This is a genomic window from Pseudoflavitalea rhizosphaerae (genome assembly GCF_003991355.1).
GTDB classification, from domain to species: Bacteria; Bacteroidota; Bacteroidia; order Chitinophagales; family Chitinophagaceae; genus Pseudobacter; species Pseudobacter rhizosphaerae.
On the sequence record NZ_RCSU01000009.1, the window covers coordinates 115,344 to 230,686 of the forward strand.

Here is a 115,343-nt window from a genome sequence, read left to right on the forward strand (position 1 = left end):
TCGGCTCAGAAGATGAAGCCAACAATCCTTACAGTGTAGACAAAGAGAATGAAGAAGAAGACCCCAACGCCAATTCTAATATCTAACCTGCATGCTGTCTTTAGAAGAGATCCTGGAAAGATTGCTGGTAGCCATGGCCATCGGAATGCTATTAGGCATCGAAAGGGAGCACCGCGATAAATCCGCCGGTCTCCGCACGCTCACCCTCATCTGCATGGGCTCCTGCATGTTCATGTTGGTATCTCTGTTCATCGATGCCGGCAATACTTACAGGACCGCCTCCAATATTGTAACTGGCATCGGTTTCATCGGTGCGGGAGTGATCTTCAAAAGCGAAAAAGGCGTCAACGGCATTACAACAGCGGCCACCATCTGGGCTACTGCCGCCGTTGGAATGGCTGTTGGCAGCGGACTTTACCTGGCCGCACTGGGCTCATGCGCACTCATCCTTATCGTACTGGCGCTTTTCATCAGGATCGAGCAATGGATAGAACGCATCAATAAGGAAAGAGTTTATACTATCACCCTGCCTTATGAGCCCGGCATAGTACAGAAATATGAAACGCTCATGAAAAGCTTTCACCTGAAATTCGAACTGGAAAAAAGGATAAAAGTGGACGATAATATGCAGTGCAGTTGGAGAGTCCAGGGTTCCAAATCAAACCAGGAAAAACTGGTGGAGGCCCTGCTGGAAGATTCCGCCATCAGGAAGTTTGAAGTGTGACCAATAAAAAAAACCGCCATCCCGGAGGATGGCGGCACAATGATATCATTGATACGGTACTATTGGAACTACAAAAACTTAGAAGTTTCTCAGAATACCAACGGCTTTTTCCTTTACGCCCGTACCTGTTGCTGAACCTTTGAGGAATATCGTATAGGAAGCGCCTTTCACAAGGTTGACATCTTCCTGCTTTGCCACTACATTTTCAGTTCCCGCTTCTTTCACAGTGATGGTGTAAGTTCCTGCATCGATCTGGTTGTTGAAACGGTTGTAAGTAATACCGCCTACGTTATCAGCAAGCGTACGGCCGGCATCAACCAGGTTGGTGCCAATAGAGATATCCACCGGGCCGATATCATGCGCCAGGTGCCAGAAACGGTAGTTCACTCTTTCAGTGCTCAATCCTTCAGTATTATCAAAGATCCTGGTAGCATGCCCCTCTCCAGTTTCATCGGAAAACAGCAGCAGTGTATAAGGCAGCAGTGTGTCGTATACTGCGGTAGGAATACTGGCTACCAGACTGTCGCCACCACCTTTTTTATAGGTAACATCAAAAGTGGCTGGTCTGATACCGGTATAGGAACCGGAAATTGTATTGAAGCTGATGGAATTGCTGCTCGCCTTCTGAGTACCGAAGTAAAGGTCTACAGACGGGGCAGTGGTTGCCATATGCATAAGATAAAGGTAGGTCAGCTTTTCAGGCTGTGAGGTACTTGATTTCAAACAACTGCTTAAAAAGGTGGTACTCAGTATCAATACCAATCCCCATGTCATTAATCTTTGCATACTTTGCACATTTAAACATTAAGTTGAGTAAAAGAGGGTAACAATTTAGAATATTCTTTAAAACCGGAAAAATATTCCATTAAAGCATTTAGACAACTTTAGAAAGATTACCGTTGCATCCCTTATTTACTTCCAAAACTGGTCTTCATCCGGGCAGCCAGTGCGGGACCGCTCCAGGTTCCGGGAACGATGATCCTCCGGATGGTGAACAGGGGGTCCTGCTGATCACGGGGAGCATATAACTGGAAAGCCGCCAACATGCCCCGCTTTTTCAGTTCCGGAATAGCCTGCGGGTTCCAGAGTCCGAACGGATAAGCAAAATACCGAATGCGTTTGCCGGTAATTTCCTCCAGTTGTTTTGACGGCTTTTCTATCTGGACCTTCCAGTCATCTCCCTGATATTTTTTCACATTGTGATGGTCCCAGGTATGGGAACCAATGGTATGACCGGCATCGGACAGTGATTTCACCTGTTCTATGCTCATGTAGCGTGGCCTTCCCAGGGAAACCGTCATTACGAAAAACACGCCTTTGAACCCGTACCTGTCCATTACCGGTTTGGCAAAAGTGTACTGGTTCAGGTCTGTATCATCAAAGGTGAGCATTACCGGTTTGGAAGGCAGCGCCTTTCCGGTGTTCAGGTATTCATAGAGCTGGTCTGGCAGGATAGTATGGTAACCACTGTCGGCCAGCATCTTCATCTGCGCGGCAAATGCAGCTTCAGGAACGATATAATCCCGGGCGGACTTGGAGTCAGTGGGCTTCCAGTTGCGCACCTGGTGATAACAAAGAACAGGTACCTCCGGTCTGGCAAGGATAGTAGCTGCATCGGCCACTTTGATTGTTGAAGGATCGATATTGTTTCCGGGTGAATTTGCTGCGCCTGGGTTTTCAGCAACAATTGAATCTATTGCAGGAACAGGAATGCTGGCGGGTTCGCCGGCCCTGGCTTCGGTACTCAGGTTGCAGGCTTGCAATGCACTACCTGTTAACAATACAAAGGCTATGGTGCGAATCTTCGCAATGGGTTGTTGGAGCAGGGTTTTCATAGTTATTGATGGTAATAAGAATCAAACTTTTTTAGAAACGGTGCATGGTATAGTTTTGTTGCGATTCCGTTCATGATTGTAAAAGATTATTATAAAGTCCTGGAGGTAACGCCTGTAGCCAGTTTGCAGGAGATCAGGAAATCATTTCGCAGGCTGGCCATCAAATACCATCCCGATAAAAACGATGGCGACCATCTGGCCGCCGCACGCTTCATTGAGATACAGGAGGCCTGGGAAGTATTGAGTGATCCGCAAAAAAGGGAAGAGTATAATTACAACAGGTGGTACACCAGAAGAACAGGCGCCGGCTATACAGAACAATCGCTTACGCCGGAAGAGATACTTGCATCATCCGATAAAGTGAAGAACACTATCGCTTCCATGAATTTCTTCCAGGTGGATTTCCACTCACTCTCAAATCATATCCGCCAGTTGCTGAATGAAACCAATCTCAATATTCTCCGCCAGTTCAACCGTATCAATACCAATCACCAGATAATAAAGAACCTGCTGCAGGCCGCAGCTCCATTGCCTCTGAAAGAACATCAGCCGGTACACATATCATTGATGCAACTGGCCGGTGATGACGAGGAAATGAAACAGCTTTTGCAGCAGGCCCTTCGTGCCAAAAAACAGCGCGATCAGTGGGACCGCTATAAATGGCTGGTGGTGATACTGATCATCGCCTTCATTTGCTGGCTGATGGTGGCAGTATCAGACACCTGATCACTTCATTGCCGGTAAAGGAATATCACGTTTCAGCATTTCATTCCTGTTGGCCATTTCCCAGGCGGTGTAGAATACCAGTTGTGCTCTTTTTGCCAGCATTTCATATCCGATCTTATCAGGGGTATCCGTTGGCCTGTGGTAGTCCGCATGCACTCCATTGAAATAGAAGATCACCGGAACGCCTTTACGTGCGAAATTGTAATGGTCGCTGCGATAATAGATGCGCTCCTTATCATTGGGATCATTGAATTTGTAATCCAGGTCCAGCTTCGTGTATTTCCTGTTCATGGATTCGCTGATAGGGCGCAGGTCTGAACTGAGCTTGTCGTCACCTACCACATACACGTAATTGGCGCTGTCTTTTCTTTTCCGGGTAGGATCGATCCTGCCGATCATATCGATATTGAGATCTGCAGTTGTTTTTTCCAGCGGAAAGATGGGATGTTCGCTGTAATATTCGGAACCCCAGAGCCCTTTCTCTTCACCTGATACGCACATGAACACGATGGTCCTGCGCGGGCCCTTGCCTTCATTCTTTGCCTTCACAAAAGCTTCAGCCATTTCCAGGATGGCCACTGTACCGGAACCATCATCATCTGCGCCATAGTTGATCTCCTCTCCATGTTTGCCGATATGATCATAATGGGCAGTGATGAAGAGGTATTCATCTTTCTTATCAGTTCCTTCCAGCACACCCAGCACGTTGGTGCTTTCCAGGCGCTCGATCGTTTTTTTGTTTTGCAGGACCACTTCAGTTTTGAAGGTTTTCGATTGTGCATTACCGTTCTTCACGGCTGCACTGTCGGATTTGTATTGCTCGGCTCCCATGATAGCCTTGCCTACTGTATCGGAAACGAAGAAAACGTTCGGTCCAGCGGTTGGCTTGAAAGCGTTGGTGTACATATTGCCACCAAAACTTCTGCCTCCTCTTGTAGAAGCAGACACAAAGAGCACAACAGCCGCACCATGCAGGCGGGCATTTTCCACGAAGTTGGAGCCGGGATCGGTAATACGGCGACGGAAATTTGTATTAGGCTTGCCGGGCATGATCAGTACAGCTTTGCCTGCCACGTCCAGTCCCTTGTAACTGTCGTGCGTACTGTCTGTAAGGCCATCGCCCACAAATACCACTTCACTCAGGTAATAAGTGGCTTCATTGGCGCCGCCATAACTCATGATGTCTGTAAAATCCTTTCCGTTCACTTCGATGGATGTTTTTCCATCCTTATCCCGGTAAACCGGAAATGCCTGCTGGTAACTGCTTCCATTACCCGGGGCCAGTCCCAGTTTTTGGAAATGGTCCCGGATATAGGCAGCAGCTTTTCGTTGCCCTTCCGTAGCGGTTTCCCGCCCTTCCATTTCTTTGGAGGCTACAATGTAGAGATGCGTTTTGAGTTCAGCAGCAGTAATAGTGGCTGCATAGGGCTTAGGGTTGGCCGGCTTTTGAGCAATGGCAGCCAACGACATGCCCGTGAGAGCAAGTAGTAAGTATGATTTCATTATTCCCAATTTCTGATCGTAAAATATAAACCTGGACCGGAATACTAACACCGGTTAGGCTGAATGGCGAATTGACTGCGTTGAGTGGTTACTCAAATTCACTCAGCTCCAGCCAGCGCAATTCTTTTTCATCCAGCAAATTCCCGATCTCGCCTATGCGAAGGCTCAATGACTGCAGTTCATCGAATGGCGCGCTGCCGCTGTTGAGTTTTTCAGTTACAATTTCTTTTTCTTTGGTGAGCGCCGCTATCTCTTTTTCCAATTGTTCGAATTCTCTTTTTTCCTTGAAGGAGAGACGCTTCTTCTCTTCAGGCTTTGTAGCTTTTTCCTGTTTTTGTTCTGCTTTCGGAGCGGCTGATTCTTTCTGTTCTTCTTCTTTCTTGTTCAGGCGATATTGTGTGTAATTGCCGGGGAAGTCGCGCACCACGCCATCTCCATCAAATACGAAGAGATGGTCCACCAGCCTGTCCATGAAATAACGGTCGTGCGAAACGATGAGCAGGCAACCCTGGAAATCGCTGAGGAAATTCTCCAGCACTGCCAGCGTGGGCAGGTCCAGGTCATTGGTGGGCTCATCCAGTATGAGGAAGTTCGGATTGCGGAAAAGGATACTCAGCAGGTGTAGCCTTCTTTTTTCACCTCCGCTCAAACTTGAGATATAGGTGTATTGTTGTTCCGGCGGGAACAGAAAGAGTTGCAGGAACTGCGCAGCGCTGAGTGATCCGCCGCTTGCCAGCGGAAAACTTTCTGCGATATTCTTCACAAATTCGATCACGCGCATATCTTCCTTGATATACAGGCCACCCTGCGAATAGTTGCCGAAGATCACGGTTTCCCCTATATTGATCTTGCCGCTGTCTGCTTCTTCGAGGCCCTGGAGTATATTGATGAAAGTGGATTTACCAACGCCATTCTTTCCCACCACGCCTGCGCGTTCTCCTTTTTTGAAAGTATAATCGAATCCTTTGAGGATCACTTTATCGCCGTAGCTCTTGTACACTTTTTTCAGTTCGATCACTTTACCTCCGAGCCGGTTCATTTTCATCTGCAGCTGGAGCTGTTGTTCTTCTATACGTTGTTTGGCTTTCGCTTCCACTTCGTAAAAATTATCCTGCCTGCTTTTAGATTTGGTGGTGCGGGCCTTGGGTTGTTTGCGCATCCATTCCAGTTCTTTGCGATAGGTGTTGCGGGCCTTGTCGATACTGGCGGCTTCGCTTTCCTGGCGTGCAGCTTTCTTTTCGAGATAATTCTCGTAATCGCCTTTATATACGAAGAGATCACTGCGGTCGAGTTCCCAGATCTCTTCACAAACGGCATCGAGGAAGTACCGGTCGTGCGTCACCAGCAGGAGCGTGATATGTTGCTGACTGAGATAATGTTCCAGCCATTCCACCATTTCCACATCGAGGTGGTTGGTAGGTTCATCCATGATCAGCAGCACATGCTTGTGTTCGAAGCCGATATCGATGAGTGTTTTGGCGAGCGCCACTCTTTTACGCTGACCGCCGCTGAGTGTGCCCACAGGCTGATTGAGGTGATGGATATTGAGTTTGCCGAGGATCTGTTTCACTTTTGCATCGAAGTCCCAGGCGCCCATTTCATCCATTTTCACGATGGCGGCGCTCAGTTTCTCAGGATCTTCCTCTTCGCTGAGGGCTTCATATTCCTTGATGGCATTGATCACGGGGTGATTGTGATGGAAGATATTGTCCAGCACGCTCCATCCTTCATTGAATTCAGGTTCCTGTTCAAAGAGCGCAACGGTCACTTCCTTGTTGATCCACACAGTGCCTTCATCCGCAGTTTCAACGCCACTGAGGATTCGCAACAGGGTTGATTTCCCACTTCCATTGCGCGCCACCAGTGCGATCTTGTCGCCCTCTTCGATATGAAAGGAAATATTCTCGAACAAAGGCTTGATACCGTAAGATTTGGTAAGCCCTTCTACTGAAACATAATGCATGGCGCAAAGATATTCCTATTTTATCAGAGTGCCGCCAGTCGCTCGCCTCTGGCGAGTGACCTGTATTTCTTCGCCTCTGGCGAAGGATCGCCGGAGGCGATCAAATAGAAGTCACTCGCCAGAGGCGAGCGACTGGCGGCACGCTGCTTTTTTTATTCAAACCGCACGCTGCTTTTCTATTCTACCTGCACTCTATTCCACCTGGGCCTTGCTCTATTTTTAACAGCAATGCCTTATTATTGTATTCCATTACACCCTTTATGAGAAACCCGTACACATCCTCTATTAAACTAGCCGTCATTTTTCTTGTTTTTGGCATTACCTGGATCATCACTTCAGACCTCATCTCCCGGCAACTGACCCGCAACGACCTTGAGTTGTACAGCATGATACAACATTCAAAAGGCGTACTGTTCATGATCCTGGCCGCCACACTGATCTATTTCGGAAGCAGGAGAATATTTACAGACATTGAATTCTCAAGGGATAAATGGCTGCAGCAAAGGCTGGAAGAAGAAAAAGAAAAGCATAACCAGGAAATGGCAAAAGCCATTCTTCACGCACAGGAAGCGGAAAGGAAAAAACTGGGAGAAGAACTGCATGATAATATCAACCAGCTTTTGGGCGTGGTGAAATTATATGTGCAGCATGCGCAGGTGAACAAGGGCATGCAGCAGGAACTGCTGGAAAAATGCTCAGAATACATCAAGCAGGTGATCGAAGAGATCAGGCAATTATCACGCTCCCTCCTCCCTCCCGCTCTTCATGAGAACGGACTGCTCAGGAGCATCGATCAGCTGGTAGCGGCCATCACCGTGGTGAATACTCTCCAAATAGACCTGAAGAACGATGGCATAAAGGAAAACGATCTCCCTGAACAGGTGCAACTGATGCTGTACCGCATCATACAGGAACAGCTCAACAATATCCTGAAACATGCAGAGGCTGACCAGGTGAAGATCCATCTGGAGCAGAAGAACAAAACCGTTCACCTCAGCATTACGGATAATGGCAAAGGATTTGATCCTGATTCAGTGATCTCCGGCATGGGACTGATGAATATCAGAAGCAGGCTGGAGCAGGTGCGCGGCACGATGCTGTTGCATGCCGCACCTGATAACGGATGCACGCTGGCCGTATCTTTCCATCTCTAATCGATAACCATGTATGGAGAGCTGATAGCATACTGGACTATATTCGGCCTGACGCACAGCCTGCTGGCGGCAGAAAGGGTGAAAGCTGTTTTCAGTTCCTTCATGGGTGCCCATTTCCAATATTACAGATTATACTATTCCATTTTTTCCTTTTTACTGCTGTGTTGGATATTGTGGTTCCAGTATTCCCATCCCGATCAAACATTATTTCGATTGCCCGCTTACGTTAGTGTTGCAGCAGCCCTACTGCTCCTGCCCGCCATGATCATTATGAGCATCTGCATCCGCAAATATTTCTACCATCTCAGCGGCATCGATGCATTGTTCCCGGAAAAGGAATCATCCGCTAAACTTGAAACAGGCGGACTGAACCGTTTTGTACGGCATCCGCTTTATTCCGGCACCCTGCTGCTGGTCTGGTGCCTTTTCCTCCTTTTCCCTACCGCCGGCAACCTGATCAGTGCCGGAATGATCACGCTGTATACCATCATCGGAACCCTCTTCGAAGAAAAAAAGCTCCGCCGTAGTTTCGGCGAAGCTTATATTTTATATCAGCAGCAAGTGCCGATGCTGATCCCTTTTTTGAAACGAAACAAAAACAATGCAGATCAGGGAAGGTTATTGTAATAATTCAATACCAGTTTCGCATCAGCAATGCCTTTGCATTTCAGTTTTTGCTTATCGATGTATTCCACCACTTTTTCTTTCTTATCTGCCAGTATCTCCAACAGGAATTCCTTTCCTTTTTCCCATTCTTTGATGGTGCCGTTTGCAAACACATAATAGTTTTCATTACTCACATATTCTTTCTCAGTAGCGCCGGCATAGGCTTTATATTCCTTCAGTTTCTTCTTCGTGTATTTCAGCAACTGTGCTTTTCCATTTACCAGTCTTTCGTAAAAAGTGGCAACAGTGTTCTTGCCAATACCAGGAAAACCGCTTGCCAGCAAGTATTCGGTGGGATTTGTGCCGGTTGAATCAATCATCACAATTTCTTTGATCATGCCATCAGGGGCCACCAGTTCAGTTTTCTGCGAAGTCAGGTAATGGATGGAATTGTTCACGCAGTTAAGCCTGACGGAAATGCCTGAAAAACTACGGTTATCCTTGAGCGTTACCACTGCTTTTGCCCATTCACCCGGCAGGAATGGGCTTCCTTTGATCTCTATCCTGTTCCATTCTTCAGAAGGGCGTTGCCCCTGGATATCTGTGAGGAAAACAGTAGCAGGTAAGTAGATCGTGGATTCCTTTATGATCTGTGCCGATGCAGTTTGCAAAAATACACAGAGGACCAGCAGGGATAATAGTTTCAGTTTCATATAAAACGATTGAAATATCTGTCCGAAAAAATAATAAAACCCAGCGAGAATACTGACAGGAATTATCTGACCTGCCATTTTACGCTTCCAGCCGGTAGCACCAGCGGAACAGTTTTCCCTGGAAATCGAATGGAGTGGTGGCATTGGTTATATCTCGGATAGTAGGTGTATGGATCCGTTCCCTGTCGAGCTCAAACTTCCTGTAATTGGTGCTGAAGTAGATCACGCCATCGGGGGAAAGCGCTTTCAGTGTTTTGTTGAGCAGGCTTACATGGTCTGCCTGGATGTCCAGGAAATCCTTCATGCGTTTGCTGTTGCTGAAAGTAGGCGGATCAAGTATTACCAGGTCGAAGGAATCAGGCTCCAGTGTATCCAGGTATTGCAGCACATCTGCGTGCAGGAAATGATGTTTGTGCGGATCGTAGAAATTATTGAGCTGCATATTATCTTCCGCCCATTTAAGATAGGTTTTGGAAAGATCTACGGATGTAACGGAAGCGGCATTGCCGGCAGCGGCGTAAACTGAGAAAGAACCGGTATAACAAAAAAGATTGAGTACTCTTTTATTGGCGGCGGCATCGCGCACCATACCGCGTGTGATGCGATGGTCCAGGAAGAGGCCGGTATCCAGGTAATCGGAAAGGTTCACTTTGAAACTGAGCCCTGCCTCTTTCACGTTGAAGAAGGCATCGGTTGTGTCTACCCGTTGGTACTGACCCAGCCTGCCCGCTTTGCGCTGGCGCTGCTTGATGAACACATTATCTGATGGCAGTTGGAGGACCTCACTGATGATCAGGATGCAGTCTTCCAGCCATTGTTCATGCTCTTCCTCTGTGAGACTGTGCCTGCGCTTGTATTCCGCCAGGTAAATATGATCTTCATAGATCTCGATGCAGAAAGGGAATTCAGGCAGATCGTGATCATACACCCTGTAGCAGGTGATGTTCTGACGAACTGCCTGTTTGTGAATATGTTTGTACACTTTCACCAGCCTGTTGCGGAACATGAGAAACTTTTCCGTGTTCATGCCGCAAAAGTAGGGAAAGCTTATCCAAATACTTTTTTCAAAGTTTCGGTTACGCGGGCCGCAGGATCTTTCCGGATCTTCTGCTCTTCCTGGGCTACCTGGAAGAAGAGACCGTTGAGTGCGCGCTGTGTAACATAGCCTGAGAGATCGGTATTCACTTTTTTTACCAGTGGAACTTTATTGTATGCCTCAAAAACTGTTTTCCAGTGTTTGGTAGCGCCGGTCTTTTCGAGGGCGCTATCGATCGTTGGACTGAATGCGCCGGTAAGCGAAGTAAGCGTTTTGCCCTTAAGATAGCTGGTAGCAGCAGTATCAGAACCACGAAGGATGCCAAGAGCATCCTGGAAGCTCATCCCTTTCACTGCATCCAGGAAAATAGGTGCAGCGGATTTGGCAGCTTCTTCCGCAGCGCGGTTCATGCTGAGGATAGCATCATCAACCAGTTTTCCCATTCCCATACTGCGCAACGTGGATTCCACTTTCTGCGCTTCGGGAGGCATCAGTACTTTGATAGCAGCATTGGCAAAGAAGCCATCCACTGCGGAAAGTTTATTGGCGCCATTGGTAGCGCCGAGGCTCAGCGCCTCTTTCAAACCGGCTACAATATCATCGTTGCTCAATCCGCTTCCGCTGGTCTTGTTCAGAAGGCCGCTGGCTTTTTTCAACAATCCGCCTTGTGCAAAACTGCCAATAGACGCTAATAACAGGAGGGGTAAGAAGATGCGTTTCATACGATATCATTTGAGTGAAGCTAAAGTAACGTGGGCCATGAAAAAAAGTTGTTAAAGGATCATTTATTTATCCACGTAAATTCAGCGGCCCTCGGCATATTATTGAACACATGCAACACATTATCAGGAGGTATGGTGAGTTTTCGCTTGGTAACATCCAGCCAGGCCCCGTCAACGGTCAGCAACGCCGAGAGTGTATCTCCGTTTTTCCAGATATTATGACGGATGCTCCAGCGACTCTGGTCTTCGCGGGCCGACAACAATTCAACATCGATGGTGATGGTATCGCCCAGCCTGATCTCTCGTTTGAAAACACATTCTTCACGAAAGAGAATGGGCCCGATCTGGTTGGCAGCCATCACAGCAGCTGTAAGACCATGCTCTTCCAGGAAACTGATTCGCGCAAATGCGCCATAATCATAGTATACGGAATGACGGAGATGAAAATTGGGATCGAGGTCCGACCAACGGACTTCCACTGGTTTGAGGAATGCAATCATGACTGCTTTTTTTGTTCAACAAATATGGTTATTTTTCGAATAGCAAACTTTATTGCATGCGACGCCTAACAGCACTCCTCTTATTGATCTGCTTCTTTGCCATCCAGTATGGCAGGATCATGAGCTATTGGGAATGCCGCCTGATGGCAACAACGGCCGCAGCAAAATGTGATTGCGAAAAGATCATGGCACAGGCGGATGACAAGAAAGGCCATTTTGCCACTTCCTTTCCTACAAAAGGTATTTCGGAAGAAGTGTATGATCACTCGTATTGCAGTTTGCCCGGTCTGTTGGCAATAGCTCCGGAAAGCAAGATTATTCCCCCTGCTGCCTCCCCCCTCTCCGATGCCAGCGCCAAAGGCATCTTCCAGCCACCGCGATGCTGATGTAAATACTTAGTGTGTGCCCAGTCGCTCGCCTCTGGCGAGTGACTTATATTTAGTCGCCTCCGGCGACGCGGTGTTCGCCGGAGGCGAACAATTAGAAGTCACTCGCCAGAGGCGAGCGACTGGCAGCACCCGAATTAATTCCACTTTTCTATTTCATCCATTCTTCTTACCTATCAAACTCATTTTATGAGAACGAATATCTTATTGTATATACTCTGCATCTTTATCTTTGCCAGTTCCTGTAATCCCAAAACATATCCTGCTGCAACTGCAATCAATAATATCAACCAGATCATCCATGATGCGCAGGGCAATCCCGATCTGTATGGACAAACCACAGAAGAAGTCCTGAAACAAATTCCATTCGGCAGTTGGTATCTACCCCAATACAATTCATATACACCGGACAGCAATGTATTGACAGAGCTTCGACCTGAACTCCGTAACAAAACCATACAGATCTTCATGGCCACCTGGTGCGGTGACAGTAAGCGGGAAGTACCGCGTATGCTCAGGCTGCTGCATCTCTGCGGCGTTCCGCCCACTGCCATCGAGATCATCAATGTTGGCCGGGGTGATGATAATTACAAACAAAGCCCCACACATGAAGAACGCGGAAAGAATATACTCCGCGTTCCCACTTTTATCGTTTATCAAAATGGAAAAGAGATCAACCGGATTGTGGAATTTCCCGTGCAATCCCTGGAAAAGGACCTGCTCAATATCCTGCATCGCGAAGCGTATTCTCCCAAATACCAGGGAGCCGCATGGATGTTGCAATGGTACAGTCATGATAACTGGGAGCAACACCAACATGATAGCACCACCCTCGCAGCCGATCTCAAAAAACAGGTATTGAACCGCAGTGAGCTGGATGCACTGGGGAAAGTTCAGCTAAGTTTGCAGGAAATTAACAAAGCGCTCTTCACCCTAAAGCTGAATCTTATACTCTTTCCTGAAGATCCCTTCGCACTCAGGAGTTTCGCGAAAGCCTTACTGCGTAAGGGTGACACCACGGCAGCCAATCAATACCTGGAAAAGGCAGAGCGGTATGCCCGGCAATAAACTTTCCATTATATTTGAATCCTTAAAATCAACTTTGAATGAAAAGATCGATTCTCTTTACAGCAATCTGCTGTGTGGCCCTCGGAGCTGTTGCGCAAACGAAGAAACCTGTTGCTGCAAAGCCCGCCGCTAAACCTGCATCCAAACCTGTTGCAAAATCTGCTGCAAAACCTGTTGCTAAAACCGCAGCCAAACCCGCCGGAACTGTAGTATTGAAGAACGCTGCCGATTCCTTCAGCTATGCCATCGGCCTCAGTCTCGCCAGTTTCTACAAACAACAAGGCATAACCGATATCAACAATGCACTCGTTACGAAAGCACTGGCCGATCATAAAAACGGCAAAGCCGCTCTCGATGATATGCAGGTGCAGATGTGCATCATGAACCATATGTCAGCCATCAAAGCAAAATCTGCCGGCCCCAACAAGAAAGCCAGCGATGCCTTCCTGGCTGAAAATAAAAAAAGACCAGGTGTAAAAACCACGGCCAGCGGTTTGCAATATGAGATCATCGACGAGGGTACCGGCCCGATCGCTACTACCGCCGATGAAGTACGCGTGCATTATGCAGGCACCCTCATCGATGGAAAGGAATTCGACAGCTCCATCAAAAGAGGTCAGCCCATCACTTTCCCCGTTACCGGTGTGATCCGTGGCTGGACGGAAGCCCTCCTGCTGATGCCACAGGGCAGCAAATGGAAACTGTATATTCCTTCCGAACTCGCTTATGGCGATAGCGGCGCAGGCCCCGATATCAAACCCGGCTCTGCACTGATCTTTGAAGTGACGTTGCTGGAAGTGATCAAGAAGTAACCAAGAATATTTCCGATAATGCAAAAAGGTGTCCTTTTCTGGGACACCTTTTTGCATTATCGGAGAACAGTCGCTCGCCACCGGCGAGTGACTTCTAATGGTTCGCCTCCGGCGAACACCGCGTCGCCGGAGGCGACTAAATACAAGTCACTCGCCGGAGGCGAGCGACTGGCCACACCCTATTAAAGAGGAAGCTGTTTGTCCTTCGGATATTTAACGCTGAAGCTCATGCGCAGTTTGCGTGATTCTCCTGGCTTGATATCAAGGTTCCAGGTGAGGAAGGATTTCTCCTTGTCTACCTCTGCACCACTGAATTCAAGCAGCTCCACTTCGATCTCCTTATCAGTTGGGATCGGGAACAGGTCTTTCACCTGCACCTGGATAGCTTCTTTCTTATTGTTCTTCACCGTGATCTCATACGTAAAGGTCTGCAGCTTCTTACTGCCAAGGAATTTCACGCTGCTGAAATCTTTGAGTTTCTCGCGGGTGATCACCACGCGGCGGTCCTTACCCAGCGTGAGGTTCAGCGTATCGCTGGTAGAACCGGGATTGAGCCGGGTCTTGCCAACATAGGTACCTTCAAAAATGATATTGGCTTCGCCTGGCAATAATTGCAATCCTTCCCAGTCAGCGATGCAGCCGATCAGGTAGGCATCCTTATCTTTCACCGGTGCGGCGAAATATTTGTAGATGGCGGGAGTTGTGCGGTCTTTCAACGATACCACCTGTTCCTTACCGTTAGTAGGCACATCGTAAGGCAGATCGATCTCATAGGTTACATTGAGCTGGCCATCGTTCTCCGCCACATAATCCTGCAATCCATCCTTGAGTGTTACCACCGTTGCACCGCCTGCTGCGCGGGAACCATAGATGGCAGCCGCATTGTCGGCCTTCAGGATACTGATGGATTTGATGGCATTCTTATTGATCTGGCTGAATTTTTCTTTGGAGATGATCTCTCCGTTCACCACATAAACCGGCTCGGGTATTTCCCGCTCCCGCTCCTTCCTGGCCCCACCGTAACCGGTTACCACTACTTCACTTAGCGCATATTGATCAGCGTTAGAGCCAATACCGCGGACCTGGATGCCCGGCACCATTCCTGCAAGTTGATCCTTCAGGTTACGGAAGCTCAGCAACCAGCTCTGCAACTCAGGCGCCGTGGCATTCATATTGGGCATGGAAGTGGCCAGCACCAGCTTCACCCCTTTCCAATCGAGGCCAGTAGTCTGGCTCACTTTGGCCTTGAACCCGATATTCACCGGCTTGCTGATGCTTTCCACACGAAGATCATAAGCCGGGTTCCAGCCAGCATAGGGAGTTAAATATGAAATGTTCAGGGTGTAGGTCCCGGCCATCGGGGAGAATGCCTGGAAGGCAAGCTGACCGGATGTAATGGTATTCTTTTTCTCTTCTTCCTTTACCTGGTCTTGCAGTCGCGAAATCAACTTCAATAACCTGGTTGCCTTGTCAGACAATTGCAGGGATTCTTTTTGCAATTCGGTTGCCTTTGACCGGTAGTAGTCCATCAGTTTCGTCAGTTCCGCTACACTCACACCGGTTTGCGATCCTGCAATGGATTTATTGGCGGCAAGTACTGCCTGTAGTTCCCTGATAGTAGTGATGTTCGATTGAACAACCGCCAGTTCAAGCTCTGCTTTTTCTGCAGAGTCCTTCAATCTTTTCACTTCTGGCGATGTATTCTCTTTTTCCAGGAACTGTTTTCCAAATTCAACAGACATGATCGCGAGTCCGCTGTTATCAGAAGTCACCCGCACACTGTTGAGTTCGATCTGATTGCTGATGCCTTCGATCACAAATTCATTGTTGCCCTGCGCCAGCGTTATCCTGGCCGTATGGAACAGTTCAGCTCCTGTTCTGTACACGATGGCCGATTTCAAAGTGGAAGACGCCGCATTCTTTCCGGGGCCGGGCTTCGCAAACACGGAAGAAAAATGGAATAATGAAAAAACTGCGACAACAATTAGCTGCTTCATACAATCGATTTTGGTGAATACAGCTAATGGATGCGCAGTTTTCTGCAATTACACAATCCAATAAAATTATTTATAGAGCTCCTGGTAATATTCATTGGCCATCCTGCCGGATTCAAAACGGAAACGCACATCGCGCATACCGTTGATGGCAACAGACCTCCAGGTATCGTATTGATTATAGTACAAAGGAAGGATCTCCTGCTCCAGCATATCATAGATCTTGTTCAGATCATAATCATCCTGTTCCTGTGTATTCATGCGTGCATAATCTCCTTTCGGCACCACAAAACCATTATTGGCATTGTTGATGAACTCCGGGATCCAGCCATCATCTGTAGAGAAATTCACGGCGCCGTTCATGGCAGCCGTCATGCCGCTGGTGCCGGACGCTTCGCGGGGCACGCGGGGATTGTTCAGCCAGCAATCTGCTGCCTGCTTCAGCCTCTTCGATAATGTAAGTTCATAACCCGTCAGCACCGCCACATTGCTGTATTTTTTGCTGAGGTTCACCAGGTTGTTGAATTCATTGATGGCGGGATAGTCCATCGGGTAAGGCTTTCCGGCCCAGATGATCTGAACAGGATATTGTTTGCTGGATAATAATTTCTCGAATCTTTCCTTATTGCGTGTAAGGAAATCAGCGCGCTTGTAACCTGCAAACCTCCTTGCCCATACGATAGTGAACACATCAGGTTTGAAGAGCTTACCGGTCTGATCCGCCACGATCTCGAATGACCTGTGTTTAAGATAACGTTTACGATCATCCCAGCCGGCATCATTGTTCTCTTCCATAAAACGGTACAGCTGCTTGTCGGCCCAGTAGCGCCAGTTCTGTGCGTTGGTGATGGAGATGATCGGGCAAACACCGGGATACTTGCCCCACATCAGCCGGCTTACCACGCCATGCAGTTGCGATACGCCATTGGCAAGATGCGCAAAGCGCAATGCCACCAGCGAGTGATTGAACTGGTCATCCCCGATGCCGGTGAGCTTGCGCACTTCATCCAGTCCCAGGCCGCAGAAATAACTCATCTTCTGACACAGATAGATATCATGCTTTTCGTTTCCGGCTTCTTCAGGCGTGTGCGTGGTAAACACCAGGCGCTTTTTGATGTCTTCCACATTGCCGAATTTCTTATAGAGATAGAACACAGAAGAAACGCCATGCGCTTCATTCAGGTGGTACCTGTCAGGATTGAAATTAAGTTCGTCCACCAGCTTGGCGCCACCAACACCCAGGAGGATGAACTGCGCAACCTTGGTTGCTACATTGGCATCATACAACCGATGCGTGATGGTTTGTGAAACATAATCGTTCTCCGGCACGTCCGTACTGAGCAGGAAGAGCGGAGCAGTGCCGAATGTTTCAGGATTGAGATACCAGACCTTTACCCATACCGGGTGATCGTGAATGATGATCTGGAACTGGATCCCGGTATCTTCCAGGAAACTGTAATGCTTCTCCATCCAGGTCACCTGCAAGGTTTCATCCTGGTTGCGCGCCTGATCATAGTAACCGTATTTCCAGAGAATGCCGATACCGATCATATTCTGACGAAGCTCATATGCACTCCTTAGATGGGAACCGCTTAAAAATCCCAGCCCACCACTGTAAATCTTCAATGGCTGGTGAACGGCAAACTCCATGGAGAAGTAAGCCACTTTGGTTTTGTAAGATTCGTTGATGGGGTACGGAACATTATAGTTGGTAAAGCTCATAGTTTCGTTTGCTTGTTGAATTCAAATATGTGTACCAAATACACAAACGGCTGCAATATACTGCTTATTCCATAAAATTATAATACCGCGGGGATCATTCTACTTTTTCTTTCCGGCGGTTTCTGAAGATTTGGGGGCTTTCTTTCTGGTGTAGCTGCCTTCAAAGAAGCATTTGATATCGCGCCAGGAGCCGCAGCCGCCGGTTTCTTTCATGGTAACGGTATTGCCTTTGAAACTGAATTGCAGTTCGCAGGGATTGCCGCTTTCGTGGTACACAGCGAGTGTATTGTTCACCAGTTTGGCCACACCTTTCAGCTCCCCCTTGCACTCGCCGTTATTTTTTTCGAAGTGTACAAAGAAGCTTAGCTCATTTGGCCGCTTGCTGTCGCGGAAAGAAATGAAGTTCTTTTTGTTCTGCACATAATCACCGGTGAGCTTATGTTTGGTGCTGAAAGTATCGATGGGATTGATCACGTTCTCGATGATCTCCTCGTTGGGTTCGGTCATAAGCAGCGTGAATTCATTGGCGGCGCTGTTGTAGAAATATACATTGCGTTTGAAGGTGGAGATCATCCCACCCTGCCTGCGTTCCCTGTATGTAATGATCTGGTATTTCTTATCCAGTAATCCGTAAGCGCTGGTTGAATTATCGAATCCGTCTTTCACCAGCGGCATAGCATTGAGGTATTTGTTATCGTCGCTGAAGCATACCAGGTAGCAGACGCGTTTGTTGCCTGCTGCTGCCTTCACGAAGAGATAGGTTTCCTTTCCTTTTTCTTTCACCCTTGCTTCAGAATAGAGTTTAAGCGTGGAGAGATTAGTAAAATCTTTTTTAAGGATACTGTCGGGAATGAACTGTTGGAAGATCTTCATCCCGATGAGAAAGCTGTCTTTGGATTTTTTTACCAGTGAGGTGTCATCCATCCTGAAAGGCAGTGCAGTTTCGGGGAAGAATTCTATGAAGTCCCCTATTTCCACTTTATCACCATCTTTCAGCGAGGTCTTTTTGTTTTTGCACGCCACTGCAAGCAGCAGCAATACAGGCAAAAAGAAGAGAAATTTTTTCATATACCGGTATTGGTGTTGATGCGTTAAAAGTAGGCATTCAGCAGCACTCCCAGAAAAGTTATTTGATTGTTAGGAATTCTTTTTTAGATTTGTCTAAATTTAATTTTAGAGACGCGTAGCCGGAAGTATGAACAGGGAGTGGTAGATGGATTGGAGAGTGGCGGAAGATTGGAGAGTGGCTGTCGCTCGCGTCCCCGCGAGTGACTTCTGTTTGTTCGCCTCCGGCGAACACTGTGTCGCCGGAGGCGACGGAATACAAGTCACTCGCCAGAGGCGAGCGACTGGCAGCAGCGAAACGAAATAATGTATGCAACAATATTCAAGCAGTAAGGAAAATTATTTAAAGGCCATCTTCCATCTCCAGAAAAGCGATGGCGTGGTTACCACAAACGATGTAGCCAATGAACTGCAGACCCGTCCGGCTTCAGTTACAGACATGCTCAAAAAACTGAAGGCGCAGAAGCTTCTCATCTATGAACGTTACAAGGGTTTCAAGTTAAGCCAGGAGGGAAGGAAAGTGGCGCTGCAGATCATCCGCAAGCATCGTCTCTGGGAATATTTCCTGGTGGAGAAACTGAACTTCGGCTGGGATGAAGTGCATGAGATTGCAGAAGAGCTGGAACATATCAGCAGCAAAAAACTGATAGACCGTTTGGATGAATTCCTCGGTTTTCCCAAAACAGATCCGCATGGCGATCCGATCCCAGACAGCCAGGGAAGGTTCACCCTAATCAGGCAGGTAGACCTGCTGCATCTCCCTGTGAACAAGACAGGAGAAGTGAGCGGTATCGGAGATCAGAGCCCGGAAATGCTGGAGCTCCTCAAACACAAACAGATCGGCCTCGGCACTAAGATAGAAGTGAAGAAGGTATTTGCCTTCGACAATTCACTGGAATTGAAAATCAGAAATCAGACCATCGTCACCGTAAGTGAACACGTGGCCAAAAACGTATTTGTGAAATATGATGAATAAGCACCACCCGCCAGACAGGTCGCTCAGTGAAGTACATGCTTCCGTAGATGTATCCAAACATAACAACCGCTGGAAAAAGGTCCTTTCCTTTTTCGGGCCGGCCTATCTTGTAAGTGTTGGGTATATGGACCCGGGCAACTGGGCCACGGATCTTGCAGGTGGCTCAAAATTCGGTTATGCCCTGCTGTGGGTACTGCTGATGAGCAATATCATGGCATTACTGTTGCAAAGCCTCTCCGCCCGCCTCGGCATTGTTCGTGGCCGCGACCTGGCCCAGGCTAACCGGGAGACCTACCCGAAAGGAGTCAACTTCGTTCTTTATGTTCTTGCAGAAATTGCCATTGCCGCCACAGACCTGGCCGAAGTGCTGGGTATGGCCATCGGTATACATCTTCTCACCGGCCTTCCACTGATCTGGGGCGTGGCTATCACTGTTTTCGATACTTTATTATTATTGTTGTTACAGAGACTGGGCATCCGCAAGATGGAGGCCTTCATCATCGGCCTGGTGGCCGTGGTGGCAGTGTCTTTCCTGGTCCAGATCATCATGGCGGAGCCCGTAGCTTCTGAAGTGGTGAAAGGTTTCGTTCCAACTTTCCCGAATGATGAAGCGCTGTACATTGCCATCGGTATCATCGGAGCCACCGTGATGCCGCATAACCTTTACCTGCATTCAGCGCTGGTGCAAACCCGTAAGATCAGCAAAACTTCACCCGGCATCAAACAGGCATTGAAATGGAGTTTCGTGGATTCCGCCGTGGCGCTGAACGTGGCTTTCCTGGTGAATGCCGCCATCCTGGTCCTGGCTGCTGCCGTCTTTTTCAAGAATGGACTGGGCGTGGCCGAGATCGGCGAAGCGCACCAGTTGCTGGAAGGTATGCTTGGATCAAAACTCGCTCCAGTTTTGTTTGCCGTGGCATTGATTGCAGCCGGACAAAGCTCCACTATCACCGGTACCCTCGCGGGTCAGATCGTGATGGAAGGTTACCTGCGTTTGCGGATCAATCCCTGGATGCGCAGGCTGCTTACAAGACTGCTGGCCATCATCCCGGCCATCATCGTGATCGGATTGTTCGGCGATAAGGAAGTGGACAGCCTCCTCATCTTCAGCCAGGTTGTATTGAGTATGCAACTGGGCTTTGCCGTTATACCACTGATACATTTTGTGAGCGATAAGAAAACGATGGGAGAATTCGCTATCAAGCCCATTGTAAAATTTGCCGCATGGCTGATCGCTTCTGTATTGGTTTACCTCAATATCAAGATGGTGCTCAGCCAGACCACTGATTTCTTTGGTGAATCCGGCAGTCTCCTCTGGAAAACGGTGATCATTGCAGGCGGCGTGTTCTTTCTGGCATTGCTTGTATATATCACATTCTATCCATTGTTTGCAAGAAGAAAGGCTGCCAGCTCCATCGAGATGCACCCGGAACTCGCAGGACTGCAGCAACTGGATACCCCATCGTACAAAAAAATTGCCGTGGCGCTGGAATTCGGGGAGCACGACAGCCAGTTGATCGCTCACGCCATCGGGCAGGGCAAAACAGATTCGGCATACATCCTCATACATGTAGTGGAAAGTCCATCTGCACATATGCTCGGCCTGGAAAGCGATGATTTTGAAACGCGCAATGATGAACAGCGTTTACACTTCTACGTGCAGCAGCTACAGGAAAAAGGATTCAATGCTTCAGGGCATCTTGGTTTCCGCAACAGGAGCAAGGAGATCGCCAGGCTGGTGAAGGACCAGCAGGCAGACCTGCTGGTAATCGGCGCACACCGGCATCGCGGATTGAAAGACTGGTTGTATGGAGAAACCATCAATTCGGTGCGGCACGAGATCAATATTCCTGTGCTGGTGGTGAACGTAGGAAGCTAACTGAATTTGTCTTTCACTGATCGTTTGAGCCTGCTCAGGGTTTCAGGCTTCATATTGAGATAGGATGCCAGTACATTCATCGGCACGCGCCGCATCATCTGCGGATGGTTTGTTCTGTAATCGAGGAATCGCTGGCGGGCGGATTTCATTCTCACATTGTATTGCCTTTTTTCCCTGGCGCCAGCCAGTTCTATCACCAGCAACCTGCCGATGTTTTCGGCCCAGGGGAAACTCAGCATGATGGTTTCCAGTTTGCGGTGCTCGATGCGTACCAGGATGGTCTGCTCTACTGCCTGTACGCTCAGCTCCGATGGCCTCCTGGTATTGAAGCTCACTTCAGACTGAATGAAATGCCCTTCTGTGGCCAATTGCAGCGTCACCTCCCTTTTCTTGGGAAGCGAAATGTATTTGCGTGCCATTCCTTTCACTACGATATTGAGGTAATTATCGATCTCGCCTGCGAACAGGATCATCTCTTTTTTTTCGTACAATTTGATCTCCAGGAATGGAAGGAGCTGCAATAGTTCATCCTTACGTAATTGCGTATAGCGGTGCACGTAAGTGAACAGCGGGTCTAAATAATTTCTTACATCGATGGATCGGGACATAGGAACGACATTATTTTCCGTGAATAGCATTCACTTTTCTTTCCAGTTGCGTTTTAAGGCGGCTGTAAGTTTCAGGTTCAATGTCGAGGTAAGATGCCTGGTATTTATGTGGTACCCTGAGGAACAGTTCCGGATTGTTCTTGATGAACATCAGGAACCTTTCGCGGATGGAGTAGCGCAGGTGATTGAGCTCCCAGTGTTCCTGCTGCAGGACCTGTTCAGAAAGGATGAGTCGGGCCATACGGTTTATGCGGTTTGAATAGGGAAATAGTTGCTCGAGTTTATTTTTTGGCAGCGCCAGGGTAACGGTAGGTTCCAGTGTTTCCAGTTGGCAGAGGGAAGGGTTTCCTGAAAAAAAGGACACGAAGGAACTCACCACTTCACCTTCACGGGCAAAGTGAATGGTTACATCCCTGATGGGATCGCGGAAGTACTGACGCACCAGTCCCTTTACGATGAAATGCAGGTATAGCTCTTTATCGCCTGCCTTCACCAGGTCCGACCTGCGCCTGTATTGCCGTAACACCATGATATGGGCCAGAGAAGTGATATCTCCTGTACTGAGCTGGAGTGAGCGGCCGGTATATTCCTGTAACCGGTCTGCATATGCCAGCAATAAGGCCATCTTATCTTCCGTAGTATGCTCCATGTCCAGAAGTAAAAATAGTTCTGTTTTTAATAGAAACCATTCATATCGTCCTTTGTACTATTCATCATTAAAAAAAACGTGTAATTCAATCGAACGTACCGTCCTTTAACAGATTAATTTTTTGAATATGGGACTGGCTTTGCTCAATTAGCCCAATTGGCGTAGATTCGCAAACTTAACTGAGCTTAAAATCACAAGACATGGCCAAAAAAATCAAAGTAGCTAATCCGGTTGTTGAATTGGATGGTGACGAAATGACCCGGATCATCTGGAAGTTCATCAAGGAGAAACTGATCCTCCCCTATGTGGATGTAGACATCAGGTATTACGACCTCGGCGTCGAGTACAGGGACCAGACCAATGACCAGGTGACCATCGACGCAGCGAATGCCATCAGGGAATTCGGCGTGGGTATCAAATGTGCCACCATCACCCCGGACGAAGCAAGGGTGAAAGAATTCAACCTGAAACAAATGTGGAAGAGCCCTAACGGCACTATCCGCAATATCCTCGACGGAACTGTATTCCGCGAGCCCATCGTAATCAAAAATATTCCGAGACTGGTTAGCAACTGGACTGCCCCCATCATTGTAGGCCGTCATGCTTTCGGCGACCAGTACCGCGCTACCGATACCGTGATCAAAGGAAAAGGTAAACTCACCATGACCTTCACTCCGGAAGATGGCGGCGAGCCACAGACCTTCGAAGTGTACAACTTCAAAGGCGATGGCGTTGCTCTCTCCATGTACAACACAGACGAGAGCATCAAAGGTTTTGCTCGCAGCTGCTTCAACATGGCGCTCAGCAAAAAATGGCCGCTCTACCTCAGCACTAAGAACACCATCCTCAAAAAATACGATGGCCGTTTCAAAGATATTTTTGAAGACATCTATCAGAACGAATTCAAAAAGGCATTCCAGGATGCAGGCATCGTGTACGAACACCGCCTTATTGACGACATGGTGGCTTCCGCCCTCAAATGGAATGGCAATTTCGTCTGGGCCTGTAAGAACTATGATGGCGACGTACAATCAGACAGCGTAGCGCAGGGCTTCGGTTCGCTCGGTCTCATGACTTCTGTTCTGGTTACTCCAGACGGAAAGACCATGGAAGCAGAAGCTGCGCACGGCACCGTTACCCGTCACTTCCGTGATCACCAGGCAGGAAAACCAACCAGCACCAACCCCATCGCATCTATCTTTGCATGGACAAGAGGTCTGGCCTTCCGCGGCAAACTGGATAATAACCAGGAGCTGATCGATTTCGCCAACGCACTCGAAGCCGTTTGTATCGAAGTTGTGGAAGAAGGTAAAATGACCAAGGACCTCGCAGTATGTATCCATGGCAATAAGGTAAATCACGGAGAACATTACCTGTACACTGAAGAGTTCCTGGATGCTATCGACAGCAAACTGAAACAAAAGATGGGAATGTAATCTTTCCTTTCTCAGCTCATACAAAGAAAAGCCCCGGACCACTCCGGGGCTTTCTTGTTTTATGTAAAAATGATATTACCTTACCAGCATGTTACAGACCTATTCCATCAAAGTGACAGGCAAAGTGCAGGGCGTCTTCTACCGGCAAAGCACAAAGGAAAAAGCGACTGCGCTGGGCATTACCGGTTATGTGAAGAACAATCCGGATGGAAGCGTGCAGATCATGGCATCTGGTACAACGGCACAGCTGCTGCAATTGGTGGTTTGGTGCAAACAGGGGCCGGTGCGGGCCATTGTGGAGGAAGTACAGGTAGAAACGATGCCGCCTGCTGTATTTATGGGATTCAGGATAGAGCGATAAAAAAAAAGACCATCACTTTATTGCTTCACAAATTTCTGTGTTTGTCTCCTGCCCTGCTTATCCCTGCTCTCCAGGAAGTATACGCCATTTGCGAGTTGCTGCACCGGCAGACTGATCAGCGAAGAGGTTCCCTGCCCCTGGCGTTTCCATAGAACACGTCCCTGCAAATCCAGGATAGCGAGACTGGCATTATTCTTCACATCATATTCGATATAGAGCATATTGCTGACGGGATTCGGACTAACAGTCAGCCTGGTGGAATTTACAGTACTTATTGCACTGATCTCGCTGTAACTGAAATTACCATCGATATCCACTTGACGGAGGCGGTAATAATTCCTTCCTGACAACGGAGATGCATCAGTGAAATCGTATTTTATAGTTGAATGGCTGTTACCGTTTCCATCTACCCAGCCGATCTTAACGAAATTGCGGCCATCTGCGCTGCGTTCGATCTCAAACCCTTTATTCTCCAGCTCCTGAGCAGTTGACCAGTTCAGTACAACCTTATCCATCACCAGTTTGACGTTGAAAGAAGTGAGGCTTACCGGAAGCGAGGCATTGGATTGCAATACGCTGAACTCGGAGAAGCTTGTAGTAGAGGCTTCCAGGTAAAAACCGGTGCCCGCAATATCTCCCGGCACAGGGGATGCAAGCTCAACACCCAGTCCCTGGTTATTACTAAACTCGCAATCTTCACTCACTCCTTTGTAATGGACAAGGGCCAGATCATTCAGTGTAAGTACCGGCTTATTGATGGCTGTTTTATAATCTGCAAATTCACTGTTTTTGTAATACAACCGGATCTTAACCGGCGTTGGGAAACTGTTGGGATGAGTAACGGAACTCAACTTGAAATTCCTGGGAAGGAATTTCCTGGTACTGCTACCGGGTATATTAGCAACACCTGTTCCAAAATGTTTTGTATACAATTCCATGGTGCCAAGGTTATTACCATTAGGATGTAAGGAAAGCACCAGGTTTCCTGAAGCATCAGTGAAATCATACCATATATTTTGGTTCACGAAATGCAGGTAGTAAAAGTTGCAATTGTTATTGCTATAATCAGCTACACGATTCTCAATCCTGACAAACGTTACATCCATGGATGCAGCGTTATTGGTTTCTTTTAATCGTAATTCAACTTTACTGTTTTCATCCAGTTCACCGATGGTAATATTTGATGCCTGGGCGCTGAATACCACAACCCCATTTATCAACAACATCATTTCATCATCTACATTACCAATATTCAGTTTATATTTTCCTGCCGGGAATCCTTGTCTTCTCGCACTGATCACGAAATTATCATTATCTACCGGGCAACCGCTGTAATTAGCCGCCGCTGAAGGAGATAAAGTAGTGGGGAATGAGCCGGAGGTATTCACAGCCAATCCGGCAGCTGTATAATACCCACGATATGAATTAGTAGCTAGCGTTATATCGCTGCCATTGAATGCATATACATTCCAGCTTTGATTACCGTACACAGCTGTGTCTCCCTGCACAGTACCTACTGAGATCTTGATCTCATCGCTGTAAGCAATGGCGCCGGAATTATCTGCAGCTTTTCTTCTGAACCATGTTGTAACGGAAAGCATCCCGGCCTGATACGTCTTATTTACTGCATTGGCAATATTTGTCCAGCTGCCATTCGCAACAGAATCCTGCCATTGATAAGTGATGCTGGCAGGGGCAGATCCACCAAAGGCATCTTTGTTGCTCACCAATAATGCAGGTGTTTCGCCTATACACAATGCCTGCGGCTCACCGATATCCCCACCGTTGAGACCAGACATCCGGAATTCAGCAGTCAAGTAAGAATGTCCTCCTTCATCAAGTAACCGGAGCTCCACTTCAGAATTTTCGTCAAGGCTTCCCAGCGAAATGGATGCAGCACAACAAGTCAGGTTGCTGATCAATGCCCCATTGATGTATATGCGCAATTTGTTTGTAAAATTGGGAATATTCAACACATAGTTTCCTGCAATGAAACCTTTACGGCGGGCTACCGTTGCAAAATAATCCACAGGTACATCACATCCCTGGTAACCTGTGGCAGAAGCTGGAGAAGCGAGATAATGCCAATCATCTATTGTATTAAAATCCAACACTTCCCTGCTATAGAAACCTCTGTAGTCAGCCCCGATAAGATCAATATTATTTGTCTGATAAGCATAGAAATTCCATTTGTTCAATGGAAATTCAGATGCATCGCCTGTCTGAATAATAGATAATTTTACTGAATTGCTATATGCTGTAACACCATTCAATGTAGCAGCTCTCCTGTACCAGGTGTTACCAGATATAGGAGGCGCCTGATAAGTTACAGCATTGGCCCCGGTTACAGGTTGCCAGCTTCCATTTTCAGTTGAATCCTGCCATTGATAAACTACTGCAGGATTGCCGTTATAAGCAGCATCAATATTGGTGAAAGCTGCTGGCTGAGCAGCTCCACAGATTAATTGATCCGAGCCAATTACGCCTCCATCAGTAAAATTAGCAATCCCCACTGCGTCTATCTCATTCCAGCCGTTCACAAGTGTTGTGTTCAGTGCAATACGCACCTTACTTACGGGAAAGCTGGTTATAGGAATTACTACTGTCAGAATGCGGGAGCATGCCGGAAGATTGGCAGCAGTAACTTCATACACTTTTTCCCATTGCTGTGTATTTGGATTCATCACATAAACAGTATCTACAGCTCCGGGAGCAAGGGTTTCATGAACGAATATCCGGTTGACCGGAGCAGGATTATCATACTCCAGTTCCAGCCATTCCCTGGAGCCGGCACTGGTTGAAGGACACCAGGCCGTTCCAGCATCAGTGCAAGGTGTTGTATTGGGCTCACCGGTTGCCTGCCAGGCATTATAGCTTCCGGATGAATATTGAGAACTCCAGGCTGGTACACGATTCGCATACCTGATCTGCCCTGACACATCGATATTGAAGAGAAAGCAGCACAAGAGCATGAGTGGAAAAAATATTTTCATACGCACAAAGATTAATAGAGTTAGAAAAAATCCCCTTGCCACCCGCCTGGGTCGTAGTACGGGCGGGGGCTTTGGGGATACACCCTTACCTGATATTGTGCGAAATTATCCGTCTCAACGCTGTAAAAAACGAAAGGATCGCCCAGCGATCCTTTCACAACTATGAAGTGTTTGAATTAATATCCTTGCTGATCTATTCGTTCTTTACTTCCGCTACTCTCCCGCTCCTGCCATTGGAACTAAACGCTTTCACTTTGATCAAACCTTTATCTGTAACCGGACCTGCATACAACTTACTGTTCACATTGGGTTCCTTACCATCAGTAGTATAACGAAGCGTTAGTCCCGGCAATTGAATATTTGCTTTCACTATTCCATTTTCTACCACTAACCCCGGTGTTGGAATACGATACGAAAATCCACCAGCCAGGTAATCCAGCTTTGGCAATTCCCTTTTGCCCACACGGTTCACAAACTGGCTCCAGTCTTTCCAGTAAGCTGCACCCGCCATCGGCTCGGGCTCTGAAGCCCAGGCCGGATCAGTGCTCCAGGCTCTTTCAGAAAGTCCCAGCAATTTCGGCAGCAACATATACTCCATCATCTGCGGTGTTACCAGTGTTTCGCTCCAGAGCAATCCCTGCATGCCGGTGATATGCTGTTTTCCATAATCGGTTAAACGCTCTTTATGTTCGAAGAAAGATGCCGGAAGATCAGTATTGAATTTATCTTTCCTCGCATTGCGGTAGTAATCGTAGGGAATGAACTGCCAGGGTTTGTCCAGATCGATGAAGCCACCCCAGTAATAACCCGGCTCGTCGAAGTTCTTGTAATAGCACATATCGAAATACACATTGCTCACGGGAGACAGCACGATCTCGTAGCCTGCATTCGCCAATCTGTAAGCAAGGTCTTCCGCGCCCCAGCCCAGCATATTGTTCCATACATCCAGCTGGAAAACGCCGCGTGCAAAATCAGGATTGGGGATATAATGCGATTTGCCATCCAGCTGTGTTTTGCGCATGCCTGCCTCTTCCCATCCATATGCAGCAAGCCCTCTTTCCTTCAGCAGCTTGTTCACTTTTTCATAATAGTAATACCAGAGATCGAAAGTGGTATGCAGGTTGGGATCTTTTGCAACCAGTTCCTGCGCAACAGGCGACTTCTCCCAAACGCCCGCGGGCAGCTCATCTCCGCCTACATGGACCATATCCAGTGGCACGCCTGCTTCCTTGTACATCGCAATGAAATCATCGAACACCCGCGCGAGAAAACGATATACGCCGGGCTGCGCCACATTCATCGCATTATCGCGCCAGCCCTGTACTGATCTGTATTCGGATTGATCATTGGGATCATGCAGCATGAATTCTTCTGCAGCTTCTTTTTTTCCTTCTTTCATCAAACGCTCGTAGCGTGCTTTCATACTCACCACTGCAGCTCGCGCATGACCGGGAGATTCAATTTCCGGTATCACTTTAATATGCCGCGCATGCGCATACTTCAATATCTCGATGAATTCTGCTTTGGTATAATGACCTGTGCCGGATGAATGGTTATCCGGACCGGAACCGAAACTCGGCATCAGTTGTTTGCTTTCATCCACCGGGAATCCGCGGCGCGCCCCGATGCTGGTGAGCTCTGGGAGTGATGGCATTTCGATACGCCAGCCTTCGTCTTCACTGAAATGGAAATGGAATACATTGAGTTTGTACAAAGCCATCAGGTCAAGCACCCTCAGCACCTGTTGCTTTGAATGGAAGTTGCGGCCCACATCCAGCATGAAAGCCCTGAAACCGAATCGTGGCGCATCTTTCACCTCCACTGCAGGAATAGACAAACGTGGCCTGTTTCCCCTGAATGCTTCAGCTGGCATCAGGGATCGGATGGATTGAATGGCATAAAAAGCGCCTGCTGCATCGCCTGCCCTGATCAGCAACTTTGACTCCGTCATCGAGATCTCATAAGCTTCTGCCGGCAGATCAGCTTTGCGAAAAATGATACCATCGGAAGTATCGCCAATGGCATCGCCCAGGGGTATCTTTTTGCCCATGATGTATTCAAGCTCATTGGCCAGGTAAGCAGCTTCCTGCGCAAAGGCAGCATCGGCATTGATCACCTTTACATTGCTGAGATAAAAGGCTTTTCCTGTTTCCCTGTAAAAGGCTGGTGTGGGAAATATTTTGGTAAGTCCTTCCGCGGACAGCTCTTCGATCTTACTGTTCTGCCGGTAGAGATCGGCGGGAGTGGTGAATCCGTACTTATCATCCGGCGACCGTTTGATCTGCTTCAACTGCGTGGCAGGAATGACATGATAGTTTTCCACTTTCAGTCCCTGTTCCGGCTGATCATCCAGTACCCAGAATAGGCCGAGGGGCGCATCTGTGTAATTGATCACCCAATCGCTCGCCACAAAAGGCACACGAACAGACTGACCAGGCTTAAGTCCTTTGAAATTTGCAGCAGGCGTAAGTTTGAAGAGATCGCCGTTGATATTGGCGATGGCCATGCCGCCTTCTACAGTCTCCGGCCGGATAGCACGGGCTATATTGAAATAAAGCGACCATCCTTTGGCAGGAAGGTCGCTTTTTCCATTATTGGTGAATGTGAATGCACTTTGAAAACCGGACTTGCCCTGGTAATGGTTCTCGACGATCTCCCATTCCACTTTAATTTGTTGAACAGGATGCAGCTTCGTCTTTTTCTGGGCTATTGCTGAGATACTCATGATACAGAGAACAACAACGGGATACACAATTCGTAGCATAGGCGTGCGAAAGGTTTGTTGGGTTTTTGAAATATGCAAGCAACACAATCATATCTATGTGATCTGCATGATCAAATTGTAACCCCTGATCCCTGTCTATTTTCTCTTTTTATCCTTTTTCCTCAAGGTTCACCAGCATGTCCCGGGTCATTTTTGCCAGATCGAACTCATGCTTCCATCCCCAATCATTTCTCGCTACGGAATCATCGATACTTGCAGGCCAGCTATCGGCAATGGCCTGACGGTAGTCGGGTTTATAATCGATCGTGAAATCCGGTATATGCTTTTTGATGGCTGCTCCGATCTCTTCGGGAGAGAAACTCATTCCTGAAAGATTATAGGAATGACGCACGTTGATCTTGCTGGCCGGGGCTTCCATCAGTTCGATGGTGCCACGGATGGCATCGGGCATATACATCATTGGAAGATAGGTATCTTCTTTGAGGAAGCAGGTGTATTTTTTCTCTTCCAGCGCTTCGTGGAAGATTTCTACGGCATAATCCGTAGTTCCCCCGCCGGGAGGCGACTTATAGCTGATCAGGCCTGGATAACGGATGCTTCGCACATCCACTCCGTAACGCTGATGATAATAATTGCACCAGAACTCACCCGCGTATTTTGAAATGCCATACACAGTGGTGGGTTCTATGATGGTTTGCTGAGGACAATTCTGTTTGGGGGAAGTAGGACCAAATACGGCGATGCTGCTTGGCCAGTACACTTTGTGCAGTTTCTCTTCGCGTGCAATATCCAGCACATTCAGCAGGCTCTGCATATTGAGATGCCAGGCCAGGTTGGGATTCTTCTCGCCGGTGGCGGAGAGGATGGCCGCCAGGAGGTAGATCTGCGTGATGTTCTGACGGATCACCTGCACGTGCAGCATTTCTTTATTCATCACGTCCATGCTCACATATGGGCCGGTGCCTTTCAGCAGCTCATTTTCTTCCCTGAGGTCAGAGGCTATAACATTGTTGTTCCCGTAGATGTTGCGGAGGGCAAGCGTCAACTCCACTCCGATCTGACCGGAAGCACCAATAACGAGGATCTTTTCTTTCATCATATGGATACAATTTCCTTTATGGGGCGTAAAAGTAATCCGTATGCGGTCATCCTCAAAAAAATTTACTAACTACCGTTTGCTCACCCGTTCCCGTAATCCGCTCAATATGTCTTCATTACGCAGCCCCTTCCGGCAAACTTTGCCAGACCGTCCCCTGCTTCACTACCCGGCATGGGAAATATCAACTATACAACAATGATGGTTAAGCGCTTTTATTATCTGTGTTGCTTATTATTGTTCGGACCGTCATGCGGACAAAATCCGGAAGAAAGTATCATACAGGGAAAACCAGCACCAGCGCCGGTTGACAGTGCAACGGCCAGCATCTCCATCACCCTGGATGGCAACAGGATAGCTGCTTACGAGAGCCACAACGCCAATGCAGTACTGGATTCCGATGTACTGATGATTGAAATGAACAGTCCTGATTCCAAATATTCCCTGATGGGTTATGTAGGCGGTTCCCGCTCCGGAAAATATGTACTGGCCCAACGGCAGCAACGTGGTAAAGCCAGTATCAGTATCTATCATGATGGCAATGGAATACCAGCCAGCCTGACGCCAACGGAAGGACAGTTCTCCCTGATTGCCATGAACGGAAAGAGCTGCAGCGGCAACTTTTCCGGATCACTGAAAGACCAGGAGGGTAAGACCTACACCATACGGGGATATTTCAGCAGGGTGGCCGTAAGGAATATCCAGGCGGGTAAATAGTATTTAACCAATGGAAATTTATTCTTTAAATTATCAATGCATATTTATGAGATCAACACTTGTTTTAGCAGTCGCTATTTCTATGCTGCTTATCTTCTCCTGCAAGAAAGGTGATCAGGGCGATAAAGGCGATCCTGGTCTGAATGGCAATGCTAATGCTGTTCAATACAATTTCGGTGCACATAATTTCGCCACCAGCGCATTTAAGCATCTTCAGATCAGTACCACTGCAGATACTATGAATAACTCATCATGGCATGTATATCTCTTTTACGAACCACTGACCAGATGGTATTTCATACCGGGCGAAGGCTTTGGAGCCAACACCCGGTACAGAACCAGCATTGACTTCGCAGGCGGTAAAGTCAATATCTATATCGATAAGGTTGGTGTGGGAGAAGCCTATTCAAAGATCCGCGTGATCCGCATCTACACCAACCGCCAGGAGAATCTGGGGCTGGTACCAGGCAACAGGCATATCTCATCACCAGATGTATCCGATTACGAAGCCATGCGGTCTTTCTATCAACTTCCATAAACAGCTGACAATAAAAATTATTCAGCAGCTTCGGGGAAGCTGCCGATAAATTCTAAATTGCATGTAAACCTGTTCCCTTGAGCGCCATCAGATATATTCTGGCTGCCTGCTTCCTGCTTTGCTGTCAGCAGCTTGCTGCCCGGCAACAGGACCTGTATTTTGAAAACTACACATCGCTTAACGGGCTTTCGCAGAACAGCGGCTATTCCATCACACAGGACCATCACGGGTTCATATGGATGGGCACACAGGAAGGGCTCAACCGATTTGATGGCTACGAATTCATTTCTTATCGTAAGCCTTTTGCCGGATCGGCTTCCACGTCAAACCAGGTAGACGCACTTCTTGCAGGCCATTCAGGCCGACTATGGGCAGGTACCCAGGATGGACTCTTCCTGCTCAATCCGCAGAGCGGACAATTCGAGACCTTCAGTAAATTCTTCCGTCAGCCCACTTCCACTCCCGATAGCGTCAGCATCCTGAAATTATTTGAAGACCATCAGTTCAATACCTGGATCCTCACCCGCTATAACGGTCTCTTCAAAGTGAACGGTAATGGACATTACCAGCATTACTTCGCAGGAGAAGGCCAGAACGATCGCCTGATAGATATCACAACAGACAATCACAACCGGTTATGGATATGCGATCTCAACAATATCTACTGGTACGATGCCGCAAGAGGCCGGTTCAACATGGTAACGATGAACCACTCGATCAGCGAAGGCATGAAATTCCGCGCCCTCTGCTGGTTCAATAATGAGCTCTGGATCGGCACTGCAGAACATGGCATCCTGATTTACGACCCAGCAACAGGACTGACCCATGCTTTTACGCCTCCACTCACAGACGGCACATTGCATGCCGTTTACTGCATGATGGCAGATTCAAAGCAACAACTCTGGATCGGTACCCGCAATGAAGGACTTTATCGTTACAATCCTTTCACTGCACAATTCACAAGGTGCCGCTATCGTGAAGACAAGCCAGGTTCACTGCGCAAAGATTTTGTACTCTCCCTGTTTGAAGACAGGCAGGGCATCATCTGGATCGGCCTCAGCGGTGGCGGTGTTGCCAAATACGATATTTACAATTCCATCTTCCACACCATCCGTAAGAATTACCGCAATAACAGTCAGCTGAACGACAATATGCTTTTCTCCCTGTTCAGTAACGGTGACGGACAACTGCTTATCGGCGCGCAAAATGGCGGTGTGGTAAAATGGAATACCAACAACAACAGTTTTACCAGCTATAAAGATATCAGTCCGTCCGGCGTTACACACAACACGGTTTATGGTATTGCACCCGGTAAACCAGGACAGTTCTGGCTCGCCACCTGGGGAGGGCTCTGCAAACTGGACATCGGCGCTTCCCCATCCAAAGCATTCACACCCTACTCCACAGGGAAAGATATCAGCAAGACCTGGCTCTATTCAGTTTTCAAACCCTCTCAGGAAAATATACTGCTGGTCAGCGGCATGAACGGATTATACCTGTTCGATCTTGAAATGGAAAAATGGACGAACTGGATCGATAAGGACAGTATGCTCTTGTACAACAAACCTGTGGTAAGATGCTTCTATGAAGATGACAGGCAACGCATCTGGATGGGTACAGAAGGGATGGGCCTGCTGCAGCTGGACCGCACCAATAATTCCATCAGTTCCATAGATCTTCCGCAAATCAACACGAGGAATGTCCGTTGTCTTTATCAGGACATGGCTGGTCAGCTCTGGATCGGTTCAGACAATGGACTTGTGCAATATGATCTGCAAAAAAAAGCGGTGATCAAGATCTGGCAAACGGAGCATGGCCTCGCCAATAACGTGGTTTACGGCATTCTGCAGGACCAGCAGCAACGCCTGTGGCTCAGCACCAATAGCGGGCTCAGCTGCTTTGATGCAGAGACAAGGAAATTCCTCAACTACGATGTCAGTTACGGACTGCAGGGAACCGAGTTCAATACCAACTGCTGCTACCGCGATGCACGCGGCATGATGTATTTCGGCGGCATAGAAGGGCTCACTTATTTTCATCCCGGCAATGTACCCGCAGACAAATTCAATCCGCCTCCCGTGATCACCGGTTTTCTGGTGATGAACCATCCTTCGCGGTCGGATTCATCCCTGCAACTGCAACAACATATCAGGCTGCAGCCCAATCAGAATTTTTTCACCATCGAATTCTCTTCGCTCAATTTTTCGCATACTAACAGGACCGTATACGCGTACAAACTATCCGGCGTGGATGCAGACTGGGTATATTGCGGCAATAAGCGTACTGCAAACTATACCAAGTTATCGCCTGGTAATTATACATTCGAAGTGAGATCGGCCAATAACCAGGGCAACTGGAACAGAGCCATCACCCGGCTGCAGATCACCATCCTGCCTGAGTTCTGGCAGACTACATGGTTCCTGGCGCTGGTGATTGTGCTGGTTATTGCACTCACCTGGTGGCTGCTTCGCAGAAGGATAAAACAGATCAGGCATGAAGCGGAGCTGCAGCAAAAGATCAGCACCACGGAAATGATGGCGCTCCGCGCACAAATGAACCCCCACTTCATCTTCAATTGCATAAACAGCATCGACGCACTGATCCAGAGCAACGACAAATATAACGCTACCGTATACCTGAATAAATTCGCGAAGCTGATCCGTAATATCCTGGACAACTCCAATCAGCCTGCCGTTCCACTCAGCAAAGACCTTAACACCCTGAAACTGTATATCGAACTGGAGCAGTTGCGCAACGAAAATAAATTCACCGTCAGCTTCAATGTGCCGGAAGATATATTGCAGGACGATCTGAAAGTACCCCCACTCATCATTCAGCCATACGTGGAGAATGCCATCCTGCATGGATTGCGCAACAGGACGGGCAACGATGGCAAACTCATCATCTCAGTTTCCAGAAAAGACGATTATCTTTTGTACCTGATTGAAGACAATGGCGTGGGTCGTTCAGCTACCATCACCAATATCCGGAAAGAAAATATTTCCTACGGAATGGCCATGACCCGCGACCGTGTAAAATTGTTCAATAAGGAAACCGATGCCTCCGTGCTGATTACAGACCTCCATGAAGATGATCAGCCAGCAGGCACCCGTATTGAAGTACGACTTAAAATTCAATAAATGCTATCCGCCATCATCATCGACGACGAAGTGAAGGGCCGCATCGCCCTCAAAAAGAAACTGCAGGATTATTGCCCGGAAGTGACCGTAACCGGCGAAGCCGCTGACGGCCTGCAGGGCATTGCACTGATCAGTCAGCTGTTGCCGCAGATCGTTTTCCTCGATATTGAAATGCCGCGCATGGATGGCTTTGCCATGTTGCAGCAAATACCCGAAAAGAAATTCCACCTCGTATTTACAACCGCTTATGATCAATATGCCATCCGCGCAATCCGTTTTGCAGCTTTCGATTATCTGCTCAAACCAGTAGACATCGAAGAGCTGCGCAGTACCATCAGTAAGATCCTTCAATCTCAGGGAAAACCTGAAACTGGTCGCAAGCTGGAAGTACTGGCCGATAACCTGCAACGCAATGCAGCCCTCAACAAAATAGCCATTCCTACTTTGGAAGGATTGTTATTCTTCAATGTGGATGATATTATTCACCTGGAAGCTCATAGCAATTACACGGTGATCCATTTCACCAATCATGCAAAGCTCACTGCCAGCAGGACCCTGAAGGAGTTTGAAGAATTATTGCCGAATGATAAGTTCTTCCGTCCCCATCATTCCCACCTGATCAACCTCACATATCTGAAAAGATATATCAAGGGGGATGGCGGACAAATAGAAATGCAGAACGGGAATTATGTGGATGTGGCGAGAAGGAAAAAAGAAGAGTTCCTGCAGCGGATGCTGGCGAACAAATAGTAAGGTGCGGCCAGTCCAGTCGCTCGCCTCTGGCGAGTGACTTCTGTTTAGTCGCCTCCGGCGACGCGGTGTTCGCCGGAGGCGAACAAATAGAAGTCACTCGCCAGAGGCGAGCGACTGGCGGCTCTCCGCTCCTATATCCCGCCACTTCACTGTCAATTCAGAAACTATCTTATCTTTGCGGCCATGGAAAAAATGTTAAAAGACCTGTTTGCCAACCAACAGTATGACGAGAATAATTTCTTCCTGATCGCCGGTCCATGTGTAGTGGAGAGCGAAGAGTTGTTGATGGAAGTGGCCGATAAAGTTTCGGGCATCTGCAAAAATCTTGGAATCCCTTATATTTTCAAAGCTTCTTACCGCAAAGCCAACCGCACCAGCGGCAGCTCTTTCACCGGACTTGGTGATGAAGTGGCGATGCAATTACTGAAGAAAACAGGAGAGAAATACAAGCTCCCCGTTACTTCAGATATCCATGCACATGAAGAAGCGGCCATTGCTGCCCAATACATCGATGTACTGCAGATCCCGGCATTCCTCTGCCGTCAGACAGACCTGCTGGAAGCAGCCGCACATACCGGCAAGATCGTGAATGTGAAAAAAGGACAATTCCTCAGCGGCCCTTCTATGAAGTTTGCTGCCGAAAAGATCCGCAATGCCGGAAATGAAAAAGTGATCCTCACGGACCGCGGCAACACATTCGGTTACCAGGACCTGATAGTGGACTATCGCAATATCCCCTGGATGAAAGAGCATGGCGCACCGGTGGTGATGGACTGTACTCACAGTCTGCAGCAACCGAATCAGACCAGTGGTGTTACCGGTGGTAATCCCCAACTGATCGGTACTATTGCCAAAGCCGCTATTGCTACCGGAGCAGATGGTTTGTTCATTGAAACGCATCCCAACCCTGCCGTAGCCAAATCAGATGGCGCCAATATGTTGAAACTGGATCTGCTGGAGCCATTGCTGCAGCAGCTGGTGAAGCTGAGGAAAGCGGTTGTATAATTAAGCCTGATTCTTTTCTAAATAGCAAATCCCGGCCACCGAGCCGGGATTTTTCTGGATCGTAATCCATTACTTTTTATTAATGCGCCAGCACTACAGTATCAAGCTTTGTTACTTGTCCTGTTGCTACAATTACACTTGTATTGTTTTGCGATTGATAATCTGTGTTAGTGGGCGCATAGCCTACCGTGTAACTTCCCGCATTCAACCCGCGGATGAGGTAATTGCCTAAAGTATCGGTAAGGGTTCCTGCCAAAGTATCGGTACCCTGGATTGCGAAAACGGCTGTACGGAAATCATAAGGCACCACTACTCCGGCAATACTGCCGCCGGCGGCCTGCAATACGGTCCTGATCACCGGTTTCAGAATAAACTTGCCATTGCCGGTGGTAACGATGGAACGGGCCGCATCGAAGTCCATGAGCAGGGTATACATGATACCTCCTTCAACGTTTTGATGGATGTTCAGCTTGAGGCCACTTTGCTGAGCGCTGGGTGTTTCCAGGTCCTTTACTGTACCATCATTCAGTTTGATGGTATTGTTGGGGCCCAGCACCAGGCGGATCTGCTGTACCCGGCCTGCAGGAATTTCGGCATTCACCAGCAGGGTGTCTTTGTCGTTCACCAGGTCCAGCAGGTTATAAATACCTTTTTTCACATTAGGCAGGCTTTGCCAGCCATTGTTCTCATTGTCTGTTACATTGATCTGAATATCCACGATATCGATATTCACTTCTTCGTAATCGCCGGGATCATCAGTAAGTCTTACTTCCAGACGCGCGGTTTGGTTAACAGGATCGTCTTCGGAACAAGAGGTCAGCATCAGGGTTGAAAAGGAGCATAATAATGCTCCGAAAAACAGTGTTTTCATAATGTGGATGTTTTGTAACATAATGGGTAAGGCTAAAACTGTGCCATATCTGATGAAGTAGTTATCGAACACCGCGCATCTTTTTTCGCACAGACTGGCTTCAGTAAAGTTCTTTTTTGCATTATTGGTTTTCGCAATTAAGAGCATGGAACGCCGGCTGGAAAACAAACCGGCGCAGAAAAATATTCGATTGACTTTCGTTAGTGGAAACTGACTGTAGCAATGTAACCATACTCTTCATTTTTATTTTTCACCGGGAGGCATAAAAAAAGCCTCCTTGCAGAGGCTGATTTTATGTAATGTTTTCAAAGGTATCTCGCGCTTTTCCTGGGTAGGATTGGGGTGAAGGCTTTTCTAGCGTTCATGGATCAAAAACGGGACTTCCTTTCGATTTTTCTGGATTTTCTCGGTTCTTGTTTGCTGGTACAAAGCTACCATCCAGGCAGGGCAATGTATAACCGAAGGCGTCACAGGAATACCCGCAACGTGTACCAACCGGTTAAAATTGTTTTAATGTCTATACCTGCTTTGCCAAAAGTCTGCTTGGAAGTACCCCGAACGCTTTTTTGAATGCAATGGTGAAATTGCTGAGATTGGCATAGCCCAGTTCCATCGCCACTTCTTTAACAGAATATTTACCTGTGAGCAGTTTATCCTGCGCGGCCTGCATGCGGGCCTTCTGGTAATATTCATAAATGGGTGACCCGTACATCACTTTGAAATCCTTTTTCAGTTTGGATTCACTGATGCTCACCATTTTGGCCAGCTGTGAAATTGGCGGAGGGCTTTGATAAATGTCTTTGGTGAGGATGGCTTCCACCTGCATCACCCTGTTGATGTCTTCCTGGCTGAGCGGCACACGGAATGCGGGGTTATGCATTTTTTCATATATGATGGCGAAGAACCTTTCGATCATCAGCATGATTCGGTTCTGGATGATAGTTAGCCGAAGGGGATTATCCTGACCTACCTCCATGATGGTTTGCATCCATTGCCTGAACTTGTTGTCGAGCGGAACGATATTGATGTTCTCCGCCTTCAGTGAGATATAGGTGGAGAGCACGTTCTCGGCCGTCTCAAGGTCAAGGTACCTGGCCAGCCACTCCTTGTTGAACAGGATGGCTACTCCCAGGTAGGTGGTCCCCTTGGTACTGTAGTAGCTCCAGTCGAACAACGAACTGGTGAGGTAGGCGATGGATTTGGAAGTATTCATATCCTTCACCTTGTCTTCATCGATGGTCACCACCAGGGTACCCGGCACCGTGAGCATGTCTACCCGCAGTACATAATACTCTTCGGCTATCTTTTTCCGATGGATCAGCCAATCGTCGTTGAGCACGCAATTGATGAGGGTGGCCTCCAGCCCGTTGGGGAGGACCACATAAGTGAAGGTGCCTGTTGCAGTATCCTGTGGGAACTGGATCTCATTATTGATCACAGGCACACTGAGGCGCTGTCCAACATGGTGCACAAACGCTTCATAATTGGTATGAGTGTAGTCTAGATGGAACACCGAAATAATTTTAAGTGATGCCGCTACCGGTGCAGGCAATTATCAGTGTGGCCTTAAAACAAAAAACACCAAAAGGACTATTGGTATTTCAGCGGGTTACGACGACCGGATAAGATGTAACGTTTCATGTTCATCCAGAATGCTAAAACAAAGTAAACGATCAATGGGGATCCCATTGTGAGAAATGATATGTAAACGAACCAGGTGCGGATACGGGCCGTGGCTATACCTAATCTGTCGCCCATAGCAGAGCAGACACCAAAGGCTTGCCATTCTATAAATTGTCTCAAACGATTCACAGAATAATCATTTTTAACGGGTAAAATGCCTGAGACCTGACCCAGGGGTTTGGTTCACACCACTAAATTATAAAATATAAAACAAATTGTCCAACCCTCCGGTTATTTTGATAAACCATTTTTTAGGTAAATTCGCAGCACTTTCCGTAAATCTAAATTATTTATCATGGTCTTTGATCTGGACTTAATCAAGAAATTGTACGCGGGCCTGCCGGCTAAAGTAGACTCCGCGCGCAAATTGACAGGCACGCCGCTGACGCTGGCTGAGAAAATTTTATATGCGCATTTGTACGAACCGGCCGCCAAAGCCTACACCCGGGGAAAAGATTATGTGGATTTTGCTCCGGATCGCGTTGCGATGCAGGACGCCACCGCCCAGATGGCCCTGCTGCAATTCATGACCTGTGGCCGCGACCAGGTTGCGGTCCCATCTACTGTTCACTGTGACCACCTCATCCAGGCCAGGACCGGCGCCGCTGAGGACCTCAAGAATGCATTAAATGTAAATAAAGAAGTATATGACTTCCTGGCTTCCATCTCCAACAAATACGGGATCGGATTCTGGAAGGCCGGAGCCGGTATCATCCACCAGGTGGTGATCGAGAACTACGCCTTCCCCGGAGGTATGATGATCGGCACTGACTCCCATACCCCCAACGCTGGAGGTCTCGGCATGGTAGCCATCGGTGTAGGTGGCGCTGACGCAGTAGACGTTATGGCCGGTCTCGCCTGGGAATTGAAAATGCCCAAGCTCATCGGTGTAAAACTCACTGGCAAACTCTCCGGATGGGCTTCCGCCAAAGACGTGATCCTCAAAGTGGCAGGCATCCTTACCGTAAAAGGTGGAACCGGCGCTATCGTTGAATACTTCGGCGAAGGTGCAGACAGCCTCTCTGCTACCGGTAAAGGCACCATCTGTAACATGGGCGCCGAGATCGGGGCCACCTGCTCCCTCTTTGCCTATGACGAGAAAATGGCCGACTACCTCCGCGCTACAGGCCGCTCCGAAGTGGCTGAGCTCGCCAACGGCGTTCGTGAACACCTCCGCCCGGACGATGCTGTGTACGCCAATCCCGAGAAATTCTACGATCAACTGATCGAGATCGACCTCAATACACTGGAACCACACGTGAACGGACCATTCACTCCGGACCTCGCATGGCCCATCAGCAAATTCGCTGAAGCCGTGAAAGCCAACAACTGGCCTGAGCGCCTCGAAGTGGCCCTCATCGGATCCTGCACCAACTCTTCTTATGAAGATATCAGCCGCTCCGCGTCACTGGCCGAACAAGCCATCGCCAAAAAACTCAAAGCGAAAGCTGAGTTCACCATCACTCCCGGTTCTGAACTGGTAAGGCATACCATCGAGAAAGATGGCTTCCTCAAAACATTCGACCAGATCGGCGGCGTGGTACTCGCCAATGCCTGCGGTCCCTGTATCGGTCAATGGGCCCGTCATATCGACGATCCCAATCGTAAGAACTCCATCATCACTTCCTTCAACAGGAACTTCGCCAAACGTAATGATGGTCTGGCTTCCACCCACGCATTCGTAGCTTCACCAGAGATCGTGACTGCCTTTGCCATCGCCGGTGACCTCACTTTCAACCCGCTGAAAGACACCCTGAAGAACGAAGAAGGAAAAGATGTAATGCTGGACGAACCAACCGGTGTTGAACTGCCTCCAAAAGGCTTTTCGGTTGATGATCCCGGTTACCAGGCCCCTGCTGCCGACGGTAGCGGAGTACAGGTGATCGTTAGTCCCGAATCTCAGCGTCTCCAACTCCTGGAGCCATTCACTCCATGGGAAGGAACCGATATCAAAGGACTCCGCCTTCTCATCAAGGCAAAAGGAAAATGTACCACTGACCATATCTCCATGGCAGGTCCCTGGTTGAAATTCCGTGGTCACCTGGACAATATCTCCAATAACATGCTCATCGGCGCAGTGAATTTTTATAACGATAAAACAGACACTGTAAAGAACGAGCTCACCGGAGAATACGGTCCTGTTCCCGCCACTCAACGCGCTTACAAAGCAGCCGGTATCGGAACTGTTGTTGTAGGCGACGAGAACTACGGTGAAGGCAGCAGCCGCGAACACGCAGCGATGGAGCCACGCCACCTCGGCGTTCGCGCAATCATCGTTCGCAGCTTCGCCCGTATCCACGAGACCAACCTGAAAAAACAGGGTATGCTCGCACTCACTTTTAACGACAAAGCAGACTACGATAAGATCCAGGAAGACGATGTGATAGACCTCAATGGACTTACCACTTTTGCTCCGGGCTCACAGATCACCATGGTGCTGACCCATAAAGACGGCAGCAAGGATGAAGTGAAGCTCAACCACACTTACAATGATCAACAGATCGAGTGGTTCAAAGCAGGTGGCGCACTCAATGTGATCCGCGCACAGTTCGCTAAAAAATAGTGTTTATCATTTTTAGTTGTGAGGGCCGTCCGCTTAGGGCGGCTCTTTTGTTTGGGGGCATTATCCCTGGGGACTCCTTTTTTGGGTAGCCGGCGGGGCCAGGGATCGGCGGTGGAAAAACAGGGTTGCGCTTTTTGTTGAGGGATGAACTGAAGTTGATCAGGGAACGGGAGAACATGGCCGGGCTTTTGTAACGCCTGTTTTTAAGACCGCCTCCTCCCTGGCCCACGCCGGCCACCTCGCATATTCTTCAGGTGCAACAGGGATAATGCGGGTGGGTGGTGATGGGGTAATTGTGCATCATTGTTTATTAAAAGTAAGAACATGGGCTATCTGTTAGGAGTATGCGATAAGTATAGAGAAAGGCACACTCCTTTTTATTGATCGCTTTTGAGGCCAGCAACAGATATCCTGGCTACTGATTACCGTTATGATTGATGTTTTAGTGCAAAAATGATTTTATACCCATCGGGATCGGAGATCATGAGGCCGTATTTGGACCAGTAGGGGTTTTTGGGCGTTTCAAGAGGGATATGATTCCCTTCAATGATCTTTTTGATGACGGCAAGATCTGCCGCTGAATTTTTATAGAAAACGAGAATATCATCTTCATCAAATTTACTTTGCGGTTTTTCTGGCGATATGGTAAATTCCAGATGCCAGTCCAGGCCCGGAAGTCCCAGGAAAATCCCGTCATACTCATCATGTGCTTCAAAGCCGCCTAACTTTTGAAGTCCCACTATCTCTGTATAAAATTTTTCAATACTCTTCAGGTCAGTTGTATGTCTTGCATATCTGAATGTCATCTTTTGATATTTTGTTTAAGTTTAATAACAGTGATCTAGAGTAACATATCCGGTTTATCCTTCCTGCACTTTCATCAAAAACCCCCATTTACATTTCCCCAACACTGCTGCACTTTTACCCCCATCCCATCCCCCCAGCGTGTTTCCTGGAAAAATTTCCCATCAGCGTGCCCATGCCGTGGAGGGAGTGTGCGTGGCAGGCCTTTGAAATGTAAGCGATGCAGCCCGGCTAACCTACCACAGCTCAATCCAACCAACCAATGCTCAACAAAAATCCTCCCGCGTCGGTTCATTTCATCAGCCGACCACGCATACTCCCCCACGGCCATCAACCATAGATAATTTTTCCAGAGAACCACGCACCCATTCCCGTAGTTCTACGCAAGGCAAGGCAATTGATTCTCTGTAGCTTGCCCTCATATTGATCATCACTATTGACTATTAAACCTGGTCTTTATCCATCCTTCCGGGGACTTCCGGTATGCGATTGTTACTGGTGGGGAATCTTTATCGCATATGGATGGATTTTTTCGGTGTAACAAACCTTGAATTGACTGAACCGCCGGTGGTTACGAAACGGTTCAGTCTTCAAGGTTTTGTTTTTTGTATTTTAGCGCATTATCAGCACCGATCCAACATAAAATGACTACTTATTCCGCAACGTACAACCACCAGCCCGTAACCGTTATCCTTTCCCCGGTAACACTTACTATCAGGTATACAGACGACAACAACCAGCAACAGGATATTCACTGGCTGGGAGATCATATCAAACAACTGGAAGAGACTACCAAAGGTTATACCCTGCACTACACCAGCCCCGCGGGTGAAAACTTCAGCCTGGAATTCAGCGGCCAGGAGTTATTGCAGGCCATCAAGAAAAATTTCCGTCACCAGAAATTTACCGGCAATGCACCAGCACGCGCACTCAATTCAGTGATCAGTAAAATGGTGTTGATTGCAGGTATCATTTGTGGATTGATCCTGATCGGTTATATCTGGATAGCACCCTGGCTTGGAGGGAAAGTGGCCAACTCATTTTCTAAAGAAACCGAGATCAGTCTCGGCCAGGAAATGTATGATGCCACCGTAGCTGCTTACGAAGTGGACCCCGTAAAAACAAGATTGCTGAACCAGTTCTATAAACAATTGCATTACCAGACTGGTTATCCCATTGAGATCACGGTGGTGAAGAGTCCTGAAGTCAATGCCTTTGCAGTACCCGGTGGACATATAGTAGTGTTCGATGCCATCCTTGATAACATGAAAACACCGGAGGAACTGGCTGCATTGCTTGGACATGAAGCTTCGCATATTGCACTCCGTCATTCCCTGAACAATATGTTCAAAAGCCTGTCCAGGCAAATGTTCCTGACACTGATCTTTGGAACTGACGCCGGCATCACTTCCATATTGGTACAAAATGCGGACAGGCTCAAAAGACTTGAATATTCACGCGAACTGGAAACCGAAGCAGACAACAATGGCATGAAGCTGATGCACGAGAGCAAAGTGGATACAGAAGGAATGGTAAGACTGATGGACCTCCTGAACGATGCAACAAAAGGAGGCGCTCAGGCAGTGAACTTTCTCAGTACCCACCCTGTTTTTGATAAGAGAGTCACCAATGTGAAAGCACAGCTGAAAAATTACCCTTCCACACCAACAGCCGATTCAACTTTACAGACTACCTTTCATGCACTCTATGAAAATTTCTAAACGATAACTATGGTACCTGTTTATATCCTGCTGGGCATTGCCGCCCTTTGTGTGATCATCTGGAAATGGAAACCAAAACAAAAGCCACCGCTTGACCTCAGCAAAGCTGATATTGATATCCTCAGCACGCATGTCCGGTTCTATCAACGCCTGGAGGAAAAAGATAAGCAGCGATTCCGCGAAAAGATCGGTTCCTTTCTCGCCAATGTACGCATTGAAGGTATCGGCGCCACCATCGAGGAGCGCGACAGGATCTATGTTGCCAGCAGCGCCGTGATCCCGATCTTCGGGTTTCCGGAATGGGAGTACCGCAACCTCACGGATGTGCTTATCTACCCCGATACTTTCAATGAAGAATTCAGGTTCGAAGGAAAAGACCGAGCCATCATGGGAATGGTGGGCAGCGGCTATATGAATGGGAAGATGATCCTCTCGCAACATGCACTCAGACAGGGTTTCGAGATCACCAGCGATAAGAACAATACCGCCATCCACGAGTTTGTGCATCTCCTCGATAAATCAGATGGCGCCGTAGACGGCATCCCTGAAAACCTGCTGGCACATCAGTATTCCATCCCCTGGATGCACCTCATGCAACAACAGATAGAAGAGATCAGGAAGAACCGCTCAGACATCAATCCATACGGCGCTTCCAATAAAAGCGAATTCTTTGCCGTTATCTCCGAATACTTCTTTGAAAGGCCTGATCTGCTGAAAGAAAAACATCCTGAGCTCTACGAATACCTCGAGATTATCTTCAAACAGGATCCCGCCAGCAATTAAGAAGCGAAGATCTCGGATACATGTTTCTTGATATTGTCTGAGATCTTTTCAGTAGGAAGATCATTCTCATCAGCGCCAAAAGGATCTTCGATCTCCTCAGCGATCATTTCAAGACTTGCCAGTACGTAAAAGATGAAAGCCACAACTGGTATGGCGATATAGCCCAGGCTGAACACGAAACTCAGTGGCAGGGTCATTACATAAAAGAAGATGAATTTTTTCAGGAATACACTGTAGGAAAAAGGAATGGGCGTATTCTTGATGCGCTCGCAGGCGCCGCATACATCGGTGAAAGATTGCAGTTCCGCATTGATCACAATCAGCTGATCACCCTTGATCCTTCCCTGCTCGTACAGCCGGGTTACCCGTTTGTACATCAGGGAAGCGATCTGGTTGGGCATGTGCTTGTTCTTGTCCAGATGCTCCCATTCAGGATGTTCCGCCGTATCCAATGCCAGCCTTGTTTGCTCCGTTTGCAGATGGCGGCTCAGTACAGCTGCATACATGGGAATGATGCGGCGAAAGAATTTTTTATCCTCATCTTCTGCCGGCCCCAGTATAGCATTGAGTTTGATGGACAGGTTCCTGCAATTGTTCACCAGCGCCCCCCATAATTTCCTTCCCTCCCACCAACGGTCATACGCAGTATTGGTGCGGAACACCAGCAGCATGGAGATCACGAAACTCAGGAGATTATTCATCATGGAGATATTCTTCAGGTGATTGTTCTGCGACAATTGAAAGATCTCCAGTTCAAGGTATGCGATGATAGCACAATAGGCGCTGATGCCCAGGATCAGCGGCGCCAATTTTCTCAGGGTGTCAGCCTTGTGGAAGCGGAACACGAAAGTGAACCAGTCTTTAGGATTATAAGCGATCATATTTTACAAAAATAATACTCCGGCATTACCGGTCAAGCGATTCTTCTTTCACTTGTTGCCAGGTATAAGCCTCAGCATAATACCGGGGAATAATGGGCTTGTTCTTGTGTTTTGCCCATACTTTCAAAAAACAAGCGCCATAATAAAATATGAAGGCGCAATAGAAAATGAAAAGCAGCATCAGCACAAAGGAAGTGGACGTGCCGTATACCGTGCTCATATTGGAATAAGACAACAGGAACCGAAGTAGAAATTTTCCCAGCGTAAATAATAAAGCCGTGAAGAAGGCGCCTCCCATGGTTACACGCCAGGTGGTATGTCCATCCGGCAGGTAACGGAACAGGATGGAGAACCAGCAGGTAACAACCGATAACGAGATTACCTGGCTGGTGATGGCCCAGATCACAGAGCCTTCACCGGGAAGCAGATCGGTCAGTTGCTGACGAAGCAAAGCAACTCCGCCTTCCACCATCAGGGTGGCCAAAAAGAAAATGCCTGCAAAAAGGATCACAATGAAAGATGTGCCCCTTTGTTTCAATTGGCGCACCACCTTTTTACCGCTCGCCGGGCGGATGCGCCAGAGCTGGTTCACGGAATCCTTGATCACTTTGAAGAGTGTGGTGCTCACAAATAACAAAAAGATAAAACCGCCGCTGGCGATATACCAGGTGGAAGCAAGTGTGCGCACATTGCGAAGTGTTCTCCTGATCTCTTCTGCCGAGTTGGGGCCGAGCACTCCGCTCAAAGCCTCAACCAGGCTGCGTCCTACAAACCTGCGGTCCATTACCAGGCCAAATACAACAATAAGGATGAGGATGATGGCAGGAAGCGCAAAAGTGGCAAAGAAGGCCGTAGCCGCAGCCATCCGCAAAGGATCGTTCTGCTGGAACTCCCCGAAGGCTTTCTTGAGTAATTGCAGGATGGTAGCCGGTTTTGGCAGCTTTTTCATACTGTTGATTTTTCTTCGCCTGCGGTGGGCCGGAGTACAGTTGAAGATAGTGAAAATTAGCGCGGAATTTTTGATATTTGCTGCATGACGTCAATAACCCGTGTCCTCCTATTAGGCAGCGCCCTGATATTCTTATTATCATGCGGCAGCAGCAAAAAAACAACCACTTTTGTTTCTTCCACGCCGGCTCGCAGTTTACCTGCATTGCCAATGTCTTATATCAATGTTCCTGTAAAAGTATACATGAAACCGTTATTATCGGTAATGGATTCTTCCACAGCCAAAGAATTCACCAACGATAAATGGCCAAACTATACACAAACCGGATGCGATTTCAGGTACAAATACCGTTTCATTCGTTCTCCCTTCTCCTTCAGTGTGATCAACAATCGCGTGATCATCAGTTTCCGCGGCAACTACCAGATCGCAGGAAGCCGCACCATCTGCGCATTCGACAAACAGGTATCGCCCTGGGTCAATGGCAGTTGCGGATTCAACGGAGAACCACTCCGCAGGGTTGACATCGCCATCACTTCCAAACTCGATCTACTCCCCAATCATACCATCAGCACCGTTACAAAACTGGACAAACTCCAGCCGCTTGACAAATGCGAGGTAACGCTGATGAACAACGATATGACAAAAGATGTGCTGGACAGCGTGAAGGCCAGTATCGAAACCTATTGCACCACTTTCGACAAATTCGTACAGGACATCAATACCAATCCCTTTCTCAACAACTGGCGCAAGAGCGGCAGCCGCGTTATGCCCATCAGCAAATACGGTTTCCTCAATCTCAATCTCTCCGCACTCGGCGTGAGCCGTTTCAATGTGGTGAAAGACACGCTCTATTTCTCCATGGGCTTCAGCGGCTTCCCAAAATTCAATTCAGACAGCAATAAACTGGTAACGCATGCTTCCCTTCCACCTGTATCCAATGCAGACCGCAGCGGCTATATCAGCACCTACCTGGATGCAGTATACGAATACAAGTTCTTCAACAAACTGCTCAACGATAGTCTTCGAAACAAACCATTCGATATCGATGGCCGCACTTTCGTGATCAAAGACGTAAGCATCAGCGGAACCAATGAAGGAAAGATAAGGGTAGACATGGCCTTCTCCGGCAACCGTAATGGTGTGCTCAGCCTAACAGGCACCCCTACCCTGGATTCCGCCCGCCAGATCCTCAGCATGCCCGATATCAAAGTAGGGATCGATACGAAAGACCTGATGGTGAACCTGGCGAAAGGACTGATCAAAAAGAAGATCATGAAGGAATTGGCCGGGCAGAGCGTGCTGGACCTGAATGCCCTGATCCAGAAGAACAAAGCCCTCATCGAAGCCCGTCTCAACCAGCAGGTGACGGACTGGATGAGCACTGTAGGGACCCTGCACGATATCAAACTGATCGGGCTGCTGCCACAGGAGAAACATATTCAGGTTCAGGCATATATCCGCGCCAGCCTGACCCTGATCGGACGCCCTCCCGCCAACCTGATAAATATGGATTAGACGGCAGGCAACCTTTTCTGCAGGGATTACGTATCCAACAGTGTATAGGAAAATTCGTAATTTAAGCAGGAGTACCCTGCTCATTGCAAACCAAACCATTGTTGCATACAGATAACCCAAAAGTGGCTACACTGATCAGGGGCTGTTTGGTTAATGACCGTAACAGCCAGAAGGAATTGTATTACCTGCTCCGTGGCTTTGCAATGAAGATCTGCTACCGGTACACCAACGCACAGGAGGAATCTGAAGAGATCGTGAATGAAGGGTTTGTGAAACTTTTCAAGAATATCCATCAATTTGATCAACAAAGGCAGGACGATATGCTGCTGAGCCTGAAAGGCTGGTTCAAGCGGATACTCGTTAACACTTGCATTGATCATTACCGTAAGCATCATGCCTCTGTCAACGGTCATTTGCTTACCTGTGAATCTGAAACAATCCCGGATAAAAGCGAAACAGGAATAGATGTTCTCAGTTACAAGGAGATCATCGAAGCCGTGAGATCACTCTCACCGGCCTATCGTACTGTATTCAACCTGTTTGTAATTGAAGGTATGAGTCATGAAGAGATCAGCAAACAACTGGGAATTTCGGTGGGAGCGTCCAAATCCAATCTCTCCAAAGCGAGGGATAACCTGAGAAGACTTTTACTGAACAAAAATCATTACAATATTTATGTCTCTCCTCAATGACAATGAACTTGACCGCCTGAGCCGGGAAGCCGCTGACCAGTATGATGTGGAGCCCTCCACATCCGGCTGGGAAAAGCTGGAACAAAGGCTGGATGCGGAGCTGCCGCAGCGCCGCCGCAGGCGGGGACTGCTGCTCTGGTGGCTGCTGGCAGGCGTATTGCTGCTGGGCGGCGCATTGTGGGGCATCAAAACATGGAATGAAAGCAAAGGGAAAAATGGAATTGTGAAAGATGATGGCAACCTAACGGAAAAAAATAACCGAAATAACCTTGAAGAAACAAACCGAAGGGCCAAACAAACGCCTCCTTTGCCTGCACTGAGCTCCGGTCAACTGCAGAGGACTGCACAGTCCACACCAATAAAGCTTTCCCGTGGACCCGGCGCCAAAACCCAGGATGCCTTACTACCCAGAAACCCCGATGCAACTCAAATACCAACCAAACCGTCTTCAATTTCGTATATTACATCAAAGCAGGGTTTGCCTGATAGTATTGAAACAGTAACCAGCTCCAACCCGGTTCATACAAGTAGTATCCAAAACGCCCCTGATGTGCCGGGCATAAAGCCAACCCCACAAACCAGCATTACTGATTCAACTCAACAACAACCTGCTACAGACCAACCTGCCCAAACAACAACCAATAAGACAAAGCCCCTGAACCTTTCTTCCAGAAAAGGTTCGTTCTACCTCACGGCCCTTACAGGACTGGATTTCAGCAATGTGAAATTCAGCAGCGCTGGCAGAGCCGGATTCAACGGAGGCCTGCTGATCGGTTATTATTTTACAGACAGGCTGAGTGTGAATACAGGACTGATCTATAACAGCAAGAACTATAAAGCACGCGGAAAAGATTTCACCCCAAAAGGGCCCATGGCATATTATGATATCGATAAGATCAAAGGCGGTTGTTCCATGTTCGATATTCCCCTCAATATCCGTTATGATCTCGGGATCAAAACCCGCTCACGCTATTTCATCAGTGCAGGCATCAGCAGTTACCTGATGAACAAGGAAGATTATGATTATTATTTCTACAATAATGCAGGCTACTACTCGGAACGCAACTGGAAAACGAATGAAAATTCCAGTTACCTCTTCTCAATTCTCAATTTCTCCGCAGGCATAGAAAAACAACTGGGCGGCAGATTACAGTTCCAGCTGGAGCCCTATCTCAAAGTGCCGGTGCAGGGTGTGGGTCATGGAGAGATCCGGCTCAATAGTTTCGGCATCAATCTCGGACTCAAATACCCGTTCGGAAAAACAGGAAAACGATAATTATTTCGCATCGAAGCATTAAGCTGGCTTTTATTGATCGTACACATGCACTATTCCCTAAATTTGAGGCATGAGTACAGAGGTTGATATCGACACCCTAAGGGAACAATTCCTGGAGCTGGCCCGGCAGGACGATGTACTGAAAGTACGTGAACTGCTGAACCACCAGAACATCAGTGATGTGGCGGAACTCATCTATGAACTGCCCGAATATGAAAGCCAGATAGTGGCCAATATGAGTATTCACCGGGCCGCCAGTGTATTCAAGATACTCGACCTCAACTCACAAAAGACCATCATCCGCGAACTCCCCCCCTTCAAGACTGCCGAACTGCTCAATGAGCTACCCGCAGATGACCGCACAGACTTTTTCGAAGAACTGCCCGGCAAAGTGGTGAAGGAACTCGTGAAACTGCTCAATCCGGAAGAAAGGAAAGTGACACTTTCGCTACTCGGTTATCCCGAAGGCAGTGTGGGCCGTCTCATGACACCGGATTATATTTCTGTACAGGTCAACTATACCTGCCAGGAGATCCTCAACCTCATCCGCGAAGAAGGGAAGGACAGTGAAACCATCGATGTGATCTACATCGTGAATGAAAAAGGCGAATTTGTGGATGACGTGCAGATCCGCCAGATCATCCTCGCCAGTCCTGATAAAGAAATAGGCGATATCATCGACTATCGGTACATTACCCTCAATGCAAACGACGACCAGGAAGTGGCCAACCAGATCTTCAAAATGAATAATCGAGTAGCCCTCCCCGTTGTTGACGATAAGAATATCCTCCTGGGAATCGTTACCATCGATGATGTGCTCTGGGTTGCCAACGAAGAATTCAGTGAAGACATCCAGAAGATCGGGGGTACCGAGGCGCTGGACGAGCCTTACCTGGAAATGCCCATCGCACGCCTCTTCAAAAAACGCATCGTGTGGCTGGTAGTGCTCTTTCTCGGAGAGATGCTCACTGCTACTGTGATGAAATATTTCGAGGACGAGATCGCCAAAGCCGTTGTGCTGGCCCTCTTCATACCACTCATCATTTCCAGCGGAGGCAACAGCGGATCACAGGCATCCACCCTCATTATCCAGGCCATGGCCATGGGCGAGCTCACCGTCACCGAATGGTGGCGCGTGCTCAAAAGAGAACTACTTTCAGGTCTCATGCTCGGTACTGTACTCGGCCTCATCGGGTTCTTCCGCGTGGTATTCTGGAATTCCATGTTCCATACCTATGGTGATAATGGCACCGAGATCGGCCTCACCGTTGGCTTCTCCCTGCTGGGCGTGGTGCTCTGGGGCACCATCACCGGTTCCATGCTCCCCCTCCTCCTCAAAAGACTCGGCGCCGACCCCGCCACTTCCTCTGCTCCTTTCGTAGCCACGCTTGTGGATGTGACCGGACTGGTCATATATTTTTCCATGGCCTATATGCTGTTAAGTGGTATTTTGTTGTAGCAAAAACCAACTTATCACTCATGAGAAAACATGCATATGCTTTCCTGCTGTTGTTCATTGCAGCAGCAGCAAAAGCACAATCCCCCATCGGCCCGCTGACAGTAGACAAGATCATGCGCGATCCAAAATGGATCGGCAGCTCGCCTTCTTCACTCAACTGGTCGGCCGACGGCAAAACCCTCCGATTCCTCTGGAACCCGGAGAAGGCCGTCAGTGATTCTGCCTACACCATTACCCCTGCCAATCTCAACCCCCAGAAACAAAGCTGGGAAGCAGGCAGGGACCAACCCGACCCCAACAGTATCCAATACAATTCAAAATATACCGCTTACGTATACACGAATAGTGGCGATATTTATCTCGCTGACCTGAAAACTGGTACTACCAGGCGTATTACCGAAACGATCGATCCGGAATCGTCACCCGTTTTCAGCTTCAACGAAACACGCATCGTATTCAACCGCGGTGGCAATCTTTATTCCTGGGAAATGACCACCGGCGCTATCGCACAGCTCACCAATTTCCAGAAGGGCAGTGCACCCAAAGCTGGCAGTGGCGATGCAGGGAAATCAATACAGGAGAAATGGCTCGAAACGGAATCGCTTGCCAATTCAGCCATCCTGCGGGAAAGAAAAGAGAAAAAGGAACAGAGAGATTCCATGATGAAGACCTACCCTAAAATCAAAACACTGCGCACACTTTATACAGAGGATAAGAATGCAGGTGCTGCACAGATCAGTGCAGACGGACGTTTTATTTCTTATCGTTTATTCAAAGCCAATAATTCCGGCAAAGGCACCATCATTCCCAACTATGTTACCGAAAGCGGCTTCACAGAAGATATCAGGGGCAGATCGAAAGTGGGGACCACACCAGGAGTAAGCGAGTTCTATGTGTTCGACAGCAAGGCTGATACCGTTTTCAAAATCAAAACAGACAGTCTCCTTCCCGGTATCAAAGATATTCCTGCCTTCTACAAGGATTACCCCGCCGTATATGCGCAGAAAAGCAAGGACCCCGCAGCGCGCAGCGTGAGCATACAGGGCGCTTCCTGGAGCCCCAACAGTCAGTATGTGCTGCTGGACCTTCGTTCCAACGACAACAAAGACCGCTGGCTGGCGCTGGTGGAAGGCGCCACCGGAAAGATCACTCCCCTGGACCGTCAGCATGATGAAGCCTGGATCGCAGGTCCGGGCATACAGGGATTCGGCGGCGGCAATACAGGATGGATCGATGCTCATACCATCTGGTTCCAGTCTGAAGCAACAGGTTACTCGCATCTCTACACGCTGGATGTACATACCCAAGAAAAGAAAGCGCTTACAAGCGGTAACTACGAAGTACACAACGCAGACCTGAGCCGCAATAAAAAATATTTCTATATCACCACCAACCAGGTTCATCCCGGTGAACAGCATTTTTATCGGCTGCCCGTTACCGGTGGGAAAGCAGAACAACTCACCAATTTTACCGGTTCCAGCCAGGTAAGCCTTTCTCCCGATGAAAAATGGCTGGCCTTTCTCTACTCTTACAGTAATAAGCCCTGGGAATTGTATCTCCAGGAGAACAAAGCTGGCGCCAAACCTCAACAGGTGACCAACCTGGCAAGGTCTGCAGAATTTTCTTCCTACAACTGGCGTGAGCCGGAACTGATCACATTCCCTGCAAACGATGGCGCTAACGTGTATGCACGCCTGTATCGCCCTGCCAATCCTCATCCATCCAAACCTGCCGTGATCTTTGTACATGGCGCGGGCTACCTGCAGAATGCACACAAATGGTGGAGCAGCTATTTCAGGGAATACATGTTCCACAACCTGCTCGCCGATAACGGCTATACAGTCCTGGATATCGATTATCGGGGAAGCGCCGGTTATGGCCGCGACTGGCGTACGGGCATCTATCGCTACATGGGAGGAAAAGACCTTTCCGATCAGGTGGACGGGGCAAAATATCTCGTGGACAAACTGGGCGTGAATGCAGCCAATATTGGCATCTATGGCGGCTCATACGGAGGGTTCATCACGCTTATGGCATTGTTCACTCAACCCGGTGTATTCAATGCAGGCGCTGCCCTCCGCTCCGTTACTGACTGGGCGCATTACAATCATGGTTATACTTCCAATATCCTCAATGAGCCTGCAACAGACAGCATTGCCTATTATCGCAGCTCTCCCATCAATTTCGCTGCCGGATTAAAAGACAACCTCCTGATGTGCCATGGCATGGTGGATGTGAATGTACATTTCCAGGACATCGTTCGCCTGAGCCAGAAACTGATCGAGCTGGGAAAAGATAAATGGGAACTGGCCGTGTACCCTGTGGAAGACCATGGATTTGTTGAGCCCAGTAGCTGGACCGATGAGTACAAACGCATCTTCCATCTCTTTGAGACCCACCTTAAAAAATAAATTAAGAAAGTTCCCTGGCACAATTTTTCGATAAATTGCGCAATCGATTGACTGAAAAGTTAAAAGAAATTTACTCAGGATGCGGCCAGTCGCTCGCCTCCCGGCGAGTGACTGGTATTCCGTCGCCTCCGGCGACACAGTGTTCGCCAGAGGCGAACAAACAGAAGTCACTCGCCGGGAGGCGAGCGACTGGCCGCACCCTGTTTCTTTTTGGTCATCGTTCATGCACCTATTCACACTAAAAATTCTTTAGCACATGTGCGGCATTGTTGCTTATGTTGGACCAAAAGAAGCTTACCCTGTTATCTTAAAAGGACTGAAGCGTCTCGAGTACCGTGGTTATGACAGTTCAGGAGTGGCCCTCCTCAATACAGGGCTGAAAGTATATAAAAAGAAAGGAAAAGTGGCTGAGCTGGAAGACAGTCTCCTGGGAAAAAATGTACACGCGCATATCGGTATCGGACATACGCGCTGGGCAACCCACGGTGAGCCCTGCGACAGGAACGCGCATCCACACCAGTCAGAAAATGGCAAACTGGCCATGATCCATAACGGGATCATCGAAAACTACAGCCAGCTCAAAAATGAACTGGTAAAGAAAGGATACAATTTTATCAGCGATACAGACACTGAAGTATTGCTGAAATTCATCGAAGACATTCAAAAGAATAATAACTGCAGTCTCGAAGAGGCTGTTCGCATTGCGCTCAAACGCGTGGTGGGCGCCTACGTGATAGTGCTGATAGACCAGGACAACCCCGATACCCTCATCGCCGCCCGTAAGGGCAGTCCGCTGGTGATCGGCATCGGCAAGGGGGAACATTTCCTGGCATCAGACGCTTCTCCCATTATCGAATACACGAAAGAAGTTGTGTATGTGAACGATTATGAACTGGCCATTATACGTCCTGATGAGCTCATCCTTAAAAATCTCGGTAATGAAAAGATCACTCCATACATCACTAAACTTGATATGGAGCTGGCCGCCATCGAGAAAGGCGGTTATGATCATTTCATGCTGAAAGAGATCTTCGAACAGCCCGATACTATTTTCGACTGTCTCCGCGGAAGGCTCGATACATTGAATGCCACCATCACCATGGCCGGCGTTCAGAACAATATCGATCAGATCAAGAACGCTTCCCGTATCATCATCATCGCCTGCGGCACCAGCTGGCATGCGGGATTGCTGGCCGAATACATCTTCGAAGAGCTCTGCCGCATCCCCGTTGAAGTGGAATACGCATCTGAGTTCCGTTATCGCAATCCCATCGTGAAACCCGGCGATGTGATCATTGCCGTATCGCAGAGCGGAGAAACAGCAGACACCCTGGTAGCCATCGAAAAGGCCAAAGAGCAGGGAGCATTGATCTTCGGCGTGGTGAACGTGGTTGGTTCCAGCATTGCACGCATCTCTAACGCCGGCGCCTATACGCATGCCGGGCCCGAGATCGGCGTAGCTTCCACCAAAGCCTTCACGGCACAACTGGTAGTACTCACCCTTATCGCCCTCAAAGTAGCGCACGATAAAGGTTCCATCGAAACAAAACGCTTCGTTCAATTACTGAACGAACTGCATGATATCCCTGAAAAGGTAAAATCGACCCTCAAAACGGCAGATGCTGTGAAAAAGCTTGCCAACAAATACAAAGACGCCAAAGACTTCCTCTACCTGGGCCGTGGATACAATTTCCCCATTGCACTTGAAGGCGCCCTGAAACTGAAGGAGATCTCCTATATCCACGCAGAAGGGTATCCAGCTGCTGAAATGAAGCATGGTCCGATCGCACTCGTGGATGAAACACTGCCCGTTGTTTTTGTGGCAACAAAGGATTCTTACCACGAAAAGATCGTGAGCAATATCCAGGAGATCAAAGCAAGAAAAGGAAAAGTGATTGCCATCGTTACCGAAGGGGATGAAACTATCACCGCCATGGCGGATGATGTGATAGCCGTTCCTGAAGCCGACGAAATTGTTGCACCAATCCTCAGTGTGGTGCCACTCCAACTGCTGGCTTATTATATCGGCATCGCCAAAGACCTGGATGTGGACAAACCACGTAACCTGGCCAAGAGCGTGACCGTGGAATAATATTGATCACCATTAGCTTTCTTGTGTATGAACCAAATCCGGAAAAGCCCCATCAATACGCTGGGTTATAACTTCATTCCCGAAGCTTTTCTCCCAAAAGGAAAGGATGAATATTACCTGCGTAACCAGCAATACAGGAATGGCCTGCATTACAGGCATCTCACCGCATATGAGATCGAAATGCTGGTGCGCAACCGCAATACATCAGACAACTGGAATAATATCATGGTGTCCGATGCCTTCAACCCGGAACTGGTGCAGGACTGCAAGTTCTTCGGACTGGTGCGCATCGGCAAACTGGAACCATACTACCTGGAATTCCATAATCTGCGCAGACCTGTTGGATTGTACAACAGCACCATTATCAGTTGCGATTTCGGGGACAATGTAGTAGTGGACAATGTAAATTATATCTCTCATTATATCACCGGCAACGAAGTGATACTGGTGAATGTGAATGAGATCGATACAACCGATCACTCCAAATTCGGCAACGGTATTCTCATGGAAGGGGAAGAAGAAGCCATCCGCGTATGGATGGAGGTCTGTAATGAGAATGGAGAACGAAAGATCATGCCCTTCGATGGCATGTTGCCCGGCGATGCCTTTCTCTGGACCCGCTTCCGCGATGATGTTGCGCTGCAACAGAAGTTCAAAGATTTCACCCAGCAGCAATTCGATCTGAAAAGAGGTCGTTACGGCACCATCGGAGACCGCACCGTGATCAAGAACTGCCGCATCATCAAGGATGTGAAGATCGGCACTGATGCTTATATCAAAGGAGCCAATAAGATCAAGAACGTTACCATCAATTCTTCTGCTGACGCTAAAACACAGGTAGGCGAAGGATGCGAGCTGGTGAACGGCATCATCGGTTACGGATGCCGCGCCTTCTATGGCGTGAAAGCTGTACGCTTCTTCCTGGCGCCTCACTCACAACTGAAGTACGGAGCCCGGTTGATCAACTCCTATCTCGGTGAGAATTCCACCATCTCCTGTTGTGAAGTACTGAATTCACTCATCTTTCCATCGCACGAACAACACCATAATAACTCTTTCCTCTGTGCAGCATTGCTGCAGGGGCAAAGCAATATGGCCGCCGGCGCTACCATTGGCTCCAATCATAACAGCAGGAGCCCGGACGGTGAGATCACTGCCGGGCGCGGGTTCTGGCCCGGCCTCTGTGTGAGTCTCAAGCACAATTCCAAATTTGCCACTTTCACCATTCTTGCGAAAGGCGATTTCCCTGTTGAGCTCAATATCACTATCCCCTTCTCACTGGTGAGCAATGATGTTACCCACAACAAACTGGTGGTGATGCCTGCTTACTGGTTCCTTCACAATATGTATGCGCTGGAGCGCAATGCGTGGAAATACGGGGACCGCGACAAGCGCATCAATAAAACACAGTCGCTTGAATTCGACTACCTGGCGCCTGATAGTGTAAATGAGATCCTCGATGCCATCATGCTGATGCAGCAGGCTACCGGTAAGGCCTACCTGAAAAGCAGCAAAGGCAATAAGAAATTCACTACTGAACAACAGATCGAAGAAGGCAAACGACTGCTCGAAACAAAGGACCCGCTTGTGAATGACCTGGAAATACTGGTGGAGGGATTCGAGAACAGCAGCAGGCCCGTACAATTGATCAAAGTAATTGCAGCCTATCATATCTTCAAAGACCTGGTCACCTTCTATGCCGTTCAACAGCTCATCGCCAACAGCGGTAAACAATTCAAACAGCTGGATGATCTGATCAACAGCATTCCGGCAAAACCTGAACTGACCAGCTGGATGAATATCGGCGGGCAATTGATCAGGCGCGCAGCCATCGAAAAGCTGGTAGCGCAGATCCATCAGGGAAAAGTAAAAAGCTGGGAACAGGTGCACGCTTTTTACAAAGACCAGGCAGACAAATATCCTGTTGAGAAATTCCAGCATTCAATGGCCGCATTACAGACCGTGCATGGCATCCACCTGAAAAAAGCGAAAACTGAACAAGTACGGCAATTACTGCATCAGGCCCTTGCAGTAAAAACCTGGATGGTGGAAGGCATCTACGAATCACGTGCAAAAGACTACAAAAATCCGTTCCGCAAAATGGTGTATGAGACCAATGCGGAGATGAACAAAGTGCTGGGTAAATTAGAAGACAACTCTTTTATCAAACAGGAAAGGGCATCGCTGGACCAATACAAAAAGACGATAGCTGCGCTCTTAAGAAAATTACAATAAACTCAAGCTGTGCCTACTCGCTCGCCTCTGGCGAGTGAGTTATATTTGGTCGCCTCCGGCGCCCCTTCGCCAGGGGCCAATCAATTCAAAGTCACTCGCCGGATGAGCAACTGGCAGCACTCAAAGAATACATCAGTCACACAGAAACGGCAGTCCTGAGACTGCCGTTTGCATATTCAAAACCTGGGTAACATTTATTGTTTGATGAACCTGAAGCTGCCTGTTTTCTGGCCATTATCCAGGTAACCTGTGATCTGGTAAGCACCTGCAGGGAGTTTGCTGAAGTTCAGCCATATATCCTGGCTGCCGGCGCTCAGTGCGGTCTGTTGCTGATGAACGATCCTTCCATACATATCGGTAACAGCCAGGCGGATACTTGCCCTGGAGGATGCACTGATATTGAGTTTGGCCTGACTGGTTACAAGTGTTGGCATCATGGAATTGATCACCCATCCTTCTGCATTGCTGAAGATGGTTACTATCTTACTCATATTCACCACACCCTGCTGATCGATCATGCGTAACTGGTAGTAAACGGTTTTCTTCGGCAATTGCTCATCCACAAAACTGAAGGAAAGCTGCTGAGCGGCAGCACGAACTGTTCCAATTTGGTGGAAGCTGGTGCCATCCTCTGAACGAAGTATTTCAAACCTGTCAGGGTTGCTACTGGCAGTAATGGTCCAATCCAGCTTCGCGGATGTATTGGTGAGTTTCTTTCCATTGAAAGTAACAAGGTATACAGGTAATGGAGATCCGGGCACAACACCGAATGTAAATGGACTGAAACTGCTGAGTATTTCAGAAGTCGCAGAACCTGTGGAAGAATTGCCGGGAGTGATTTCCGTACCGGTTGTCCCTTTAGCACTTTCCCAGCTACTGCCATTGAAATGAGCTACCACCACTTTATCCGGGCCAAAGGCGCCGGGTACTGCGGCTGCAAGTGAGAGTGTGATTGACGCATTGCTGCCAGACGATCTACTTATATCCCAGTATTCTGCAGTGGATACTTTATAGAGCGGGGTTGAAGTGGCAGTATTACCGTAAGAAGTGGGATAATACCTGGCGGAATATTCAGACGCTGTTGCATCTTCCGGAGTTACCACACAGGGGCGGTAAGCAGTTCCGCCAACAGGGAAGCTGTAAGCAACGTTAGCTGAGGTTTTGCGGACTACTGCCCCACCGGCCACAAATGCGTTGGCGCCTGCGCCGGAAACAGAACCGGCATCCGCATTGCCAACGGTGAGTGCATTGCCATTGGCAGTGATGATACCATTACTGCCGGTCCACTCCAGTTGGCCCGTAGTTAAAGGCTTCAGTAATGCAGCACCATTTACGTTGTTCATTCTGAGTTTAACCTGGTTGGTGCTGTTATCGATGGTGTTGGAAGCGATGTCTACATTTTGAGGAGCGTTGCCATTCAGTTCAACCACAAAGAGATTGGCGCCGGTTACTTCCGATGCACAACCGAAAGTTCCGGCGGATTGAACAAAATTGCCTTTGATTTTTAGCACTGTTGGTTGAGTGGCAGCAGTAATGGCTGATCCACGCAAATCGAAACGGCCACCGGATTGGACAAAATCACCGTCTACCTGAAGCGAAGATGCCTTATCCAGAGAGTTGTTATTATTCCCCAGGGTAACCCATGCGTTGTTGCCTATTTCGAAAGAACCATTTACTAAATATTCAGGCGCAGTTCCCGGCCCAGCAAATGAGAAAGCCAGTACCAGGTTATTATTATTGGTATTAAGTACCTGAAAATTACCTGATATAGTCAGGCCGCGAGGTAATGCCCAACCTATTTCATTAGCCATTCCAGCGCAATCGAAGATCAGGTTTCCTATGGAGAATGTAGTAAGACCATTAATAGCTGCTGCGCCTGTTACCGATCCTGTAATGCGAATGGTGGAGGTAGGCGCCCAGGTAGCACGCGGGGTGTAAAGGCCATCCCTGGCAATCCAGAGTTCTGCATTAGCATTGAAGTAAAGAAAATTGGTACTGTTGGTTGGCGTATTCATCCATCCTTTATTACCAATTATCAACGACCCATTCACATCCATTCTGTAGGTAGGTGAGGCGGATGGTAATGTAAAATAGGGGCCGTTTGAAGGCAAGGACACACTGTTATGCCCTCCAAAATACCAGGTACCATCGATCAGTGTTCTTGAGCCGTTGCTGAGTTCAAAATTGAACGGAACATCTGCAGACACACTATCCTCCAGTCTGCTGCCGGTTTCAATAAGCAAAGCGTAATCAGGACTACCGGTTCCGCTTGCAGTGATGGTTGCGGTACTAGAAGAGTAAATTTTGGCGGTAACACCATTTCTAACAATCAGGGAGAGCAGACTAATGGAAGTTATGTCCACATTCACCACCGGGGCGCCTGTTTCGAAAATGGCAACATAAGTTCCGCCATTGGGCACCGAAACACCGGAAACAGAGCCATCTGACCAGTTGGCAGGATTGCTCCAGTTTCCGTTTACCGGGCCAACCCAATATCTCGTTTGTGCATGACTGGTAGCAATGCAACAGAGGGTGCATGCTAAAGTAAGCATGTAGAGTTTTTTCATACATGAAGTAGTTTAAGAATCAGGAAGCGAAATGCACAGGAGAATGGATTCCAGAGGTTTTTGTGGTAGGAAACAGAATGGTATTATAAGCTAACGCTGTGGTTCAGGGGACCAATATACAATAAAATTAGCATAACCTACAAGGCCGGATTAAAATTGATGGGAGGTAAATATTCATTAATCCCAGGATGGGTAAAACAGCTTCAAATTCAATGCCAGGGCTACAAAAAAGCCCCGGGATGTCCGGGGCCAGTTTCTTGCAAGAAGTTTATGCGGATAGCATTAGTGCTTCGCTGCGGAAGAATCAACTTTAGAAGAATCAACCGGTGTAGCAGTTGAATCAGGAACAGTTGCTACAGTAGTGTCTGGAGCTGGAGCTGCGTTAGCAGTAGAATCAGCTTTAGGTTCTTCTTGTTTACCGCTGTCGTTGCAGGCTACGAGAACACCAGCTACAGCCAAAATTGCGAATAACTTTTTCATGCGAACTTGCTTTTAGAGTTTAATCAGATGGGCGCAAAGGTATAAGCTTTTTGATATTATGCAAGTGATTTGACATATATCATTTAAAACTTTTTTTACTTTTTGCGGAAGAAAAGCCTCACCGGCACACCTTTAAAATTGAAGTTTTGCCTCAGTTGATTCTCCAGGTAGTTCTTGTATGGTTGTTTTATATCATCTGGCAGGTTTGCAAAAAAAGCGAATGAGGGTACATGTGTTGGCAGTTGGGTAACGTATTTGATACGGACCGGGTTGCCGCGTACTACCGGCGGGTGGTAAGATTCGATCGCTTTCAGCATCACCTCGTTCAGTTGGGAAGTTGGGATCTTGCGCTGCTTGTTGGCATACACTTCCAGGGCGGCTTCTATCGCTTTATGGATCCTTTGTTTGTCTTTGGCGGAGATGAAAAGCACCGGCACATCGGTGAAAGGAGCGATCCTTTCTTTCAATTCCTTTTCATAATCCCTGGCTGTGTTGGTTTCCTTGGTCATGAGGTCCCATTTGTTCACCAACAATACGATCCCTTTTCCTTTCTTGGCGGCGAGGCTAAAGATATTAAGGTCCTGCTGGGTAATGCCTTTTTCGGCATCCAACAGTAACAGGCATACGTCAGCTTCATCCATGGCCTTGATAGCGCGGATCACGGAATAGAACTCCAGGTCTTCATGCACTTTGGTTTTACGGCGGATACCTGCGGTATCGATGAGCATGAAATCCTTCTGGAAGAGATTATAACGGGTATGGATAGTGTCGCGGGTAGTGCCTGCGATATCGCTTACGATGGTCCTCTCCTGTCCGATGAGTGCATTCAGCAGGGAGGATTTGCCTACATTGGGTTGTCCGATGATGGCGAACCTGGGAAGCTCATTGATCTCTTCCTGTTCTGCTGCTTCCTTATCAGTAATGAGTTCGGTAACGGCATCGAGGATTTCACCGGTACCGCTTCCCGTCATGGAAGAGATAAAATAAATATTATCGAAACCGAGGCTGTAGAATTCTGTGGCTTCCAGCAGGCGTTCAGGATTGTCCACTTTGTTCACGGCCATGAATACGGGCTTGGAAGTGCGTCGGAGCACATCGGCCATGGCTTCATCCAGGTCTGTGATACCGGTAGCGGCATCGGCCATGAAGATAATGGCGTTGGCTTCTTCCACGGCTATGAGAACCTGCTTTTTGATCTCGCGCTCGAACACGTCATCGCTTTGCGGAACAAAACCTCCGGTGTCTATCACGTTGAAGGTTTTGCCGTTCCATTCGCAAACACCATACTGGCGGTCGCGCGTAACACCGCTCTGGTCATCCACGATGGCCTTGCGCTGCTCCAGCAGACGGTTAAAAAAAGTACTTTTCCCTACATTCGGTCGCCCGACGATTGCTACAGTAAAACCTGCCATGATGTGATCCCTGAGTTTTATTAATAGTATCCGTATTCTTTGAGCATGAATTCATTGTCGCGCCATTTCGGACGCACTTTCACAAACAGCTCTAAGAACACTTTTCTTCCGAGAAAGGCTTCAATATCCTTTCTGGCCTGGGTTCCGAGTTGTTTGATCATCTTTCCGCCTTCGCCCAGCAGTATCACTTTCTGTGTTTCGCGCTGAACAACGATGTCGGCCACTATCTTGGTTAATGTTGTTTTGTCTTTGAATTCGGTGATGAGCACCGTAGTATGATAAGGTATCTCTTCCTTATATAAATAGAAGATCTTTTCGCGGATCATTTCCGCAACAAAGAAACGGGTGGGAAGATCGGTCATTTCCTCTCCGTCGAAGAAAGGATCGCCTTCCGGAAGATATTTCAGAATGGCCTGCGTGAGTTCATTCAGTTGCGCTCCCTTCAATGCAGAGATCCCGATCAATTCTTTACAATATGATTTGGAACCGAAGAATGCATATACTTCTTCCAGCTTTTCCTTGCTTGTTTGGTCGGTTTTGTTGATCACCACGATGCTGGGCACTTTCAGTTTCAACGCCTCGAAGATCTGGCTGGCTTCTTCCAGGTTTTCGTTGGCGTCTACCAGTAAGAGCGCTACATCGGAATCCTCCATGGCGCTTTTGACTGCCATCATCATTTTTTCCTGGAGCTTGTATTTGGGATCGATGATGCCGGGTGTGTCCGATAAGATGATCTGGTAATCATCAGTAGTGATGATACCACGGATACGGTGACGGGTGGTCTGCACCTTGGGTGAAACAATGGCCAGCTTCTCCCCCATGAGGGCATTCATCAGCGTGCTCTTCCCGGCATTGGGCCGGCCAAATATGGTAACAAAACCTGTTTTCATAATCTGATTTGCCTGAGGGCATGGGAAAAGCCATTCCGTTTAGGCGCTGCAAAGGTAAAGAATAAAAGGGAGGGATATTTTATTGTGGATATGATAAGGGAATTTCGTGCTTGTTGCGCTAAACATCACAAAGCACAATAAATATAATCGCTTATACATATCTGTTTTGAGATTCATTTTCCAAAACAAAAAACCAGCCGGTAATCGACTGGTTCTTACTCTGTTGCGAAGGGGAGGATCGAACTCCCGACCTTCGGGTTATGAGCCCGACGAGCTACCGCTGCTCTACTTCGCGATGTATTGGATTGCAAATATAGGACCTTTATACATTCGCACCAAAATGATTTTCATTTTTTTACAAATTGTATATTCACTTCATGAAATTTTTCATCACTTTTCTCTTCATCATGCCATTATTCATCGCTTGCAATAAAGGTGTAACGCAGCAACAGGACCAGTTGTACAGCCGCCATCTCCAGCGCCAGGTGACCCTAACGGTGATCAATACCCCTGTTCCGGATGATCTTTCGGATCTCAACCTGCTTCTTCTCAATGATGGACAGGATATCGACCGCCTCCGCGCAAAAGACATTACAGACAGCCTTTTCAAAGCCAAACGCATCCAGCCACTCGTAATTGTGGCCATTCATGCAGGTGACCGAATGCAGGAATATGGCGTAGCCGGCAAACCGGATTATGAGAAAAGAGGAAACAAGGCAGATCATTACGATGCATTCATCAACAATGAGCTCTACCCCTATATCAAAAAGAAAGCCGGTGTAAGAAAATTCAAATCGGTTGCATTTGCAGGCTGCTCACTGGGAGGCCTAAGCGCACTCGATATCGCTTTTACACATAATGATAAAGTAAAAAAGGTTGGCGTGTTCTCAGGTTCTTTCTGGTGGCGCGACAAAGACATAAAAGACAGCACTTACAACGAGGATAAGAACCGCATCATGATTGCCCGGCTCAAAGCCTCCCGCAAGAAACCGGATCAACAATATTGGTTCTGGGTAGGAGCAAAAGAAGAAAACGCCGACCGCGATAAAGACGGCATCATCGATGCCGTGGATGATACACGGGATATCATTACCCAACTGAAAAGCAAAGGCGTGCCCGGCAACAGTATCGTATACAAAGAAGCGCCCCGGGGGCAACACGACTGGCCCTACTGGAGCGCTGCATTTCCGGATTTCATGATCTGGGCATTCAGCCGCTGACCATTTTATTCCATTATTCGCTTAATTTCTTTTTTTCACGCTGCTGGCGCCACTGGCCTGCATACTCTTTATCACTGCTTCACCTTTATAATGTATATCGCTGGCCCCGGAGGCCTTTGCATTCAACTCCCTGTTCACCGTGATCTGAACATCGGAAGCGCCGTTGGATTCAACATTGCAATAATCCGTTACCAACTCAAAAGCCTTTACATCGCTGGCCCCACTGGCATCGATATTCACTGAACTGGCTTTGCCGCTCAGCCTGGCATCGGAAGCGCCGGAAAGTTTTGCAGTGAAACTTCCAACATCCAGGGTTCCCTTGAAATCACTGGCGCCGCTCATCTCTATCGAAAGGTCCTTCACATTGATAGTATTGGTGGCAATTACATCACTGGCGCCGGAAGCCACGATCCTTCTGAGCTCCTTAAAGCCGATATACGCACGCAGCTTCATCGGACCATTAAAGCTGAATCGACTATTATCGAAAGAAATTTTCAGTACGCCATCCTCCACTTCAGTTTTGATCCGGTCGCGGTACTCTTCTTTCAACGCACTCACAGCGAGTGATTCCGTTTCATCCTGGGACAGGAACAAATCGATACCATTGGTTACACGGATCGAATGGAAAGCTCCAACGGTCCTTGGGGATACATTGGGATCATTGATGATCACTTTCTGCGCCATCAATCCCAATGGGAGCAATGCCAGGAAAAACAATATCCAACTTTTCATATTCTTCAATCTGTTTGCTGCTTATTTACTGTTTCTGACACTTCCGCCGCTGCTGGTATTCACATCGCTGCGGGCTGCACTGCCTTTATATACAAGTTCTCCGCCACTGCTGGCTTTGGCAGTAACTTCCTTATTGATGGTAAGCTTCACACTGGCGCCACTGCTCACTTTCACGGTTGCTTTTTCCGTAACCAGTCCATATCCGCTGAGATCGCTGCCACTACTGCCATCCACAGCAATCCTGCCGGCTGTTCCTGCGATCTTCACTACAGCGCCACTCGAGTTCTCCACATCCAGTGAAGCGGCTTCCACATTACCTTTGAAAGTGCCGCCACTCTGCACATCCAGCTCCAGCTTATCGGACTTGATAGCGCCTTCCACCTGCATCACCGCTCCCGAAGATACTCCCAGTTTTTCTACTGTAGCAATACTCACATAAGCTTTCACCTGTTTTTTCAGGTATTTGAACTTGAACTTCAGTCCGGTATTCTCGAAAAAGATACGCAGCACGCCGTCCTGCACGATCGTTTTCACCCGCTGCCGGGCTTCAGCGGATTCTGCGCTGATGGCTACTGCCTCATTCGCATCCTGCGTAATATACAACTGTATGCCGGTGGCCACATTTACACCTTTGAAGCCTTTAACGTCCCGGACCTCCGCATTGGGATCATTGAAAGTCTTCTGGCCCAATAAAACCACTGTAAAGAGCAGAGCCGCAAGGCTTAATCCTATTCTTTTCATAATAATGTTTTTCAGGTGAAAGGAGTTACACTATTATGGACGTTCCGTGAAACCGGAATGTTACAATTATTTGAAAGTTTGTTCAGATTTTGTTCTGCCCCACCATTGCAGGCGGAAAACTGACAATGAATTCGGCCCCCTTTCCCAGCCCGGTCTGCAGTTCCAACCCGATGCCATGATACTGGACAATACTTTTTACAATGGAAAGCCCCAGTCCATTTCCTTCAAGACCGGTCAGGCTGCTTTTCCTGAACCGGTTGAATACAGCCTCTTTCTCCCCTTCCGGGATACCGATCCCCGTGTCACGTACAGACACACTGTAGCCCTCATCCCGGCTATAACTGTCTGTGATGATGATACTCCCGCCCTCCTTGTTGTAACGGATAGCATTGGTGATGATATTATAGAATAACTGGAAAATCAGATCAGGATTCAACTGTTGCAAACTGATATCATTCCTGAGTGAGACGCTCAGCCCAAGTCCCTTGCTCTCTATTCCGGCTGCCAGCTCTCCCGTGATCTCGCTGATCAGTTCATGCATCCTCACAGAACCAGTTTTGTTGTATTGCTCATTCTCGATCCGGGAGATCATCAGCAGCGCGTTCACGATTTTCTTCAGACGGTTGAGGATCTTCATCATGTCCAGGATCTTCCGTTGTTCTTCTTCATTCTCCGTGCCGAGCATGAAGTTTTCCATTTTCGTTTGTAATACACTGATAGGCGTCATCAGCTCGTGTGAAGCATTGGAGGTGAAAGCCCTTTCTCTTTCAAAATCGTCGGTGATCCTTTGCATCAGCAACATCAGGCTTTGGTCCAGGTATTTGAAATCCGTAGTGGATGTTTGAATTGGTTGCAATGATTTGGTGAAAGGGAATTTTGCATTCACCAGTTTGGTTCGGATGATCTTAGCAAGCGGCCTGATCAGTAACCTGGTAACAGACAGATCAAGCAGCAACGTGAGCAATACCAATGCAGCAAGAACATAAAGCGCCACCCGTTGTAATGGCGCATTGTATTGCCGGATGCTGGCAATGGTTTTACCGATCTCAAGTGTATAGTTGTGTTGATCGTATTCGAAGTTGGCGATGAGGGCGCGATAGGTGAGCGTATCGCCTTCCACTATCCGCTGTGAAGTGAGAATCGTATCCGGCAGGAGCGGCTGTTCATTTCGTTCCAAAGAAATATACTCTTCCTTGAGCATGGTGTAGCTGCCGTACGTGGAGTCTCCTTCGAGATAATAATCGATCCCATTCTTTTCGATCACCCTAAAAACTTTGCGTTCCTGTTGTTTCAGGCGGTTATTGGCATATTCAAAAGCTACCTTATCCACCAGCAAAGGCAATAACCACACAAACAGCAATACAATGGCCAGCTTGGAAATGGTGGTGAACAGCGTGAGTTTGGTCAGCAGCTTCATGTATGGATCAGAGTTTGATCTTATAACCTACTCCACGAATAGTCTGCAACCATTCCACGGGAGCGAAGACAGTCATTTTCTTTCGGATATTCTTTATATGAACATCGATATAATTGCTATCGTAATCATCATCTGTAAAACTTCCCCAGATATGTTCACCCAATTGAAGACGGGTAAGCGGGCGGTTCTTGTGCAGCAGAAGATAACTGAGCAGGTCGAATTCTTTTTTGGACAATCCCACGTCCTGACCATCATAACTGGCCATACGTGTAACCAGGTTGATATTGAAATCGCCCAGTTCAATATTGGTATCCTTCAATCCGGACTTTCGCCTGGAAATTGCCTGCATACGGGATTGCAGCTCCAGCAAGGAAAAAGGTTTGGGAAGATAATCGTCTGCGCCGAGATCGAGTCCTTTGATACGATCCTCCAATTGTCCCCTGGCCGTAAGAATAATATACGATGCATCCGGACAAGCACGTTTTGCTTCTTCCAGCACCAGTAGTCCGTCTTTATCAGGCAGACCGAGATCCAGCAGGATGAAATCATACCCGTTTTGCTCCATCTGATCCCTTGCCTGCCTTGCATTGAAAGCAAGATCGCAGATATAGGATGACCGTTTCAGGAAATCCTCCATTTCAAGGGCCATGGACCTTTCGTCTTCAACTATCAGCACTTTCATAAGCTTAGAACTGGTAATAAAAACTGGCAGTGAAAAATGTATTCAGTTTACCGGCACTGGTTTCCACTTTTTGCCCGAGCAATGAAAAAAGGCAACTCAACTCAAACAAACAATGGGGCCGGTAATAAGCCACGGGTAATTTAAGATTATAAGAGAGAAGATCAAAACTGGAAGAAGATTTTATGGTAGTGGTGGAACCGTTGTCTGGCCTGTTGGGATTGCCTGGCAAAGGCAGGTCAACGGGTAATCTCCCCAGGGCTTTGCCCAGGATGCTGTCGCGCACTTGTTTATCTTCCTGGTAATATTCGTAGAACCTTTGCGTGCCTGCTGTTACATTGATCTCCGGTGTGATCAGGATCATGGAGTTTGAATCGATATTGATGAGCCTGATTTGTTTGCTGACGGAGGGCGTTACAAAGAAGTCGTTTGTTTTCCCGAAAGTAAAATCAAAAGCAGTAGCGGTCGTGATCCATTTTTCCAGGGTGAGTGTAGCGCTGGCTGAATGTGGATTGGCTGCCTGCAAAAAGGGAGAAAGTTTTGGAAATAACGTATAGGTATAACCGATATCAGCTTCGAGGCCTTTGGATATTTTAAAAGCATAACCGGCTCCTGCTGCATAAGCAGAAGCCAGTCTTGAAGAATCGTTCAGCAACCGGTACGCCATACTGTTCACATAAACCCCCGAGCGATGATTGTATGATGCCACCAGGGCGATATATGGCGTTTTTTCAATGGCCTTCTGCCCGTAATAACTAGCGTTGGTGGCATACTGCGCACCGATCGTGAACGTGGACTTTTCCGCGGGGATGCTGTCTTGTACAGCTTCCGGCTCTGTTTGTGCAAGTCCTGCAATGCACGAAAGTACCAGTATTATAATGATCAATAAGTGTTTCATGGTTGTTGCGATTGGTAAGGTCAAAGCTTGATTTTACGGATAACTTTCGGTGTTTTTATCACAGGTACTTTCACCGGTAATTTGGGAGCCTTAACGGCAACCGGCTTTGGTTGCTTTTTTGATTTAGGAACTTCCTTGATTTTCTTAACCACTTCTCCTGCCTTCGATTTTGTTTTAGGCAATTCCTTTACCGGTTGCACAGGCGCTTTGGCTTCACCCTCCTGCTTTGCAGGTTCTTCCTTCTTTTGTGCATCGGCCGGCTTTTGAGCCGGGATAGTGTCAGTGTTAAGAACATGCCAGTTGAATTGCGGCCGGGTCAAAAATGAGGGCAGTGGTTTCACCACACTGCCCCGGCTCTCATGGGTACAGATCATGAGTATCATCAAAACTCCTGTATAGCAAAATTGTTTCATTTTAATGTTTAGGGGTCGCTTCATTATTGAGGAAGTCCAACGCGAGCGCTGCTCTTCACTTTCACTGCCGCTTTTGCAGGTTTGGCCTTTACTGGTTTAACCTTTACCTGCGCTGCTGTTGAGGTAGAGGCGCCAGTGTTCACTTTTACAGTTTTGTTCTGGGCGGTATGTACCGCAGCTTTCACATCGGCGCCTGCACCTGATACAACCTTCACCTGTTGTCCTTTATTGGCTTCAGCAGTTTTTTCAATGGCTTTTACCTCTGCGGAGGTAATGCTGGTTGCTGCGGCAGAAACTTCAGAACCTTTTCCTGCGGCATCTTTCGCTGTTCCTTTTGTTTCTTTAGTGGCCTTTTTCACTTCTTTATTAGCCTGCTTTTCCAGTTTAACAGCTTCCCTTTCTGCACTCGCTTCAGTTTTTGCGGCTGCTTTCGCTTCCATTTTTGCCGCGGTTTTCTGATGGCCGCCCTGCACTGAATTGTTCACTTTCACGGAACCATCCGATTTCACTTTTGCATCCTGTGCCATTACTGTGCCGGAAACCAGCGCCATTGCAATAATAATCAATCCTGTTTTCATACAATTTGTTTTTAGTGTAGCAGATTATTTACTGTACAAACCTATTCCGGCAAGATGAAGGGAAAATGAAAAATGGAATGTGAAACTGATCTTTTGCATGTATCTTTACGCCCTCTTTGGCCAAAGAGACATTTCAGATTCCCCGGGGTGCTGCCCGTGTAACAACAGGCGGCTGAGATAATACCCGTTGAACCTGGTCAGGGTAATGCCTGCGCAGGGAAGGTAGCTCTAGTCTATTTAGCTTCTACTTTTCGCTCCCGCAGCATTTTCTCTCAAATCAATTTTATCACGGGAAGTCAGTTCCCACCATTTAAATGTAATGGACATGCAAAAATTGTTTTTGGGGATATGCTATTTATTATGTTCCCAATGGTTGACCGCCCAACAAATTTCGGGCAGGGTAACCGACCTCAACTCAGGAGCCGCCGTAGCATCGGCTACTGTTGAATTAAGTAATATCGCCACCACCACCACCAATGCATCCGGCGATTTCATTTTCAAAAAGATCAAATCAGGCGATTATCGCATCCGCATTTCCAGCATCGGCTATAAAGCGGTAGACACCACTGTTGCAGCCGGTTCCAACCTGGAATTCAAACTGCAAAGGCTCAATCTTTTCATGCAACCCGTGGAAGTAAGAGCTATCCAGGCCGGAGATAAATCGCCTTTCACCAAAACCAATCTCAGTAAGAAAGAGATCGAGAAATTAAATCTCGGACAGGATATTCCCTTCGTGCTGAACCAAACACCTTCAGCAGTGGTGAGCTCCGATGCAGGTACTGGCATAGGTTACACTGGCATCCGCATACGCGGTACAGACGCCACCCGCATCAATGTTACCCTCAACGGTATCCCTTATAACGATGCCGAATCACAGGGAACATTTTTCGTGAACCTGCCGGACTTCACATCATCCGTGAACAATATCCAGGTACAACGCGGAGTGGGAACGTCCAGCAATGGCGGCACCGCATTCGGCGCCACCATCAACCTCAGCACCAATGAAGTGAATACACAGGCTTATGGAGAGCTCAACAACAGTGCCGGCTCTTTCAATACCTGGAAGCATACGGTAAAAGCAGGAACAGGCCTGATCAACAATCACTGGACCGTTGATGCACGCCTCTCCAAAGTCAGCAGCGATGGTTATGTAGAGCGCGCCAGCAGCGATCTCCGCGCTTTCTATATTTCAGGCGCCTACATTGCAGAGAAAACCTCTGTAAGGCTCAATGTATTTTCAGGAAAAGAGAAAACCTACCAGAGCTGGTATGGCGTTTCGGATGAAGACCTGAAAACGAACCGCCGCATCAATTATGCCGGCATGGAAAAACCCGGAACACCTTACGATAACCAGACCGATAATTTCCAGCAAGACCATTACCAGCTCTTCATCAATCACCAGTTCAATTCCAGGCTCACGGTGAACACAGCTGTGTTCCTCACAAAAGGCGCTGGTTATTATGAAGAATATAAAGCAGAACAGGCTTTCAGTGACTATAAGATGTCCGACTTTGTATCAGGTGGAGAAACTTTCGAAACCACCGATCTCATTCGCCAACTCCACCTGAAGAATGATTTCTACGGACAGATCTTTTCCGTTCAATACAAAACGGATAAAGACCAGCTCACCGTTGGCGGAGGCTGGAACCGTTTCGACAATCATCATTTCGGACAGGTGATGTGGGCCGAAATGGGCATCCCCTACAAACATCGCTGGTATGATCTCACTGCCTACAAAACAGACGTGAACGGTTATGCGAAATACTCCCGCAAGCTTGGTACAGCAGTTGAAGCTTTTGCCGATATCCAGTACCGTCGCGTATTATACCAGATGAATGGCTATCGCAAAACACCCGATGCTGTTGTACGCGAGACTTACAATTTCGTGAATCCCAAGGCAGGTATAACCTATACGAAGGATGACTACTTCGCTTACCTCAGCTATTCCATGGGCAGCAAAGAACCCAACCGCAATGATTTTGAAGCGAACCTTGGTCAGGACCTCAAACCTGAGAAGCTGCACGACTTCGAACTGGGATTTGAAAAGAGAAACAATAAGCTCTCCTACGGCGCCACTTTGTATTATATGCTGTACAAAGACCAGCTGGTGCTCACCGGTAATATCAATGATGTAGGTGAATACCTGCGCGCCAATGTTCCGGACAGCTATCGAATGGGTATCGAGCTGCAGGCCAGAAACCGCTTCACGCAATGGTTGCAGGCCAGCGCCAATCTCACATTGAGCCGCAACAAGATCAGGAAGTATGGCGAAGAGAAGAAGACCACTGATATCGCCTTCTCTCCGAATATAGTTGGTGGTGCAGTGATCACTTTCCTTCCGTTAAAAGACCTGGAGATCAGCCTGCCTGCAAAATATGTGGGTCGTCAGTATCTCACCAACAACTCCCGCAAGGAGAACAGCCTGGAATCATTCTATGTACAGGATGTGAAAATTGCTTATACCTTACGGAAGTTGTTGTTCAAAGAAACAACGCTGGCCTTCCAGGTAAATAACGTATTTGATAAGATGTATACCCCCAATGGATATACGTACAGTTATGATGATGGAACCGGGCTTGCAGTAGTGAACAACTACTTCCCTATGGCAGGCACCAATTTCCTGGTAGCGCTGCAGATCAAATTGTAGAAACATCCGGAAGAACCATAAACCAACGAATGAGGCCGCAACTCCCTGACGGCCTCATTTTTTTGTAGCGTGTTGCCAGTCGCTCGCCTCCCGGCGAGTGACTTTTATTTAGTCGCCTCCGGCAACGCGGTGTTCGCCGGAGGCGAACAATTAGAAGTCACTCGCCGGGAGGCGAGCGACTGGGCAGACCAAAATTAAAATGGGCCAACCTGTGTGAGGCTGGCCCTTTTGACTATTGAGAATAATCTTCTTAACTGTACAGTTCCTGCCAGCGCATCATGCCTCCGGCGAGGTTGTTCACATTTGAAAAGCCCAAAGTTTCCAGCAACATCGCGGCTTGTCCGCTTCTGTTGCCACTGCGGCAATAAACGATCACCTCGGCATCTTTCAGGTTCTCGATGGCATCGGTTTCAAAATTCCTGATCTGTCCTAACGGCAACAACTGACCGCCAATATTGAATTCAGCATGCTCATTGGGTTCGCGTACGTCAACCAGGTTCAGTTTTTCGCCAGCATCGAGACGTGCTTTTAATTCTTCTGCAGTGATGATTTGCATTATTTCGGTTTTTATCTGTTTGTTAGTAATTGCGTTCGTCTGTAGGGACCTGCATGGGTGCACTGGTATCTGCTGCAGGTCTTTCAGGTTTGGTAGTACCGAGCCAGAGGTCGATTACCTGGCCCTGGCGGATCCGGTTGATCTGTCTGTCCGGGCCGATGCGTTCGGGGATCTGGCGGTAAATATACGCATTCCCTGTGTCTCGCACTGCGGGGTCCAGTACTGGCATTCCCGGGGTGAGCCCGATGGATTCCAGCAGTACCCTGGCTTCGGAATAAGTCATCCCGAAAAGATCCGGTACTGCAAATTCATCCGTACCCAGTCCGCTCCCAAGTACCAGTGAGATGCTGCTTCCCTGCGGGAGTTTGGTCCCGGCTTTGATCCTTCGTCCGTTATAATGCTGCTCCAGAACAGAGTTCTTGGCAAAGTCAGGTTTGAATGTGGTATCACCCAGTTTCAGGTGATATTGCTTCAAGGCAATTTCCGCACTGCGAAAGCTCAGACCTTCAAGGTTCGGCATCTCTATATTTGGTGGCACGGCCCTGTTGATGGTGAGGTATACGGTACGGTTCTCCTTCACATATTCATCTGCATCGGGAAACTGGCGAAGTACGGAGAGCGCAGCGGCAGTATCGTTGTACACAGAGTCCTGTATAGCAACATCAAAGCCTTTCTCTTCCAGCATCTTCTTCGCTTCATCATAGGACTTTCCGGTAACCGCAGGGATCACCAGCGTGTCGCCGTGCTTTGTTATCCAGTTGAGGGACACGAGAAAGATGAACAATGCCACCACTACCAGTCCGATCGCAAACAGGATATTTGCCCAGAGGGGTTTGCTGGTTATGAATTTGAACAATCGATATTGATTTTAGATGATATAATTTATGAGCTTTTCTTACGGCTCAATGCGTCTTCGATCATTTCTGTGTACAATCCTTTCAAGGTCCATCCCATGGCGCGCACCTGCTGTGGCACGATGCTGGCTTCGCTCTGTCCGGGAATTGTATTCACTTCCAGGAAGAAGGGCGCATCCTTTGCTTCGTTGTAAATAAAATCCATTCTCACCACGCCACGGCAATTCAGTGCGTCATAGATCTTGCGGGCAGTGGAACGTACTTTATCGGCCATGGCATCGCTGATCTGCGCCGGCGTAGTTTCTTCATTGAGCCCCTGGTATTTGGCTTCAAAATCGAAGAATTCGTTCTTGCTCCTCACTTCCGTGATGGGTAACACCAGCAGTTCTTTGGTGGTCCTGATCACTCCAACCGTGAACTCACGGCCCTGGATGAACTCTTCCACCAGCACCTGGTCATCTTCCGCGAATGCTTTAAGCAAAGCTCCTGCCAGTTCTTCGGCCTTGTTCACTTTACTCATCCCGATACTGGACCCGCCGTTATTGGGCTTCACAAAAACAGGAAGCGATAATTGCTGAAGCACCTCCTCAGCGCTGAGGGGATGTGATTTGAATATATGTACGGAACGTGCCACGTTCACCCCGGCAAATCCGGCTACGGCAACGCTGTAACGTTTATTGAAAGTGATGGCAGAACTGGCTGTATCACAGGTGTTGTAGGGAATATTCAGCAGATCGAGATAGCCCTGTAACCTCCCATCTTCACCAGGAGTGCCGTGGATACCGATCAGGGCTGCATCGAAAAGGATTTTCTTTCCGGCAACCTGGAGGGAGAAATCACTCTTGTCTACATTTATCTTCTCGCCGGTCCGGGTTTGGTGAAACCAGCCATCTGGAGTCAGATCGATCCTGAATACATCATACTTCTCTGTATCCAGGTTGTTTTCGATAGTAACGGCGCTTTTGTAGGAGATAACGGATTCCGAAGAATAACCGCCTGTAACGAAGGCAATAACAGGTTTCATTAGATTGTTTGTGTCTGAATTTTAGGCAAATAAACGAAAAAAATAAGAAAGGTGAAGGACGTTATCCCTTCACCTTCATAGCGGGAAATATCACCCGCCTTTAAGAGCAGACCAAAGGCTGCAAACACTATTTGTGTACTCGTAAGTTACAACTTCTGAGAGACCATTTCCAAATTTACTTGATGCAAATTTGGCACGGGGAGCTGCTTTTATACGTGCAGTTTCTCTTTCTTGGCCATCAGTTCCTCCACTGTTTCCTGGTACATTTCATCAGGCACACAGCAGTCTACAGGGCAAACCGCTGCACACTGGGGCTCTTCATGAAAGCCCTGGCACTCAGTACATTTATTGGGAACGATATAATATGTATCTACACTGATGGGAGCATTGCGCTGATCTGCATCCATCACAGTACCATCCAACAGGGTAAAGGGCCCTTTGATGGAAGTTCCGTCTGTGATAGCCCATTCCACACCGCCTTCATAAATGGCATTATTCGGACATTCAGGCTCGCAGGCTCCGCAATTAATACATTCTTCAGTTATTTTGATTGCCATATACTCATCAATTTTAATGGGTTGAATCCTATTTTTGCACCACAAATATAAGTTGTAATGAATTTACAAAATAGGCTTGATTTATTGGAAAGATTGGGACAGTATATTTCAGCAGATGGAGAACCCTGGCAAACCGCTGTGGAACGGGCTTCCAGGGAAAATGCCTGGTTCACGCCTGAATTCATTCAGCTTGCCGCCAAACGCATCGCCACCCATTTCTTAGCAAAAGATAAGCTGTCTGCCTGGGCCACCCAATACAAAATACCCGCAGAGAACCCCCATCCAAAAAATGTGGGCATCATCATGGCCGGCAATATCCCGCTGGTAGGGTTCCATGATTTCCTCTGCGTGTTCATCAGCGGTCATCGCCAGACCATCAAACTTTCCTCCAGGGATGAAACCCTGCTCAAACACCTGGTGGAACAATTATATGAATGGGATGCACAAACGAAGGAGCTGATCAGGTTTGAGAGCATGCTCAAAGGATGCGATGCCTATATTGCCACCGGCAGCAACAACTCCGCCCGTTACTTCGATTATTATTTCAAGAAATACCCGCATATCATCCGCCGCAACCGCACGTCTGTTGCCATTCTCGATGGAAATGAATCAGAAGCGGATCTCGGTAAACTTGCAGACGATGTGCATGAATATTTCGGAATGGGATGCAGGAATATCACCAAGATCTATGTTCCGAAAGACTATGATTTCCTTCCGTTGCTCAATGTTTTCAGGAAATACAACCAGTTTGCGGAGCATAACAAGTACAAGAACAATTACGATTACCAGCTGGCGGTGCTCATCATCAACAAGCAGTACTATATGACAAACGACAGTATCATACTGCATGAGAACCCATCTGTGTTCTCGCCCATCAGTCAGCTCAATTACGAGTTTTATTCCGATGTAGCCTCAGTGGAAACATCACTCTCCGGCAATGATGATATCCAGGCTGTCGCAGGCGTAAACCACCTCCCCTTCGGGCAGGCGCAACAGCCATCGCTTACGGATTATGCAGATGGCGTAGACACACTGCAATTTTTGCTGGAGCTGTGACAAATCATGTAAAAAATTGTGACAAGAATTCATGGACTCATTCTGGCAATCAGGACTTTACCCTACATTTGTATCAACGAAGTACGAAGACTTTAGTAAATTAATTGTTAAACGTGTTTTGCGGATTAACTGTCGTTATTTTTCGGCGTTATTTTGTTTGTGCTTAGGCATGTAATTTGAAACGGGTTTACTACATTTAAATTGAAATACTCCAAAAATTGTCGAAATATGAAGTTGAAACAAATTGTAGCGGTTGTCATTCTCAGTGCTGCCACCACTGTTGGTACACTCTGGGTGTATAATCACTTTTCAAAGAGTGGCACTTATGTTTATCAGACCAGCCAGGACAATAACGACACCGGCAAAGTGCCTTCCAATTATGCAGGGTTCAATGGTCTCGCCAATGCTGCAGCGGTAGATTTTACGGCAGCGGCCGATGCAGCCCTTCCGGCAACAGTGCATATCAAAACAAAAGCAACGCGTACGGTAAGCAACAATCTTCCCCGCAGTCCATTCAGTGAACTGTTCGACATGGACCTGGACGATTTCTTCGGTGGTGGTGGCCGCATGCGTTCCATCCCTCAGATGGCTTCCGGTTCCGGCGCTATCATCAGTGAAGATGGTTATATCGTCACCAACAATCACGTGGTCAGCGGAGCAGACGAGATCAATGTTACACTCAACAATAAGAAAGTATTCAAGGCTAAACTCATTGCCGCTGACCCCAGCAGTGATCTGGCCGTGATCAAGATCGACGCCAAGAACCTGCCCTTCCTCATCTACGGCAATTCCGATGATGTGAAAGTTGGACAATGGGTACTGGCTGTAGGTTATCCTTTAACGTTAGAGACCACGGTTACTGCCGGTATCGTGAGCGCCAAAGGCCGTACGCTGGAAATCAACCGCCGCCAGAGCGACAGCCCGGTAGAGTCTTTCATCCAGACAGACGCAGCCGTTAACCCCGGTAACTCCGGCGGTCCGCTTATCACTACCGATGGTAAACTGATAGGTATCAACTCAGCGATCGCATCGCCCACAGGCGCCTATGCAGGTTACTCTTTCACCATTCCGGTGAACATCGTGAAAAAGATCGTTTCTGACTTAATGAAACATGGTACCGTGCAAAGAGCATATCTTGGTATACAATATGCGCCGGAAGGAGTTCCCGATGAGGAAAAAAGCAGAGCCGGCATTAAAGACGAAAACGGTATCTATGTAGTAGAAGTGTCTCCTTCAGGAGCTGCGGAAGCTGCCGGTGTTAAAAAGGGAGATTACATTACCAAGATCAATGGGGTGCCTGTTTTATCTGGTGCAGATATGGTTGGTCAGATAGCCACTTACCGCCCTGGCGATAAGATTACCATTTCATACAGGAGAGATGGAAAAGAATATACAAATGCTGCAACTCTCCGCAATATTTCCGGCACTACCGATATGGTAAAACATTCCAATCTCGATAAATTGGGAGCAGATCTGCAAACACTCAGTAAAAACGATGCAAAAGAATATGGCATCAATGGTGGAGTGGTCATTAAAGCAATCAGGCCTCTCGGCGTACTGAGCAAAGTGCGTATCCAGGAAGGATATGTGATCCTGAAAGCGAACAACAAAGAAGTGAAATCTGTAGAAGAGTTGAGGAAAGTGCTTGATGAAGCTACTGGCTCTGTGAAACTAGAAGGCATGTATCCAGGATATGAAGGAATCTATCCGATTGTGATCAATCTCAATAACTAAGCTTTTCATAGAGATAATCAGGTCCCTGGCAGTTTTGCCAGGGATTTTTTTGCCCCATGGGTGGGGTTTCGCTTGTAGGCAGGCCGCCCCACCAGCGCTATCTTGTTCCGGCAAAATAACCGTAAGGCGGCAGCTCAATGGCAGATGAATGCAGCTCTATCGTTTTACCGGCAATTGCATCCATGTAAACTCCATTCACAGCAGGAGAAGAAAAATGTATGACCTGGGAAGATGATGAACAATTCAACACCACCAGCAATTCCCTGTTTTGATGGATCCTGGTATAAGCCAGCACAGCATCATTCCTGTCTGTCGCCAGCCATTGCGGACAGGCTGCAGAGCCCGCGAGTATAGCAGGATGCGTGGCATGTAAACGGATGAGTGATTTGTAAAAACTATGCAGTTCCACATCATCTGTCCATTCTATCTCATCCTTATCGAAGAATTTAAGACGCTTCTGATTGGGCAATTCCTGGCCACTGTAAATGAGCGGCATGCCATGCCAGGTGAATGAGAATACAGCCAGCAGCCTGGCAGCATCTCCATACTTCTCGAACTCCGTTCCATTCCAGCTGTTCTCGTCGTGATTGGCGGTGAAGAAGAGCGGAAGGGTGCCTTCTGGAAATTCATTTTCATATGTGCTTAACAGTTGCACGAGGCTCCTGAGATCGGTTTCGCGGCGGAAATATTTTTCGGTGGCATGCATCCAGCGCCAGGCATAGCAGCAGTCGAATACATCCAGGTAATGCAGGTCCTCCGTTTCAGCAAGCCAGAACAAGGGTTTGACAGGATCTAGCGCAGTCCGCGCCTGCTGCCAGAAATCGCGCAGAACAAGATGCGCCATATCGCAACGGAACCCATCGATATCACATTCATCGATCCAGAATTTCATGGCTTCGATCATCATGCGGCGCATCGGCTGATCGTAATAGTTGAGATCGATCACATCGTCCCAACCATGGGTATCGTAGAATTCTCCGGCTCCATTCCTTTTATAAAATTGCGGATGGGTGCGCGTCCAAACATGGTCCAGGCCGGTGTGATTGGCCACCCAGTCGATGATCACTTTCATACCAAGCTCATGCGCCTGCCGAACGAGGAGACGGAAATCATCCAGCGTGCCGAACTCGGGGTTGACAGAAAGATAATCAGAACAGGCATAGTAGCTGCCCAGGGTACCCTTACGGCCTGCCAGGCTGATGGGTGTGATGGGCATGAACCAAAGGACCTGCACACCCATGTCCGCCAGACGGGGGAGATGGGATGCGAATGCATTGAAACTTCCTTCCGGTGTATATTGGCGAAGATTTACTTCATAGACGGTAGCGGACTGCATCCAGGGAACTGCAGGGAATTTTCTAGCCATATTGCGAATATAATTCATAAATAGGTGCTGATCAGTTGTATGCCGTTGCACCTGCGCCGATTAGCCGTTTAAAGAGGCTAATTTCCTACCTTTGCACGGATGAAAACCTTCAACGTTCCGGTCATTTACCGCAGTCCGCTCATCAGCGCTGTAAAGAACAAACGCAAGCAGCAGGATAAAATGAAGAAAGACTTCACACCTACCCTGCTCAACTTCGGTCCTTTACAGATCTACCTGGCGCGGCACTTCGGTTTCTGCTATGGCGTGGAAAATGCCATCGAGATCTCTTTCCGCACCATTGAAGAGAATCCCGGCAAGCGCATTTTCCTTCTCAGCGAAATGATCCACAACCCCCAGGTGAATGCAGACCTGATCGAAAAGGGCGTTGAATTTTTACAGGACACTTACGGCAAACAACTCATTCCCTTTGAGCAACTCACTGCTGATGATGTGGTGATCATTCCTGCATTCGGCACTACCCTCGCCATCGAAGAAAAACTCAACCAGCTGGGGATCCCCACTGAAAAATACAATACCACCTGTCCGTTCGTGGAGAAGGTCTGGAACAGGAGCGAGCAGATCGCTAAAAAAGGCTACAGCATTGTGATCCACGGCAAGCCGAAACATGAGGAAACACGCGCTACCTTTTCACACGCTGCCTATAATGCACCTGCAGTAGTGGTGAACGATATGAAGGAAACGGAATTACTGGCCGCATTCATAACCGGAGCTGCCGATCCCGATGAATTCTATACGGTATTCGCAGGCCGTTTCTCCGAAGGTTTCGATGTAACCAAAGATCTGCAGCGCATCGGCGTTGTGAACCAAACCACACAGCTGGCCACAGATACACAGGCCATTGCCGACTATCTCAAACAAACCATCAGCAATCATTACAATCTCGATGAAAAGAATATCGGGGAACGATTTGCCGATACCCGCGATACGCTCTGTTATGCTACCAACGATAATCAGACCGCCGTTACACATATGCTCCAAACCCCGGCTGATATAGCCATTGTGGTAGGCGGCTATAATTCAAGCAACAGTACACACCTGGTAGAACTCTGCGAACACAGGCTGCCAACCTATTTTATCAATTCCGAAGAGAAGCTGATCAACGGGAAAAATATCCTTCATTACAATTATCATCAGAAAGACGAACAGTTTGTGACTGACTATCTCCCTGCCTCCTCACCCGCAAAGATCCTGATCACCAGCGGCGCCAGTTGTCCTGATGCACTGGTAGAAGGCGTGATCCGTAAACTGGCCTCCTTCTACGGCGTTGAGACCAAAGTAGATGAGATGGCGCAGGATTTTTGATCCCTGCATTAAACCTACGGTCTTCTTTCCCCTCTAAGTACTGCACCCCTTAGGGTCGCAGCATTTCAGGTATTCCATCTTACCATTAAAAACAATAAAAATAAACAGATGAAAAAAATCATCGTATTGGCCCTTGCAGTGATTGGTGTTCAATTAGCTGCTTCTGCCCAGGAAAAAAGAGACACTATCCGTTCTCACCATAAGTCCGAGGCAAGAATAAAAATGAAGGAGGAACTGAACCTCTCCAAAGAGCAAAGTGAAAAAATGAAGGCCATTCAAGCCGACACCAGAACAAAAATGCAGGCCCTGCGCGACGATAAAAGTATCAGCGATGCAGACCGTAAAGCAAAGGCAGGCGCAATCATGAAAGAAAGAAAGGAAAAGACCGATGCCATCCTCACTCCCGAGCAAAAGGAAAAAATGAAACAATTGGGTGAAAAGAGAAAAATGCACAAGGGTGGCGACAAAAAACATTGGAAAGAAAGAAAGGACAAAATGAAAGGTGAAAAAGCGAAAGAAAAAGAATCCAAATAGCAGCATCACAACCACCTCAAGGTGGAAACCAGTACAAAAGCGCCTTCCGGCGCTTTTTTTTATTTTGTATATTCATACTGACATAAGGCTGTCACTACCCCTTCCCATCTTTGTATCAGCAAATCATTTAAACTCTTAAAAATAATCATATGGTACGTACAGCAACCGCTCAGGTAATTACAGCCCGTCAGATCCTGGACCAATGGCAGGGCCATCGCCGTCTCACACGGCGCGTAATTGCAGCATTTCCAGAAAAAGAATTGTTCGAATTTACTATCGGAGACATGCGCCCCTTCGCCCTGATGGCAGAAGAGATGATCAAGATGAGCGGTCCCGGCGTGAAAGGACTTGCCACCGGTATCTGGGAAAAACTGGAATGGAGGGAGCAGACCTACAAAACGAAAGATGAACTGCTCAAAGCATGGGACGATACCACTGAAACCATCGAAGAGGTCTGGAACAAGATCCCTCCTTACCGCTTCCAGGACAATGATCTTGCCTTCGGCGAATATGAGGGACCGTTATATGGCACCCTGTTGTATTTTATCGATAATGAAGTACACCACCGTGGCCAGGGATATGTTTACCTGCGTGCATTAGGCATCGAGCCGCCCGCCTTCTGGATGCGTTAAGAATAATCAGCGTGCTGGCAGTCGCTCGCCTCCGGCGAGTGACTTCTAGTTGTTCGCCTCCGGCGAACACCGCGTCGCCGGAGGCGAGCGACTGCCAGCACCAAAATGAAACGAGGTTGTCCCACAAAAGACAACCTCGTTTCTATTGAGATAAACTTTGTAAACTTTACTTACACCATCTTGAAACCTTCAAGGAATTTGGTATTGAAGTTTCCTGCGCGGAAATCTTCATTCTTCATCAGTTGCTGATGGAATGGTATGGTTGTTTTCACTCCTTCGATCACATACTCACTGAGAGCGCGGCTCATGGTGTTGATGGCTTCCTCACGTGTACGAGCAACCGCAATGATCTTAGCGATCATGGAATCATAATAAGGGGGGATCACATAACCGGCATACACATGCGAATCAATGCGGATACCGTGACCGCCGGGCTGGTGCAGCGTAGTGATGCGGCCGGGACTCGGACGGAAATCGTTATAGGGATCTTCAGCATTGATACGGCACTCGATAGCATGCATCTGGGGTTCGTAGTTCTTTCCGCTGATAGGCTCGCCCATCGCGATCTTGATCTGTTCCTTGATAAGATCGAAATTGGTTACTTCCTCAGTAACGCAATGCTCTACCTGGATACGTGTGTTCATTTCCATGAAGTAGAAATTGCGATGCTTGTCAACCAGGAACTCGATGGTACCCACGCTCTCATAACCAATAGCGGAAGCTGCTTTGATGGCTGCTTCGCCCATGCGCTGGCGCAGGTCTTCAGTCATGAAAGGAGAGGGTGATTCTTCTACCAGTTTCTGGTGACGGCGTTGAATGGAGCAGTCGCGCTCACTGAGGTGACAAACTTTTCCGTAGCGGTCGCCTGCGATCTGGATCTCGATGTGCCGGGGCTCTTCCACGAATTTCTCCATGTAGATACCATCATTCTTGAAAGCAGCGCCGGCTTCCACTTTGGCAGTATTGTAGTTGTGCTCAAGGTCTTCTTCTTTGAATACAACTCTCATTCCCTTACCACCGCCACCGGCAGTAGCTTTGAGGATAATGGGATAGCCAATGTCATTCGCCATGGCTTTGGCTTCTTCAAGACTTTCGAGCAGTCCTTCACCACCGGGAACCACGGGTACGCCTGCGCGGATCATGGTTTCTTTGGCGGTGATCTTATCACCCATGGAGCGGATCTGATCAGGAGTAGGTCCTATGAATTTGATATTATGTTCACCGCAGATCTCGGCAAAACGTGCATTCTCCGCCAGGAACCCATATCCCGGGTGAATGCCATCAGCATTGGTGATCTCGGCAGCGGCCATGATATGTGCGATGTTCAGATAACTGTCAGCACCGGCAGGGCGGCCGATACAAACAGCTTCATCTGCAAACTTAACGTGCAGGCTGTCTTTGTCTGCGGTGGAATAAACTGCTACGGTTTTGATACCCATCTCGCGACAGGTACGGATTACCCGCAGGGCTATCTCTCCACGATTAGCGATTAATATCTTTTTAAACATGCATTCTTTTTGAAAAGTTGACAAGCGAAAAAACCTTATCAGGCAGGTTCAACGAGGAACAGCGGCTGATCGTATTCAACGGGTGAAGCGTCGTCCACCAGGATTTTCACGATCTTACCGGATACTTCGCTTTCAATTTCATTGAAGAGTTTCATTGCCTCGATAATGCAGACTACTTTACCGGGAGCAATTTCTGAGCCTACTTCTACAAACACAGGTTTGCCGGGGGCCGGGCTGCGGTAGAATGTTCCTATCATCGGGCTCTTGATAGTAATGAGGTTGTCTGCGGCGGGTTCTGCAGCTTTAGGAGCAGGAGCTGCTGGGTTTGATGCGGCGGCTGGCTGGGGTGCAGCAGCTGCAGGGGGAGCATAGGCAGGCATGGCGGCATGCACAGGGGCAGCAATTACGTTCTGGGCTGGTTCTTCTTTCTGCTTGATGGTCAGCTTGAATCCTTTCTCCTCGATGCTTACTTCGCCGATGTTGGATTTGTTGATCATCTTGATCAACTCCTGAATTTGTTTAAAATCCATCTGAAAATAATTTTTTTTGACGGTTATTTCGGAAAAACAGGCGGCTAAGATAAGGCATTGTGAACTAATAATACCCAATTCGCCTATAAAATAGCGGTAGTCCTGTTATAACAAAAAGCCACCTCTGAAAGCGAGGCGGCCTCTGTAAATCTGTTATTTAGGAATTATTCCTTTACGCGTTCAACGTATTCACCGGTTTTGGTATTCACGCGGATCAGTTCACCTTCATTCACGAAGAGCGGAACGTTCACGGTAGCGCCGGTTTCAACGGTGGCAGGTTTCAGGGTACGGGTGGCGGTATCACCTTTAACACCTGGCTCTGAATATGTTACTTTCAGAACGATCTTGTCTGGCAGTTCCACACTCATGGGCTGCTCGGTTTCAGTATTGAACAGGATGGAAACTTCCTGTGATTCCTTCAGGAACTGGGGAGCGTCTACCAGGCTCTCGGCAACAGCGATCTGCTCGAAAGTTTCATTGTCCATGAAGTTATAACCTGTATCATCTTTATAGAGGTACTGGTAATCTTTGCGTTCTACCCTTACAGGATGAATGCTATCACCTGAGTTCCAGGTTTTTTCGATGCTGCGGCTATTATCAACACCTTTTAATTTAGCCCAAACCTTGGCGGCTGCGCGGGCGGTTTTGTTTTCACCGAATTCCACCACGGTGTAAAGGCTGCCATCCAGTTTGATGATCATACCGCGGCTGATATCTGATGTAGTTGCCATAATACTAAGTAAGTTTTGAATGATGCGTCTCTGAAAGGAGGCAAAACTACAGCAAAAACCTTACCCGGCAAAGAAGAGCGGAAGGCATTTCCTTCCGCATTTTTTCATGGCTAATCTGTCAGCTTTTTTGTTTTTATAATGATGGCATTCGGACCATTTTTCCCGGTAGCCTCTTTTACACGGTCCGCTCCTTTGATGATATCAACCGAAATGATATTGTTCCTGTTGCTTTTCACGAAAACATTTCCCTGTTCACAACTCATCTCCTTGTCATCGATAATGATGATGGCATTCAGCAAACAAAGGTCATCATCGAAGAAATTTTTCTTCTTTTGTTCTGTAACAGTTCCGGACACCGCTTTGGTAGTGATCAATATCACGCCGTCTTTTCCCTTATCACCATAAATAGCTGTAGCGGAGTTCCCTTTCAGTATATTGACCTGGGCAATAGTTGCCGGCGGGATCCTGTTCATTTCCTCCCTCGGGATGATTTTTCCATCAACAATGATCAGCGGCTCCACACCAATATCTTTCGCATCGGCCTTATATCCAACAGCGGTGACACTGACCGTTTCTTTTACGCTGGCATCGGGCTTCAACTGCAGCATTACCGGATTTGAAGTTGATCCAACTGTTATGGCCCCCTTCACATCCACCGGCCCATCCGTTACCAATACCACTTCTCCATTATCTACCGGTGGTTTTGGAGGAGCAGGCGGAGAGGGAACCGAACTGGGAGCTGCAGGAGGCGCCGGTACTGGCTTTCCGGAAACAGAAGGTGGCGGAGGAGGCGGAGGAGGAGTTGATATCTTTCCATATTTCTTTTCGAATGCCGCTTTCTGTTTAGGATCACCCAGATCAAATTTCTCTACTGTGCCATCCTTCAGGCGAATGGTCACCCGGTTATTCTTTTTGTGAATATCGATGCTTTCGATATTGCCGGATTTTGATTCAGGTTTGGTTGTATCAAAAATGATTTTATCCGCTTTCATGCGCGCCTTCAGTTGTCCGTTGACAATAGTGATCAGTTCTTCCTGTTCCACGGTTGTATCAGCAAAAACCTTTTCAGCAATGAGGCCGGAAGGAGAAGGCAGGTCGAGACGTGTTACGCTCCGGAATGCCAGCAACAATACGGCCAGCACGGGAACAATTAGCGCGAAGCGTAACAGATGTACGCTAGCACTCGTTTTTTTATTCATCATGACAATTCTTTTTTTGAGGGATGATAAATTGAAGTTATTCGCCACGGAAAAAAACGACATCCCCGTTACTTTCAGCAACATATACTGGTACTGCTTCCTGTCTATCCCATTGGCCAGTACCTGGTGATCGGCTATGAATTCCAGGTTCTGCCTGATGGCATTGCGAAGCAACCATGCGAATGGATTATACCAGTTGATGATGCACAGCAATTCCCCCCACATCATATCAAGACTGTGACGCTGCTTCACATGAATGAATTCATGACGCAGGATCTCCCGCAACTCAGCTTCAGTATGCAGGTGCTTGTTGAGATAGATGGAACGGCCAAAAGAGAACGGAACGATGCGCTTATCCACATGATAGAGCCTGGCTTCGTCGTCTGCCAGTAAAACCGCTCCGGACACGGCTTTTCTGAGACTCCAATACTGCCAGCATAATCGCGCGGCCATAATGATACTACCCGCAGCCAGCACCAGCCCCCCGATGAACACAGGATCAGACCAGACCGAGCTTTCCTGCAATTCAAAACGGTAAGAGTATTGCTCCAGTACGGGGATAGCCCTGAGCCAGGCTTTATCATCCCCCTGGTGAAGCAGACCGGTAATATCGATGAATGGCACCAGGAACGCCATCGCAGGATATACCAGCAGGAAGAGCCGGTTCCAGCGATAGAAAGTGAGCCTGCGCAATAAGAGCCAGTAAAAGAACCAGGTAACGGCCAGGCCTATACTAAGTTTTAGAATGAAATCCATTGGAATGATTTATCAGGTTACTTGCCTTCGATCAGTTTCAGAATATCTTTCAGTTCCTCAGGGCTCAGTTGTTTCTGGTCCACGAAGAAGTTCACCAACTCCTTATAAGAGTTATCGAAATAATTCTTCACCACGCTGTTCATGAATTTCTTTTTATACTCCTCTGAAGGGATAGCAGGATGGTATAAATAAGTATTCCCTGCCAGCCTGCTCTCCACATAACCTTTCTTCTCCAGGTTCTTTACAGTTGAAGCCAGTGTGGTGTAAGGAGGCTTCGGTTCATCCAAATAGTCCAGCAACTGCTTCACGCTGCCGCTGCCTGCTCTCCAGACTGCCTTCATGGCTTCCTCTTCCTGGGGCGTTAATTTTTCCATCTCTACGAAGTTTTCGTAAACCTACGAAATATTCGTAGACTACCAAAGTTTTTTCCGGTTAATTTTGGGAATTGCTCTAATCATTTAAATATGTCACTCTTATGAAACAATGGGTCCTTCTCCTCTGCACCGCGCTCCTGACCACCATGGCTATGGCGCAAACACCCAATGAACCGCCTTACAAACGTTTTCCTTCTGTACCGCCACTGCAGTTACTGATGAAAGACAGCAGCATCTTCACAAAAGACAAAGTGAAAAAACAACCATTGATCGTTATGTATTTCAGTCCGGGCTGCGATCATTGCCAACACCAGATGGAAGACATGATCAAAGACATGAGCAAATTCAAAGGCACCCAGATCATTCTGGCCACTTATCAGCCCTTCGAGGAAATAGATGAGTTCTATAAAAAATACCAACTCAGCAAGTATCCCAATATCACGATAGGAAGAGACAGCAAATACCTGCTGCCGCCTTTTTACAATATCCGCAGCCTGCCCTACCTGGCGCTGTATAATAAGAAGGGTGACCTGCTCACCACTTATGAAGGGAATGTGAAAGTGGCAAAGCTTGTACAAGCCTTTAAATAACTACCCCAACTTCCCTACCTTTGCCCTCGCAAACATTGAATCACATTATAAAAAATTGTTTTCAGATGAAAGTAACTGTTGTAGGCGCCGGCGCCGTAGGTGCAACCTGTGCCGATAATATCGCCCGTAAGGAACTGGCCACAGAACTGGTATTGCTGGATATCAAAGAAGGACTGGCCGAAGGAAAAGCGCAGGACATGATGCAAACCGCCACCCTCCTGGGCTTCGACACCAGGATCACTGGCAGCACCAACGATTATGCTAAGACCGCCGGTTCCGATGTGGTGGTGATCACTTCAGGTCTTCCCCGCAAACCAGGTATGACCCGCGAAGAACTGATCGGCACCAATGCAGGTATCGTAAAGAATGTGTGCGAGAACATCCTGAAACATTCTCCCAATGCCATCATCATCGTGATCAGCAATCCGATGGACACCATGACTTACCTGGCGCTGACTGCAACAGGCCTCCCCAAGAACCGCATCATTGGTATGGGCGGTACACTGGACAGCTCACGCTTCAAATATCAACTGAGCCAACACCTCAACTGCAGCCCTTCTGATCTGAATGCAGTAGTGGTTGGCGGTCATGGCGACACAACCATGATCCCACTGATCCGCTTTGCTACCTGGAACAGTGTTCCTGTTACCAACTTCCTCAGCGAAGAACAACAAAAACAAATCGTTGCCGACACAATGGTTGGTGGAGCTACACTCACCAAACTGATCGGAACATCTGCATGGTATGCACCTGGCGCTGCCGGAGCTGCACTGGTAGAAAGCATCGTGCGTGATGAAAAGAAACTCTTCACCTGCTGCGTATCGCTGGAAGGCGAATACGGCCAGAAAGATATCTGCCTGGGTGTGCCTGTGACCATCGGCCGCAATGGCTGGGAGAAGATCGTTGACTTCAAACTGAACGCGGAAGAACAAGCGCTGTTCAACAAGAGCGCTGATGCCGTGAGAAGCATGAACGATGTGTTGAAGACTCTCTAATCAGTTTATTATATTCTTTGGGAACGCGTATCATTCTAGATGGTACGCGTTCTTTTTTTTTCAGGTTATCGCGATGGGGGTACTTGATGCGGGCTGTAAAACAAACCAACGCGGGAGGATTTTTTCAGCTGTGAATAAGTGAGATGGAACTGATGTACTGAGCCGGGCCTTATCGCTTTTGTTTTGAAGGCCCGCATCAAGTACCCCCGTTGCTCTCTTTCCCGATAGTACATCATCTAATGATACACGATTTATAGATACGCTGAGTTATTCAGAATATGATATCAATTACAACTATCCGTTATTATCACCAAAGCTACCAGACCTCAAGCCTGCTCCACCCGCACTGAAACACACTCAGGCGTCCTATGCCCAATTTAATCGGCAATGATAGCACCGCAAACACCCCTTGCCTCCATCCGTCAGCACTGATGCGTCCACGGTTCATGCGGCGAGTGTTATGAAAATTCAGTCCTCGGAAACATAAGCGATGAAGCCCGGCCCAGTTCTACCGCCCAATCTTACCAACCCACAGCTAATCAATAATCCTCCCGCGGCGGTTTGTTTCCCAGACCTAATTTTTATAACCCGAGCCGCGCCAAAACCCGAGCCCCTTTCCTGCCTCATCCGTCAAAAAGCCGTATTCATCATAAATATCTGCCTGTTGGTGTGTGGAGATAAAAAAATATTGAAATTTTGTCCTCTGCTGTAAATCCATTTCGTCATTAGCCTGATGGCAAGCATTGTTTCAAATTAAAAAAACTGATCATGAAAGAGTTTATGTTCATTTTCACAGGCCCCACTTATGACGAACTGAATATGAGTGCGGAAGAAGCGCAGTCGCAAATGATGAAATGGTTCAGCCGGATGGATGATCTAAAGGCAAAAGGATTGTATGTGGAAGGCCACCCATTGCTACCCGACAGCAAGCGGCTGACAGGTGTTAACAAGGTAGTGACCGATGGGTCCTTTGCTGAAAGCAAGGAGTTGGTTGGCGGCTACCTGATTGTGAAAGCAAAAGATTTTAAACAGGCCGTTGAGACAGCCAAAGGCTTCCCCGATTTTGATTTGAACGGAACAGTGGAAGTACGGGAATGCGTGGACCTCTCTGGTGTGTACGACAATTAAAACAATTACCATGGAAAGGGAAACAGCTCCGATACGCCGATCAGTAAACTCCTATGGTATGACAGGAAAAATGCTGAACTGGTTTGAATTACCCGTGTCCGATTTCCAGCGGGCTAAAAAATTCTATGAGCAGATCCTGAACATCAGGATGGATACGGAAGATGCAGGCGCATACAAAATGGGCTTTTTCCCTTTTCAAAATGGCAAACCTGCGGGATGTATCACGCATGGCTATGGATGCATTCCCGATAATACAGGCACACTTATTTATTTGAATGGCAATCCCGATCTCTCCGTCATTCTCGCGAGGGTGGAAGCGGCAGGCGGAAAAATAATACTTCCCAAAACCGCTGTGGGAGCCAATTTCGGATACTTCGCCCATTTTGAAGATACGGAAGGCAACAAAGTGGGCCTTCACTCTGAGAACTGATCACTCATGTCTGCGTCATCTTCACATCCACTGGTAGATCACCTGGCTGCGCATGCTGAAACTCTATGATCTGCTGGCTGAACAGAAACTTTCTCCCATCGTATTCCTCAACAGGGCTGTGGTGAAGGCGTAGCTTGAATTGTATAGCCAGGGCCTGGAAGATATTTGGAACATAAAGAACATTGAAAGATTGCTGGCATCGCAATACATTTATTGCGCAGTGCTGGGAGATATTTATTTACGCTCAGGAGAAAAAGCACACGCTAAAAAATATCTCACACAAGCGATGGAGATGACGCACAGTATCGCAGAGAAAAAACTCATCTCCCAGAAAATAGAAAAATGTAATTGATCAGGGTGAGCCCAGTCAGTCGCTCGCCTCTGGCGAGTGACTTGTATTTAGTCGCCTCCGGCGACGCGGTGTTCGCCGGAGGCGAACAATTATAAGTCACTCGCCAGAGGCGAGCGACTGGCAACTGCGAAATTATTTTCTTCTCCCCAGTCTTTCTTTCACCTTCTCATACACGGATTCTGCGGTGATAAGCTCCATGCATTTGAAATGTTTCTTCGGGCATTTATCATAACCGATCTTGGAACAGGGCCGGCAGCTCAATCCCTTCACCTCCATGATATCGAACATGGAAGACGCGCCGGGCGCAGCTTTCGGATAATAAGGATACATTCCGAATTCCGGCACTGTATTGCCCCAGATGGAAATGACGGGTTTGCGGAAGGCTGATGCTATATGCATCAGGCCTGTATCATTGGAGATGATCAGCTTTGCCCTGCGCACCAGGTCGGCAGATTCATTGATATTGAATTTGCCGCATGCATTATAGATCTTCACAGGATCGAGGGCAGCAATCGCATCGCCCTCCTCCCTGTCTTCTTTCCCTCCCAGTAAAATAATGGGATGATCGATGATGGAGCAAAGCTCTTTCAATTTGTGCAGCGGGTACTTCTTTGTGTTCAGCGCAGCGCCGATCACCACGCCAATGTATCCTGCATGATGCGAAGCGGGGATATCCTCTTCCTTCACCTGGTCCTTTTCAGGAATGAAATAATCCAGACCCTGGCCGTCATTTATTATATTGAAGGATTTCAGTGTATCGAGATAACGCTCCACGATATGCACATCCGGCATGCGATTGATCTTGAAACTGGTGAGCAGCCATTTTTTGATATTGAGCTTATCGAAAGAAAAAGATTGCTTGTCGAGCGCCCGCTTCACACGCAATGTGCGCAGGTTATGATGCAGGTCTATCACGTAATCGAAATCCTCATCCTGCAATTTGTTGATCACAGCATCGAGGTCATTCTCCAATGTATGGATCTTATCGATATAAGGATTGGCAGCCAGTACCGGCAGGAATGCCTTCTTGGTCAGATAATGCACTTCGGCAGTGACTGCCTGCTTTTTCAGACAGCGGACCACCGGAGTGGTTAAAACAATATCACCGATAGAAGAAAATCGAACGATCAGAAACTTCATTGATTCAAAATTAAGACAGAAGCCATTACCCGCTCCTTATCACTCTTCCACAAAATTCAGGTCTTTCCCGAAAGTCTCTTTGGTCATAGCCGCAGCGATCAACGTAACGGCCATCAGGATGATGGCTGCATACATACCCCCCTGCACATATCCAACACCCTCAATTCCACGCAGCCATTTGAAGAGCGGAATGATGGCGATGGCCAGCAGGCCGCGCACCATATTGGGAATGGTGGTGGCAGCAGTTGCACGCAGGTTGGTTCCGAACTGTTCGGCGCCCATAGTAACGAAGATGGCCCAGAAACCAGTGCCAAAGCCCAGTCCGGCGCATACCCAGTACATTGCAGAAGCAGTACTGTTCCAGAGAACAGTAAAGTAAAGCACCATAAAGAAAATGGTGATGCCATAGAAAAGGAACAATGCCTTTTTTCGACTGCGGAACCACTGGCTCACAAAACCGATGATGATATCACCGGCAGAGATGGCTGCATAGGCGAACATGATCGCTTTTCCGGAGTCCACTTTTTCCTTTATGCCGAAATGTTCCGCAAATTCTTTGGAGAAGGTAACCAGCACGCCGATCACAAACCAGGTGGGTAACCCGATCAGGATGGCGAGGATATATCTTTTAAGGCGGTCGCCATTAGAGAAAAGCATGAAAAAGCTGCCGCGTTTCACATTCAGTTTCTTTACTTCATTGAACATACCTGATTCGAATACGGAGATACGAAGCAGGAGTAATGCCAGTCCGAGACCGCCGCCAATGAAATAACAGGTGCGCCAGTGAAAATTCTCTTTTACGATAAAGGCAACCACAGCTCCGGTGAGACCGATGCCTGCCACCATCGAAGTAGCGATGCCTCTTTTTTCTTTGGGAGTCATTTCAGAAACCAGGGTGATGCCTGCTCCGAGCTCACCTGCAAGACCAACACCCGCAATGAAGCGTACCATCGCATATTGGTCTACGGTAGTAACGAGTCCATTTGCGATATTGGCGAGTGAATACAAGATGATGGAACCGAACAATACACTGAGCCTTCCTTTTTTATCGCCCAGCATACCCCAGAGGATACCGCCAATGAGCAGCCCTCCCATTTGCCAGCTGATGATGCTTTCGCCGTCAGTGGTGAGTTGTTCGGGGGTTAATCCCAGTGAGGTAAGGCTTTCCACGCGGATAATACTGAACAGTAACAGGTCATAGATGTCTACGAAGTAGCCGAGGGCTGCAACAATCACTGTTACATTGAAAATAGAATTGGATTTGGGTTGCATAGAACTTAAGCAGGTGTTTGTGGTGGTTCGTTTGGTTTCCTTTTACTGAAAAACAATTTGTATATAACGGGAGCAGTAGTAACCAGAACGATACCGATCACAATCACTTCCAGGTGTTCTTTCAGATCGAACTGGAACCAGTCCAGGATCCATTTCTGGAGGAAGTGTCCGGCGAACAACATGCTGAATACCCAGGCCAGGCAGCCAACGATATTGTAGTAGGTGAATTTCTTTTTGTCCATTTGCACAATGCCCGCAATGATGGGAGCAAATGTTCTGATGATGGGAAGAAAACGCGCAACCACGATAGCGCCGCCGCCATGTTTCTCGTAGAAGTCGTGTGCATCATGAAGGAATTTCTTCTTGAAGAAGAACCGGTCTTTCCAATGGTACATGGCAGGGCCAACTTTCTTACCAGTCCAATACCCGACCATATTACCTAGTATACCGCAGATGGAAATGAGTATCCAAAGCACGATGAGATCAACATATTCGTTCCTCACCTGTTCCATACCGAATAACTTGAGGAACTGGTGTGTGATGCCGGGCTCTCCTGGTTTGAGTTCATGCGCATAGATACCGGCAACAAAAAGGAGGGAATCTCCGGGCAGGAAAAAACCGGCGAATAGTCCGGTTTCAGCAAATACAATAAAGAGCAAAAGCCAGAGCCCTCCATGCTGAATGTAGAATTCAGGATTCAACAGTTGAGACCACGTAAAATCTAACAGGATCAAATGCATAGCTGTTACTTGTATTGTTTAAGCAAGGGTTAAGCCTCTGCTGCTGCTCCGCTCTCGCTGGGCCCAAGCTCTCCTTCCCACTTACTTACCACACTGGTGGCGAGTGCATTTCCGATCACGTTGGTCATACTGCGGAACATATCACAGAAGTGGTCTATCGGGAGGATAATGGCTACGCCTTCGGGTGGAATACCGAACATGGCGCAGGTGGCCAGTACAATCACCAGTGATGCACGCGGCACACCGGCAATCCCTTTACTGGTGATCATCAGTACCAGCAACATGGTGAGCTGGGTAGAGAGATCGAGGGGCACGTTATAAGCCTGCGCTATAGCGAGACTTGCGAAAGTCATATACATCATACTACCATCGAGGTTGAAGGAATAACCGAGCGGCAGTACAAATGACACGATCTTGTTCTTGCAACCGAAACGCTCCAGCTCTTCGGTGAGCTTGGGAAATACGGCTTCACTGCTGGTAGTGCTGAAGGCGATTAGCAGTGGTCCACCGATCCTTTTCAGCAGGTCTGCAACACGTTTGGGGCCGAGGATCATGGTGCCCACACCCAGGAGAATGATCCAGAGAATGAGAATGCCCAGCAAGAAAAATGCAAAGTATACAAAATAGAATTTGAATATCCCCAATCCTTTGGTGGCCACTACAGCAGTGAGAGCGCCGAACACACCAAGCGGTGCGAAGTTCATCACATAGCCCACCATTTTCAGGATCACATGGGATACGATGTCCAGCGCTTTGATCAGTGGTTTCGCATAGTCGCCAAGGGTAGTAAGCGCTACGCCGAAGAAGATGCTGAACACAACCAGCTGCAGGATCTCGTTGGTGGCCATGGCTTCTATCACGCTGCGCGGGATGATATGCTCCACGAACTTTTCGAGAGAGAAGGCGGAAGTATTCTTCATAAGGTCTTTCACGCCCTCAGTGTCAGCCTGGGAAAGATCGATATAATGACCAGGCTGAAAAACATTTACGAGCACCAGTCCGAGCAGGAGGCTCATGAGCGATGCGGAAATGAACCAGAGGATAGCTTTACCTCCCACCCTTCCAACTGCCTTGAGATCGCCGAGTTTGGCGATGCCCACTACCAGTGTGGAGAATACGAGAGGGGCGATGATCATCTGTACCAGGCGAATGAAAACCTTACCGAGCAGGTTGATATTCTTGGAGAAAGGTGTGATGAATTCTGGTGATGCGAGCTCATGAACAGCATACCCGGCAACAATGCCAAGCGCCATCGCAAGCAGGATATAAATCGTCAGCCTGTTCTTTTTCATTTCAGCTTGTCTGGTTAATAATGGCCTGCAATATAATACTTAAACAATAAAAAGCATTTTTTGCAAACCCTTATTCTCACTCATGTACAGGGCAGCTGTATTGGTCAATCTTTTAATTTGCGGAGATTAATAAATCCTTATCTTTCCGCCTTATATCTTGTAATAAACCCCATTCAATCATTACAAAAAATAGATAACCGACTGTTATGAGTTTGTTCCGTAAAAAATCATTAACTGCTCTGCTGGCACAGGCTGCCGAATCGGAGAAAGGGTTAAAAAGGACCCTCGGCGCCGGTAACCTGGTTGCACTCGGCATTGGCGCCATTATTGGCGCCGGTTTGTTTGTAAGAACTGCTGCAGCTGCTGGTGGTCACGCAGGGCCTGCGGTGACTGTATCCTTTATCATCGCGGCTATTGGTTGCGCATTTGCCGGTTTGTGTTATGCTGAATTTGCTTCCATGATCCCCATCGCAGGTAGCGCTTACACCTATGCTTATGCTACCATGGGCGAACTGGTTGCCTGGATCATCGGATGGGCGCTGGTACTTGAATACGCATTAGGTGCCGCTACAGTATCCATTGCTTGGAGTGAGTACTTAAATAATTTGCTGGGGGGGGCAATACCGTATGAATGGTGCCACTCGCCGCTGGAAAAAGCGGTTGATGCAGCAGGCGTTACCCATTATGGTATCCTGAATGCTCCGGCGCTGCTGATCCTTCTCCTTCTTTCTCTACTCCTGATCAAGGGTACTGAAGAATCTGCCTGGGTGAATGCGATCATCGTGTTTGTGAAAGTAGCCATCGTTCTGGTGTTTATTGCCATCGGCTGGCAGTTCATCAAACCAGAGAACCATACTCCATTCTTCATTCCTGCCGATCAACCGCCTGCCATTCTTCCGGACGGTTCTGAATACTCTTACGCACCCAAATTCAATCACGGCTTCTGGGGCGTACTTCGTGGCGCAGCCATCGTGTTCTTCGCCTTCATCGGCTTCGATGCGGTATCCACTGCAGCGCAGGAAGCGAAGAATCCGAAGAGGGACATGCCCATCGGTATCCTTGGATCACTGGTGGTTTGTACCATCCTTTACATCTTATTCTCTTACGTACTCACAGGTGTTGCTCCGTTCACCGACTTCCAGAAGTCTGGCCGCGAAGCCTCTGTTGCTTACGCAATCGAAACATATATGCATAATTACCAATGGCTCGCAACTGCTGTATCCATCGCTATCCTGGCCGGTTTCAGCTCTGTGATCCTGGTGATGCTGCTTGGTCAGAGCCGCGTGTTCTACTCCATGAGTAACGACGGCCTCCTGCCTAAAGTGTTTGCAGACCTGCACCCCAAATTCAGAACGCCATACAAATCCAACCTGATCCTCTTCATTTTCGTGGGAGCATTTGCCGGATTTGTACCTGGCCACCTTGCTGGTGACCTCACCAGTATCGGCACCCTGTTCGCATTTGTGCTGGTAAGCGCAGGTGTTTGGATCATGAGAAAATCAGATCCCAATGTGCCACGTCCGTTCAGAACGCCTGCAGTTCCGTTCGTGTCTACCATGGGCATTTTAGTTTGTACAGCGATGATCATTTCACTGGACCATGTTACCCAGCTCACAGCCCTGGCCTGGATGGCCATCGGCCTGGTGATCTACTTCGGCTACAGCAAGAGCAGAAGTAAACTGGGAAAATCATAATCTCAACATCTTCTCTATAAAAAAACGCCCCGGAACCCGCCGGGGCGTTTTTTTATAAGAGCCACATCAGTTAAATTTGCAGCCCTAAGGCTTAGGCCCGGTCAAACAGTTTTATCAAGAAATAAGTAATCAATACCAATATGGGTAGGATATTTGAAGTTCGGAAGTCCACCATGTTCGCGCGGTGGGACAAAATGGCTAAACAATTCAGCCGTATCGGAAAAGAGATCGTGATCGCCGTAAAAGCCGGTGGCCCTGATCCCAATACCAATCCGGCCCTCCGCCGCTGTATGGCTAACGCCAAGAGTGTGAACATGCCGAAAGACCGCGTGGAAGCGGCCATCAAACGTGCTTCCGGCAAGGAAATGGAAAGCTATGAGGAGATCCTGTACGAAGGATACGGCCCTCATGGTGTAGCCATCCTGGTGGAAACCGCTACCGATAACCACGTCCGCACAGTTGCCAACGTGAAGTCCCATTTCAACAAAGGGAACGGCGCACTCGGCAATAGCGGCAGCGTAGCCTTCCAGTTCAAAAAGATGGGCGTATTCAAACTGAATCCTGAAGGCCTCAGCCAGGAAGACCTGGAGCTGGAGCTGATCGATTTCGGCCTGGAAGAAATGGGAGAAGGAACCGGTGAGAACGGCGAAACTGTACTGGTACTGCGTGTAGGCTTCACCGATTTCGGTAACATGCAGAAAGCCCTCGAAGAAAAGAACATCACTCCCATCAGCGCCGAACTGGAATGGATCCCCGGCACTACCGTTGAATTAGGAGAAGAACAGGCCCAGGAAGTGTTGAAACTGGTAGACAGGCTGGAGCAGGACGAAGATGTACAGAAAGTGTTTCACAATCTCGCATAAGCGAAAAATGATATTCAAAAGCCTCCATTAATGTAATATTGATGGAGGCTTTTCTACTTATGATATAATCTCAGTTTCATGAAAGCTAAACATGCATTGTTCTTACTGGCAATCGGATTTGTACTGGAATTTGTTGGGAGCTGGATAAAGATCGCTCATTGGTCCAATGGAGAATATTGGTTCATTGCAGGGGTAATTTTGAAAATTGCCGGGGTTGTATTGCTGGCGTATAAGATTGTGACGTATCCGGGGTGGAAGGGGTTTTGGAATAAGTAAACGGACTCAAAAACACCTGACTATGGCATACGAATATTACTTACAGGCCTACTTTAATCAGGAACCACAAGAAATCCCGGTTGACTTTATTATTCCTTTACTCGCCAAATACGTTTCAAACGCTGGAGAAAATTTTTTTGACATTTGTTTTGATCCTGAAAACAGATGTACGGTTTTCATGGATAGGAATAGTAAATTTATCGGAAACCTTACTATCAGCAGACCTTGTTCGGGTCCGGATCTCTGTGAATTGATCTATCAATTAATGCAAACAGGTAACTTTATCTTTTTCGAGCCTGATGGAAAATACGCAATCATTCTGTCTGCGAATATTGAAGCTCATCTTCCCCCTGAAATGATCGAAACTTTGGGAAAACCTAAAACAGCTGTAAGCAAGGAGCACTTTTTTGAATTGCTGACAAATGCAAGGTAATCATGAGCTTTCATTCACCCGAAGCTTCTCTGCAATCCTCCTATAATATGAGTCACTCTGTTCTGCTCGTTATAATCGAGATGCACACCTACCCATTCAAAAATATAAGAATGCGAAAGAAGTTTTCCAAATTCATTTTGTAAATAATTTCTCAACGGTTCAGGAGCAGCATCCATTTCATCCCAGATACTGGTTCTGTTGTTTAATACAAATATTATATCTTCAAAATCACTGCTCAATCTTCCATCGTTATCTCCTCTACCCTTAAATGCTTCAAGCTTGGAAGCAATAAAGCAGGCCGGTTGAAAAATCCTGACCACACTATTTTCATCGAGTTTAAAATTCATGGCAGTCCTGAACCCATCGGGATACCATTTATTCGAGAAACCCAGAATATTTTTCTCTGTAGGCATAACATCTACAATTACACCATTGACGCGGTAACGGCAAATCACACCAGAATCGATATCATTCTCAAAGCCTTTTGCACGCAATTTGTTTTCTATGTCAGAATAATCTGAGTAATTCAATAGCTCCACCAAAATATCAACATCATCTGTTGGTCTTACTTCAATAGCGGGGCGGTCCGCATATAAAGCAACCGTAGCTCCACCAACAAACACGACTTCACTGCCCAATTCTTCAAGAGCGTTATAAACGGCTTTTATTCTAACAATATTTGGACGCATACTCAAGTCAATATTTCTTTCTTCAGCATATTCAATGCCAATTTAAACTCTCTTACCCGCCCTACTCTTAAGATATCGATTGCAGCCAGCCATCTGTAAAGCTTTGCATCCAATTGTGCAGCTAGTGGAACGCCTTTATGTAACGGAATAATTGAAAGACCTTTTATAGTCCCGTTTTCATCTGGCCAAACGTAATTGAATTCTGAATCGAAATGTTTTTTAAAAAAACTATGTGAATGCCCGGTCGGAACTCCTGTTACAAATGAACCAGGCACCTGAGGAAACACATAATGTAGTCCATGCCCGATAAATTCCATTAGCGATTGACGATATACGTTACGACGCGACTGATCGATCAGACCTCCGGTATGGCTTCTTTGAAGAGACTCTGAAATTTCTGAAACACTGATAAACAGTTGTGCAGACAAATCCCTGTATTGCCAATCAGACTTATCAATACTTAGAATTTTCAGCAGGATGACTATGTCCTGCGGTCGCATACCATTGTGAGATTTCATACCACGAATATAATTGTTTTCTGTTCGCGAATCGCGATCAGCGATCAAATTCGATAATCAAACCAAATATATAAATGATAATCAATTACATACCCAAAAATAAGTGGTCTTTATAAAGTGAATGCTGGACAAGCTAAAGACTAACTGGTGGATGCAAAAGCAATCTGTGGTCAAATACAATATTTCAATGTACAGAATTTCGATACATATTTCTATTTCCCATTCGTATGATTCTCTCCATCACCCATCCCCTCTTCTATCTCCCGCTTAACAATTTCCTTAAACCTTTTCTCATTCCTTTTCCATGTTGCCACAGAAATCACGGTGATCGCAATCACACTGATCACGGGCACCATCCACAACGTGCCTTCCAGGTCAATTCCCAACATCGCAAATAAAAAAAACACCACGATCGTGGAAATGAAAGTGCCGGCCAGGATGTACAAAGTGAGATAGGGCCTTTGTCCGCCTACTCTTTGTTCTTCCCAGTATTTGATAAACCTTCTCTCTTTAGCTGATAACATGTGGAACTATTTATTGTAACTCGCCGGCAAAGATATTTTATATCTCACAGCAATCACACGGATCAATACAATGAACACAATGGTAATAGTGGTGATATACTCCAGCAGTATACCGGTCTGCACCAGCCCGAAATACAAGATGCCTCCAGCAATACAGGCAGAAGCATAGATCTCTTTCCGGAAAATGAGCGGGATATTGTTGAGCAACACATCACGAAGCACGCCGCCAAAGCAACCTGTAGTAGTGCCCAGGGCAATGCAGATCAGGGAACTGAGACCAGCCTCCTGCCCTTTTTCGATCCCCACCACTGTAAACAAGCCCAATCCGAGTGAATCGAAAAAGAACATTGTCTTGCTTAGTTGTTTGAGGTATTTGCCGAAAAGCAATGCTGCAATGGCGGTTCCGAGAACGATCAAAGCAGTACGATTGTCCTGCAACCAGGTGACCGGCGTTTTGCCGATCAGCATATCACGAACGGTTCCACCACCGATGGCTGTTACAAACGTAATGATGATCACTCCAAAAGGATCTAACCTTTTTTCCATGGCCATGAATGCGCCTGACAATCCAAAGGCGATGGTACCGCCGGTCTCGATAATGTCGAGGTAGAGTTTATTCATTTACCATTTCAGTTACCACATCCACGATCTCTTCGGTGTTGGGCTTGCTGAAATAATCGCCGTCGCTGCCATAGCTGGGTCTGTGTGCTTTACCGGTGATGGTGCGGGGGGCCACATCCAGCCAGCGGTAGCCACCTTGTTTTTCCATCACTTCGTTGAACATGTATCCGCATGCGCCACCCGGCACATCTTCATCCACGAACACGATGCGATTGGTCTTCTTCAGGCTTTGCAGGATCACCTGGTGGGTATCGAATGGCAGCAATGTCTGCACATCCACGATCTCGCAACTGATGCCATGTTTCGCCATGATGTCAGCGGCTTCCTGGATCACGCGGAGCATAGAACCATAGGAAACGATCGTGATATCTGAGCCTTCACGGATCACTTCAGGAACACCGAGCGCTACTGTGTAATTCAGCAGGTCGCTGGGAAGTTTTTCTTTCAGGCGATAACCATTGAGACATTCCACTACAATGCCTGGATCATTACCCTGCAACAGGGTATTGTACATACCTGCCGCCTGCACCATATTGCGGGGTACGCAGATATGCATGCCGCGAAGGGAATTGATCATCATGCCCAGCGGTGAGCCGCTATGCCAGATGCCTTCCAGCCTGTGGCCGCGGGTGCGAACGATCACCGGGCAGCTCTGGCGGCCTTTGGTGCGCCAGTGGAGGGTGGCAGCATCATCGCTGAGTGGCTGCAGTCCATATAAAAGATAATCGAGGTATTGAATTTCTGCGATTGGACGGAGACCACGCATGGCGAGGCCAATGCCTTGTCCCATAATAGTGAGCTCGCGTATACCGGTATCGAACACACGATCGTTACCATGTTTGGCCTGGAGGCCGGCAAAGCCCTGGTTCACGTCGCCGATCTTACCTACGTCTTCTCCGAATGCCACCACTTTGGGATTGCTGTTCAACAGTGCATCGAAGTAGCGGTTGAGGATCTCGTAACCGTTCACCATCGGTGCATCGAAAGCGTAAGTAAGTGCTGAAGTTTGAATATTGAAAACGCTCTTCGGGCTTTCATCGTACAATTTGGAATCGTACATGGCATAGCCTTCGGCTTTCATTTCCTTGTAATAAGTTCTGAGACGGTCAGCAGCGGGCGCATTACCGGCATGTAAGAGAGCATTGTGGATTACCTGTAGTATGTCGCGGCGCATAGGCTCACGGTTAGACGCGAGTCCCTGCCTGTCTTTCGCCAGGTCGCCATGCGCATCGAGGCCTGCATTGATCAGTTCATCGATCATGTCCAGGGCTTCGCTCACCTGCTGTTTGATGGGAGTGATATATTTTTCCCAGGCGCGGTTCTTACTGTCGCGCACATATTCTTTCGCTTTGATCTCCACATTATGCAGTTCCTCTTCTGAGCAGAGCTCGTTTTCGAGGATCCATTCGCGGAACTTCTTGTTTCCGTCCCACTCACGTTCCCATTCGAGCTGTTCGGGGCTCTTGTAACGTTCATGACTACCCGAAGTAGAATGTCCCTGAGGCTGGGTTACCTCTTCTACATGGAAGAGGGCCGGGATATGTGTATCGCGGATCTTCTGGATAGCTGATTCAAATACTTCGCACATGCCTGCATAATCCCAGGCGCGTACTTTATAGATATCGAAGCCGTTGGTGCCATCTTTTTTCTGGAAGCCCTTGAGCGCTTCGGAGATGGAGCCTTTGGTTGTTTGAAATTCTTTGGGAACGGAGATACCGTAACCATCGTCGTACACGAGTACTGCGAGTGGCACCTGCAGCACGCCGGCGGCATTGATGGTTTCCCAGAAATGGCCTTCAGACGTGGAGGCATCACCGATAGTAGCGAAGCAAACTTCATTGCCTTCATTGCTGAGATGGTGAAGGTCCTGCAGCACTCCTGAATTGCGGAATAATTTTGAAGCGAATGCCATGCCGAGGGCCCTTGGCATTTGTCCGGCAGTAGGGGCCAGTCCGGCTGCGATGTTCCTGCGGTTGACGAGATCGAGGAATTCCCCCTCTTCATCAACGGTTTGAGTGGCGAAGTGGGAGTTCATCTGGCGGCCGCCGCTATGGGGGTCATTGGCAGTATCGGGATCGGCATAGAGCTGGGCAAAGAACTCTTCCACATTTGCCTGTTTGGAGGCAAAAGCAAAGGTTTGATCGCGATAATAACCAGATAACCAGTCTCCGCGACGGAAAAATTTAGCTGCTGCAATCTGGGCAACTTCCTTCCCGTCGCCGAAAATGCCGAATTTGGCTTTCCCGGTCAGTACTTCCTTACGGCCTAAAAGGCTGGCTTCCCTGCTCTCGCAGGCCATACGGTAGTCGTTCAACACTTCCTCCCGGAACTTGTCGAACGATAATTTTTCGTTGGCAAACAATGGGTTGTGTATGGCGTTTTCCATGCGTCAAAAGTAGGTATTAACTCCATATAATATGTTCGAAAGCGGGCAATATTTGCAGTTGTTAAAAAATTGTCATTAACCCCGAAATTTATTGGCAGATAGTGCGTTAAAAATGTAATTTTGAATACGTTAACATTAAAATTTATCAGGTCATGATCAGAAGGTTTTTCGCATTTGCCATCGTCATATTCCTGGCCGGGACCGTTTCGGTGAAGGCGCAGTCTGCCACTGCAACGCAAGCTGGCACAGAAGTGTTGCAACTGAAAGAATCCGGGTATGATTTTGGCAAGATCCCTCAGGGGAGGCCCGTGACACATATTTTTGAAATAGTGAACACAGGTAAAACTCCTTTGTTATTGACCAATGTGCAGGCATCCTGTGGCTGTACCACTCCCGAGTGGAGTAAAGCGCCGATCAAACCGGGAGCCACGGCACAGATCAAGGTAGGATACAATTCGGCTGCTGAAGGTTACTTCAATAAGTCGATCACGATACTTTATAACAATAACCAGTCTAAAACGCTGTTGATCTCCGGTACTGTGTACAAAACACCTGTTACAGCAGCACCGGTCAACGCGTCCATTGCATTATTAAAAAACATTAATGGTCACTAAACAAATTCAATCGAGTATGAAACATCTCCTTCTGGCACTCAGCGTGTTTTTCGTATCAGCAACAGTATTTGCCCAGGCCCCTGCTACAGTGCAGAAAGCAGAAAATGTTGTGAAGTTCAAAGAACTGGTTCACGATTTCGGTAAGATCAAACAAGGTGTACCTGTAACTTACAATTTCGCGTTCACCAATATCGGCACAAAGCCTGTTGTGATCGAGGCTGCCACTGCATCCTGCGGTTGCACTACTCCGGTAAAACCTGAAGCTCCCATTGCAAAAGGAAAGGCCGACAAGATCACTGCCGGTTTCAACGCCTCAGCACTCGGGCCCTTCAACAAAACCATCACCATCAAGGTAGCGGGTATCGATGCCCCACTGGACCTTCGCATCACCGGTGAAGTACTGAATGAAGTCGATTACGCAAAATATCAGCAATCAAAAGGAAACAAGTCAAAATAAAAGATACACATTAGCTGCGCGGGGTCTTCCTGTTGTCTTTGGCAATACATGGAAGACCCCACATTTTTTTGTGTATTTCCCCAAAAACAGATAACAATACTCCCCTATCTTTGCCGCATGTTAACGATTAGCCAGCGTGGCCATGCAATGCCACCATCCCCCATCCGTAAGCTGGTTCCTTTTGCGGAAGCAGCCAAGAAAAAAGGAACGAAAGTATACCATCTCAATATTGGTCAGCCGGATATTGAAACGCCTCCCCAGATCCTGGACGCTGTTCGCCATGCCGATTTCAAAGTGCTGGAATACAGTCACAGTGCAGGTAACGAGAGCTATCGCCGCAAACTGGTGGAATACTATAAGAAAGTAGGTATTGAAGTGGACCATAACCAGATCATCATCACTACCGGCGGATCCGAAGCCATTATATTTGGTTTCATGACCTGCCTCGATCCGGGTGACGAAGTGATCATTCCCGAGCCTTTCTACGCCAACTACAATGGATTTGCCGTGGAAGCTGAAGTAGTGGTAAAGCCCATCACCTCCTCCATCGAAACCGGGTTTGCACTGCCCGCCATCAGCGAGTTTGAAAAAATGATCACGCCCCGCACCAAAGCGATCGTGATCTGTAATCCCAACAATCCTACAGGTTACCTCTACAGCCAGGAGGAAATGAACACACTGAAAGAGATCGTGATCAAACACAACCTCTTCCTGTTTTCGGATGAAGCTTACCGTGAGTTCGCCTACGATGGCAAACAGATCAGCGCCATGCAACTCGAAGGAGCCGAACAGAACGTAGTGTTGATGGATACGATCTCTAAGCGTTACAGTGCCTGCGGCGGACGTATCGGCGCATTCGTTACAAAGAACAAACAGGTGCTGGATGCCGCCATGAAATTTGCACAGGCGCGCCTCAGCCCCCCCTCCTTTGCACAGATCCTCGGTGAAGCAGCTATTGACCTGCCCGATAATTATTTCGACGCCACCCGCGCCGAATACCTCAAACGCAGGGATGTGCTGGTAAAAAGACTGAATGCCATGGAAGGTGTATTCTGCCCTAATCCCGGTGGAGCCTTCTATGCAATGGCCAAATTGCCCATCGATGATTCCGATAAATTCTGCCAGTGGCTGCTGGAATCCTTCAATCATAACAACGCCACTGTAATGCTGGCGCCGGCTACTGGATTCTATGGAACGAAAGGACTTGGATTGAATGAAGTCCGCCTGGCCTACGTACTGAACGGAGACGATCTCAATGGCGCGATGGATTGCCTGGAAGCGGCGTTGAAAGTTTATCCGGGAAGAACGAAATAATCCCATTAAAACATCATATTAAAAACATAGAGGCGACCTTTTGCGGTCGCCTCTATGTTTTTCGGGGAGCTCACTCGCTCGCCTCTGGCGAGTGAGTTTTATTTAGTCGCCTCCGGCGACGCGGTGCTCGCCGGAGGCGAGCAAATACAAGTCACTCGCCGGGAGGCGAGCGACTGCCAGCTCCCCGATTAAATTCTGTATTCTCTTATTTGCGTTTCAACAGCTTCACTTTTACTGCCCTGAAATAATTCGTGTTCTGCGACATCGAGCTCCAGATCCCCAATGCCACCTGCTTCGGCTCTGCCAATTGAAATGCGATGGAAGTACGGGGACTCAGTGTGGAGAAACCCAGTGAATTGGCTGCTGATGGTGTATTCGGGATCGTGGTTCCCAAAGCTGCAGCCACTCTTGAACCTGTGCCGGCCGCAATGGAATAACCCGCTTCCGGCTTACCATTGAAATAAACAATGAAATTGTATTCACCTGCCGGCAGGTTTACTGATTGTGAGATCTTTCCATGGGATACCGCAGCATTGTCATCTGTCATTTTGGAAATACTCATGTAAGCGCCATCTTCTATATTGTCGAAGCTACCGAACCCAGCCTGGTTGTTCACATTGGCTGTTACGGTCCAGTCTTTCAGCGTACCATAACGTATACCATCATACGTAGCATACTCAAAGGGATTACCGGGGTTCAGCAGGTACAGATGCGTAACATCGTCCATCAGGATATCAGCATTGGTTGCCACGCTGTACAGCGTGTCTATCATATTAGGTTCTGGCTGGTACATCGTTCTGTAGGAATAAGGAGCACCATCCTTGAAATCTTCCATTACCCCTTCCAGCTCGGAAGCAGGAAGGATCACTTCTTTCTCAGTATCATCGCTCCCTGTATAGCTCATCTCCGTGCCAATCACGAGTGGGTCTGCGGTATACCAGGTGATCAACGCATCTCCATCCGCTGTCATTTCACTGGTGCGCATAGGTCTGGCAGTTAGAAAGCTCTCATAATTGCTCCCATATACATTGCCTGGAATATCTACTGACACAGATGAATTGCCCTGGTTATCGTAAGTGATAAATGTAAAAGTGTAAGTGCCTTCTGCAATCTGCGGTATGAGGGTGGTAATAGTGTCTATCCCTGGTTTACGCTGCACAGGCTGCACCATGGAATCCTTCCGGTTATTCCAGTAGATAACCGTTTTGATGATCTTGGGGTCCGAGCGCAACTGATAGGTGAACTGGATCCTCCCTTTTCCGGGAAACACTTTCACGGAGTCTACTTTTCCGGTATAATTGATCGCCCCTCCTTTAACAAAATCCTTGTACACATCATTCATCTTCCCGCAGGAAAAAGACAGGGAAACCAATAATATCGTTACAGCTATATTGATGATTAGTTTCGTCATAAAAATTTGTATTAAGACCGGAAATATTATTGATCGTTTCCGTAAACGATAATGTCGCCCAGCACCTGGAAATCAGTACCTGCCCAGGAAGAAAGCGTCTTCCACCTGATATAGCGGCAGGGTGGCGCATCCAGCGGAAAATTGAATTCCAGCCCGGCTTTCAGCTTCTCAAGATCTTCTGCTGTATTTTCCCCCGGCGGCAAACCGCTTGGTTTTACATGTTCGCAACTGAGGAGCTTTACCCAACTGTCATCAAAACTTCCATCGGGGTTGGGATCATTGGAACCGTAAAGTTCCCAATACTGTGGTCCCTGCGCATAGTAGGAATTATCTGTCCGTTGCCAGTATTTATAACGGCTTAGCTTATACGTTTTTCCAAGATCCATGGTAAAAGACTGCGGCATACCGGTGCCCACCTGTGTAACCAGGAACTTATTGCCGGTATGTTCTATGATGCCATCCCAGATCCACTCCCATTTCCAGGGGCTCCGTGGCGTAAATACATCGCCCGACAGTTTTTTGAGTGTGATGGTATTATCAGGCACCTGCACTTCATAGATCGGCGTGAGATCAGCTGTAAGTGTATCGGAATGATTGTCCCACCTGTCTCGCAGTACCACGCCAAAAGTGACAGGCTCAGAAGGCATGCCACGCACGGAGAAAGCGCCTGCCGTATCTTTTGTATAATATTTCTGTATCTCCTGGAATTCGCTGCCGGTATTCTTTTTCATCACACTGAAAACGATATTGCCGCCATCAGGGTTCTTGAACCTTACGTTCAGGCCACCAAAATCCTCTTTCAATTCCACCGAAGCATACACTTTCTGAATGGGCGGCGTAGCAGGATTCACAGTAACGATCACAGGCTCTGATCTTTTTTCTTCCTTGTCAACCGCATACAACTTCACTTCAAAGGGCTTGCTTTCTCCAAAACCATCCACCACAAGAGAATTATTATAGAAAGATGATTTTACATCCCGGTTACTGTTGGTACGTGGACTGAATTCAGCCACCACATACATGAGATCAGGATCTGAAGGAAGCGTATACGTAAGTTTGGCTGCGCCGGGCAGGTTCTCCACACTAACATTCGAAACCGGCCCCGGGCCTTTTCCATCTCCTTCCGGTGGCCCGATCAATTCTTCTTTACAGGCGAATACTGTCAGAGCAACCAACAGCAAGAGCATTATATTTTTAGGAGCACACATAAAAGAATATTTATGATGATGTAATGAAAGGTTTTACCAGCCTGGGTTTTGGACCAGCTTCCTGTTTACGGTGATATCATTCTCCCTTATCGGCCAGAGATAATCGCGGGTCTGGAACTTCTGCGGGAACAGTATTTTCTTCTGGTAGTAAGGAACTGTTTCCGATTGCAGGATATCCCAGCCTTCCACCGGGGTGTTCTGAAACGACATGGCCTTTTTCCAACGGCGAAGATCATACGCTCTTTTACCTTCGAAGGCGAGCTCGATCATTCTTTCCTGGTGAATGATCTCCCGCATGCCCGACTTATTGGTGAACTTGTCGGGTTGTGTTGAATAAGTGGTCCATGCATCCTGTACGGTAGGAATACTGGCTCTTTCACGCACGAGGTTCACATAGTCATACACTTCCTGCGTGGGACCTTCTGATTCATTCAAGGCCTCGGCATACAGCAGATACAGATCAGCGAGCCTGTATATCGGCCATGGATAACTTTCGATGGGATAGGAAGATGCCGTTGCCGTATTGGTGAAGAACACGAGCTTCTTCGGCTGATACCCTGTAATGGAATAGCCATAGGTATTTTTCCTGGCAGCTGTTTGCCCCAGCTTCATTTCCGCCACCCAGGGATTGTTATCGTCGAATCTTCCATGACCATACCAGGTGCCTCCATCGAAGCCCAGGTCTGCATAGAAACGCGGTTCCCTGTCGTAATTAAGTTTGGCTGTGGTGTACCCCATCTTGATGGCGTGCTTATCCTCTTCTTCCGAAACACGTAACCCATAACGGTTCTGGTAATCCCAGGTTTTGTCCTCACTGATGGGTACACCATTCTCGGTATAGAATGTTTCAGCCATCTTCAGCGTTGGAGCCAGATCGCCTAAAGCAGTGGAGTTGTTATTGGCAGCCGGATCCAGTGCACGGATAAATGCATAACGCTGGATAGCAATGGCCTGGCTCTGGCTATTGGCCCAGATGATCTCCTTGTTCCATCGTTGGGTAACTGCATTCCGGATACTCATCTGCGTTTTAGTCCAGTCAGACATGATATGACTGGGATTGGCATTGATGTATTTGAAAATATAATGACCTGCGCCATGCGCCTGATCGATGGCGGCCTTACAGGCCGCTGCAGCCTTCGCCCATTTTTCCTGGCTATAGGTTGCGGGGAAGAGGTTCACTTCATCATTGTCTTTGAAAGAAGCATAATCCGGATTGCCATTGAAGAGTGGACTGGCTGCAGTCACCAGCACATCGGCCTTCAGCGTCATGGCAATTGTTTTGGTGATCCTTCCCAGTTCGGATGCTTCATTCTGGATGATGTCCGGCAATACAGGAATGGATTCATCCAGCAATTGTATCACATAGTCTACGCAGGAATCAACCGGCATCCTTTTAACCTTCACTTCTTCAACGGAAGCAGAAATAGGAATATTTGTTTTGATCAATGGAACAGGGCCATATAACCTGAAAAGAAAATAATGATAATAAGCTTTGAGGAATTTAACTTCTCCTGACCAGCGGTCTTTTTCCATCTGGTCCATATCAGGCACTTTATTGATATTCTCCAGGAAAATATTGCAATCGCGCAATGCCTGGAACAAGGGTTTCCCGGTATTCAGTCCACCCCAATAATTCAGGTAGGGATTCACTTTATTCTGAAGTCCGCGTGCAATATTCCAGGCATTGGAGTTGAAGCCGGGATAATAGAACCAGAATTCATCTGCCGTGAGCATGCCTGGGTTGGCAAAGATGCTGGCATCATCCGGCATATAAGAATAACAGGTAAAGAGATATTTCTCCGCCACATTCCTTGCCCGGAATGCGTAATCGATAGTAGCGATATTGTCCGGCACAATATCGAGGTATTTCTTGCAGCCACTGCCCGCGAGCATCGCCAACAGGGCTACTATGGTAAATCGTTTCATCAGGTTATTATTACTGATCATTAAAAATTGATATTGAGCCCAACATTGATCACACGCTGGATGGGATAACCCAGTCCATTTCCTCCCATTTCAACATCCCATAATTTAAATGGACTGAACGTGAGCAGGTTGATGCCACTGGCATAGATCCTGGCATTGGTCAGGTGCACCTTGCTGATCAATTTCCTGGGGAAAGAGTAACCCAGCTCCACTGTTTTCAACCGCAGAAATGCCCCGTTCCGGAGAAACCAGGTGCTGGCCTGCAGGTTATTGTTGATATTGGTATTGCTCAGTCGCGGCCAAAGCGCATATATATTCCTGTTATCTTCGGACCAGTAGCTTTCTGAATAAGCTTTCAATAATGCCTGGTTTTCTACAAAGGGTGAAGTGTTTTCAGCATCGATATAGAAAGATGATCTGGCAGAACCCTGGAAGAAGCAGGAAAGATCGAGGTTCTTATACCCGGCAGAAAAACCGAAGCCATACACTATCTCAGGAACGGTAGGGAAACCAATGGGTACACGATCGAGGGAAGTGATCACACCATCACCATTCAGATCCCGGTACTTGATATCGCCGGCCATGTATTCGCCAAAATTCTGCCGTGGTGAGTTGGCCACATCCGCATCGTCCACAAATAATCTTTCTGCCAGATAACCCCAGGTCTGGTTAAGACTATGGCCGATCCTCGACAAATATTTTTCTGCATAGTCCGGTTCATCATATACCTTGAAGGAACTGGTAGCATAAGTAAAATTGCCTCTCGCCTGCAACCAGATATCCTTATTGAGATTGAGCGAATAATCAACAGATATATCCATACCCTCTCCGGTAGCTTCGCCCACATTGGATTTCTGGGCAGCCTGCAAACCGGCTGTATTGGGAATACTGGAACGGTTCATGAGAATTTTGCTCCTGTTCTCGCGGAATACTTCGGCAATCACATTGAGCCTGTTCCATAAACTGATCTCCATGCCGAGATTCACTTTCTGCGCCACTTCCCAGGTGATCTCCTTGTTGTCGTAACGGGAGATGGAGATCCCTGTTCTTGAATAACCGTAGTTGGTTCCGAACGTTGCGCCCCTGGCGCCATCTTCCATATTTACATTAGAGAGATAGAAGAACCTGTCTGCCGGTCCGCCGATAGCATCATTTCCAACAAGACCATAAGTAGCTCTCAGCTTCAGGTTGGTAACGATATCTTCCAGCGGCTTCCAGAATTTTTCGTTGGACACAGACCAGGCGATACCAGCCGAAGGAAAAAAGCCGAATCTTTTTCCATCATAGAATCTTTCAGAGCCATTGTATCCAAAATTGAATTCCGCAAAGTACCGGCGGTCGAATGAATAGGTGAACCTGCCGGACAACCCGATATTACGATAAGGCAATGAGGTTTGCAGATCACCGGAATTAGCGTCCAGTCTGTTGTTCATCAGCAGTACGAGAATGCTGCTCACGCCATGCTTCTCGAAAGTCCGGTTATAGTTCAGCGCTGCCTCGATATAGGAAGTGGAGCTGATCAGTTTTTGTCCTTCCCGGTAATTGAGGTATTCAGTGCCCTGCGCTTCATTGAGCAGGTTCAGACTGTACTTGTTCTTTGCCGGATCGTAGTTGGTAGCCTGGTAGTAGAATGGATTATAAAAGCGGGATACATCGAAAAAAGAACGGCGGGTAGTATTGATGATACCACTGAAGTTCAGCCCCTGCGTAATGAAAGCCAGGTTTTGTTTAAGCTCAAACTGCGCCAGCATCAGTGATCTTGAATAATCTTTATATCCCCTAACCATATCTGCATAGGGGTTGATATAATCCCCGCTCTCGAAATTGCCGAACAGGATATGCTGTGTATGCTGATGCTCCGCATCCACCGGGTAATAGGCCGGGAAGAAAACAGGATTGGTGCGCATGATCTTATTGTACAAAGTTGTGCCGCCATCGATAGGCCCATTGTATTCATCGAATGATCCATACAATTTGATGCCTGCTTCAGTTGTTTTTGTGAGATTGATGTTCACATTGGAACGCAACAAATAAGTTTTGAGATCGATATTGTTGTTGAAATTGCTGCGCTTCGGCACTTTCAGCATGCCATTGTCTTTGGTCACGGAAGCAGACAAATAATACTGCGTGGTTTGGCTACCACCTGTAACGCTGAAATTAGCACGCTGGTTCATGGTATAGTCCCTGAACAATTCCTTTCTCCAGTCTGTTGCCGGGAACATATAAGGATTGGTGCCTTCGATAGTATTATCGATCTTGTATTGCGAATAAGGCAGGATGCCTAGCGGATTGCGCGTAAGCACTGCCTCATTGCCGAGTTTCATGTAGGTTACAGGATCGGCCAGCTCGATATTTCGTGTAGGTTGCGAAACAGAATTTTCCACCCTTAAATTGATCTTCGCCTTTCCTTCCTTACCTTTTTTGGTAGTGATGAGAATGATGCCATTGGCGCCGCGTGCGCCGTACAAGGCAGTAGCCGTGGCATCTTTCAGGATGGCGAAACTGGCGATATCATCGGGTTGCAGACGCGCAAGGTCTGTAGCTGTCAGCTCGATATTATCCACCAGGATCAGCGGGTCTGTCTTATAACCAAAAGTGGTAACACCGCGAATGAAGAAATTGGCATTGTCGGAGCCGGGCTCGCCGCTTCTCTGGTAAGCCACCACGCCTGCCATCCTTCCGGCCAATGCAGTGGTGAGATTACTCGATGGAATTTTCAGTTCACCGGGATCGATGCTGGTAACGGATCCAACCACTTCCCTTTTTTTCTGTTTGCCGAATGCAACAGTTACCACCACATCTTCCAATTGATTGGCGGAAGAGCGCATCGTTACATTGATCACCGATTTACCGGTGGACAATATCTCCTGTGTACCGAAGCCCACCATACTGAACACGATCATCGAACCCGCCGGAACTTCCAGGATATATTTACCGTTGAGATCGGAAGTGGTGCCGATCTGGGAATTGCCCTTTACAGAAACCGATACCCCTGGCATCACCGCCAGGGAACTGTCGGTGATAGTGCCCCTGATCTCTGTTTTTTTATCAGGGCTCTTTTTGTCCTGCGCCTTTGTGAAGAGCATCACACCAGGGCTTAGCAGCATAAAGAGGATGAAGATCGACCTCAATAGAAGGTCAGTCCGCTTGCTTTTCATAAACAAGTTGATTTGGTTAAGATTCAATAAGCTTCAACAGGTCAGTAGGAAGTCTAATGGTTATGGCTATTGCAGGCCGGTAACTTTTTTCACGAGGATATCAAGGTCTTTGAAGAAATCTCCCCCCTGCTTGGTGTTCACCAGAACAGCGCAACAATAGCCGCCGCCCGTACGGATCATTTCAGCACCAGTGCCGGGAAGGCTGCCGGTGTGTTTCCAGGTGGCGCCGGCTACACTCCATCCCAATGCATAGGAGGGGTTGGGTTTGGATGGTGTGGTCATTTCACGGATCGATGCGGATTGCAGGATGTCTGGCCTGTGATCGAAACCATCCACCTGCCATAAGAATTTCACGAGGTCTGTGGGCGTGGCGATCCAACCGCCATGCGCATCCATACGGGTTACATTGTCGAGGTAGGCGCTCCTGTCGCGACTATAATACACCACTTCATGCTTTCTCTTTTCATCTGCAGTGTTGCCACCTACTTCCATATGTTTTACACCGGCAGGACGCAGGATCTCAGACAACATATATTTTTCATAAGGCTTGCCAGTCACTTTCTC

At 47.8% G+C, this 115,343-nt stretch carries 102 protein-coding genes, 1 tRNA gene and 1 riboswitch (2 of these 104 cut by a window edge); of the genes, 45 read left to right on the plus strand and 58 right to left on the minus strand.

Features of this window, described 5'->3' with window-relative positions; all coding sequences use genetic code 11:
* Both D9Y29_RS16420 and D9Y29_RS16425 read left to right on the plus strand, forming a co-directional pair.
* Positions 1 to 86 carry the end of a hypothetical protein gene (locus D9Y29_RS16420; RefSeq protein ID WP_127130139.1) on the plus strand. Its footprint begins 445 nt before the window's first position, so only the last 86 of its 531 coding nucleotides appear in the window; its start codon lies off the left edge, out of view; it ends in the stop codon at positions 84 to 86.
* A 5-nt stretch (positions 87 to 91) separates the two neighbouring features.
* The gene (locus D9Y29_RS16425; protein WP_127130140.1) at positions 92 to 724 is read left to right on the plus strand and encodes an MgtC/SapB family protein; all 633 of its coding nucleotides are present in this window, start codon (positions 92 to 94) and stop codon (positions 722 to 724) included.
* Positions 725 to 802: 78 nt separating this feature from the next.
* On the opposite strand, the gene D9Y29_RS16430 is transcribed toward D9Y29_RS16425, so the two are convergent.
* Together D9Y29_RS16430 and D9Y29_RS16435 are read right to left on the minus strand one after the other, a co-directional pair.
* Positions 803 to 1,510, minus strand: a complete 708-nt coding sequence (locus D9Y29_RS16430; RefSeq protein ID WP_338143008.1) for a DUF4397 domain-containing protein — start codon at positions 1,508 to 1,510, stop codon at positions 803 to 805.
* 122 nt (positions 1,511 to 1,632) lie between these two features.
* Positions 1,633 to 2,559 carry a polysaccharide deacetylase family protein gene (locus tag D9Y29_RS16435; protein WP_127130144.1) on the minus strand — a complete coding sequence of 309 codons (927 nt, stop codon included), beginning with the start codon at positions 2,557 to 2,559 and terminating at the stop codon, positions 1,633 to 1,635.
* Between the two features lie 72 nt (positions 2,560 to 2,631).
* Here D9Y29_RS16435 and D9Y29_RS16440 point away from each other — a divergent pair, with 72 nt between their 5' ends.
* Positions 2,632 to 3,285, plus strand: coding sequence for a J domain-containing protein (locus tag D9Y29_RS16440; RefSeq protein ID WP_127130146.1), 654 nt, complete (start codon positions 2,632 to 2,634; stop codon positions 3,283 to 3,285).
* On the opposite strand, the gene D9Y29_RS16445 is transcribed toward D9Y29_RS16440, so the two are convergent.
* The gene (locus tag D9Y29_RS16445) at positions 3,286 to 4,788 is read right to left on the minus strand and encodes a M28 family peptidase (RefSeq protein WP_127130148.1); all 1,503 of its coding nucleotides are present in this window, start codon (positions 4,786 to 4,788) and stop codon (positions 3,286 to 3,288) included.
* A gap of 88 nt (positions 4,789 to 4,876) precedes the next feature.
* Positions 4,877 to 6,751 carry an ABC-F family ATP-binding cassette domain-containing protein gene (locus D9Y29_RS16450; protein WP_127130150.1) on the minus strand — a complete coding sequence of 625 codons (1,875 nt, stop codon included), beginning with the start codon at positions 6,749 to 6,751 and terminating at the stop codon, positions 4,877 to 4,879.
* A 260-nt stretch (positions 6,752 to 7,011) separates the two neighbouring features.
* Here D9Y29_RS16450 and D9Y29_RS16455 point away from each other — a divergent pair, with 260 nt between their 5' ends.
* Together D9Y29_RS16455 and D9Y29_RS16460 are read left to right on the plus strand one after the other, a co-directional pair.
* Positions 7,012 to 7,905, plus strand: coding sequence for a sensor histidine kinase (locus D9Y29_RS16455; protein WP_127130152.1), 894 nt, complete (start codon positions 7,012 to 7,014; stop codon positions 7,903 to 7,905).
* A gap of 9 nt (positions 7,906 to 7,914) precedes the next feature.
* Entirely contained in the window at positions 7,915 to 8,532 is a 618-nt protein-coding gene (locus tag D9Y29_RS16460) for a methyltransferase family protein (RefSeq protein WP_127130154.1), read from the plus strand.
* On the opposite strand, the gene D9Y29_RS16465 is transcribed toward D9Y29_RS16460, so the two are convergent.
* From D9Y29_RS16465 to D9Y29_RS16480, 4 genes are all read right to left on the minus strand, one after another.
* Positions 8,514 to 9,224, minus strand: coding sequence for a hypothetical protein (locus D9Y29_RS16465; RefSeq protein ID WP_127130156.1), 711 nt, complete (start codon positions 9,222 to 9,224; stop codon positions 8,514 to 8,516). The genes D9Y29_RS16460 and D9Y29_RS16465 overlap by 19 nt on opposite strands.
* 79 nt (positions 9,225 to 9,303) lie before the next feature.
* Positions 9,304 to 10,251 (minus strand): class I SAM-dependent methyltransferase, encoded by a 948-nt coding sequence (locus tag D9Y29_RS16470; RefSeq protein WP_127130158.1) that lies wholly within the window; start codon positions 10,249 to 10,251, stop codon positions 9,304 to 9,306.
* A 20-nt stretch (positions 10,252 to 10,271) separates the two neighbouring features.
* A complete protein-coding gene (locus D9Y29_RS16475) occupies positions 10,272 to 10,982 on the minus strand; it encodes a DUF4197 domain-containing protein (RefSeq protein ID WP_127130160.1) in 711 nt (236 codons plus the stop codon).
* 59 nt (positions 10,983 to 11,041) lie between these two features.
* The gene (locus D9Y29_RS16480) at positions 11,042 to 11,482 is read right to left on the minus strand and encodes an acyl-CoA thioesterase (RefSeq protein WP_127130162.1); all 441 of its coding nucleotides are present in this window, start codon (positions 11,480 to 11,482) and stop codon (positions 11,042 to 11,044) included.
* Between the two features lie 56 nt (positions 11,483 to 11,538).
* Here D9Y29_RS16480 and D9Y29_RS16485 point away from each other — a divergent pair, with 56 nt between their 5' ends.
* The 3 genes from D9Y29_RS16485 (at position 11,539) to D9Y29_RS26925 (ending at position 13,748) form a co-directional block, all read left to right on the plus strand.
* Positions 11,539 to 11,868 carry a hypothetical protein gene (locus D9Y29_RS16485; RefSeq protein WP_127130164.1) on the plus strand — a complete coding sequence of 110 codons (330 nt, stop codon included), beginning with the start codon at positions 11,539 to 11,541 and terminating at the stop codon, positions 11,866 to 11,868.
* A gap of 189 nt (positions 11,869 to 12,057) precedes the next feature.
* Positions 12,058 to 12,936: a thioredoxin family protein gene (locus D9Y29_RS16490; protein ID WP_127130166.1), complete on the plus strand. Its 879-nt coding sequence runs from the start codon at positions 12,058 to 12,060 to the stop codon at positions 12,934 to 12,936.
* A 38-nt stretch (positions 12,937 to 12,974) separates the two neighbouring features.
* The gene (locus D9Y29_RS26925; protein WP_127130168.1) at positions 12,975 to 13,748 is read left to right on the plus strand and encodes a BamJ family beta-barrel-assembly machinery protein; all 774 of its coding nucleotides are present in this window, start codon (positions 12,975 to 12,977) and stop codon (positions 13,746 to 13,748) included.
* 182 nt (positions 13,749 to 13,930) lie between these two features.
* Here the strand turns inward: D9Y29_RS26925 and D9Y29_RS16500 are convergent, their stop codons facing one another.
* From D9Y29_RS16500 to D9Y29_RS16510, 3 genes are all read right to left on the minus strand, one after another.
* Positions 13,931 to 15,745 carry a mucoidy inhibitor MuiA family protein gene (locus D9Y29_RS16500; RefSeq protein WP_127130170.1) on the minus strand — a complete coding sequence of 605 codons (1,815 nt, stop codon included), beginning with the start codon at positions 15,743 to 15,745 and terminating at the stop codon, positions 13,931 to 13,933.
* A 66-nt stretch (positions 15,746 to 15,811) separates the two neighbouring features.
* Entirely contained in the window at positions 15,812 to 17,464 is a 1,653-nt protein-coding gene (gene glgP / locus D9Y29_RS16505) for an alpha-glucan family phosphorylase (protein WP_127130172.1), read from the minus strand.
* A gap of 99 nt (positions 17,465 to 17,563) precedes the next feature.
* Positions 17,564 to 18,532 (minus strand): hypothetical protein, encoded by a 969-nt coding sequence (locus D9Y29_RS16510; protein WP_127130174.1) that lies wholly within the window; start codon positions 18,530 to 18,532, stop codon positions 17,564 to 17,566.
* Between the two features lie 307 nt (positions 18,533 to 18,839).
* On the opposite strand from D9Y29_RS16510, the gene D9Y29_RS16515 reads away from it, so the two are divergent.
* Together D9Y29_RS16515 and D9Y29_RS16520 are read left to right on the plus strand one after the other, a co-directional pair.
* The gene (locus D9Y29_RS16515) at positions 18,840 to 19,505 is read left to right on the plus strand and encodes a metal-dependent transcriptional regulator (protein WP_127130176.1); all 666 of its coding nucleotides are present in this window, start codon (positions 18,840 to 18,842) and stop codon (positions 19,503 to 19,505) included.
* Positions 19,495 to 21,384 carry an Nramp family divalent metal transporter gene (locus D9Y29_RS16520; RefSeq protein ID WP_241237961.1) on the plus strand — a complete coding sequence of 630 codons (1,890 nt, stop codon included), beginning with the start codon at positions 19,495 to 19,497 and terminating at the stop codon, positions 21,382 to 21,384. Before D9Y29_RS16515 ends, D9Y29_RS16520 begins: the two co-directional genes overlap by 11 nt.
* Here the strand turns inward: D9Y29_RS16520 and D9Y29_RS16525 are convergent.
* On the minus strand, positions 21,381 to 21,992 hold the full coding sequence (locus D9Y29_RS16525; RefSeq protein ID WP_164735438.1) for a Crp/Fnr family transcriptional regulator: 612 nt from the start codon (positions 21,990 to 21,992) through the stop codon (positions 21,381 to 21,383). The two genes, D9Y29_RS16520 and D9Y29_RS16525, sit on opposite strands and share 4 nt — an antisense overlap.
* A gap of 10 nt (positions 21,993 to 22,002) precedes the next feature.
* Positions 22,003 to 22,641, minus strand: a complete 639-nt coding sequence (locus D9Y29_RS16530; RefSeq protein ID WP_127130180.1) for a Crp/Fnr family transcriptional regulator — start codon at positions 22,639 to 22,641, stop codon at positions 22,003 to 22,005.
* 200 nt (positions 22,642 to 22,841) lie between these two features.
* Between D9Y29_RS16530 and D9Y29_RS16535 the strand changes: the two genes are divergently transcribed.
* Positions 22,842 to 24,077, plus strand: a complete 1,236-nt coding sequence (locus D9Y29_RS16535; RefSeq protein WP_127130182.1) for an isocitrate dehydrogenase (NADP(+)) — start codon at positions 22,842 to 22,844, stop codon at positions 24,075 to 24,077.
* A gap of 88 nt (positions 24,078 to 24,165) precedes the next feature.
* Positions 24,166 to 24,438 (plus strand): acylphosphatase, encoded by a 273-nt coding sequence (locus tag D9Y29_RS16540; RefSeq protein ID WP_127130184.1) that lies wholly within the window; start codon positions 24,166 to 24,168, stop codon positions 24,436 to 24,438.
* Positions 24,439 to 24,455: 17 nt separating this feature from the next.
* Here the strand turns inward: D9Y29_RS16540 and D9Y29_RS16545 are convergent, their stop codons facing one another.
* From D9Y29_RS16545 to D9Y29_RS16555, 3 genes are all read right to left on the minus strand, one after another.
* Positions 24,456 to 27,431: a T9SS type A sorting domain-containing protein gene (locus D9Y29_RS16545; RefSeq protein ID WP_127130186.1), complete on the minus strand. Its 2,976-nt coding sequence runs from the start codon at positions 27,429 to 27,431 to the stop codon at positions 24,456 to 24,458.
* 193 nt (positions 27,432 to 27,624) lie between these two features.
* Positions 27,625 to 30,195, minus strand: coding sequence for a family 20 glycosylhydrolase (locus tag D9Y29_RS16550; RefSeq protein ID WP_127130188.1), 2,571 nt, complete (start codon positions 30,193 to 30,195; stop codon positions 27,625 to 27,627).
* A gap of 109 nt (positions 30,196 to 30,304) precedes the next feature.
* Positions 30,305 to 31,255 carry an NAD-dependent epimerase/dehydratase family protein gene (locus D9Y29_RS16555; protein ID WP_206513807.1) on the minus strand — a complete coding sequence of 317 codons (951 nt, stop codon included), beginning with the start codon at positions 31,253 to 31,255 and terminating at the stop codon, positions 30,305 to 30,307.
* 195 nt (positions 31,256 to 31,450) lie between these two features.
* On the opposite strand from D9Y29_RS16555, the gene D9Y29_RS16560 reads away from it, so the two are divergent.
* The 5 genes from D9Y29_RS16560 (at position 31,451) to kdsA (ending at position 37,405) form a co-directional block, all read left to right on the plus strand.
* Entirely contained in the window at positions 31,451 to 31,969 is a 519-nt protein-coding gene (locus tag D9Y29_RS16560; RefSeq protein ID WP_127130190.1) for a hypothetical protein, read from the plus strand.
* A gap of 46 nt (positions 31,970 to 32,015) precedes the next feature.
* Positions 32,016 to 32,507, plus strand: coding sequence for a hypothetical protein (locus D9Y29_RS16565; protein WP_127130192.1), 492 nt, complete (start codon positions 32,016 to 32,018; stop codon positions 32,505 to 32,507).
* Positions 32,508 to 32,584: 77 nt separating this feature from the next.
* Positions 32,585 to 35,647 carry a ligand-binding sensor domain-containing protein gene (locus D9Y29_RS16570; protein ID WP_127130194.1) on the plus strand — a complete coding sequence of 1,021 codons (3,063 nt, stop codon included), beginning with the start codon at positions 32,585 to 32,587 and terminating at the stop codon, positions 35,645 to 35,647.
* The gene (locus D9Y29_RS16575) at positions 35,648 to 36,397 is read left to right on the plus strand and encodes a LytR/AlgR family response regulator transcription factor (protein ID WP_127130196.1); all 750 of its coding nucleotides are present in this window, start codon (positions 35,648 to 35,650) and stop codon (positions 36,395 to 36,397) included. It abuts the gene before it with no gap.
* 186 nt (positions 36,398 to 36,583) lie between these two features.
* Positions 36,584 to 37,405: a 3-deoxy-8-phosphooctulonate synthase gene (kdsA, locus tag D9Y29_RS16580; RefSeq protein WP_127130198.1), complete on the plus strand. Its 822-nt coding sequence runs from the start codon at positions 36,584 to 36,586 to the stop codon at positions 37,403 to 37,405.
* 79 nt (positions 37,406 to 37,484) lie between these two features.
* Here the strand turns inward: kdsA and D9Y29_RS16585 are convergent, their stop codons facing one another.
* From D9Y29_RS16585 to D9Y29_RS27080, 3 genes are all read right to left on the minus strand, one after another.
* The gene (locus tag D9Y29_RS16585; RefSeq protein WP_127130200.1) at positions 37,485 to 38,276 is read right to left on the minus strand and encodes a DUF4382 domain-containing protein; all 792 of its coding nucleotides are present in this window, start codon (positions 38,274 to 38,276) and stop codon (positions 37,485 to 37,487) included.
* A gap of 517 nt (positions 38,277 to 38,793) precedes the next feature.
* Positions 38,794 to 39,789, minus strand: a complete 996-nt coding sequence (locus D9Y29_RS16590) for a helix-turn-helix domain-containing protein (RefSeq protein ID WP_127130202.1) — start codon at positions 39,787 to 39,789, stop codon at positions 38,794 to 38,796.
* A gap of 77 nt (positions 39,790 to 39,866) precedes the next feature.
* Complete coding sequence (locus D9Y29_RS27080) at positions 39,867 to 40,088, minus strand: PspC domain-containing protein (protein WP_127130204.1); 222 nt, start codon at positions 40,086 to 40,088, stop codon at positions 39,867 to 39,869.
* A 166-nt stretch (positions 40,089 to 40,254) separates the two neighbouring features.
* On the opposite strand from D9Y29_RS27080, the gene D9Y29_RS16600 reads away from it, so the two are divergent.
* Positions 40,255 to 42,522 carry an aconitate hydratase gene (locus D9Y29_RS16600; RefSeq protein ID WP_127130206.1) on the plus strand — a complete coding sequence of 756 codons (2,268 nt, stop codon included), beginning with the start codon at positions 40,255 to 40,257 and terminating at the stop codon, positions 42,520 to 42,522.
* A 428-nt stretch (positions 42,523 to 42,950) separates the two neighbouring features.
* Here the strand turns inward: D9Y29_RS16600 and D9Y29_RS16605 are convergent, their stop codons facing one another.
* Positions 42,951 to 43,328, minus strand: coding sequence for a VOC family protein (locus D9Y29_RS16605; protein WP_127130208.1), 378 nt, complete (start codon positions 43,326 to 43,328; stop codon positions 42,951 to 42,953).
* 642 nt (positions 43,329 to 43,970) lie between these two features.
* Between D9Y29_RS16605 and D9Y29_RS16610 the strand changes: the two genes are divergently transcribed.
* On the plus strand, positions 43,971 to 45,047 hold the full coding sequence (locus D9Y29_RS16610) for a M48 family metallopeptidase (protein WP_127130210.1): 1,077 nt from the start codon (positions 43,971 to 43,973) through the stop codon (positions 45,045 to 45,047).
* 9 nt (positions 45,048 to 45,056) lie between these two features.
* Positions 45,057 to 45,830 carry a M90 family metallopeptidase gene (locus tag D9Y29_RS16615; RefSeq protein ID WP_127130212.1) on the plus strand — a complete coding sequence of 258 codons (774 nt, stop codon included), beginning with the start codon at positions 45,057 to 45,059 and terminating at the stop codon, positions 45,828 to 45,830.
* On the opposite strand, the gene D9Y29_RS16620 is transcribed toward D9Y29_RS16615, so the two are convergent.
* Together D9Y29_RS16620 and D9Y29_RS16625 are read right to left on the minus strand one after the other, a co-directional pair.
* Positions 45,827 to 46,711 (minus strand): bestrophin family protein, encoded by an 885-nt coding sequence (locus D9Y29_RS16620; RefSeq protein ID WP_127130214.1) that lies wholly within the window; start codon positions 46,709 to 46,711, stop codon positions 45,827 to 45,829. The genes D9Y29_RS16615 and D9Y29_RS16620 overlap by 4 nt on opposite strands.
* 25 nt (positions 46,712 to 46,736) lie before the next feature.
* The gene (locus D9Y29_RS16625) at positions 46,737 to 47,660 is read right to left on the minus strand and encodes a YihY/virulence factor BrkB family protein (RefSeq protein ID WP_127130216.1); all 924 of its coding nucleotides are present in this window, start codon (positions 47,658 to 47,660) and stop codon (positions 46,737 to 46,739) included.
* A 210-nt stretch (positions 47,661 to 47,870) separates the two neighbouring features.
* On the opposite strand from D9Y29_RS16625, the gene D9Y29_RS16630 reads away from it, so the two are divergent.
* The 7 genes from D9Y29_RS16630 to D9Y29_RS16660 all read left to right on the plus strand — a co-directional run bounded on the left by D9Y29_RS16630 (position 47,871) and on the right by D9Y29_RS16660 (position 59,340).
* Entirely contained in the window at positions 47,871 to 49,175 is a 1,305-nt protein-coding gene (locus tag D9Y29_RS16630) for a DUF4403 family protein (RefSeq protein ID WP_164735439.1), read from the plus strand.
* 98 nt (positions 49,176 to 49,273) lie between these two features.
* Positions 49,274 to 49,867, plus strand: coding sequence for an RNA polymerase sigma factor (locus tag D9Y29_RS16635; protein ID WP_127130220.1), 594 nt, complete (start codon positions 49,274 to 49,276; stop codon positions 49,865 to 49,867).
* Positions 49,851 to 51,143 (plus strand): porin family protein, encoded by a 1,293-nt coding sequence (locus D9Y29_RS16640; protein WP_127130222.1) that lies wholly within the window; start codon positions 49,851 to 49,853, stop codon positions 51,141 to 51,143. Before D9Y29_RS16635 ends, D9Y29_RS16640 begins: the two co-directional genes overlap by 17 nt.
* A 70-nt stretch (positions 51,144 to 51,213) precedes the next feature.
* Positions 51,214 to 52,602, plus strand: coding sequence for a magnesium transporter (mgtE, locus tag D9Y29_RS16645; RefSeq protein WP_127130224.1), 1,389 nt, complete (start codon positions 51,214 to 51,216; stop codon positions 52,600 to 52,602).
* 20 nt (positions 52,603 to 52,622) lie between these two features.
* Entirely contained in the window at positions 52,623 to 55,013 is a 2,391-nt protein-coding gene (locus tag D9Y29_RS16650; RefSeq protein ID WP_127130226.1) for a prolyl oligopeptidase family serine peptidase, read from the plus strand.
* Positions 55,014 to 55,269: 256 nt separating this feature from the next.
* On the plus strand, positions 55,270 to 57,105 hold the full coding sequence (gene glmS / locus D9Y29_RS16655; protein WP_127130228.1) for a glutamine--fructose-6-phosphate transaminase (isomerizing): 1,836 nt from the start codon (positions 55,270 to 55,272) through the stop codon (positions 57,103 to 57,105).
* A 27-nt stretch (positions 57,106 to 57,132) separates the two neighbouring features.
* Positions 57,133 to 59,340: a DUF4954 family protein gene (locus D9Y29_RS16660; protein ID WP_127130230.1), complete on the plus strand. Its 2,208-nt coding sequence runs from the start codon at positions 57,133 to 57,135 to the stop codon at positions 59,338 to 59,340.
* A 194-nt stretch (positions 59,341 to 59,534) separates the two neighbouring features.
* On the opposite strand, the gene D9Y29_RS16665 is transcribed toward D9Y29_RS16660, so the two are convergent.
* The 5 genes from D9Y29_RS16665 to D9Y29_RS16685 form a co-directional block, all read right to left on the minus strand.
* On the minus strand, positions 59,535 to 61,907 hold the full coding sequence (locus tag D9Y29_RS16665) for a fibronectin type III domain-containing protein (RefSeq protein WP_127130232.1): 2,373 nt from the start codon (positions 61,905 to 61,907) through the stop codon (positions 59,535 to 59,537).
* Between the two features lie 282 nt (positions 61,908 to 62,189).
* Positions 62,190 to 62,387 (minus strand): hypothetical protein, encoded by a 198-nt coding sequence (locus tag D9Y29_RS16670; protein ID WP_127130234.1) that lies wholly within the window; start codon positions 62,385 to 62,387, stop codon positions 62,190 to 62,192.
* Between the two features lie 95 nt (positions 62,388 to 62,482).
* Positions 62,483 to 63,799: a ribosome biogenesis GTPase Der gene (gene der, locus D9Y29_RS16675; RefSeq protein ID WP_127130236.1), complete on the minus strand. Its 1,317-nt coding sequence runs from the start codon at positions 63,797 to 63,799 to the stop codon at positions 62,483 to 62,485.
* Between the two features lie 20 nt (positions 63,800 to 63,819).
* Complete coding sequence (era, locus tag D9Y29_RS16680; RefSeq protein WP_127130238.1) at positions 63,820 to 64,689, minus strand: GTPase Era; 870 nt, start codon at positions 64,687 to 64,689, stop codon at positions 63,820 to 63,822.
* Between the two features lie 223 nt (positions 64,690 to 64,912).
* A tRNA-Met gene (locus tag D9Y29_RS16685) sits at positions 64,913 to 64,984 on the minus strand.
* Positions 64,985 to 65,066: 82 nt separating this feature from the next.
* Here D9Y29_RS16685 and D9Y29_RS16690 point away from each other — a divergent pair.
* Positions 65,067 to 65,909, plus strand: a complete 843-nt coding sequence (locus tag D9Y29_RS16690; RefSeq protein ID WP_127130240.1) for an alpha/beta hydrolase — start codon at positions 65,067 to 65,069, stop codon at positions 65,907 to 65,909.
* 21 nt (positions 65,910 to 65,930) lie between these two features.
* On the opposite strand, the gene D9Y29_RS16695 is transcribed toward D9Y29_RS16690, so the two are convergent.
* From D9Y29_RS16695 to D9Y29_RS16725, 7 genes are all read right to left on the minus strand, one after another.
* Positions 65,931 to 66,641 (minus strand): head GIN domain-containing protein, encoded by a 711-nt coding sequence (locus D9Y29_RS16695; protein WP_127130242.1) that lies wholly within the window; start codon positions 66,639 to 66,641, stop codon positions 65,931 to 65,933.
* A gap of 21 nt (positions 66,642 to 66,662) precedes the next feature.
* Positions 66,663 to 67,382, minus strand: coding sequence for a head GIN domain-containing protein (locus D9Y29_RS16700; RefSeq protein ID WP_127130244.1), 720 nt, complete (start codon positions 67,380 to 67,382; stop codon positions 66,663 to 66,665).
* Between the two features lie 82 nt (positions 67,383 to 67,464).
* Positions 67,465 to 68,799: a sensor histidine kinase gene (locus D9Y29_RS16705; protein ID WP_127130246.1), complete on the minus strand. Its 1,335-nt coding sequence runs from the start codon at positions 68,797 to 68,799 to the stop codon at positions 67,465 to 67,467.
* Between the two features lie 7 nt (positions 68,800 to 68,806).
* Positions 68,807 to 69,481, minus strand: coding sequence for a response regulator transcription factor (locus D9Y29_RS16710; protein WP_127130248.1), 675 nt, complete (start codon positions 69,479 to 69,481; stop codon positions 68,807 to 68,809).
* Between the two features lie 4 nt (positions 69,482 to 69,485).
* Positions 69,486 to 70,376 carry a hypothetical protein gene (locus D9Y29_RS16715; protein WP_127130250.1) on the minus strand — a complete coding sequence of 297 codons (891 nt, stop codon included), beginning with the start codon at positions 70,374 to 70,376 and terminating at the stop codon, positions 69,486 to 69,488.
* Between the two features lie 20 nt (positions 70,377 to 70,396).
* Positions 70,397 to 70,789 carry a hypothetical protein gene (locus D9Y29_RS16720; protein WP_127130252.1) on the minus strand — a complete coding sequence of 131 codons (393 nt, stop codon included), beginning with the start codon at positions 70,787 to 70,789 and terminating at the stop codon, positions 70,397 to 70,399.
* A gap of 23 nt (positions 70,790 to 70,812) precedes the next feature.
* Entirely contained in the window at positions 70,813 to 71,367 is a 555-nt protein-coding gene (locus D9Y29_RS16725; protein ID WP_127130254.1) for a hypothetical protein, read from the minus strand.
* A 133-nt stretch (positions 71,368 to 71,500) separates the two neighbouring features.
* A riboswitch (TPP riboswitch) is annotated at positions 71,501 to 71,605 on the plus strand.
* Positions 71,606 to 71,692: 87 nt separating this feature from the next.
* On the opposite strand from D9Y29_RS16725, the gene D9Y29_RS16730 reads away from it, so the two are divergent.
* A complete protein-coding gene (locus D9Y29_RS16730) occupies positions 71,693 to 74,014 on the plus strand; it encodes a TonB-dependent receptor (protein WP_127130256.1) in 2,322 nt (773 codons plus the stop codon).
* 250 nt (positions 74,015 to 74,264) lie between these two features.
* Here D9Y29_RS16730 and D9Y29_RS16735 read toward each other — a convergent pair whose 3' ends face one another.
* From D9Y29_RS16735 to D9Y29_RS16750, 4 genes are all read right to left on the minus strand, one after another.
* Positions 74,265 to 74,570, minus strand: a complete 306-nt coding sequence (locus tag D9Y29_RS16735) for a rhodanese-like domain-containing protein (RefSeq protein WP_127130258.1) — start codon at positions 74,568 to 74,570, stop codon at positions 74,265 to 74,267.
* Between the two features lie 22 nt (positions 74,571 to 74,592).
* On the minus strand, positions 74,593 to 75,426 hold the full coding sequence (locus D9Y29_RS16740; RefSeq protein WP_241237962.1) for a PASTA domain-containing protein: 834 nt from the start codon (positions 75,424 to 75,426) through the stop codon (positions 74,593 to 74,595).
* Between the two features lie 26 nt (positions 75,427 to 75,452).
* Positions 75,453 to 76,448 carry a D-alanine--D-alanine ligase gene (locus tag D9Y29_RS16745; protein WP_127130260.1) on the minus strand — a complete coding sequence of 332 codons (996 nt, stop codon included), beginning with the start codon at positions 76,446 to 76,448 and terminating at the stop codon, positions 75,453 to 75,455.
* 209 nt (positions 76,449 to 76,657) lie between these two features.
* Entirely contained in the window at positions 76,658 to 77,005 is a 348-nt protein-coding gene (locus D9Y29_RS16750; RefSeq protein WP_127130262.1) for a 4Fe-4S dicluster domain-containing protein, read from the minus strand.
* 57 nt (positions 77,006 to 77,062) lie between these two features.
* On the opposite strand from D9Y29_RS16750, the gene D9Y29_RS16755 reads away from it, so the two are divergent.
* Both D9Y29_RS16755 and D9Y29_RS16760 read left to right on the plus strand, forming a co-directional pair.
* Complete coding sequence (locus D9Y29_RS16755) at positions 77,063 to 78,061, plus strand: acyl-CoA reductase (protein ID WP_127130264.1); 999 nt, start codon at positions 77,063 to 77,065, stop codon at positions 78,059 to 78,061.
* 228 nt (positions 78,062 to 78,289) lie between these two features.
* Positions 78,290 to 79,795, plus strand: a complete 1,506-nt coding sequence (locus D9Y29_RS16760) for a trypsin-like peptidase domain-containing protein (protein ID WP_127130266.1) — start codon at positions 78,290 to 78,292, stop codon at positions 79,793 to 79,795.
* A 97-nt stretch (positions 79,796 to 79,892) separates the two neighbouring features.
* Here D9Y29_RS16760 and D9Y29_RS16765 read toward each other — a convergent pair whose 3' ends face one another.
* On the minus strand, positions 79,893 to 81,161 hold the full coding sequence (locus D9Y29_RS16765) for an alpha-amylase family glycosyl hydrolase (protein WP_127130268.1): 1,269 nt from the start codon (positions 81,159 to 81,161) through the stop codon (positions 79,893 to 79,895).
* Positions 81,162 to 81,260: 99 nt separating this feature from the next.
* Here D9Y29_RS16765 and D9Y29_RS16770 point away from each other — a divergent pair, with 99 nt between their 5' ends.
* The 3 genes from D9Y29_RS16770 to D9Y29_RS16780 all read left to right on the plus strand — a co-directional run bounded on the left by D9Y29_RS16770 (position 81,261) and on the right by D9Y29_RS16780 (position 83,650).
* Positions 81,261 to 82,484: a 4-hydroxy-3-methylbut-2-enyl diphosphate reductase gene (locus D9Y29_RS16770; RefSeq protein WP_127130270.1), complete on the plus strand. Its 1,224-nt coding sequence runs from the start codon at positions 81,261 to 81,263 to the stop codon at positions 82,482 to 82,484.
* A gap of 108 nt (positions 82,485 to 82,592) precedes the next feature.
* Complete coding sequence (locus D9Y29_RS16775) at positions 82,593 to 83,018, plus strand: Spy/CpxP family protein refolding chaperone (RefSeq protein WP_127130272.1); 426 nt, start codon at positions 82,593 to 82,595, stop codon at positions 83,016 to 83,018.
* A 149-nt stretch (positions 83,019 to 83,167) separates the two neighbouring features.
* Positions 83,168 to 83,650, plus strand: coding sequence for a DinB family protein (locus tag D9Y29_RS16780; protein WP_127130274.1), 483 nt, complete (start codon positions 83,168 to 83,170; stop codon positions 83,648 to 83,650).
* Positions 83,651 to 83,820: 170 nt separating this feature from the next.
* Here the strand turns inward: D9Y29_RS16780 and accC are convergent, their stop codons facing one another.
* The 5 genes from accC to D9Y29_RS16805 form a co-directional block, all read right to left on the minus strand.
* Complete coding sequence (accC, locus tag D9Y29_RS16785; RefSeq protein WP_127130276.1) at positions 83,821 to 85,158, minus strand: acetyl-CoA carboxylase biotin carboxylase subunit; 1,338 nt, start codon at positions 85,156 to 85,158, stop codon at positions 83,821 to 83,823.
* A 38-nt stretch (positions 85,159 to 85,196) separates the two neighbouring features.
* Positions 85,197 to 85,688 (minus strand): acetyl-CoA carboxylase biotin carboxyl carrier protein, encoded by a 492-nt coding sequence (gene accB / locus D9Y29_RS16790; RefSeq protein ID WP_127130278.1) that lies wholly within the window; start codon positions 85,686 to 85,688, stop codon positions 85,197 to 85,199.
* 164 nt (positions 85,689 to 85,852) lie between these two features.
* Positions 85,853 to 86,419 carry an elongation factor P gene (gene efp / locus D9Y29_RS16795; RefSeq protein ID WP_127130280.1) on the minus strand — a complete coding sequence of 189 codons (567 nt, stop codon included), beginning with the start codon at positions 86,417 to 86,419 and terminating at the stop codon, positions 85,853 to 85,855.
* A gap of 110 nt (positions 86,420 to 86,529) precedes the next feature.
* On the minus strand, positions 86,530 to 88,374 hold the full coding sequence (locus tag D9Y29_RS16800; protein WP_127130282.1) for a M56 family metallopeptidase: 1,845 nt from the start codon (positions 88,372 to 88,374) through the stop codon (positions 86,530 to 86,532).
* A gap of 17 nt (positions 88,375 to 88,391) precedes the next feature.
* Entirely contained in the window at positions 88,392 to 88,748 is a 357-nt protein-coding gene (locus D9Y29_RS16805) for a BlaI/MecI/CopY family transcriptional regulator (RefSeq protein WP_127130284.1), read from the minus strand.
* A 101-nt stretch (positions 88,749 to 88,849) separates the two neighbouring features.
* On the opposite strand from D9Y29_RS16805, the gene D9Y29_RS16810 reads away from it, so the two are divergent.
* The 4 genes from D9Y29_RS16810 to D9Y29_RS16825 all read left to right on the plus strand — a co-directional run bounded on the left by D9Y29_RS16810 (position 88,850) and on the right by D9Y29_RS16825 (position 91,891).
* Positions 88,850 to 89,338, plus strand: a complete 489-nt coding sequence (locus tag D9Y29_RS16810) for a TlpA family protein disulfide reductase (protein WP_127130286.1) — start codon at positions 88,850 to 88,852, stop codon at positions 89,336 to 89,338.
* Between the two features lie 65 nt (positions 89,339 to 89,403).
* Positions 89,404 to 90,333: a malate dehydrogenase gene (gene mdh, locus D9Y29_RS16815; RefSeq protein WP_127130288.1), complete on the plus strand. Its 930-nt coding sequence runs from the start codon at positions 89,404 to 89,406 to the stop codon at positions 90,331 to 90,333.
* A 768-nt stretch (positions 90,334 to 91,101) separates the two neighbouring features.
* Positions 91,102 to 91,461 carry a YciI family protein gene (locus D9Y29_RS16820; protein ID WP_127130290.1) on the plus strand — a complete coding sequence of 120 codons (360 nt, stop codon included), beginning with the start codon at positions 91,102 to 91,104 and terminating at the stop codon, positions 91,459 to 91,461.
* 58 nt (positions 91,462 to 91,519) lie between these two features.
* Positions 91,520 to 91,891 carry a VOC family protein gene (locus D9Y29_RS16825; protein WP_206513810.1) on the plus strand — a complete coding sequence of 124 codons (372 nt, stop codon included), beginning with the start codon at positions 91,520 to 91,522 and terminating at the stop codon, positions 91,889 to 91,891.
* Positions 91,892 to 92,375: 484 nt separating this feature from the next.
* Here D9Y29_RS16825 and D9Y29_RS16830 read toward each other — a convergent pair whose 3' ends face one another.
* The 4 genes from D9Y29_RS16830 to D9Y29_RS16845 are packed head-to-tail and all read right to left on the minus strand — an operon-like array spanning position 92,376 to position 96,687.
* On the minus strand, positions 92,376 to 93,383 hold the full coding sequence (locus D9Y29_RS16830; protein WP_127130292.1) for a glycosyltransferase family 9 protein: 1,008 nt from the start codon (positions 93,381 to 93,383) through the stop codon (positions 92,376 to 92,378).
* A 39-nt stretch (positions 93,384 to 93,422) separates the two neighbouring features.
* Positions 93,423 to 94,655, minus strand: coding sequence for an MFS transporter (locus tag D9Y29_RS16835; protein WP_127130294.1), 1,233 nt, complete (start codon positions 94,653 to 94,655; stop codon positions 93,423 to 93,425).
* A gap of 5 nt (positions 94,656 to 94,660) precedes the next feature.
* Positions 94,661 to 95,395 (minus strand): DedA family protein, encoded by a 735-nt coding sequence (locus D9Y29_RS16840; RefSeq protein ID WP_127130296.1) that lies wholly within the window; start codon positions 95,393 to 95,395, stop codon positions 94,661 to 94,663.
* A gap of 29 nt (positions 95,396 to 95,424) precedes the next feature.
* Positions 95,425 to 96,687, minus strand: a complete 1,263-nt coding sequence (locus D9Y29_RS16845; protein ID WP_127130298.1) for a dicarboxylate/amino acid:cation symporter — start codon at positions 96,685 to 96,687, stop codon at positions 95,425 to 95,427.
* Between the two features lie 206 nt (positions 96,688 to 96,893).
* Between D9Y29_RS16845 and D9Y29_RS16850 the strand changes: the two genes are divergently transcribed.
* The 4 genes from D9Y29_RS16850 (at position 96,894) to D9Y29_RS16865 (ending at position 99,953) form a co-directional block, all read left to right on the plus strand.
* Entirely contained in the window at positions 96,894 to 98,381 is a 1,488-nt protein-coding gene (locus tag D9Y29_RS16850) for an amino acid permease (protein WP_127130300.1), read from the plus strand.
* Between the two features lie 140 nt (positions 98,382 to 98,521).
* Positions 98,522 to 99,244, plus strand: a complete 723-nt coding sequence (locus D9Y29_RS16855; RefSeq protein ID WP_127130302.1) for a YebC/PmpR family DNA-binding transcriptional regulator — start codon at positions 98,522 to 98,524, stop codon at positions 99,242 to 99,244.
* A 78-nt stretch (positions 99,245 to 99,322) separates the two neighbouring features.
* The gene (locus tag D9Y29_RS16860) at positions 99,323 to 99,520 is read left to right on the plus strand and encodes a hypothetical protein (protein WP_127130304.1); all 198 of its coding nucleotides are present in this window, start codon (positions 99,323 to 99,325) and stop codon (positions 99,518 to 99,520) included.
* Between the two features lie 22 nt (positions 99,521 to 99,542).
* Complete coding sequence (locus D9Y29_RS16865) at positions 99,543 to 99,953, plus strand: hypothetical protein (RefSeq protein WP_127130306.1); 411 nt, start codon at positions 99,543 to 99,545, stop codon at positions 99,951 to 99,953.
* A 14-nt stretch (positions 99,954 to 99,967) separates the two neighbouring features.
* Here D9Y29_RS16865 and D9Y29_RS16870 read toward each other — a convergent pair whose 3' ends face one another.
* The 5 genes from D9Y29_RS16870 to D9Y29_RS16890 all read right to left on the minus strand — a co-directional run bounded on the left by D9Y29_RS16870 (position 99,968) and on the right by D9Y29_RS16890 (position 104,691).
* A complete protein-coding gene (locus D9Y29_RS16870) occupies positions 99,968 to 100,642 on the minus strand; it encodes a nucleotidyltransferase family protein (protein WP_127130308.1) in 675 nt (224 codons plus the stop codon).
* Positions 100,643 to 100,644: 2 nt separating this feature from the next.
* Positions 100,645 to 101,160, minus strand: coding sequence for a hypothetical protein (locus tag D9Y29_RS16875; protein WP_206513811.1), 516 nt, complete (start codon positions 101,158 to 101,160; stop codon positions 100,645 to 100,647).
* A 212-nt stretch (positions 101,161 to 101,372) separates the two neighbouring features.
* Entirely contained in the window at positions 101,373 to 101,684 is a 312-nt protein-coding gene (locus tag D9Y29_RS16880; protein ID WP_127130310.1) for a hypothetical protein, read from the minus strand.
* 6 nt (positions 101,685 to 101,690) lie between these two features.
* On the minus strand, positions 101,691 to 102,305 hold the full coding sequence (locus D9Y29_RS16885) for a trimeric intracellular cation channel family protein (protein ID WP_127130312.1): 615 nt from the start codon (positions 102,303 to 102,305) through the stop codon (positions 101,691 to 101,693).
* Positions 102,298 to 104,691: an alpha-ketoacid dehydrogenase subunit alpha/beta gene (locus D9Y29_RS16890; RefSeq protein ID WP_127130314.1), complete on the minus strand. Its 2,394-nt coding sequence runs from the start codon at positions 104,689 to 104,691 to the stop codon at positions 102,298 to 102,300. Before D9Y29_RS16890 ends, D9Y29_RS16885 begins: the two co-directional genes overlap by 8 nt.
* 152 nt (positions 104,692 to 104,843) lie before the next feature.
* Between D9Y29_RS16890 and D9Y29_RS16895 the strand changes: the two genes are divergently transcribed.
* The 3 genes from D9Y29_RS16895 to D9Y29_RS16905 all read left to right on the plus strand — a co-directional run bounded on the left by D9Y29_RS16895 (position 104,844) and on the right by D9Y29_RS16905 (position 107,076).
* Positions 104,844 to 105,305, plus strand: a complete 462-nt coding sequence (locus D9Y29_RS16895; protein ID WP_127130316.1) for a DUF1573 domain-containing protein — start codon at positions 104,844 to 104,846, stop codon at positions 105,303 to 105,305.
* Positions 105,306 to 105,321: 16 nt separating this feature from the next.
* A complete protein-coding gene (locus tag D9Y29_RS16900) occupies positions 105,322 to 105,762 on the plus strand; it encodes a DUF1573 domain-containing protein (RefSeq protein ID WP_164735440.1) in 441 nt (146 codons plus the stop codon).
* A 117-nt stretch (positions 105,763 to 105,879) separates the two neighbouring features.
* On the plus strand, positions 105,880 to 107,076 hold the full coding sequence (locus D9Y29_RS16905) for a pyridoxal phosphate-dependent aminotransferase (RefSeq protein WP_127130320.1): 1,197 nt from the start codon (positions 105,880 to 105,882) through the stop codon (positions 107,074 to 107,076).
* 205 nt (positions 107,077 to 107,281) lie between these two features.
* On the opposite strand, the gene D9Y29_RS16910 is transcribed toward D9Y29_RS16905, so the two are convergent.
* From D9Y29_RS16910 to D9Y29_RS16930, 5 genes are all read right to left on the minus strand, one after another.
* Entirely contained in the window at positions 107,282 to 108,487 is a 1,206-nt protein-coding gene (locus tag D9Y29_RS16910) for a DUF4998 domain-containing protein (protein ID WP_127130322.1), read from the minus strand.
* A 26-nt stretch (positions 108,488 to 108,513) separates the two neighbouring features.
* Positions 108,514 to 109,674 carry a DUF5000 domain-containing lipoprotein gene (locus D9Y29_RS16915; RefSeq protein WP_164735441.1) on the minus strand — a complete coding sequence of 387 codons (1,161 nt, stop codon included), beginning with the start codon at positions 109,672 to 109,674 and terminating at the stop codon, positions 108,514 to 108,516.
* Positions 109,675 to 109,728: 54 nt separating this feature from the next.
* The gene (locus D9Y29_RS16920) at positions 109,729 to 111,621 is read right to left on the minus strand and encodes a RagB/SusD family nutrient uptake outer membrane protein (protein ID WP_127130326.1); all 1,893 of its coding nucleotides are present in this window, start codon (positions 111,619 to 111,621) and stop codon (positions 109,729 to 109,731) included.
* 20 nt (positions 111,622 to 111,641) lie between these two features.
* On the minus strand, positions 111,642 to 114,779 hold the full coding sequence (locus D9Y29_RS16925) for a SusC/RagA family TonB-linked outer membrane protein (protein ID WP_127130328.1): 3,138 nt from the start codon (positions 114,777 to 114,779) through the stop codon (positions 111,642 to 111,644).
* A 66-nt stretch (positions 114,780 to 114,845) separates the two neighbouring features.
* On the minus strand, positions 114,846 to 115,343 hold the 3' end of the coding sequence (locus tag D9Y29_RS16930; RefSeq protein WP_164735442.1) for a serine hydrolase domain-containing protein. It continues 618 nt past the right edge of the window; the window shows 498 of its 1,116 coding nt (coding positions 619-1,116); the start codon falls outside the window, past its right edge; it ends in the stop codon at positions 114,846 to 114,848.

Coding starts and splice junctions, on each gene's coding strand:
- D9Y29_RS16425 (WP_127130140.1), top strand. CDS start 92: ATGCTGTCTTTAGAAGAGATCCTGGAAAGATTGCTGGTAGCCATGGCC.
- D9Y29_RS16430 (WP_338143008.1), bottom strand. CDS start 1,510: ATGCAAAGATTAATGACATGGGGATTGGTATTGATACTGAGTACCACC.
- D9Y29_RS16435 (WP_127130144.1), bottom strand. CDS start 2,559: ATGAAAACCCTGCTCCAACAACCCATTGCGAAGATTCGCACCATAGCC.
- D9Y29_RS16440 (WP_127130146.1), top strand. CDS start 2,632: ATGATTGTAAAAGATTATTATAAAGTCCTGGAGGTAACGCCTGTAGCC.
- D9Y29_RS16445 (WP_127130148.1), bottom strand. CDS start 4,788: ATGAAATCATACTTACTACTTGCTCTCACGGGCATGTCGTTGGCTGCC.
- D9Y29_RS16450 (WP_127130150.1), bottom strand. CDS start 6,751: ATGCATTATGTTTCAGTAGAAGGGCTTACCAAATCTTACGGTATCAAG.
- D9Y29_RS16455 (WP_127130152.1), top strand. CDS start 7,012: ATGAGAAACCCGTACACATCCTCTATTAAACTAGCCGTCATTTTTCTT.
- D9Y29_RS16460 (WP_127130154.1), top strand. CDS start 7,915: ATGTATGGAGAGCTGATAGCATACTGGACTATATTCGGCCTGACGCAC.
- D9Y29_RS16465 (WP_127130156.1), bottom strand. CDS start 9,224: ATGAAACTGAAACTATTATCCCTGCTGGTCCTCTGTGTATTTTTGCAA.
- D9Y29_RS16470 (WP_127130158.1), bottom strand. CDS start 10,251: ATGAACACGGAAAAGTTTCTCATGTTCCGCAACAGGCTGGTGAAAGTG.
- D9Y29_RS16475 (WP_127130160.1), bottom strand. CDS start 10,982: ATGAAACGCATCTTCTTACCCCTCCTGTTATTAGCGTCTATTGGCAGT.
- D9Y29_RS16480 (WP_127130162.1), bottom strand. CDS start 11,482: ATGATTGCATTCCTCAAACCAGTGGAAGTCCGTTGGTCGGACCTCGAT.
- D9Y29_RS16485 (WP_127130164.1), top strand. CDS start 11,539: ATGCGACGCCTAACAGCACTCCTCTTATTGATCTGCTTCTTTGCCATC.
- D9Y29_RS16490 (WP_127130166.1), top strand. CDS start 12,058: ATGAGAACGAATATCTTATTGTATATACTCTGCATCTTTATCTTTGCC.
- D9Y29_RS26925 (WP_127130168.1), top strand. CDS start 12,975: ATGAAAAGATCGATTCTCTTTACAGCAATCTGCTGTGTGGCCCTCGGA.
- D9Y29_RS16500 (WP_127130170.1), bottom strand. CDS start 15,745: ATGAAGCAGCTAATTGTTGTCGCAGTTTTTTCATTATTCCATTTTTCT.
- glgP (WP_127130172.1), bottom strand. CDS start 17,464: ATGAGCTTTACCAACTATAATGTTCCGTACCCCATCAACGAATCTTAC.
- D9Y29_RS16510 (WP_127130174.1), bottom strand. CDS start 18,532: ATGAAAAAATTTCTCTTCTTTTTGCCTGTATTGCTGCTGCTTGCAGTG.
- D9Y29_RS16515 (WP_127130176.1), top strand. CDS start 18,840: ATGCAACAATATTCAAGCAGTAAGGAAAATTATTTAAAGGCCATCTTC.
- D9Y29_RS16520 (WP_241237961.1), top strand. CDS start 19,495: ATGATGAATAAGCACCACCCGCCAGACAGGTCGCTCAGTGAAGTACAT.
- D9Y29_RS16525 (WP_164735438.1), bottom strand. CDS start 21,992: ATGTCCCGATCCATCGATGTAAGAAATTATTTAGACCCGCTGTTCACT.
- D9Y29_RS16530 (WP_127130180.1), bottom strand. CDS start 22,641: ATGGAGCATACTACGGAAGATAAGATGGCCTTATTGCTGGCATATGCA.
- D9Y29_RS16535 (WP_127130182.1), top strand. CDS start 22,842: ATGGCCAAAAAAATCAAAGTAGCTAATCCGGTTGTTGAATTGGATGGT.
- D9Y29_RS16540 (WP_127130184.1), top strand. CDS start 24,166: ATGTTACAGACCTATTCCATCAAAGTGACAGGCAAAGTGCAGGGCGTC.
- D9Y29_RS16545 (WP_127130186.1), bottom strand. CDS start 27,431: ATGAAAATATTTTTTCCACTCATGCTCTTGTGCTGCTTTCTCTTCAAT.
- D9Y29_RS16550 (WP_127130188.1), bottom strand. CDS start 30,195: ATGCTACGAATTGTGTATCCCGTTGTTGTTCTCTGTATCATGAGTATC.
- D9Y29_RS16555 (WP_206513807.1), bottom strand. CDS start 31,255: ATGATGAAAGAAAAGATCCTCGTTATTGGTGCTTCCGGTCAGATCGGA.
- D9Y29_RS16560 (WP_127130190.1), top strand. CDS start 31,451: ATGATGGTTAAGCGCTTTTATTATCTGTGTTGCTTATTATTGTTCGGA.
- D9Y29_RS16565 (WP_127130192.1), top strand. CDS start 32,016: ATGAGATCAACACTTGTTTTAGCAGTCGCTATTTCTATGCTGCTTATC.
- D9Y29_RS16575 (WP_127130196.1), top strand. CDS start 35,648: ATGCTATCCGCCATCATCATCGACGACGAAGTGAAGGGCCGCATCGCC.
- kdsA (WP_127130198.1), top strand. CDS start 36,584: ATGGAAAAAATGTTAAAAGACCTGTTTGCCAACCAACAGTATGACGAG.
- D9Y29_RS16585 (WP_127130200.1), bottom strand. CDS start 38,276: ATGAAAACACTGTTTTTCGGAGCATTATTATGCTCCTTTTCAACCCTG.
- D9Y29_RS16600 (WP_127130206.1), top strand. CDS start 40,255: ATGGTCTTTGATCTGGACTTAATCAAGAAATTGTACGCGGGCCTGCCG.
- D9Y29_RS16605 (WP_127130208.1), bottom strand. CDS start 43,328: ATGACATTCAGATATGCAAGACATACAACTGACCTGAAGAGTATTGAA.
- D9Y29_RS16610 (WP_127130210.1), top strand. CDS start 43,971: ATGACTACTTATTCCGCAACGTACAACCACCAGCCCGTAACCGTTATC.
- D9Y29_RS16615 (WP_127130212.1), top strand. CDS start 45,057: ATGGTACCTGTTTATATCCTGCTGGGCATTGCCGCCCTTTGTGTGATC.
- D9Y29_RS16620 (WP_127130214.1), bottom strand. CDS start 46,711: ATGATCGCTTATAATCCTAAAGACTGGTTCACTTTCGTGTTCCGCTTC.
- D9Y29_RS16625 (WP_127130216.1), bottom strand. CDS start 47,660: ATGAAAAAGCTGCCAAAACCGGCTACCATCCTGCAATTACTCAAGAAA.
- D9Y29_RS16630 (WP_164735439.1), top strand. CDS start 47,871: ATGTCTTATATCAATGTTCCTGTAAAAGTATACATGAAACCGTTATTA.
- D9Y29_RS16640 (WP_127130222.1), top strand. CDS start 49,851: ATGTCTCTCCTCAATGACAATGAACTTGACCGCCTGAGCCGGGAAGCC.
- mgtE (WP_127130224.1), top strand. CDS start 51,214: ATGAGTACAGAGGTTGATATCGACACCCTAAGGGAACAATTCCTGGAG.
- D9Y29_RS16650 (WP_127130226.1), top strand. CDS start 52,623: ATGAGAAAACATGCATATGCTTTCCTGCTGTTGTTCATTGCAGCAGCA.
- glmS (WP_127130228.1), top strand. CDS start 55,270: ATGTGCGGCATTGTTGCTTATGTTGGACCAAAAGAAGCTTACCCTGTT.
- D9Y29_RS16660 (WP_127130230.1), top strand. CDS start 57,133: ATGAACCAAATCCGGAAAAGCCCCATCAATACGCTGGGTTATAACTTC.
- D9Y29_RS16665 (WP_127130232.1), bottom strand. CDS start 61,907: ATGAAAAAACTCTACATGCTTACTTTAGCATGCACCCTCTGTTGCATT.
- D9Y29_RS16670 (WP_127130234.1), bottom strand. CDS start 62,387: ATGAAAAAGTTATTCGCAATTTTGGCTGTAGCTGGTGTTCTCGTAGCC.
- der (WP_127130236.1), bottom strand. CDS start 63,799: ATGGCAGGTTTTACTGTAGCAATCGTCGGGCGACCGAATGTAGGGAAA.
- era (WP_127130238.1), bottom strand. CDS start 64,689: ATGAAAACAGGTTTTGTTACCATATTTGGCCGGCCCAATGCCGGGAAG.
- D9Y29_RS16690 (WP_127130240.1), top strand. CDS start 65,067: ATGAAATTTTTCATCACTTTTCTCTTCATCATGCCATTATTCATCGCT.
- D9Y29_RS16695 (WP_127130242.1), bottom strand. CDS start 66,641: ATGAAAAGTTGGATATTGTTTTTCCTGGCATTGCTCCCATTGGGATTG.
- D9Y29_RS16700 (WP_127130244.1), bottom strand. CDS start 67,382: ATGAAAAGAATAGGATTAAGCCTTGCGGCTCTGCTCTTTACAGTGGTT.
- D9Y29_RS16705 (WP_127130246.1), bottom strand. CDS start 68,799: ATGAAGCTGCTGACCAAACTCACGCTGTTCACCACCATTTCCAAGCTG.
- D9Y29_RS16710 (WP_127130248.1), bottom strand. CDS start 69,481: ATGAAAGTGCTGATAGTTGAAGACGAAAGGTCCATGGCCCTTGAAATG.
- D9Y29_RS16715 (WP_127130250.1), bottom strand. CDS start 70,376: ATGAAACACTTATTGATCATTATAATACTGGTACTTTCGTGCATTGCA.
- D9Y29_RS16720 (WP_127130252.1), bottom strand. CDS start 70,789: ATGAAACAATTTTGCTATACAGGAGTTTTGATGATACTCATGATCTGT.
- D9Y29_RS16725 (WP_127130254.1), bottom strand. CDS start 71,367: ATGAAAACAGGATTGATTATTATTGCAATGGCGCTGGTTTCCGGCACA.
- D9Y29_RS16730 (WP_127130256.1), top strand. CDS start 71,693: ATGCAAAAATTGTTTTTGGGGATATGCTATTTATTATGTTCCCAATGG.
- D9Y29_RS16735 (WP_127130258.1), bottom strand. CDS start 74,570: ATGCAAATCATCACTGCAGAAGAATTAAAAGCACGTCTCGATGCTGGC.
- D9Y29_RS16745 (WP_127130260.1), bottom strand. CDS start 76,448: ATGAAACCTGTTATTGCCTTCGTTACAGGCGGTTATTCTTCGGAATCC.
- D9Y29_RS16750 (WP_127130262.1), bottom strand. CDS start 77,005: ATGGCAATCAAAATAACTGAAGAATGTATTAATTGCGGAGCCTGCGAG.
- D9Y29_RS16755 (WP_127130264.1), top strand. CDS start 77,063: ATGAATTTACAAAATAGGCTTGATTTATTGGAAAGATTGGGACAGTAT.
- D9Y29_RS16760 (WP_127130266.1), top strand. CDS start 78,290: ATGAAGTTGAAACAAATTGTAGCGGTTGTCATTCTCAGTGCTGCCACC.
- D9Y29_RS16765 (WP_127130268.1), bottom strand. CDS start 81,161: ATGGCTAGAAAATTCCCTGCAGTTCCCTGGATGCAGTCCGCTACCGTC.
- D9Y29_RS16770 (WP_127130270.1), top strand. CDS start 81,261: ATGAAAACCTTCAACGTTCCGGTCATTTACCGCAGTCCGCTCATCAGC.
- D9Y29_RS16775 (WP_127130272.1), top strand. CDS start 82,593: ATGAAAAAAATCATCGTATTGGCCCTTGCAGTGATTGGTGTTCAATTA.
- D9Y29_RS16780 (WP_127130274.1), top strand. CDS start 83,168: ATGGTACGTACAGCAACCGCTCAGGTAATTACAGCCCGTCAGATCCTG.
- accC (WP_127130276.1), bottom strand. CDS start 85,158: ATGTTTAAAAAGATATTAATCGCTAATCGTGGAGAGATAGCCCTGCGG.
- accB (WP_127130278.1), bottom strand. CDS start 85,688: ATGGATTTTAAACAAATTCAGGAGTTGATCAAGATGATCAACAAATCC.
- efp (WP_127130280.1), bottom strand. CDS start 86,419: ATGGCAACTACATCAGATATCAGCCGCGGTATGATCATCAAACTGGAT.
- D9Y29_RS16800 (WP_127130282.1), bottom strand. CDS start 88,374: ATGGATTTCATTCTAAAACTTAGTATAGGCCTGGCCGTTACCTGGTTC.
- D9Y29_RS16805 (WP_127130284.1), bottom strand. CDS start 88,748: ATGGAAAAATTAACGCCCCAGGAAGAGGAAGCCATGAAGGCAGTCTGG.
- D9Y29_RS16810 (WP_127130286.1), top strand. CDS start 88,850: ATGAAACAATGGGTCCTTCTCCTCTGCACCGCGCTCCTGACCACCATG.
- mdh (WP_127130288.1), top strand. CDS start 89,404: ATGAAAGTAACTGTTGTAGGCGCCGGCGCCGTAGGTGCAACCTGTGCC.
- D9Y29_RS16820 (WP_127130290.1), top strand. CDS start 91,102: ATGAAAGAGTTTATGTTCATTTTCACAGGCCCCACTTATGACGAACTG.
- D9Y29_RS16825 (WP_206513810.1), top strand. CDS start 91,520: ATGACAGGAAAAATGCTGAACTGGTTTGAATTACCCGTGTCCGATTTC.
- D9Y29_RS16830 (WP_127130292.1), bottom strand. CDS start 93,383: ATGAAGTTTCTGATCGTTCGATTTTCTTCTATCGGTGATATTGTTTTA.
- D9Y29_RS16835 (WP_127130294.1), bottom strand. CDS start 94,655: ATGCAACCCAAATCCAATTCTATTTTCAATGTAACAGTGATTGTTGCA.
- D9Y29_RS16840 (WP_127130296.1), bottom strand. CDS start 95,395: ATGCATTTGATCCTGTTAGATTTTACGTGGTCTCAACTGTTGAATCCT.
- D9Y29_RS16845 (WP_127130298.1), bottom strand. CDS start 96,687: ATGAAAAAGAACAGGCTGACGATTTATATCCTGCTTGCGATGGCGCTT.
- D9Y29_RS16850 (WP_127130300.1), top strand. CDS start 96,894: ATGAGTTTGTTCCGTAAAAAATCATTAACTGCTCTGCTGGCACAGGCT.
- D9Y29_RS16855 (WP_127130302.1), top strand. CDS start 98,522: ATGGGTAGGATATTTGAAGTTCGGAAGTCCACCATGTTCGCGCGGTGG.
- D9Y29_RS16860 (WP_127130304.1), top strand. CDS start 99,323: ATGAAAGCTAAACATGCATTGTTCTTACTGGCAATCGGATTTGTACTG.
- D9Y29_RS16865 (WP_127130306.1), top strand. CDS start 99,543: ATGGCATACGAATATTACTTACAGGCCTACTTTAATCAGGAACCACAA.
- D9Y29_RS16870 (WP_127130308.1), bottom strand. CDS start 100,642: ATGCGTCCAAATATTGTTAGAATAAAAGCCGTTTATAACGCTCTTGAA.
- D9Y29_RS16875 (WP_206513811.1), bottom strand. CDS start 101,160: ATGAAATCTCACAATGGTATGCGACCGCAGGACATAGTCATCCTGCTG.
- D9Y29_RS16880 (WP_127130310.1), bottom strand. CDS start 101,684: ATGTTATCAGCTAAAGAGAGAAGGTTTATCAAATACTGGGAAGAACAA.
- D9Y29_RS16885 (WP_127130312.1), bottom strand. CDS start 102,305: ATGAATAAACTCTACCTCGACATTATCGAGACCGGCGGTACCATCGCC.
- D9Y29_RS16890 (WP_127130314.1), bottom strand. CDS start 104,691: ATGGAAAACGCCATACACAACCCATTGTTTGCCAACGAAAAATTATCG.
- D9Y29_RS16895 (WP_127130316.1), top strand. CDS start 104,844: ATGATCAGAAGGTTTTTCGCATTTGCCATCGTCATATTCCTGGCCGGG.
- D9Y29_RS16900 (WP_164735440.1), top strand. CDS start 105,322: ATGAAACATCTCCTTCTGGCACTCAGCGTGTTTTTCGTATCAGCAACA.
- D9Y29_RS16905 (WP_127130320.1), top strand. CDS start 105,880: ATGTTAACGATTAGCCAGCGTGGCCATGCAATGCCACCATCCCCCATC.
- D9Y29_RS16910 (WP_127130322.1), bottom strand. CDS start 108,487: ATGACGAAACTAATCATCAATATAGCTGTAACGATATTATTGGTTTCC.
- D9Y29_RS16915 (WP_164735441.1), bottom strand. CDS start 109,674: ATGCTCTTGCTGTTGGTTGCTCTGACAGTATTCGCCTGTAAAGAAGAA.
- D9Y29_RS16920 (WP_127130326.1), bottom strand. CDS start 111,621: ATGAAACGATTTACCATAGTAGCCCTGTTGGCGATGCTCGCGGGCAGT.
- D9Y29_RS16925 (WP_127130328.1), bottom strand. CDS start 114,779: ATGAAAAGCAAGCGGACTGACCTTCTATTGAGGTCGATCTTCATCCTC.